Source organism: Mesorhizobium sp. B2-4-14, assembly GCF_006442155.1.
Taxonomy (GTDB): domain Bacteria; phylum Pseudomonadota; class Alphaproteobacteria; order Rhizobiales; family Rhizobiaceae; genus Mesorhizobium.
The window spans coordinates 1-98,795 of sequence record NZ_VFVA01000023.1 but is presented as its reverse complement, the minus strand read 5'-3'; the positions used below and the strand labels follow the sequence as shown (position 1 = coordinate 98,795).

Annotated in this window: 95 protein-coding genes, 2 pseudogenes and 1 riboswitch; of the genes and pseudogenes, 62 read left to right on the top strand and 35 right to left on the bottom strand. The window is 64.4% G+C overall.

What is annotated here, in order from left to right; translation table 11 throughout:
- Window positions 1-122: 122 nt before the first annotated feature.
- From FJ938_RS19970 to FJ938_RS19960, 3 genes are all read right to left on the bottom strand, one after another.
- The gene (locus FJ938_RS19970) at window positions 123-1,175 is read right to left on the bottom strand and encodes a substrate-binding domain-containing protein (protein ID WP_140696582.1); all 1,053 of its coding nucleotides are present in this window, start codon (window positions 1,173-1,175) and stop codon (window positions 123-125) included.
- A gap of 47 nt (window positions 1,176-1,222) precedes the next feature.
- Complete coding sequence (locus tag FJ938_RS19965; protein WP_140696579.1) at window positions 1,223-2,218, bottom strand: ABC transporter permease; 996 nt, start codon at window positions 2,216-2,218, stop codon at window positions 1,223-1,225.
- Between the two features lie 80 nt (window positions 2,219-2,298).
- Window positions 2,299-3,810, bottom strand: coding sequence for a sugar ABC transporter ATP-binding protein (locus FJ938_RS19960; RefSeq protein ID WP_140696576.1), 1,512 nt, complete (start codon window positions 3,808-3,810; stop codon window positions 2,299-2,301).
- A gap of 137 nt (window positions 3,811-3,947) precedes the next feature.
- On the opposite strand from FJ938_RS19960, the gene mtnK reads away from it, so the two are divergent.
- Together mtnK and mtnA are read left to right on the top strand one after the other, a co-directional pair.
- A complete protein-coding gene (gene mtnK, locus FJ938_RS19955; protein WP_140696574.1) occupies window positions 3,948-5,219 on the top strand; it encodes an S-methyl-5-thioribose kinase in 1,272 nt (423 codons plus the stop codon).
- A complete protein-coding gene (gene mtnA, locus FJ938_RS19950) occupies window positions 5,216-6,310 on the top strand; it encodes an S-methyl-5-thioribose-1-phosphate isomerase (protein WP_140696571.1) in 1,095 nt (364 codons plus the stop codon). Before mtnK ends, mtnA begins: the two co-directional genes overlap by 4 nt.
- Window positions 6,311-6,345: 35 nt before the next feature.
- On the opposite strand, the gene FJ938_RS19945 is transcribed toward mtnA, so the two are convergent.
- A complete protein-coding gene (locus FJ938_RS19945) occupies window positions 6,346-6,885 on the bottom strand; it encodes an Lrp/AsnC family transcriptional regulator (RefSeq protein WP_140607349.1) in 540 nt (179 codons plus the stop codon).
- A gap of 49 nt (window positions 6,886-6,934) precedes the next feature.
- Here FJ938_RS19945 and FJ938_RS19940 point away from each other — a divergent pair, with 49 nt between their 5' ends.
- Window positions 6,935-8,149: an MFS transporter gene (locus FJ938_RS19940; protein ID WP_140696613.1), complete on the top strand. Its 1,215-nt coding sequence runs from the start codon at window positions 6,935-6,937 to the stop codon at window positions 8,147-8,149.
- A 34-nt stretch (window positions 8,150-8,183) separates the two neighbouring features.
- A riboswitch (FMN riboswitch) is annotated at window positions 8,184-8,385 on the top strand.
- 76 nt (window positions 8,386-8,461) lie between these two features.
- Entirely contained in the window at window positions 8,462-8,932 is a 471-nt protein-coding gene (locus tag FJ938_RS19935) for a 6,7-dimethyl-8-ribityllumazine synthase (RefSeq protein ID WP_140696568.1), read from the top strand.
- 256 nt (window positions 8,933-9,188) lie between these two features.
- Here the strand turns inward: FJ938_RS19935 and FJ938_RS19930 are convergent, their stop codons facing one another.
- Window positions 9,189-9,419, bottom strand: coding sequence for a hypothetical protein (locus tag FJ938_RS19930; RefSeq protein ID WP_140696565.1), 231 nt, complete (start codon window positions 9,417-9,419; stop codon window positions 9,189-9,191).
- Window positions 9,420-9,652: 233 nt separating this feature from the next.
- Here FJ938_RS19930 and fba point away from each other — a divergent pair, with 233 nt between their 5' ends.
- The 3 genes from fba (at window position 9,653) to FJ938_RS19915 (ending at window position 12,032) form a co-directional block, all read left to right on the top strand.
- The gene (gene fba, locus FJ938_RS19925) at window positions 9,653-10,717 is read left to right on the top strand and encodes a class II fructose-bisphosphate aldolase (RefSeq protein WP_140696563.1); all 1,065 of its coding nucleotides are present in this window, start codon (window positions 9,653-9,655) and stop codon (window positions 10,715-10,717) included.
- A gap of 323 nt (window positions 10,718-11,040) precedes the next feature.
- Window positions 11,041-11,199: a peptide ABC transporter permease gene (locus tag FJ938_RS19920; RefSeq protein WP_140607354.1), complete on the top strand. Its 159-nt coding sequence runs from the start codon at window positions 11,041-11,043 to the stop codon at window positions 11,197-11,199.
- 107 nt (window positions 11,200-11,306) lie between these two features.
- Window positions 11,307-12,032: an MgtC/SapB family protein gene (locus FJ938_RS19915; protein ID WP_140607355.1), complete on the top strand. Its 726-nt coding sequence runs from the start codon at window positions 11,307-11,309 to the stop codon at window positions 12,030-12,032.
- Between the two features lie 180 nt (window positions 12,033-12,212).
- Here the strand turns inward: FJ938_RS19915 and ftsZ are convergent, their stop codons facing one another.
- Window positions 12,213-13,250 (bottom strand): cell division protein FtsZ, encoded by a 1,038-nt coding sequence (gene ftsZ / locus FJ938_RS19910; protein WP_140696560.1) that lies wholly within the window; start codon window positions 13,248-13,250, stop codon window positions 12,213-12,215.
- Window positions 13,251-13,808: 558 nt separating this feature from the next.
- Here ftsZ and FJ938_RS19900 point away from each other — a divergent pair.
- A complete protein-coding gene (locus FJ938_RS19900) occupies window positions 13,809-14,507 on the top strand; it encodes a GntR family transcriptional regulator (protein WP_140696558.1) in 699 nt (232 codons plus the stop codon).
- 274 nt (window positions 14,508-14,781) lie between these two features.
- On the top strand, window positions 14,782-16,137 hold the full coding sequence (locus FJ938_RS19895; RefSeq protein ID WP_140696556.1) for a glutamine synthetase family protein: 1,356 nt from the start codon (window positions 14,782-14,784) through the stop codon (window positions 16,135-16,137).
- Window positions 16,138-16,142: 5 nt separating this feature from the next.
- On the opposite strand, the gene FJ938_RS19890 is transcribed toward FJ938_RS19895, so the two are convergent.
- Window positions 16,143-17,003, bottom strand: coding sequence for a MurR/RpiR family transcriptional regulator (locus tag FJ938_RS19890; protein WP_140696554.1), 861 nt, complete (start codon window positions 17,001-17,003; stop codon window positions 16,143-16,145).
- Window positions 17,004-17,243: 240 nt separating this feature from the next.
- On the opposite strand from FJ938_RS19890, the gene murA reads away from it, so the two are divergent.
- From murA to FJ938_RS19840, 9 genes are all read left to right on the top strand, one after another.
- Complete coding sequence (murA, locus tag FJ938_RS19885; protein ID WP_140696551.1) at window positions 17,244-18,500, top strand: UDP-N-acetylglucosamine 1-carboxyvinyltransferase; 1,257 nt, start codon at window positions 17,244-17,246, stop codon at window positions 18,498-18,500.
- Entirely contained in the window at window positions 18,497-19,378 is an 882-nt protein-coding gene (locus FJ938_RS19880) for an N-acetylglucosamine kinase (RefSeq protein ID WP_140696548.1), read from the top strand. The genes murA and FJ938_RS19880 overlap by 4 nt, the downstream gene beginning before the upstream one ends.
- Window positions 19,379-19,558: 180 nt before the next feature.
- Window positions 19,559-20,482 (top strand): N-acetylmuramic acid 6-phosphate etherase, encoded by a 924-nt coding sequence (gene murQ / locus FJ938_RS19875; RefSeq protein ID WP_140696546.1) that lies wholly within the window; start codon window positions 19,559-19,561, stop codon window positions 20,480-20,482.
- A gap of 124 nt (window positions 20,483-20,606) precedes the next feature.
- Window positions 20,607-22,124, top strand: a complete 1,518-nt coding sequence (locus tag FJ938_RS19870; protein ID WP_140696543.1) for an ABC transporter substrate-binding protein — start codon at window positions 20,607-20,609, stop codon at window positions 22,122-22,124.
- A 148-nt stretch (window positions 22,125-22,272) separates the two neighbouring features.
- Entirely contained in the window at window positions 22,273-23,232 is a 960-nt protein-coding gene (locus tag FJ938_RS19865; RefSeq protein WP_140696540.1) for an ABC transporter permease, read from the top strand.
- Complete coding sequence (locus FJ938_RS19860; protein ID WP_140696610.1) at window positions 23,232-24,071, top strand: ABC transporter permease; 840 nt, start codon at window positions 23,232-23,234, stop codon at window positions 24,069-24,071. Before FJ938_RS19865 ends, FJ938_RS19860 begins: the two co-directional genes overlap by 1 nt.
- On the top strand, window positions 24,068-25,816 hold the full coding sequence (locus tag FJ938_RS19855; protein ID WP_140696537.1) for an ABC transporter ATP-binding protein: 1,749 nt from the start codon (window positions 24,068-24,070) through the stop codon (window positions 25,814-25,816). Before FJ938_RS19860 ends, FJ938_RS19855 begins: the two co-directional genes overlap by 4 nt.
- A 208-nt stretch (window positions 25,817-26,024) precedes the next feature.
- Window positions 26,025-27,029: a serine hydrolase gene (locus tag FJ938_RS19845; protein ID WP_140696534.1), complete on the top strand. Its 1,005-nt coding sequence runs from the start codon at window positions 26,025-26,027 to the stop codon at window positions 27,027-27,029.
- 10 nt (window positions 27,030-27,039) lie between these two features.
- Window positions 27,040-28,155: an anhydro-N-acetylmuramic acid kinase gene (locus FJ938_RS19840; protein ID WP_140696532.1), complete on the top strand. Its 1,116-nt coding sequence runs from the start codon at window positions 27,040-27,042 to the stop codon at window positions 28,153-28,155.
- Here the strand turns inward: FJ938_RS19840 and FJ938_RS19835 are convergent, their stop codons facing one another.
- The 3 genes from FJ938_RS19835 to FJ938_RS19825 all read right to left on the bottom strand — a co-directional run bounded on the left by FJ938_RS19835 (window position 28,156) and on the right by FJ938_RS19825 (window position 31,847).
- Window positions 28,156-28,584, bottom strand: coding sequence for a GNAT family N-acetyltransferase (locus FJ938_RS19835; RefSeq protein WP_140607368.1), 429 nt, complete (start codon window positions 28,582-28,584; stop codon window positions 28,156-28,158).
- A 69-nt stretch (window positions 28,585-28,653) separates the two neighbouring features.
- Entirely contained in the window at window positions 28,654-30,045 is a 1,392-nt protein-coding gene (locus FJ938_RS19830) for a sigma-54 dependent transcriptional regulator (protein WP_140696529.1), read from the bottom strand.
- The gene (locus FJ938_RS19825) at window positions 30,042-31,847 is read right to left on the bottom strand and encodes a sensor histidine kinase (RefSeq protein ID WP_140696607.1); all 1,806 of its coding nucleotides are present in this window, start codon (window positions 31,845-31,847) and stop codon (window positions 30,042-30,044) included. The genes FJ938_RS19830 and FJ938_RS19825 overlap by 4 nt, the downstream gene beginning before the upstream one ends.
- Window positions 31,848-32,172: 325 nt before the next feature.
- Here FJ938_RS19825 and FJ938_RS19820 point away from each other — a divergent pair, with 325 nt between their 5' ends.
- The gene (locus FJ938_RS19820) at window positions 32,173-33,501 is read left to right on the top strand and encodes a dicarboxylate/amino acid:cation symporter (protein WP_140696605.1); all 1,329 of its coding nucleotides are present in this window, start codon (window positions 32,173-32,175) and stop codon (window positions 33,499-33,501) included.
- Between the two features lie 66 nt (window positions 33,502-33,567).
- Here the strand turns inward: FJ938_RS19820 and FJ938_RS19815 are convergent, their stop codons facing one another.
- The 7 genes from FJ938_RS19815 to pcaD all read right to left on the bottom strand — a co-directional run bounded on the left by FJ938_RS19815 (window position 33,568) and on the right by pcaD (window position 39,018).
- Entirely contained in the window at window positions 33,568-34,023 is a 456-nt protein-coding gene (locus FJ938_RS19815; RefSeq protein ID WP_246673426.1) for a TOBE domain-containing protein, read from the bottom strand.
- Between the two features lie 189 nt (window positions 34,024-34,212).
- Window positions 34,213-35,385: a 4-hydroxybenzoate 3-monooxygenase gene (pobA, locus tag FJ938_RS19810; protein WP_140696526.1), complete on the bottom strand. Its 1,173-nt coding sequence runs from the start codon at window positions 35,383-35,385 to the stop codon at window positions 34,213-34,215.
- Window positions 35,385-36,437 carry a 3-carboxy-cis,cis-muconate cycloisomerase gene (locus FJ938_RS19805; RefSeq protein WP_140696523.1) on the bottom strand — a complete coding sequence of 351 codons (1,053 nt, stop codon included), beginning with the start codon at window positions 36,435-36,437 and terminating at the stop codon, window positions 35,385-35,387. Before FJ938_RS19805 ends, pobA begins: the two co-directional genes overlap by 1 nt.
- 12 nt (window positions 36,438-36,449) lie before the next feature.
- Complete coding sequence (pcaG, locus tag FJ938_RS19800) at window positions 36,450-37,064, bottom strand: protocatechuate 3,4-dioxygenase subunit alpha (protein WP_140696521.1); 615 nt, start codon at window positions 37,062-37,064, stop codon at window positions 36,450-36,452.
- Window positions 37,064-37,816, bottom strand: coding sequence for a protocatechuate 3,4-dioxygenase subunit beta (gene pcaH, locus FJ938_RS19795; RefSeq protein ID WP_140696518.1), 753 nt, complete (start codon window positions 37,814-37,816; stop codon window positions 37,064-37,066). Before pcaH ends, pcaG begins: the two co-directional genes overlap by 1 nt.
- Complete coding sequence (gene pcaC / locus FJ938_RS19790; protein ID WP_140696515.1) at window positions 37,809-38,213, bottom strand: 4-carboxymuconolactone decarboxylase; 405 nt, start codon at window positions 38,211-38,213, stop codon at window positions 37,809-37,811. The genes pcaH and pcaC overlap by 8 nt, the downstream gene beginning before the upstream one ends.
- Complete coding sequence (gene pcaD, locus FJ938_RS19785) at window positions 38,206-39,018, bottom strand: 3-oxoadipate enol-lactonase (protein WP_140696512.1); 813 nt, start codon at window positions 39,016-39,018, stop codon at window positions 38,206-38,208. Before pcaD ends, pcaC begins: the two co-directional genes overlap by 8 nt.
- Window positions 39,019-39,111: 93 nt before the next feature.
- On the opposite strand from pcaD, the gene pcaQ reads away from it, so the two are divergent.
- From pcaQ to FJ938_RS19745, 8 genes are all read left to right on the top strand, one after another.
- Window positions 39,112-40,029, top strand: coding sequence for a pca operon transcription factor PcaQ (gene pcaQ / locus FJ938_RS19780; protein ID WP_140607379.1), 918 nt, complete (start codon window positions 39,112-39,114; stop codon window positions 40,027-40,029).
- Between the two features lie 142 nt (window positions 40,030-40,171).
- Window positions 40,172-41,488: an ABC transporter substrate-binding protein gene (locus FJ938_RS19775; RefSeq protein WP_140607380.1), complete on the top strand. Its 1,317-nt coding sequence runs from the start codon at window positions 40,172-40,174 to the stop codon at window positions 41,486-41,488.
- Between the two features lie 21 nt (window positions 41,489-41,509).
- Window positions 41,510-42,253: an ABC transporter ATP-binding protein gene (locus tag FJ938_RS19770; RefSeq protein WP_140607381.1), complete on the top strand. Its 744-nt coding sequence runs from the start codon at window positions 41,510-41,512 to the stop codon at window positions 42,251-42,253.
- Window positions 42,250-42,975 carry an ABC transporter ATP-binding protein gene (locus FJ938_RS19765; RefSeq protein WP_140696509.1) on the top strand — a complete coding sequence of 242 codons (726 nt, stop codon included), beginning with the start codon at window positions 42,250-42,252 and terminating at the stop codon, window positions 42,973-42,975. Before FJ938_RS19770 ends, FJ938_RS19765 begins: the two co-directional genes overlap by 4 nt.
- Window positions 42,972-43,868 (top strand): branched-chain amino acid ABC transporter permease, encoded by an 897-nt coding sequence (locus FJ938_RS19760; protein WP_140696506.1) that lies wholly within the window; start codon window positions 42,972-42,974, stop codon window positions 43,866-43,868. Before FJ938_RS19765 ends, FJ938_RS19760 begins: the two co-directional genes overlap by 4 nt.
- Entirely contained in the window at window positions 43,865-44,938 is a 1,074-nt protein-coding gene (locus FJ938_RS19755) for a branched-chain amino acid ABC transporter permease (protein WP_140696503.1), read from the top strand. Before FJ938_RS19760 ends, FJ938_RS19755 begins: the two co-directional genes overlap by 4 nt.
- Before the next feature lie 2 nt (window positions 44,939-44,940).
- Window positions 44,941-45,726: a coniferyl-alcohol dehydrogenase gene (locus FJ938_RS19750; protein ID WP_140696599.1), complete on the top strand. Its 786-nt coding sequence runs from the start codon at window positions 44,941-44,943 to the stop codon at window positions 45,724-45,726.
- Between the two features lie 42 nt (window positions 45,727-45,768).
- On the top strand, window positions 45,769-47,214 hold the full coding sequence (locus FJ938_RS19745; RefSeq protein WP_140696500.1) for an aldehyde dehydrogenase: 1,446 nt from the start codon (window positions 45,769-45,771) through the stop codon (window positions 47,212-47,214).
- A 27-nt stretch (window positions 47,215-47,241) separates the two neighbouring features.
- Here the strand turns inward: FJ938_RS19745 and FJ938_RS30315 are convergent, their stop codons facing one another.
- Window positions 47,242-47,715 (bottom strand): hypothetical protein, encoded by a 474-nt coding sequence (locus FJ938_RS30315; protein WP_281409104.1) that lies wholly within the window; start codon window positions 47,713-47,715, stop codon window positions 47,242-47,244.
- Window positions 47,712-48,155 carry a hypothetical protein gene (locus FJ938_RS30310; protein WP_281409103.1) on the bottom strand — a complete coding sequence of 148 codons (444 nt, stop codon included), beginning with the start codon at window positions 48,153-48,155 and terminating at the stop codon, window positions 47,712-47,714. Before FJ938_RS30310 ends, FJ938_RS30315 begins: the two co-directional genes overlap by 4 nt.
- A gap of 107 nt (window positions 48,156-48,262) precedes the next feature.
- Here FJ938_RS30310 and FJ938_RS19735 point away from each other — a divergent pair, with 107 nt between their 5' ends.
- The 8 genes from FJ938_RS19735 to FJ938_RS19700 all read left to right on the top strand — a co-directional run bounded on the left by FJ938_RS19735 (window position 48,263) and on the right by FJ938_RS19700 (window position 56,478).
- Window positions 48,263-49,006: a FadR/GntR family transcriptional regulator gene (locus FJ938_RS19735; protein WP_140696497.1), complete on the top strand. Its 744-nt coding sequence runs from the start codon at window positions 48,263-48,265 to the stop codon at window positions 49,004-49,006.
- The gene (locus FJ938_RS19730; RefSeq protein WP_140696494.1) at window positions 49,003-50,730 is read left to right on the top strand and encodes an IlvD/Edd family dehydratase; all 1,728 of its coding nucleotides are present in this window, start codon (window positions 49,003-49,005) and stop codon (window positions 50,728-50,730) included. Before FJ938_RS19735 ends, FJ938_RS19730 begins: the two co-directional genes overlap by 4 nt.
- 11 nt (window positions 50,731-50,741) lie before the next feature.
- Window positions 50,742-51,521 (top strand): SDR family oxidoreductase, encoded by a 780-nt coding sequence (locus FJ938_RS19725; RefSeq protein WP_140696491.1) that lies wholly within the window; start codon window positions 50,742-50,744, stop codon window positions 51,519-51,521.
- A gap of 32 nt (window positions 51,522-51,553) precedes the next feature.
- Window positions 51,554-52,552: an AraD1 family protein gene (gene araD1, locus FJ938_RS19720; RefSeq protein WP_140696488.1), complete on the top strand. Its 999-nt coding sequence runs from the start codon at window positions 51,554-51,556 to the stop codon at window positions 52,550-52,552.
- 51 nt (window positions 52,553-52,603) lie between these two features.
- Window positions 52,604-53,635 (top strand): ABC transporter substrate-binding protein, encoded by a 1,032-nt coding sequence (locus FJ938_RS19715; RefSeq protein WP_246673424.1) that lies wholly within the window; start codon window positions 52,604-52,606, stop codon window positions 53,633-53,635.
- A gap of 73 nt (window positions 53,636-53,708) precedes the next feature.
- On the top strand, window positions 53,709-54,812 hold the full coding sequence (locus FJ938_RS19710; protein WP_140696485.1) for an ABC transporter ATP-binding protein: 1,104 nt from the start codon (window positions 53,709-53,711) through the stop codon (window positions 54,810-54,812).
- Complete coding sequence (locus FJ938_RS19705) at window positions 54,809-55,681, top strand: ABC transporter permease (protein WP_140696482.1); 873 nt, start codon at window positions 54,809-54,811, stop codon at window positions 55,679-55,681. The genes FJ938_RS19710 and FJ938_RS19705 overlap by 4 nt, the downstream gene beginning before the upstream one ends.
- The gene (locus tag FJ938_RS19700; protein ID WP_140696479.1) at window positions 55,678-56,478 is read left to right on the top strand and encodes an ABC transporter permease; all 801 of its coding nucleotides are present in this window, start codon (window positions 55,678-55,680) and stop codon (window positions 56,476-56,478) included. Before FJ938_RS19705 ends, FJ938_RS19700 begins: the two co-directional genes overlap by 4 nt.
- 37 nt (window positions 56,479-56,515) lie before the next feature.
- Here the strand turns inward: FJ938_RS19700 and FJ938_RS19695 are convergent.
- From FJ938_RS19695 to FJ938_RS19665, 7 genes and pseudogenes are all read right to left on the bottom strand, one after another.
- Window positions 56,516-57,897: pseudogene (locus FJ938_RS19695) on the bottom strand (FAD-binding oxidoreductase).
- A gap of 226 nt (window positions 57,898-58,123) precedes the next feature.
- Window positions 58,124-59,383 (bottom strand): ABC transporter substrate-binding protein, encoded by a 1,260-nt coding sequence (locus tag FJ938_RS19690; protein WP_140607396.1) that lies wholly within the window; start codon window positions 59,381-59,383, stop codon window positions 58,124-58,126.
- Between the two features lie 48 nt (window positions 59,384-59,431).
- The gene (locus FJ938_RS19685) at window positions 59,432-59,854 is read right to left on the bottom strand and encodes a DUF4440 domain-containing protein (protein ID WP_140607397.1); all 423 of its coding nucleotides are present in this window, start codon (window positions 59,852-59,854) and stop codon (window positions 59,432-59,434) included.
- Window positions 59,855-59,858: 4 nt separating this feature from the next.
- Window positions 59,859-60,914: an aldo/keto reductase gene (locus FJ938_RS19680; RefSeq protein WP_140607398.1), complete on the bottom strand. Its 1,056-nt coding sequence runs from the start codon at window positions 60,912-60,914 to the stop codon at window positions 59,859-59,861.
- The gene (locus FJ938_RS19675) at window positions 60,911-61,264 is read right to left on the bottom strand and encodes a TIGR04076 family protein (RefSeq protein WP_140607399.1); all 354 of its coding nucleotides are present in this window, start codon (window positions 61,262-61,264) and stop codon (window positions 60,911-60,913) included. Before FJ938_RS19675 ends, FJ938_RS19680 begins: the two co-directional genes overlap by 4 nt.
- Before the next feature lies 1 nt (window position 61,265).
- Window positions 61,266-61,748, bottom strand: coding sequence for a DUF3830 family protein (locus tag FJ938_RS19670; RefSeq protein ID WP_140696476.1), 483 nt, complete (start codon window positions 61,746-61,748; stop codon window positions 61,266-61,268).
- Window positions 61,745-62,479 (bottom strand): GntR family transcriptional regulator, encoded by a 735-nt coding sequence (locus FJ938_RS19665; protein WP_140607401.1) that lies wholly within the window; start codon window positions 62,477-62,479, stop codon window positions 61,745-61,747. The genes FJ938_RS19670 and FJ938_RS19665 overlap by 4 nt, the downstream gene beginning before the upstream one ends.
- 128 nt (window positions 62,480-62,607) lie before the next feature.
- On the opposite strand from FJ938_RS19665, the gene FJ938_RS19660 reads away from it, so the two are divergent.
- From FJ938_RS19660 to FJ938_RS19640, 5 genes are read left to right on the top strand one after another with little or no spacing between them, the layout of a single operon-like run.
- Window positions 62,608-63,408, top strand: a complete 801-nt coding sequence (locus FJ938_RS19660; protein ID WP_140607402.1) for an ABC transporter ATP-binding protein — start codon at window positions 62,608-62,610, stop codon at window positions 63,406-63,408.
- Window positions 63,405-64,172, top strand: coding sequence for an ABC transporter ATP-binding protein (locus FJ938_RS19655; RefSeq protein WP_140607403.1), 768 nt, complete (start codon window positions 63,405-63,407; stop codon window positions 64,170-64,172). Before FJ938_RS19660 ends, FJ938_RS19655 begins: the two co-directional genes overlap by 4 nt.
- On the top strand, window positions 64,169-65,077 hold the full coding sequence (locus FJ938_RS19650; protein WP_140607404.1) for a branched-chain amino acid ABC transporter permease: 909 nt from the start codon (window positions 64,169-64,171) through the stop codon (window positions 65,075-65,077). The genes FJ938_RS19655 and FJ938_RS19650 overlap by 4 nt, the downstream gene beginning before the upstream one ends.
- Window positions 65,074-66,057 carry a branched-chain amino acid ABC transporter permease gene (locus tag FJ938_RS19645; RefSeq protein ID WP_181165507.1) on the top strand — a complete coding sequence of 328 codons (984 nt, stop codon included), beginning with the start codon at window positions 65,074-65,076 and terminating at the stop codon, window positions 66,055-66,057. The genes FJ938_RS19650 and FJ938_RS19645 overlap by 4 nt, the downstream gene beginning before the upstream one ends.
- Complete coding sequence (locus FJ938_RS19640; RefSeq protein ID WP_140607405.1) at window positions 66,054-67,358, top strand: FAD-dependent oxidoreductase; 1,305 nt, start codon at window positions 66,054-66,056, stop codon at window positions 67,356-67,358. Before FJ938_RS19645 ends, FJ938_RS19640 begins: the two co-directional genes overlap by 4 nt.
- A 22-nt stretch (window positions 67,359-67,380) precedes the next feature.
- Here FJ938_RS19640 and FJ938_RS19635 read toward each other — a convergent pair whose 3' ends face one another.
- The 5 genes and pseudogenes from FJ938_RS19635 to FJ938_RS19620 all read right to left on the bottom strand — a co-directional run bounded on the left by FJ938_RS19635 (window position 67,381) and on the right by FJ938_RS19620 (window position 71,722).
- Window positions 67,381-68,037 (bottom strand): GntR family transcriptional regulator, encoded by a 657-nt coding sequence (locus FJ938_RS19635; RefSeq protein ID WP_140607406.1) that lies wholly within the window; start codon window positions 68,035-68,037, stop codon window positions 67,381-67,383.
- A 16-nt stretch (window positions 68,038-68,053) separates the two neighbouring features.
- The gene (locus tag FJ938_RS19630; RefSeq protein ID WP_181169142.1) at window positions 68,054-69,364 is read right to left on the bottom strand and encodes an aspartate aminotransferase family protein; all 1,311 of its coding nucleotides are present in this window, start codon (window positions 69,362-69,364) and stop codon (window positions 68,054-68,056) included.
- Window positions 69,365-69,910, bottom strand: coding sequence for a phosphotransferase (locus FJ938_RS30425; RefSeq protein WP_348642288.1), 546 nt, complete (start codon window positions 69,908-69,910; stop codon window positions 69,365-69,367).
- Window positions 69,911-70,016: 106 nt separating this feature from the next.
- Window positions 70,017-70,424: pseudogene (locus tag FJ938_RS30420) on the bottom strand (phosphotransferase); the annotation flags it as partial.
- On the bottom strand, window positions 70,421-71,722 hold the full coding sequence (locus FJ938_RS19620; RefSeq protein WP_181169141.1) for an ArgE/DapE family deacylase: 1,302 nt from the start codon (window positions 71,720-71,722) through the stop codon (window positions 70,421-70,423). The pseudogene FJ938_RS30420 and the gene FJ938_RS19620, both read right to left, overlap by 4 nt.
- A 176-nt stretch (window positions 71,723-71,898) precedes the next feature.
- Between FJ938_RS19620 and FJ938_RS19615 the strand changes: the two genes are divergently transcribed.
- The 8 genes from FJ938_RS19615 to FJ938_RS19580 all read left to right on the top strand — a co-directional run bounded on the left by FJ938_RS19615 (window position 71,899) and on the right by FJ938_RS19580 (window position 80,920).
- A complete protein-coding gene (locus tag FJ938_RS19615) occupies window positions 71,899-72,546 on the top strand; it encodes a GNAT family N-acetyltransferase (RefSeq protein WP_181169140.1) in 648 nt (215 codons plus the stop codon).
- A complete protein-coding gene (locus FJ938_RS19610) occupies window positions 72,543-75,257 on the top strand; it encodes a LuxR C-terminal-related transcriptional regulator (protein WP_140696473.1) in 2,715 nt (904 codons plus the stop codon). Before FJ938_RS19615 ends, FJ938_RS19610 begins: the two co-directional genes overlap by 4 nt.
- Window positions 75,258-75,340: 83 nt before the next feature.
- Window positions 75,341-76,462 (top strand): class II histone deacetylase, encoded by a 1,122-nt coding sequence (locus tag FJ938_RS19605; RefSeq protein ID WP_140696470.1) that lies wholly within the window; start codon window positions 75,341-75,343, stop codon window positions 76,460-76,462.
- Window positions 76,407-77,324 (top strand): urea ABC transporter permease subunit UrtB, encoded by a 918-nt coding sequence (gene urtB / locus FJ938_RS19600; protein ID WP_246673422.1) that lies wholly within the window; start codon window positions 76,407-76,409, stop codon window positions 77,322-77,324. Before FJ938_RS19605 ends, urtB begins: the two co-directional genes overlap by 56 nt.
- Entirely contained in the window at window positions 77,321-78,307 is a 987-nt protein-coding gene (locus FJ938_RS19595) for a branched-chain amino acid ABC transporter permease (protein ID WP_140696467.1), read from the top strand. Before urtB ends, FJ938_RS19595 begins: the two co-directional genes overlap by 4 nt.
- Window positions 78,304-79,008, top strand: coding sequence for an ATP-binding cassette domain-containing protein (locus FJ938_RS19590; protein ID WP_140607413.1), 705 nt, complete (start codon window positions 78,304-78,306; stop codon window positions 79,006-79,008). The genes FJ938_RS19595 and FJ938_RS19590 overlap by 4 nt, the downstream gene beginning before the upstream one ends.
- A 2-nt stretch (window positions 79,009-79,010) precedes the next feature.
- Window positions 79,011-79,712: an ABC transporter ATP-binding protein gene (locus FJ938_RS19585; RefSeq protein WP_140607414.1), complete on the top strand. Its 702-nt coding sequence runs from the start codon at window positions 79,011-79,013 to the stop codon at window positions 79,710-79,712.
- Between the two features lie 41 nt (window positions 79,713-79,753).
- Complete coding sequence (locus FJ938_RS19580; protein WP_140607415.1) at window positions 79,754-80,920, top strand: substrate-binding protein; 1,167 nt, start codon at window positions 79,754-79,756, stop codon at window positions 80,918-80,920.
- Between the two features lie 65 nt (window positions 80,921-80,985).
- On the opposite strand, the gene FJ938_RS19575 is transcribed toward FJ938_RS19580, so the two are convergent.
- Entirely contained in the window at window positions 80,986-82,632 is a 1,647-nt protein-coding gene (locus FJ938_RS19575) for an acetolactate synthase large subunit (protein ID WP_140696464.1), read from the bottom strand.
- A gap of 367 nt (window positions 82,633-82,999) precedes the next feature.
- On the opposite strand from FJ938_RS19575, the gene FJ938_RS19570 reads away from it, so the two are divergent.
- Window positions 83,000-83,299 (top strand): zf-TFIIB domain-containing protein, encoded by a 300-nt coding sequence (locus FJ938_RS19570; protein ID WP_181169145.1) that lies wholly within the window; start codon window positions 83,000-83,002, stop codon window positions 83,297-83,299.
- Window positions 83,300-83,374: 75 nt separating this feature from the next.
- A complete protein-coding gene (locus FJ938_RS19565; protein ID WP_140696461.1) occupies window positions 83,375-84,364 on the top strand; it encodes a Tim44 domain-containing protein in 990 nt (329 codons plus the stop codon).
- Between the two features lie 56 nt (window positions 84,365-84,420).
- Here the strand turns inward: FJ938_RS19565 and FJ938_RS19560 are convergent, their stop codons facing one another.
- On the bottom strand, window positions 84,421-85,518 hold the full coding sequence (locus tag FJ938_RS19560) for a lactonase family protein (RefSeq protein WP_140696458.1): 1,098 nt from the start codon (window positions 85,516-85,518) through the stop codon (window positions 84,421-84,423).
- Between the two features lie 200 nt (window positions 85,519-85,718).
- On the opposite strand from FJ938_RS19560, the gene FJ938_RS19555 reads away from it, so the two are divergent.
- The 8 genes from FJ938_RS19555 to FJ938_RS19520 all read left to right on the top strand — a co-directional run bounded on the left by FJ938_RS19555 (window position 85,719) and on the right by FJ938_RS19520 (window position 93,283).
- Entirely contained in the window at window positions 85,719-86,270 is a 552-nt protein-coding gene (locus tag FJ938_RS19555; RefSeq protein ID WP_140696455.1) for a MaoC family dehydratase, read from the top strand.
- 2 nt (window positions 86,271-86,272) lie between these two features.
- Window positions 86,273-87,433: a CaiB/BaiF CoA-transferase family protein gene (locus tag FJ938_RS19550; RefSeq protein WP_140696452.1), complete on the top strand. Its 1,161-nt coding sequence runs from the start codon at window positions 86,273-86,275 to the stop codon at window positions 87,431-87,433.
- 20 nt (window positions 87,434-87,453) lie between these two features.
- A complete protein-coding gene (locus FJ938_RS19545; RefSeq protein WP_181169144.1) occupies window positions 87,454-88,599 on the top strand; it encodes an ABC transporter substrate-binding protein in 1,146 nt (381 codons plus the stop codon).
- Between the two features lie 25 nt (window positions 88,600-88,624).
- Window positions 88,625-89,812 carry an ABC transporter substrate-binding protein gene (locus tag FJ938_RS19540; protein WP_140696446.1) on the top strand — a complete coding sequence of 396 codons (1,188 nt, stop codon included), beginning with the start codon at window positions 88,625-88,627 and terminating at the stop codon, window positions 89,810-89,812.
- A 71-nt stretch (window positions 89,813-89,883) separates the two neighbouring features.
- Window positions 89,884-90,621 (top strand): ATP-binding cassette domain-containing protein, encoded by a 738-nt coding sequence (locus FJ938_RS19535; protein WP_140696443.1) that lies wholly within the window; start codon window positions 89,884-89,886, stop codon window positions 90,619-90,621.
- Window positions 90,614-91,372, top strand: a complete 759-nt coding sequence (locus tag FJ938_RS19530; protein ID WP_140696440.1) for an ATP-binding cassette domain-containing protein — start codon at window positions 90,614-90,616, stop codon at window positions 91,370-91,372. Before FJ938_RS19535 ends, FJ938_RS19530 begins: the two co-directional genes overlap by 8 nt.
- Window positions 91,369-92,313 carry an ABC transporter permease gene (locus FJ938_RS19525; protein WP_140696437.1) on the top strand — a complete coding sequence of 315 codons (945 nt, stop codon included), beginning with the start codon at window positions 91,369-91,371 and terminating at the stop codon, window positions 92,311-92,313. Before FJ938_RS19530 ends, FJ938_RS19525 begins: the two co-directional genes overlap by 4 nt.
- A gap of 1 nt (window position 92,314) precedes the next feature.
- On the top strand, window positions 92,315-93,283 hold the full coding sequence (locus FJ938_RS19520) for an ABC transporter permease (RefSeq protein WP_140696434.1): 969 nt from the start codon (window positions 92,315-92,317) through the stop codon (window positions 93,281-93,283).
- 6 nt (window positions 93,284-93,289) lie between these two features.
- Here FJ938_RS19520 and FJ938_RS19515 read toward each other — a convergent pair whose 3' ends face one another.
- Together FJ938_RS19515 and FJ938_RS19510 are read right to left on the bottom strand one after the other, a co-directional pair.
- Window positions 93,290-94,129: an amidohydrolase gene (locus FJ938_RS19515; RefSeq protein WP_140696431.1), complete on the bottom strand. Its 840-nt coding sequence runs from the start codon at window positions 94,127-94,129 to the stop codon at window positions 93,290-93,292.
- A 66-nt stretch (window positions 94,130-94,195) separates the two neighbouring features.
- Window positions 94,196-94,981 (bottom strand): IclR family transcriptional regulator, encoded by a 786-nt coding sequence (locus FJ938_RS19510; RefSeq protein WP_140696429.1) that lies wholly within the window; start codon window positions 94,979-94,981, stop codon window positions 94,196-94,198.
- Window positions 94,982-95,149: 168 nt separating this feature from the next.
- Here FJ938_RS19510 and FJ938_RS19505 point away from each other — a divergent pair, with 168 nt between their 5' ends.
- The 4 genes from FJ938_RS19505 to FJ938_RS19490 form a co-directional block, all read left to right on the top strand.
- Window positions 95,150-96,469: a sugar ABC transporter substrate-binding protein gene (locus FJ938_RS19505; RefSeq protein ID WP_140696426.1), complete on the top strand. Its 1,320-nt coding sequence runs from the start codon at window positions 95,150-95,152 to the stop codon at window positions 96,467-96,469.
- Between the two features lie 132 nt (window positions 96,470-96,601).
- Window positions 96,602-97,498 (top strand): sugar ABC transporter permease, encoded by an 897-nt coding sequence (locus FJ938_RS19500; RefSeq protein WP_140696423.1) that lies wholly within the window; start codon window positions 96,602-96,604, stop codon window positions 97,496-97,498.
- Window positions 97,499-97,515: 17 nt separating this feature from the next.
- The gene (locus tag FJ938_RS19495) at window positions 97,516-98,382 is read left to right on the top strand and encodes a carbohydrate ABC transporter permease (RefSeq protein ID WP_140696420.1); all 867 of its coding nucleotides are present in this window, start codon (window positions 97,516-97,518) and stop codon (window positions 98,380-98,382) included.
- Between the two features lie 4 nt (window positions 98,383-98,386).
- Window positions 98,387-98,795, top strand: a 409-nt coding sequence (locus FJ938_RS19490; protein WP_140696417.1) for an ABC transporter ATP-binding protein, incomplete at its 3' end; no start/stop codon positions are given.

The following is a 98,795-nucleotide window of genomic DNA, read 5'->3' as shown; positions in this document are numbered from 1 at the left end:
TCAGGGGCGGGTCGCTTCAACATGACCCAGTGAATCAAAAACCCCCGGCAAATGCCAGGGGTTTGTCAGCAGTCTGAAGGGCGGCTCACGGGCCGCCCTTTTCCTTTGTGTGTTGACGAGCTTTACTTCGCGTTCGGGTTCGGCATCCAGGCCGGCATGGCGACGTCGGCATGGGCAAACTGCGGCAGTTTGGCCGACAGGTCTTCCATGTTCTTGATGTCCTTGTCGATCAGCTCCTTCTGGGTGATCAGCGTTGGCGGCACGATGACGTTGTGGCCGGGGTCTTCGCCGGCGAGGAGCTGCGCCAGCGCGCGCACGGAGACCTGACCGACGACGGCCGGGTTGGTGGCGGCGGTGGCGGCCCAGGCGCTGTCGGGTTCGCGCATCGCTGCGATATCGGAGGTCGAGATATCGGCCGAGTAGATCTTGATGCCCTTGTTCAGCCCCGCCTCGTCGACGGCGATCTTCACACCCTTGGCGAATTCGTCATAGGGGGCGAACATCACCTTGATGTCGGGGTGAGCCGAAAGCACCGAACGCGCCTGATTGGCAACGGAATTGGCGATCGGGTTGTCGAGCGTGCCGAACATGGCGACTTCCTTGATGCCCGCATATTTCTTCTTCATGTCAACCCAGGTCTCGTTGCGGCGGTCGAGCGGCGCGATGCCGGCGACATAGACATAGCCGGCGTTCCAGCTCTCGCCATTGTCCTTGACCGCCTGCTCGAGCGCGAGCCGGGCAAGATCCTTGTCCGACTGTTCGATCTGCGGGATCTTGGGGTTTTCGACATTGACGTCGAAGGCCACCACCTTGATGCCGGCGTCGACCGCGCGCTGGGCGGCGTCCTTCATCGATTCCGTCAGGCCGTGCTGGATGATGATGCCCTGCACGCCGAGCGCGATCGCCTGGTCGACCATGTCCGACTGGAGGGCGGCGTCCTGGCGGCTGTCGAGCACGCGCAGGTCGATGCCGAGCGCCTTGGATTGCGCCTCGACGCCCGAGAGATAGGCCTGGAAGAAATCGCCGGTCGAGAGATAGCGTACCAGCGCGATCTTGACGCCGGGCTTGTCGAACGGCGCCGGCTTATCCGCGGCGAAAGCCGGGACCTGCATCAGCATAGTTGCGCCGGCCAGTCCGAGCGCCACCTTCCCCAGAAGTCTTCTTGTGATATTCACCTTGTTTCCTCCACTTTTGTTGAACCCAAAATACCGTCCGGCCGAAACTATCTCCTGCCCCTGCCCGAAAGCGCAAAGGTGAAGACAAGGGCGACGACCAGAACCACGCCCTTGACGAAATCCTGCGTATAGTAGGGAGCGTTCATCATGGTCAGGCCTTGCAGCAGGATGCCGACGAACAGCGCGCCGATGGCGGTGCCGAAGGCGTTCGGCTTGGCGGCGCCAAGCACCGCGTAGCCGATCAGCGCCGCGGCGACGGCATCGAGCAGAAGATTATTACCCGAGGCGATGTCACCGCGTCCAAGCCGTGCGGCGAGCAAAATGCCGCCGATCGAGGCAAAAACACCCGAAATAACGTAGGCCCAGATCTTGTATGCCTTGACAGGCGCACCGGCGAGTTCGGCGGCGCGCTCATTGGAGCCGACGGCGTACATCATGCGGCCGAAACGGGTGTATTCGAGGAAGAACCAGATCAGCAGCGCGAGGACCAACAGCACGACCACCGACACCGGAATGAGGTTCGGGATGAAGAAATCGAATCGGTGGCGGCCAAGCGCCAGGAAGGCGTCGCCGAACTTGCCGTTGGCGACAGAACCATCCGGCATGGTCATGCCGGTGGCGATCGAGCGGCCCTCGGTCGGGATGCGCTGCAGGCCGACCAGCAGGAACATAATGCCGAGCGTCGCCAGGAGATCGGGCACGCGCATGTAGACGATCAGCCAGCCATTGATGAGCCCGACGATGGCGCCGATCAGCAGGCAGACGATGACCGCCACGACCGCGTTCTGTTCCAGCACGACCATGACATAGGCGGCCGCCATCATGGCCGAGGTGGCGACCGAGCCGATCGAGAGATCGAAACCGCCGACGACCAGCGTGGCGGTGACGCCGAGCGCCAGCACGCCGGTGATGGCGACTGACTGAAAGATGAAGACGGCACTCTGCGGTGATACGAACCCATCGGCGGCAATCGCGAAATAGGCGACGAGCCCGACCAGCAGGACGATGAAACCATAGCGGATGGCATAGTCTCGAAGCGTCATTCGGCGCATCCCGACGCCGCTGTCCTGTTTACCCGATCCGAACCCATACTCTCTCCATCCCAATTCCATCGGCCGCCCGCTCAGGCAGCGCTGTGCAGTTGTCCGCCGGCGACCTCGGCCAGCAGGCGGTCGAGGTCCACATCGGCGTTGCGGTGTTCGCCGACGATCGTGTGTTCCGACATCACCAGGATGCGGTCCGCCGTCTCCAGCGCCTCGTCGATTTCGGTAACGAACAGCAACGTCGCGCGGCCGTTCGCGCTCGCCCGTAGCTTGGCGGCGATGTCGCGCCTGGCCGAAATGTCGACGCCCTGAAACGGCTCGTCGAGGATGAACAGCGCGGCATTCTGCGCCATCCAGCGGGCGACCATCACCTTCTGCTGGTTGCCGCCAGACAATGCCGACATCTCGTCCTTCTCGGAGCGGCAGACGATGCCCAGTTCCTCGATCTGCCGGCGCGCGACGGTGCGTTCGAGGCGGCGCTTGAGCACGCTGAAAGTCGACATGCGCCTGTGGAACGGCAGGCTGACATTGCGCTCGATGTTGAAGCCGCCGACGATGCCGCTGGTGGCGCGGTCCTTGGCAACGAGGAACACACCGGCGGCGATCGCGTCGCCCGCCGAGCGCGGTGCATAAGGCTTGCCGTTCATCGTCATGGTGCCGGCGAGCGGCCGGCGCACGCCGAACAGCGTTTCGGCGAGTGCCGTCTTGCCGACGCCGACGAGGCCGGTGATGGCGACCACCTCGCCATCGCCAAGCGTCAGCGAAATCGGCCTGGCGCCCTGCCCGATGCGAAGGCCTGCGACGGTCAGCACCGCCTTGGCGGAACTCCTGGCAATGATCCGGTCGAGATGGATCTTGCGGCCGAGCATGGCGTTGACCGCGCCTTCATAATCGAGCGGTTTAGTGTCGAAGACCCCTGAAATGACGCCGTCGCGCATCGAGACGATGCGGTCGGCGAGCCGCCTGATATCCGACATGCGATGCGAGATATAGAGGATCGCCACGCCCTGCTCGCGCAGCCGGTCGACCAGCGCGAACAGCCGGTCGGCTTCAGCACTTGAGAGCGATGAGGTCGGTTCGTCAAGGATCAGCACTTTGGGCTGATGCGCAAGCGCGCGGGCAATCGCCACCATCTGGCGATCGGCCAGCGACAGATCGTTGACGCGGGCCTTGAGATCGATGGCCAGTCCCATGCGGTCGGCGACCGCTTTGGCCTCGCGGCGCACGCGGGCAGGATTGAACAGGGTCGGCGCGCCTTTGCCGCTCAGCCTGTCCAGGGTCAGGTTGGTGGCGACATCGAGGTCGGCGACCACGCCGTCATTGATGTTCTGGTGGACGGTAACGACGCCGGCGCGGATTGCTTCCGCCGGCGTGTTCGGCGCGAAATCCTGCCCGGCAAGCGTCATGGTGCCACCGCCACGCTCGTAGACGCCGCTGATGATCTTGACGAGGGTGGATTTGCCGGCGCCATTGGCGCCCATCAGCACGGTGACCTCGCCGGAATGCAGCTCGAGCGAGATGCCGCCAAGCACCTCGTTGCGGCCAAAGGATTTCCTCAGTCCCTCCACGCGGAACACGGCATTGCCGATCATGCGTTCCTCCCTGACCGTGACGCTATGGTCAATGTCGGCAATTGTCAACACGATTGACAATTGCCAGACAGCTTCCTAGCTTGGCCCCGCCGCCAAGGCTCCCCTATGATGGGAGCAAATAAGCGGGAGGGAGAAGAATGACTGGAAAATTGCCGTTCGAAGCATTGTCTGTGGAGATGCTTTCGACGCGCCTCGGCACGAACGAGGCGCTGTGCGCGAAAATCGGCAAGGACGCGACACAATGGAAGGTGCGCGAAGTCGGCGACGGCAATCTGAACCTCGTCTTCGTCGTCGAGGGCGCCAGTGGTACCGCCGTGGTCAAGCAGGCCCTGCCTTATGTCCGCCTGGTCGGCGACAGCTGGCCGCTGCCGCTGAAGCGTTCCTTCTTCGAATATCACGCGCTGACCCGGCAGGAGGCGCGCGCGCCGGGCTCGGTGCCGGCAATCCATCATTTCGATGAAGCCCAGGCGCTGATCATCATGGAATATCTGTCGCCGCACATCATTCTGCGGCGGGCACTGATCGAAGGCCGGCAGTTGCCGAACATCGCCAGGGACATCGGCGTGTTCATGGCCCGCACGCTGTTTCGCGGCTCCGATCTGTCGATGACAGCCAGGGATCGCAAGGCCGATCTGGCGCTGTTCGCCGACAATGTCGAACTTTGTGACATCACCGAGAACCTGGTGTTCTCGGACCCCTATTTCGATGCGAAGATGAACAGGCATACCAGCCCGCAACTCGACGCCGTGGTTGCCGAACTGCGCGCCGACCGCGACCTCAAAGTCGAGGCGCAGCGGCTGAAGCATATTTTCGCCTCCAATGCCGAGACGCTGTTGCATGGCGACCTGCATTCCGGCTCGATCATGGTCACCGACACGGAAACCCGGATGATCGATCCGGAGTTCGCCTTCTATGGCCCGATGGCCTTTGATGTCGGCATGCTGCTCGCAAATTTCTGGATGTCGTTCTTCTCACAGCGTGGGCATGAGCAACAGGGCAAGCGCGATGCCATGCGCGCCTACCTGCTCGATGTCATCGTCGAGACATGGGCGGTGTTCCGCGCCGAATTCTCGCATCTGTGGCGCACCGAGCGCACCGGCATGCTCTACCAGAAGAGCCTGTTCGAGGATCAGGGCGACAGGCTCGGCGCCGAGCAGGCGCTCGACCATGTGCTGCACCAGATCTGGACGGACCTGCTCGGCTTTGCCGGCATCGAGGTGCACCGGCGCATCCTCGGCCTCGCCCACAATGCCGATTTCGAAACCATTGCCGATGAAGACCTGCGCGCCAGTTGTGAAGCCAAGGCGCTGAAATTCGGCCGTCACATCGCCGTCAACCGGCGCCAGATCCACAGCATCGACGAGGTCAACTATTTGGCCGCGCTGATCGAACAGGAGAGCGGAATTTGAACGTCGGCGACCGCCACTACCGGACAATCTGGCTGAGCGATGACGGGCGTTCGGTCGATATCATCGACCAGCGCTGGCTGCCGCATGATTTCCGCATCGAGACGATCGGTACCGTTTCCGGCATCGCCACCGCCATCCGCGACATGTGGGTGCGCGGCGCACCGCTGATCGGCGTCACCGCCGCCTATGGCGTTGCCATGCAGATGACGGATGATCCATCCGACGCGGCGCTCGACGCCGTGTGGGAGACGCTGCACGAGACGCGCCCGACGGCGATCAATCTGCGCTGGGCGCTCGACGAGATGCGGCGCTTCCTCCGCCCGCTGCCAACAGAACAACGTGCCGCGGCCGCCTATCGGCGCGCCAGCGAGATCGCCGACGAGGACGTCGGGCTGAACCGCGCCATCGGCGAAAACGGACTTGCCATCATCAAGGCGATCGCCGCGCGCAAGCAGCCCGGCGAGACAGTCAATATCCTGACCCACTGCAATGCCGGCTGGCTGGCGACCGTCGACTATGGCACTGCCACCGCGCCGATCTATCTGGCGACCGAGGCGGGCATTCCCGTCCACGTCTATGTCGACGAGACGCGGCCGCGCAACCAGGGCGCCCAGCTGACCGCATGGGAGATGGCAGGCCACGGCGTGCCGCACACGCTCATCGTCGACAATGCCGGTGGTCACCTGATGCAGCGTGGCGAGATCGACATGGTCATCGTCGGCACCGACCGCACCACCGCCGACGGCGATGTGTGCAACAAGATCGGCACTTATCTGAAAGCACTGGCCGCCGCCGACAATGACGTGCCGTTCTATGTCGCGCTGCCGTCGCCCACCATCGACTGGACGGTGCATGACGGGCTCAAGGAGATCCCGATCGAGCAGCGCTCGGCCGACGAGGTTTCGCTGGTCTGGGGCAAGACCGCCGGCGGCGAAATCGCCCAGGTGCGCGTCTCCCCGGAGGCGACGCCCGCGGCAAACCCTGCCTTCGACGTGACACCGGCGAGGCTGGTCACCGGTCTGATCACCGAACGCGGCGTCGCCAAGGCCTCGCGCGACGGCCTGAAGGCGATGTTCCCCGAGCGCGCCTAACAGCTTCGAGTATCCAGTAACCCCTGGCCAGGCGCCTAATAGAGCGGCCTGACCAGGTGCCGCGGCATCGGCCATTGTGCCGTGATGCCGGGCTGTACCGGTCGTTCGAGATAGGTCGACAGCACCACATAGCTGCGTGTGGAGGTGACGCCCGGCGTATCGTAAAGGCGTGACAGAAGTCCTTCCAGCGCCCGCGTGTCCTCGGTGCGGACCTTGAGGAGCACGCATGTGTCCCCGGCGACCGTGTGGATCTCCTCGACCTCGGGATATTCGGAGACCGCCATCAGTTCCGGGGTCTTGCCCCAGCCCCTGGTGTCGATGTGGACGAAGGCGAGCAGCGGCTTCCTTACCGCATTGGGGTCGATGATGGCGGCGGTGTTGCGGATGGCGCCGCTGCGCCGAAGCCGCTTGACGCGCTCGTGGGCAGCCGGAGGCGAAAGGCCGACGCGATCGCCGAGTTCGGCATAGCTGACGGTCGCATCATCGACCAGCACGCCTAATATTTTTCGGTCGATTGCATCGATATCCCGGGCCGTTGGCCTGTTCTGCGGAATGCCATTTGTTTCTTCATCCATGGAGAGAATTCCCGATTGCAGCTGAATGAAATACAGCCATTATGGTGATATGTCGAACAGCAATCAAGCAGCAGCTCTAACCGCAAACGTCCGGCCGCCCATCCCGGCTCTCGCTTATCTGTTGACCGGGTGCATCGCGGTGATCGGCTCGAACTCGCTGGTTCTCGGGCCGATAGCCCCTGCTGTCGCGGTGTCGTTCGGAACCAGCGTCCCTGCCGTCATGGTGGCGGCGGCAGCGTTTGGCCTCGGAACCTCGGCAAGCGCCCTGTTCCTGGCACGCTATATCGACCGGCTCGGTGCCCGCCGGATGCTGCAGGGGGCATTGCTGCTGCTGGCGATAGCCCTTGTGGCCAGCGCGGCGGCACCGACGGTGCTGATGCTGGTCGCGGCCCAACTGCTCGCCGGCATCGCCGCCGGCGTCGCCATGCCGGCCATTTATTCCAGCTCCGCGGCCATCGCGCCACCTGGCCGCGAAAGCGGGACCATCGGTGTCGTGCTGACCGGATGGACGCTCAGCATGGTGGCCGGGGTCTCCTTGTCGGCCGTGCTTGCTGATCTCGTGCATTGGCGCGCCGTTTTTGCCGCCGTCGCGCTGCTCGCGATCCTCGCGCTGGCAAGCCTTGCGATGACGTCGCTGAGCGACGCCAGGAAGACTGGCCCGGCACCAACGCCGCTGGCGGCGTTGAGCATTCCCGGCATCGTGCCGCTGCTCATCGCCTGCGCGGCCTTCATGACCGCCTTCTACGGCGTCTACGGCTATCTCGGCGATCACCTGCACAGCGGGCTGGGCAAGCCGGTGAGCGCCAGTGGGTGGGCCGCGCTCGCCTATGGCATCGGCTTCGGCGCGGCCGCTCTCCTCGACGGCGTGATCGATCGCCTGGGTGCCCGCCGCGTCATGCCGTTCGCCTATCTTCTCGTTGCCGTCGTCTATGTGGCCATCGCCGCGACAAGCAACAGCTTCGGGCTGACCCTGACCATGGTGGCGGTGTGGGGACTTGCCAACCATTTCGGACTGAACGTCCTGGTGACCCGCCTGTCGGCACTCGATCCCTCGCGGCGCGGCACGATCATGGGCCTGAACAGCGCGGTGACCTACCTGGCGGTCTTTGTCGGCACCACCGGTTTCGGTCCACTCTATTCCAATTTCGGCTTTGCCGTCTGCGCGATGGTCGCGGCGCTGCTGATGCTGGTTGCGGCTTCCGCCGCGGCATGGCGCCAGACTGGCCAAATAGACGTGATGGGCCACCGGCGTCCGCACGGTTGACAGCGGCACCCCTGCCCTTTCATACAAAGCGCGTTAATGTTCTCAGGGCGGGGTGAAAGTCCCCACCGGCGGTAAGGACTCTCAGTTACGCACGATTCCTTTCCGAAAACCGGTTTCCGGTTTTCAGGGGCATGCGCGAGACCCAAGCCCGCGAGCGCTTTCCAAGATTGGAAAGGTCAGCAGATCCGGTGTGATTCCGGAGCCGACGGTCACAGTCCGGATGAAAGAGAACGAAACGGAAAACGGACCGCCCAAGCGGCCGGCTTCCGTATCGTGCGTCCTGATTCTGGTTCGAAACGGAAGGATGGACCCATGAATCAGCATTCCCACAAAGACTATGAAACACGCGTCGCCGTTGTCAGGGCGCGCTGGCACGCCGATATCGTCGACCAGTGTGTCGCCGCCTTCGAGGCGGAACTTGCCGCGCTCGGCGACGGGCGCTTTGCCGTCGAAATCTTCGACGTGCCCGGCGCCTATGAAATCCCGCTGCATGCCAAGACGCTGGCGGCGACCGGCCGCTATGCCGCGATCCTCGGCACGGCATTCGTCGTCAATGGTGGTATCTACCGGCATGAGTTCGTCGCTGGCGCCGTTATCGACGGCATGATGAACGTGCAGTTGTCGACCGGCGTGCCGGTGCTTTCGGCGGTGCTGACGCCGCACAACTACCACGACAGCGCCGAGCATCACCGCTTCTTCTTCGAACACTTCACCGTCAAGGGAAAGGAAGCGGCGAACGCCTGCGTGCAGATCCTCGCCGCTCGGGAAAAGATCGCGGCATGACGGCGGCGGCTCAGGCCATGAGCCGCCCTTCCCTCGGCTACGGGGCAATAAACTTCCGATGCCGTGGCAATCGGCGATGTCCTTGCCTCGTCACCGCCCGATCCGATGCTCGGACGCGGCAAGCGTTGAGCGGGTCAGTGATTACCAAACGCTGACCCGTTCTGACGTTTTGCAACTGGTCTGACGCAAGGCCGCGTCGCCCATCCTGGGATCTGCACCCCAGGTGCCGGCGGGACGCGGCCCTGCCGATGCCCGCCTACAGCTTCAGATCGAAACTGACCTTGAAGGCATGCCCCTGGCGTCCTTGGCGATCGGCACGCTCAAGCTGCACCGGCAGATTGTCGAGAACATCGAAAAGCGCGATCCGGCAGCCACCAGCAAACTTCTGATCGAGCTGCTGGACGGAGCGGAAGCGGACGTGCGGCGTTCCCTCGCGGCCAGGCTTGGCAGACAGAAATAAGCCGGCACTGCCGCGCACACTCAGCACTGGTCGTCCCGGCCCGAAGCCTCTTTCACCCCACGCCGACACCGCCTTCCATCCGTCAGGCGGGGCGGTCAAAGGGAGCCGGCCTTTATCGCTGCGCTGTAACAACATTTGCGGCCGGGATGGTCCGGGGCGGTTGCGGTCGCGCGGAAATCCGGCCAGAAACATCGGCGGGCTGGACGATGCGCGGACAGCCCGCAACCAAAGGCTTGAAAACAGATACGGGAGACTATTCGTTGGCTCGCATCACACTGAGACAATTGCTCGATCACGCCGCCGAATACGGCTATGGCGTGCCGGCCTTCAACATGAACAACATGGAGCAGGGCCTCGCCATAATGGAGGCGGCGGAAGAGACCAAGTCGCCCGTCATCCTGCAGGCGAGCCGCGGCGCGCGCGCCTATGCCAATGACGTCGTGCTGGCCAAGCTGATCGACGCGCTGGTCGAGATCCATCCCGACATCCCGGTCTGCATGCATCTCGACCATGGCAACAACGAAGCCACCTGCGTCACGGCGATCCAGTACGGCTTCACCTCGGTGATGATGGACGGCTCGCTCAAGGAAGACGGCAAGTCGCCCGCCGACTACGCCTACAATTCCGGCATCACGCGCCGCGTCGTCGACATGGCGCATTGGGGCGGCGTTTCGGTGGAAGGCGAAATCGGCGTGCTCGGTTCGCTGGAGAGCGGCGGCGGCGAGCAGGAAGACGGCCATGGCGTCGAGGGCGCGATCAGCCACGACCAGTTGCTGACCGATCCGGTGCAGGCCGAACAGTTCGTGCGCGACACCCATGTCGATGCGCTGGCGGTCGCCATGGGCACCAGCCATGGCGCCTACAAATTCTCGCGCAAGCCCGACGGTGCTGTGCTGGCGATGAACGTTATCGAGGAAATCCACCGCCGCCTGCCCAACATGCATCTGGTCATGCACGGCTCGTCCTCGGTGCCGGAAGACCTGCAGGAGATCATCAACAAATATGGCGGCCAGATGAAGCCGACCTGGGGCGTGCCGGTGGAAGAGATCCAGCGCGGCATCAAGCACGGCGTGCGCAAGATCAACATCGACACCGACAACCGCATGGCGCTGACCGGCGCGATCCGCAAGGTGCTGACCGAGAACCCCAGCGAGTTCGACCCGCGCAAGTACCTGACGCCGGCCATGGCGGCGATGAGGAAGCTCTGCAAGGAGCGCTTCGAGCAGTTCGGCACCGCCGGCAATGCGCCCAAGATCAAGCCGATCCCGCTGTCGGACATGGCCAAGCGCTACAAGTCGGGTAGCCTCGATCCGAAATTCGGCTGAACGGCCGGCTGCTGGAGCGGTTCAGCGTTTGACGCGCCGAACCGCTCTTCGTTTTTCACGCACTTGCCGGGATCCTGCGAGGCCCGCCGTGCAGGGCGCCAGGGCAATCGGTGATCTCGAGCGGTATGACTATACCGGCGGCGTCGATCGCATTCTGCAGGATCCCCAGCCGCTTGGCGACCTCGCACTGGGCCAGGCCGCCGACGTGATGAAGCCCACGTGGCACGTACGGCGGCAGTTCGGCTGGAACTTCGAGCGTCAAAAAAGGTTTTTAACATCGACACTTCAGCGTCGCGGCGCGCGCGGCAAGGAAGGAGCACGTCATGAGCAAGGATCGCGGCAGGGAAGGACCCGTCTTTTCCGGACAGGACGCAAGGCAGGGCGAAATCATCCTGCGCACGCGCACTCACCGCATCATCTTCGTCGCCGGCCTGATCGGCATCGTTGTGCTGGGATTGGTGCTGGCTTTGGCCGTCCGATGACCGGCGTGCCCCGTCTCGACTCGAGGGTGCGACGCATTGCGCCATAAGAAATCGCCAGCGCCGGGCGGTGCTGAAGGCCTGGGGGACAAGGGCGGAGCACGAAAACAATGTTCGAGCCGCTTTGCTGCGATATGCCGGTTCATCCGACTTGGCCCGATCTCGTCGCGCGCCTCCTGTTTGTGCTGCTGGCAGGTTTCCTCATTGGCCTGAACAGGGAAGCGCGCGGCCACACCGCCGGGCTTCGCACGACCATCCTGGTCGGCCTTGCGGCCGCGGTTGCCATGATCCAAGCCAACATGCTGCTTGATACGATGGGCAAAGGGGCGGACTCCTTCGCCCGCATGGATGTCCTGCGTTTTCCGCTTGGCGTGCTGACCGGTGTCGGCTTCATTGGCGGCGGCGCCATCCTTCGGCGCGGCGATCTTGTGACCGGCGTCACCACCGCCGCCAGCATGTGGATCATGACCGTGATCGGGCTTGCGTTTGGCGGCGGCCAGTTCGGCCTTGGCGCGATCGCAACGCTGCTGACGATGGTAACGCTCCAGGCGTTGAAATGGATCGACCTCAAGATTCCGCGCGACCATCATGCGATCCTGTCGGTCTCCTCGGCGAAATCCTCACCGCCCGACCTTCGGGAAATGGTGCGGCCGCTTGGCTACGACGCACGTCTTTCCACGATGGAGCATGACTCCGGCCGCGGCCGCTTCGTGTACTCCTTCAACCTCGAGTGGAAGCAACCCGAGGCGGCGGAAACGTCAACGGAAATCCTGGCGGTGGTCGGCCGGCACTGCGAGATCGAGCGATTTGAGCTGGTCGGCGAGAAGTCGCCCTGAATGACGGAAGCGTTGCGGTCTCACTTCCGCGCTACCAGGAACTCGATTCCCACGCTGCCATCCAGGTGAAACGCCACCGCCCGAGCGGAACGTTCCGGTACGGAGTGCAAGCGAGTGCGGCCTGACCGTGTTGCTCCGCAAGCGGACGCCCCGATGCCAGTCATTCGAAGGAAACAGATCCTACTGCAAAATCCGCGCGGCAGGCGGTACGGAGTGGTTATGGGCGATGCCGGCGTCGGCATCGCCCTCGCTGAGCGAACGGTCGAGGCCGGTCGCCACCACCGAAACCCTGAAGCGGCCTTCCATGCTCTTGTCGAAGATCGCGCCGACGATGATGTCGGCGTCTTCGTAGACCTCCTCGCGGATACGGGTGGCGGCCTCGTCGACCTCGAACAGGGTCATGTCCCTGCCGCCCGATATCGACACCAGGACGCCTTTCGCGCCCTTCATCGACATCTCGTCAAGCAGCGGATTGGCGATCGCGGCTTCGGCCGCCTTCATCGCCCGGTTCTCGCCGGACGCCTCGCCGGTCCCCATCATGGCGCGGCCCATGCCGCGCATGACCGACTTGACGTCGGCGAAGTCGAGATTGATCAGGCCTTCCTTGACGATGAGATCGGTGATGCAGCTGACGCCGGAATAGAGCACCCGGTCGGCGATGACGAAGGCATCGGCGAAGGTGGTCTTGGCATCGGCGATGCGGAACAGGTTCTGGTTCGGGATCACGATCACCGTGTCGGCGCTTTCGCGCAGCCGCTCGATGCCCTCCTCGGCCATCTGCATGCGGCGCCTGCCCTCGAAGGTAAAGGGCTTGGTGACGACGCCCACGGTCAGGATGCCGGCCTTGCGCGCCGCCTGGGCGATGATCGGCGCAGCACCGGTGCCGGTGCCGCCGCCCATGCCAGCGGTGACGAAACACATATGCGTGCCGGCCAGATGGTCCATGATCTCGTCGAGCGATTCCTCCGCGGCGGCGCGGCCGATCTCGGGCAGCGAGCCGGCGCCCAAGCCTTCGGTGACATGCGCGCCAAGCTGGATCAGCCGCGTCGCCTTCGACATGGTCAGCGCCTGGGCATCGGTGTTGGCGGCGATGAATTCAGTTCCCTGAAGCTGTTCGGCGATCATGTTGTTGATAGCATTGCCGCCGCCACCGCCAACGCCGATGACGGTGATCTTGGGCCTCATCTCGGAGATTTCCGGCTTCTTGAACTCGGCCATGCTGCTTCTCCTTCGCCAATTGCGCGCGCTTCACGACCCACCCGCAGACTGCCTGTAAGACATTGCGATCGAGCGGCATGACGCGAATCAGTCCGTTCGGATGGGTGCCCCAAAAAGCCAGAGAGCGGCCGGACGTGCAAGAGCGCGAAAGGTCAAGATTTGTGATGAAGGGGCCGACCATGCGCGGCAGGCTGTCCGGTCCCTGGCGAACGCATGCGATCCGATTGCTTTTCAGGACGCCTTGCGCTCCGGAACCTGGCTGGTCGCCCGTTCCTCAGATGGAAATGATAGATCGGGTCAAGCAGGTAGGCCGCCGGCAGATATTCTTCGGCGAGATAGCGAAACACATCCGGGCCATGGATATTGTTGTAGAGCACGTTGGGCGCGGCCGTGCCGGCAGAGAAACGAGTTGGCTTGCCGCGCAGCGATTGAAGCGTCTATCATGTGGCGACAAACCGCTGGGTTCGGCGCTTTCGCCGTGCCCGGCCCGATCGGGACTGTCCACGGCAGATGTCGTCGGGGTAGATTTCAGAACGAATGAAGTAGCGCCCCCCGCCCATGGCCGACAGAACACAATTCGGGTTGACCGCCGTCGACACCGTCCCGTTGCATGAGAAGGTCTATCTGGAGCTTGTGCGGGCCCTGATGTCGGGCCAGTTCACGCCCGGGCAGAAGCTCACCTCGCGCAAGCTCGCCAAGGAACTCGGCACCAGCGACATGCCGGTGCGCAGCGCCTTCATGCGGCTGCAGGCGCTGCGGGCGCTGAGCCCGATGCCGAACGGCAGTGTCGAGGTGCCGGCGATCTCCGCCGACCGGTTCTCGCAACTGACCGTCGTGCGCACGATCCTCGAAGGCTCGGCGACCGAACTCGCGACAAAACGCATCAACGGCAACAATCTTCGGGCAATCCGGCGCCACAGCCTGGAATTGACCCTGGCGGCGCGCGAAGGCGATATCGACGACTATCTCAGGAAGAACTACGCCTTCAAATTCTCGATCTATCGCCATTGCGGCAACGAGCAGATGATCTTCCTGATAGAGACCGTCTGGATGCAGGTTGGCCCCTTCCTCCGGAATCTCGCCATGGGGTTCGAGGACGATCTCTCCTCCATCCTCGACATCGACTATCACGAGGAAGTCGTCGCCGCGATCGAGGCGCAGGATGGGGCACGAGCCCGCGCGGCCATCGTCCGCGACATCGAGGAGGGCGCCGCGCACATCCTCCAGCAGGCCAGATTTCCGGACGCTGGAAGCTAGGATTACCCGGCGATCCAAAGCCTAGGCGTGGCTGCCGCGGCCGATCAAGCACGTCGAATGTCCCTTGGCTTTCGGCCCTCTTGCCTCTATGTTGCGATCGCAGATCGCGAAATTGGTTTTGAAATGCCTCCCGATATCCCAGCTAGTGACTTGAAAAAATAAGGAAAAGCATCCGGCGGCGACCGGATATGCTTTTTGAAAACTCACTAGCATTTTTATCCGGGACAGCGCAGCCGGCCAGGCTTGGGCACCTTCGAAAACCAGAGGTTGGAAATTGAGCGATGCAATTGCGGACGTCCTGAGCTGGCTTGAAAGCAGGAACGACATCCAGAGCCTGAGGGCGGCGGTGTGCGATCTCAACGGCGTCATGCGGGGGAAACGCATCCCTGTGGAGCAGGCCCGCAAGGCGCTGGAAGGCAAGCTGCGCATGCCCTACTCGCTGATCGGCCTCGACATCTGGGGCGAGGACATCGAAGGCAACACGCTGGTGTTCTCGACCGGCGATGCCGACGGACTTTGCCACTGGACGGGACGCGGCATCCTGCCGGTGGACTGGACGGCGCATCCGACCGCGCTGGTCCCGCTCTGGCTCGCCGACGAAAGTGGCGCGCCCTATCTCGGTGACCCCCGGCGGGCGCTGGCCCGCATCCTCGACCGCTACAAGGCGCTCGGCCTCACCCCCGTGGCGGCGACGGAACTCGAATTCTATCTGGTCGACCCGCAATCGCAGCGGCCGGTCGGGCCCGTCTCACCGGTCACCGGGCGCCGCCTCGATTCCGACGCGGCACTGTCGATCGACGAGATCGACGATTTCGAGTCCTTCATCCACGACGTCTACGAAGCCTGCCGGGCGCAAGGCATTCCCGTCGACACGGCGATCGCCGAGAACGGCGTCGGCCAGTTCGAGATCAACCTGAACCATGTCGCCGACGCCCTGCGGGCGGCCGACGATGCGGTGTTGTTCAAGCGCACGGTCAAGGGCATTGCGCGCAAGCACGGTTTTGCCGCCTGTTTCATGGCCAAGCCCTATGGCGACCGGGCCGGCAACGGCTTCCATGTCCATTTCAGCCTAGTCGACGCCGAAGGGCGCAACGTCTTCGACGACGGCACCGACCAAGGCTCCGACATCATGCGCCATGCCGTCGGCGGACTGCTGGCGGCGATGGCCGAGAGCACATTGGTATTCGCGCCGCACTTCAATTCCTACCGCAGGCTGCGCCCGCGATCCTATGCGCCGACCGCGGTCGCCTGGGGCTACGAGAACCGCATGGTCGCGATCCGCATTCCCGGCGGCCCGACCGGAGCGCGGCGCATCGAGCACCGCGTGTCGGGCGCGGACGCCAATCCCTATCTCGTCCTTGCCGCCATACTGGGCGCGGCGCTGATCGGCATCGAAAGGCAGATGTCGCCGGGCGACCCGACCGGAAGCGATGGCCAAGGCCTTCCACCGGCGAAGCTGCCGCCGGACTGGGCCTCCGCGATCGCGGCCTTCGAAGGCGGGGCGCATGTGGCGGAAATTTTCCCGGCGATCCTGCGCGACTCCTTCATCGCCTGCAAACGTCAGGAGTTGAACACGTTCGCCCTCAATGTCAGCGACTTCGAGATCGAGACCTATCTCGAAAGCGTCTGAGGGCCTTACGGCGATCGCTCGGCCTTCAGCACCGAGACCGCCGCTTCGCTGTTGTGGACATAGTCGTTGGCGTCCGGCTGCCTCTGCAGCAGCAGGATGAACAGCAGGTCCGTCAGCGTCAGCTGCGCGTCGCGCGCGGTGATGGAGGAAGAGCGCGCACGCTCTTCATCGGCGATGGTGTAAAGGCGGATGTCGGCGACGCGGCTCAGCGGATTGTCCTGGAGGCCGGTGACGGCGATCACCATCGTGCCGCGCTTGCGGGCAAGCTCGGCGATGCGCAAGGTTTCGATGCTGGCGCCGGAATAGGACAGCGCGAACAGCACGTCGCCCTCCCCAAGCGTCGAGACATTGGCCATCTGGATGTGGCTGTCGCTGTCGTACACGACATTGCGGCCGAGCTTCATCAGCTTGTAGGAGAAATCGCGCGCCACCAGCGAGGAGGCGCCGACGCCGACCAGGTGGATGCGGCGCGCGCCATCCAGCAGTTCCAGCGTCCGGGAGATGATGCGCTCGCTGTTGGCGGCGACGGTCTGCTGCATCGACAGAAGCTTGCTGCCGATCAGCTTCTTCAGGATAACAGGAAAACCGTCGCCGACCTCGATGGAACCGTGGATGACGCCGGCCGGCACCTGCCAGTCCCGCGCCTTGGCCTCGCTGACGGCGAGCTTGAGCTCCTGGTAGCTGGCATAGCCGAGTTTCTGGCTGAACTTGACCACACTTGACTGGCTGCGGCCGATCTCGGCCGCGAGGGCGGCCGTCGACAGCCGCAGCATCTGGTCGGGATTGTCGACGATGTACTGGCCGATCTCACGATCGCCAGGCGCCATGCCGTCGAGCTTCGCATTGATCTTCTTCAGAACGGACATGGACCCTCTAGAGCATGATGTCGAAAAGTGTGAAGCGGTTTTTTGGACCACATCATGCTCCATCCCTTTGATTCAGTGCTCCGGTGCTTGACGTCAGAGGAATAAATTATTCCAATTTCGATTGACAGCCAAGAACGCAGAATTAATTCTTCGACTGGACCTGCGAAAGCTCGGGATTCGAGACCGGCTCCCGAGAGCGGGCCGGACCGCCGCCCGGATTCGCCATACAAGGTATCAGCCATGGACAGACTGCGGATCATCGGCGGACAAAGACTACAAGGCGCGGTGACGATCTCCGGCGCCAAGAATGCCGCTTTGCCGCAGATCGCGGCCGCCCTGCTCAGCCCCTACCCGCTCGAACTGACCAACCTGCCGGAAGTGACCGACGTCGAGAACATGCTCCGCGTGGTGCGGCTTCACGGTGCCGAGGTGACGCGGTCGCCGCATGCCGCGACGATCGACACCAGTGCCGCGGTTTCCAAGGAGACGTCCTACGACACGGTGCGGAAGATGCGGGCGACGGTGCTGGTGCTGGCGCCGCTGCTTGCCCGTTTCGGCCATGCCCGGGTTTCGCTGCCGGGCGGCTGCGCGATCGGCGCGCGGCCGGTCGACATGCATGTCGCCGCGCTCACGGCACTCGGTGCCCGGATCGCCATCGAGAACGGCTTGATCGTCGCTTCAGCGCCGAACGGGCTGACCGGCACACGCATCGTCTTGAGCTCGCCATCGGTCGGGGCAACGGAAACCGCCATGATGGCCGCGACCACAGCCAAGGGCGAGACCGAGATCCTCAACGCGGCGCGCGAACCGGAAGTGGCCGATCTCGCAGCTTGCCTCAACGCCATGGGCGCGCGCATAGAAGGTGCCGGCACGCACCGCATCCTGATCGCGGGCGACACCGGCTGGCATGCCGCCAGGCATGACATCATCCCGGACCGCATCGAGGCCGGCACCTATGCCATCGCCGCGGCGATCACCGGCGGGCAGTTGGAACTCACCCATGCCCGGCTCGAGCACATGGCCTCTGTCGTGCAATTGCTGGAGGCCACCGCCGTCAGCGTCTGGCCCGGCGATCGCGGGCTCATCGTGTCGCGCGACCGGCCGCTCAGGGCCGCCGACCTCACGACGGAACCTTATCCGGGTTTTCCAACCGACCTGCAGGCGCAGTTCATGGCGCTGATGTGTTGCGCGGACGGCGCGTCGCTGCTGCGCGAAACCATCTTCGAGAACCGCTTCATGCATGTTCCGGAACTAATGCGGCTCGGCGCCAACATCAAGCTGCAGGGCACGACGGCGCTGGTGCGCGGCGGCGCGAAACTGCGCGGCGCGCAGGTGATGGCCACCGACCTGCGCGCTTCGGTGTCGCTGGTGCTGGCGGCGCTGATCGCCGAGGGCGAGACAACCATCAACCGCGTCTATCATCTCGACCGCGGCTATGAACAACTGGACCGCAAGCTGCGTCTGTGCGGCGCCGAGATCGAGCGGCTGGGCGCATGAGCGGCGGCGCGATTTATTTCCTCGGCGTCGACGGCGGCGGCACCGGCTGCCGGGCCCGCATCGAGGATGCCGACGGCATCGTGCTGGGACAGGGTCTGTCCGGCCCGGCGACAACGCGCCTCGGCATCGACGCGGCCTGGGCCTCCGTTGCAAAGGCGTTCGGCGCGGCGATCGAGGAGACAGGATTCGGCTCGGCCGAAACCGCCCGGATCCGGGCCGGCATCGGCCTTGCCGGCATCGGCCGCAAGGGTGCGCTGGCGGCGCTGCGGGCGATCGCGCATCCCTTTGCCAGCATCGATTTCGTCAGCGACGGCGTCGGCGCCTGCCTTGGCGCGCATTCCGGCCTCGACGGCGCCATCGTCATTGCCGGCACCGGTTCGATCGGCCTCGGCTTTGTCGAAGGCCGCGACCTGCGCGCCGGCGGTTACGGATTTCCGATCTCCGACGAGGGCAGCGGTGCCGATCTTGGGCTGAAGGCCGTGCAACTGGCGTTGCGCGCGCATGACGGCCGCCACGAACGGACGGCGCTGCTGGCGGAGGTGATGCAGCGCTTCGACGGCGATCCGATGGAAGCGGTCGCCTGGATGGACCGCGCCAGCGCCACCGATTACGCGGCGCTGGCGCCGATGGTGATGCGCCATGCCGACCAGGGCGATCCTGTCGGACGGCGCATCGTGCAAGGGGCCGCCGAGCAGATCGACACGCTGGTGCGGGTGCTGTTCGAGAAAGGCGCGCCGCGCGTGACCTTGCTGGGCGGTCTCGCCAGCCCGCTCGAACCCTGGCTCTCCCCCGATGTCCGGCGCCGCCTCAAGCCCGCTGACGGCGACGCCGTATCCGGCGCGATCATTCTTGCCAAGCGGTCACTCTGCACAGGGTAGGCTTAGTAGGGGGGAAGGAATAAAATATTCCAAAAATCTGTTGACGGTGCGAATATCGAATTCTAAAAAGTTAACAACAGAGACTGAATGGCGACAGGCGGATTGATTCATCCGTGTGCACTGGCACCGGCCGAAGATCCATATTCGACGCCCGCCGTGCGGCGATTTGAAAGCACCGAGATGACTGAACAAGGGTTGATGTCCGAGCTGGACCGGCTGGTTTCCGAAGGCCGAAACCCGAGGACTGTCGACATCGACCTGCTGCCTACCCTGGACGTCCTGCGCAAGATCAATGACGAGGACAGGGTTGTCCCGTCGGCTGTCGAAAAGGTGCTGCCGGAAATCGCGGCCGCGGTCGACCGCATCGTCCTTGCCTTCCAGAAGGGCGCGCGGCTGATCTACATCGGTGCCGGCACCAGCGGGCGGCTCGGGGTTCTCGATGCTTCCGAATGCCCGCCGACCTTCCGCGTGCCGGAAGGCATGGTTGTCGGCCTCATCGCCGGTGGTTCCGACGCGCTGATGCGATCGATTGAAGGTGCCGAGGACGATCCGAAGATGGGCGCACAGGCGCTGCGGGAGATCGGGCTCGCACCGGACGACGTGGTGGTCGGCATCGCGGTCAGCGGGCGCACGCCCTATGTCATCGGCGGGCTGAACTATGCCAAGCAAATGGGTGCAACGACGGTCGCCCTTTCGTGCAATCCGGCATCGACCATTGCCGGGATCGCCGACATCGCCATCTCGCCGGTCGTCGGTCCTGAAGTGCTTACCGGCTCGACACGGCTGAAATCGGGGACCGCGCAGAAGCTGGTGCTCAACATGCTGACCACCGCCTCGATGATCCGCATCGGCAAGAGTTTCCAGAACCTGATGGTCGACCTCAACCCTTCCAACAAGAAGCTGGTGGCCAGGGCAATCAGGATGGTCATGCAGACGACCGGCTGCACTGCGCCTCAGGCACGGCACGCTCTCGACCAGACCGGCAACGACGTCAAGCTGGCCATCCTGGTGACGATCACCGGCATGGGCGTCGAGGAGGCGCGGGCGGCGCTCGGCAAGGCCGGGGGATTCCTGCGAAAGGCAATCACCGAGATGACGGCATGATGGTGCATGAGACAAGGCGGCGTGAAGCCGCTTAGACTGGGCCGATACTCCAAAGCATGTGTGTCTTGGAAGCACTCGGCGGAACTGCAAGGCATCGAGTCCAAAATCATAATGGGAGACGAAAATGGTAAGGCACTTCACAAGAACATTGCTGTCGGGCATCACGCTCGCGGCGATGCTTGGCATCGCGACGGTTTCGGCGCAGGCGGCGACGCTCCATATGGCGTGGTCGCAGGACGCCACCGGGCTTGACCCGCACAAGCAGACGGCCTTTTCGTCGCTGCGGCTCCTGGAACTGATCTATGAGCCGCTGGTGCGGGTCGACGCCAGCCTGCAAATCGTCCCCGCCATCGCCACGTCCTGGGAATTCTCCAAGGATGGCAAGGAACTGACCTTCAAACTCGACCCTAAGGCGAAATTCCAGGACGGCACAGCGGTCACCTCCGCCGACGTCAAGGCCTCCTTCGAGCGCATCCTCGACGAAAAGACGGGGGCGGCCGCCCGTGCGAATTTCCTGTCGATCGCCAGCATTGATACACCTGACGCGACGACCGTCGTCTTCCATTTGTCGCAGCCCGACGTGCCGATCCTGACGGCGATGAGCGACGTCAACGCGGCCATCGTTCCGGCGGCTGAAATCAAGGCCGGCTCGATCGGCACCAAGGCGGTCGGCTCGGGTCCCTTCAAGCTCGACAAATGGGATCCCAACGCCAAGGAAGTGCTGAGCGCCAACAAGGAGTGGGCTGGCGGCGCGACCGGCGTCGACGGTATCGAGATCAGCGTGCTGCCCGACGAGGCGGCGATACTGGCCGCCATGCGCACCAAGCAGGTCGACTTCGCGCTGCTCAACGATCCGCTCGTCGCCACGCTGGTGCCAAAGGAACCCAGCCTGCAGCTCAACCGCGTGCCGGTGCTGGCCTATCACGTTCTGCAGCTCAACCCGTCGCGCAAGCCGATGACGGAGCTCAAGGTGCGCCAGGCGATCTCCTGCGCCATCGACCGGCAGGAGGTGCTGGACACCGCTTCGCTCGGCGAGGGCAAGGTCACCGGACCGCTGACCATCCCGGCGCTGGCGACCGATCCCAGCCAGTTGTTCTGCTACAAGCGCGATGTCGAAAAGGCCAAGAAGCTGATGGCCGAGGCCGGCTTTGCCAACGGATTTTCGGCGACCGTGATCGGTGCCACCGGCGAGCCGCCGACGGCCGCGGCGGAAGCCCAGGTCATCCAGTCGCAACTGGCCGAAATCGGCGTCAAGCTGGACATCAAGATGATGGAGCTCAATGTCTATGTCGACGCCTGGCTGAAGGGCGATTTCGACATGGCGATCGCGCTCAATGGCGGCCGTGCCGACCCCTACACAATGTACAACCGCTACTGGACCAAGACGGGCAATCTGCAGAAGGTGGCGAACTACATCGACGACACGCTCGACAGCCTGATGCAAAAGGGCCGCGCCGAGACCAATCCGGCGAAACGCAAGGCGATCTTCGCCGAGTTCGAAAAGCACCTCGCCGAAGTGTCGCCATGGATCTGGCTCTATACATCGTATAGCTACACCGCCCAGCAGAAGAACATCTCCGGGTTCGTGCCGACGCCGACGGGCACGCTGTTCAGCCTGAGCAAGGTTACCAGCCAGCAGTAGCCGCCGCAGGCCCCTAGAGTCGGATGATTTCAGGTCGAATCGACCTGAAATCTGAATCCGCCTCTAGATCAAAAGATAGAGCATGATGTCGTCCGAAGACCGCTTCACACTTTTCGGCATCATGCTCTAGACGAGAGGACTTCTTCGCGTGAACTATCTGATGCGACGACTGGCGGCGTTTCCTCTCGTCCTGGTTGGCGTATCTATCCTGGTCTTCGTCGCGATCCGAATGGTACCGGGCGATTCGATCACGGCGATGCTGGGTACCGAAGCCGGCCTGCTGACGCCGGCGCAGCGGGACTCGCTTGCCGCCTATTTCGGCATCGACCAGCCCTGGTTCGTCCAGTACTGGCGCTGGATCGGCGGGATCCTGCACGGCAATTTCGGCATCTCCGTCACCTATGGCAGGCCGGTCCTCGACGTCATCCTCGAGCGTTTCCCGCTGACGCTGGAGCTGGCCCTCCTGTCGATGATCATCGCGCTGGCCGTCGGCCTGCCGGCCGGGATCTACGCCGCCACGCACAATGAGAAGCCTTCCGATCTCGGGGTGCGCATCGTCGCCATGATCGGCCAGTCGACGCCGAGCTTCGTGCTTGGCCTCTTGATCATATACACGCTGTCGGCCGGCTTCGGCGTGTTACCTGCAATGGGCGAATTCGCGCCGCTCCGGCAGGATCCGCTGCGCAATCTCAGCCAGCTGATCCTGCCGGCAATCACGCTCGGCTTCGCTTTCGCCGCGTCAGTCACGCGCATATCGCGCTCGGCGATGCTCGACGTGTTGAGCGACGATTATGTGCGCACCGCGCGCAGCAAGGGCGCGCCGGCGCGCAGCGTCATCTGGCGGCATGCGCTCCCCAACGCGCTGATCCCGGTCGTGACGCTGAGCGGCATCGAGTTCGGCTATCTCCTGGGCGGCGCCGTGATCGTCGAGCAGATCTACGCCCTGCCCGGTCTCGGACGCATGGTGCTAGACGCCATCCTGCAGCGCGACTACGCGCTGGTGCAGGGAAGCGTGCTGTTCATCGCCCTCAACTTCATGATCGTCAATCTCCTGGTCGACCTCGCCTATGTCGCGCTCGATCCGCGCATCCGGCTGGGAGAACAATGATGCGTATCCCGCGCGCCATCTTGGGCCATGGCAGCGGCCGCATCGGCGGCATCATCGTCGGCGTCTATCTCATGGTCGCGATCCTCGGCCTGGTGGGGCTGACGCCGCACAATCCGATCACGCAATACCGCATCGACCGGCTGCACGCGCCCGGCGCCGCCTACTGGATGGGCACCGACCTGTTCGGGCGCGATGTGGCCAGCCGCCTGATGGCTGGTATCGGACAATCCTTCACGGTCGCCTTCTTCTCGGTCGCCTTTGCGGCCCTTGCCGGAACCGTGCTTGGGCTGGCGGCCGCCTGGCTCGGCCGGCGCTGGGACGGGGTTCTGATGCGGATCATGGATGTGCTGCTCGCCTTCCCGGCGATCCTGCTGGCGCTGCTCATCGTCACCGTTGCCGGGCCCGGCACATGGACGAGCGTCGTCGCCATCGGTATCGTCTACACGCCGATCTTCACGCGCGTCGTGCGCGGCCCTGCTTTATCGCTCAAGGCCCGCGAATTCGTCGATGCCGCGCGCACCTTCGGCAGCAGTTCGAGCTATATCGTCACGCGCCACCTGCTACTCAATCTGGTGGCGCCCTTGACGGTACAAGTGACGCTGGCGCTGGCCTGGGCGCTGCTCACCGAGGCGGGCTTGAGCTTCCTGGGTCTGGGCACGCAGCCGCCGGCCGCCTCGCTCGGCCTGATGCTGAGCGAGAGCCGCAACCTGATGGAAACCGCGCCCTGGCTGATGATCTTCCCGGGCCTGACGATCATGATCAGCATCCTCGGCTTCAACCTGCTTGGTGATGCCTTGCGCGATATACTCGACCCGAAGATGCGGAGGGCGCCGGCATGACCCCGCTTCTGTCTATCCGCGACCTTCGCGTCGGCTTCGGCCGCAATCCGCAGGCCAACGAGGTGGTGCGCGGCGTCAGTTTCGACCTGGCCGATGGCGAGACACTGGCGATTGTCGGCGAAAGTGGCTCGGGCAAATCCGTCACCGCGCTGTCGATCAACCGGCTCATCGACTTCGGCGGCGGCCGCATCACCGGCGGCTCGATGCAACTGAAGCGGGCCGACGGAACCATCTTCGACCTGATGAGCGCGACCGAACCGCAACTGACCGGCATTCGCGGCGCCGAGATCGGCATGATCTTCCAGGAACCGATGACCTCGCTCAATCCGGTGCTGACGATCGGTTCGCAGATCGAGGAATCGTTCCGGCTGCATCGCGGCCTGACCGGCCGGCAAGCCACGGCGGCAGCCAGGGATGCGCTCGACCGCGTGCGCATTCCCGATGCGGCGCGGCGGATGAAATACACGCCCAACCTGCTGTCGGGCGGCATGCTGCAAAGGGTGATGATCGCCATTGCGCTGGCCTGCAATCCGCGCCTGCTAATCGCGGATGAGCCGACGACCGCGCTCGACGTCACCGTGCAGGCGCAGATCATGGCGCTGCTGGCCGAACTGAAGCGCGAAAGCGCCATGTCGATGATCTTCATCACCCATGATATCGGCCTGGTCGCCGGCATCGCCGACAAGATGATGGTGATGCAGAACGGACAGGCCGTCGAACAGGGCGAGCTGAACCAGATCCTCGACAATCCGCGGCATCCCTACACGCAGCATTTGCTGCACGCCGTGCCGCATTTCGCCAACGGCCGCGCGACGCGCGCGGACGGGCAGCGCGACAAGGATGCAGGCACGGAGCCGGCCTTGACGGTCGACGGCCTCGTGGTGCGGTTTCCGCTCAAGAGCAATTTCTTCAGCCGCGCCACCGGCGCGGTGCACGCCGTCGATGGTGTCGACTTCGACCTGATGCCGGGTGAGACACTGGCCATCGTCGGCGAAAGCGGTTCGGGCAAATCCACCACAGCCAAGGCGGTGCTTGGGTTGGTGCGGTCGACGCGGGGCAGCTTCTCGGTCAGCACGCGAACGGCCGCGGCCGAGCGCAGCGCCAAGCCCGTGCAGATGGTGTTCCAGAACCCCTACGCTTCGCTCAACCCGAGACTGACCATCGAAAGCATCCTGGCCGAACCGGTGATCGCCACCGGTGGTCGCGTTGATACCGAGACGCGTGCCAGGATGGCGAGCCTGCTCGAACGCGTCGGCCTGCCGAAAAACAGCCTGCAGCGCTATCCCCACGAATTCTCCGGCGGCCAGCGGCAGAGGCTGTGCATCGCCCGTGCGCTGATGCTCAACCCGTCCGTCGTGGTTCTCGATGAAGCGGTGTCGGCGCTCGATGTTTCGGTGCAGGCCAAGGTGCTGGAGCTGCTGGTCGACCTGCAGCGCGAGTTTGGGCTCGCCTATCTGTTCATCTCGCACGACATGGCGGTGGTCGAGCGGATCGCCCACCGGATCGCCGTCATCTATGCCGGCCAGATCGTCGAGATCGGTGACGCGACCTCGGTGCTGTCGAAGCCGAAACATTCCTATACGAAGAAACTGATCGCCGCCGTTCCGACCATCGACCGCCGACGCGAGCGTTTCGAGATCGATACACGCCAGGTGCCCTCGCTGGTGCGCCCGCAGGGGTTTGAGCCGGCGCCGGCGAAGTGGGAGCTGTTGGGCGGGGATCATATGGTGAGGGTGGAAACTTAGACATGTTTGCGGGACAGCACCCCCCTCTGGCCTGCCGGCCATCTCCCCCACAAGGAGGGAGATTGGCAGTTCTAGCGTCCCGCACACCTTACAATGCAGGAGATTGGCGAAAGCGATGGCGACATCTGATCTCCCCCCTTGCGGGGGAGATGTCCGGCAGGACAGAGGGGGGTGGGACGGAGCGCCAGCTTGCGAATAGGAGGCGGGGTTGACCAACCTTGCCCATCTCTTCGACCACGCGTTCCAACCGCTAGCGGACGCGGTAGTCACCAAGCGCATTCCCGGCGGCATGCTTGGCATCGTCGACAGAAATGGCGAACGCATCGCCAAGGCGATCGGCTCCGCGCAGCTCGTGCCGAAGCAGCGGCCGATGACCGTCGAAACCTGGTTCGACCTCGCATCCCTGACCAAGGTCATCTTCACGACGCCGCGCATCCTGGCGCTGGCGGAGAGCGGTGTCATCGATCTCGATGCGCCGCTGATCTCCGTCCTGCCTGATCTGCGCCAGTACGATGCGGGAGCCTGGGAGCGGACGGTGACGTTCCGCCAGTGCCTCGGTCACCAGACGGCCTTTCCAGCCGTCGAGCCGATCTACACTTATGGGCGCGACCCCGACCTGCTGCGCGCCTTCATCCTGCAGCGCGAATGGCGGGCTCGCGACCCGGTCTATTCCGATATCAATTTCATCCTGCTCGGCTTCGCGCTGGAACGGCTGTCGGGCAAAACGATCCGTGACCTGGAACCCGGTCCAGGCTTTGCCTGGTCAACAGAGTCGGACGCCGCCGCCGCGACCGAAGACTGCACCTGGCGCCATCGCGTACTCTGCGGCGAAGTGCACGACGACAATTGTTCGGCGCTGCAGGGCGCGGGGCATGCCGGCCTGTTCGGCACGGCAGATTCGGTGCTCGATTTCGCGCAAGGGCTGCTGGATGGCGATGGCGTATCCGAGCACTCGATCGCGCTGATGCGAACATCCGTGTCCGCCACCCGCACCCATGGCTGGGAGCGGCCTTACGAAGGCTGGTCGGGCGGCGCATTGTGCAGCCCGGGAACGATCGGCCACACCGGCTTTACCGGCACCGGCCTGTGGATCGACTTCGACAAAGGCAAGGCGTGGACCTTGCTCACCAACCGGATCCATCCGACACGTCATTTCGACAGCGGAATCGTCCAGCTTCGGCAAGCGGTCGGCGATCTCATCAACATCGACTAAGGAAGCGATCATGGAACCAATCTGGGCCGTCGGCCTGATGACCGGCACCGTGCTGGACGGCAACATCGACGTCGCTTTGATCAAAACCGACGGCGAAAGAATCGACGATTTCGGCACTTACCGGCTGAAGCCTTATCCCGCGTCGATCCGTTCCCTGCTGGAAGACACGCTGAAAGAAGCGCGGGCCTGGAATTTCGTCGGACCCGAACCGGTGATCTTCCGCAGGGCCGAGGAAGCGCTGACGCGTGCCCAGTCGGCGGCGGTGAAGGAATTGGTCGAGGGCTATGGCATGACGATGGCCGATATCGGTGTCGTCGGCTTTCACGGCCAGACGGTGCTGCATCGCGCGCCGCAGGTCGGACGGCTCGGCCAGACACGGCAGCTTGGCGATGGCGAGTTGATGCATTCCATCCTGGGTACCAGGGTCGCCTATGACTTTCGCTCGGCCGACATGCGCGCCGGCGGACAAGGCGCGCCTTTGGCCGCCGCCTATCACACCGCGCTGATGCGCAGCGCCGGCGCCAGCGGCGAGGTGGCGGTGCTCAATCTCGGCGGCGTTGCCAACATCACCTGGTGGGACGGCGCCGACAATGTCGTTGCCTTCGACACCGGCCCCGCCAACGCGCCGCTCAACGATTTCATCAAGTCGAAGGGGCTCGGCGAAATGGATCGCGACGGCGCGCTTGGCCGCGCGGGAACGGTCGATGAGGCCAGGCTGGCCAAGCTGCTGCAGCACCCCTATCTGACCAAACCCTATCCGAAATCGCTCGACCGTTTCGACTTCGGCGCCGCGATGGCCGACGGGCTGGGCGCCGAGGATGGCGCTGCGCTGCTCACCGCCTTCACCGCCGCCGCCGTCGGCAAGGCGCTTGACCTTTTGCCAAGCCGGCCGAAAAAATTGGTGGTCAGCGGCGGCGGCCGTCACAACCCGACGATGATGGCGATGCTCGCCAGCCGCGCCGGTGTCGAAGTGGTGCTGGCCGAGAAGCTCGGCTGGAGCGGCGACGCGGTGGAAGCCGAATGTTTTGCCTTCCTGGCGGTGCGTGTGCTGCGCGGCCTGCCGATCAGTTTTCCAAGCACAACCGGAGCCCCGCAGCCGATGCGCGGCGGACGTCTGGCGGGCTGATCACTCAGCCAACAGTTTCTTCTGCAGGAAGATGCGGCTGCGACCGACCGGGAAATCGGACAGCGTCCCGAAGGGTTGATAGCCCTGGCGCTGGTAGACCCTGGAGGCGTTGGGACTGAAGGTGTCGATCCAGGCGTTCCGGCAGCCGCGCGCCACAGCTTCCTGCTCGGCAGCATCCAGCATCCTGCCGGCCATGTGCTGGCCGCGCAGCCTTTCATCGACCCACAGCCATTGCACGTAGAGCCAGCCCCAGGCCGTGTAGCCGGAGATGCCGGCAACGACCGCGCCATGCTCGTCGCGCACGAACACGGCCAGCGCCTTCCTTTCCGACGCGCCGACATCGCCGTCATTGAAGGCCGTCAGGCGCTCGCCGAGAAAGGCGAGGTCTTCCGGCAACGGGTTTGCCGTTGTTTCGAGTGTCGTGTTCATGGCTCTTTCCGGAATACACAGCTGGGCAAGGAATGAAGCGTTACGAAGCGCAATGCCCTCGCGCAATATCTATATCCGCTCTCGGACAGATTGAGCGTCCGGATCACCGCCATTGCGAAAATCGGCAGCGGCGATGCCGTAGCGTTTGAGCTTGTCGTAGAACGTCTTGCGCGGCACGCCGAGGGCGTCGATGGCGCCGCGCACGTCACCGCCATGGTCGCGCAAAGCATCGCGGATGAGCTGTGCCTCGTATTGCCCGACCCGTTCGGGCAAGGCCGCCGAGGATTCCGGCAACCGCGCGGGTGCTGCCCTGGCCTCGTCGTCAGGTCCGAGACCAAGCGCGACACGGTCGGCGAAATGCGCGAGCTCCCGCACATTGCCCGGCCAGTCATGCGACTGGAGATGATCGCTTACCGCCTCGTTCATCGCTGCGACCGGGCGGCCGAAGCGTTCCGCCGCCTTGCCGAGGAAATGCCCGAACAGCATCGGTATGTCGCCGCGCCGCTCGCGCAGTGGCGGGATGCGCAGCGTCACGACGTTGAGGCGGAAATAAAGATCCTCGCGGAAATCGCCACGTTGGTCGGGCCGGCCGAGATCGACCTTGGTCGCCGCGACGACCCTGAGATCGAGGCGCCGGGTCTCGTTCGAACCGAGTGGGGTGAGGCTGCGTGTCTCCAGCACCCGCAGCAGCTTGACCTGCAGGGCCGGCGGCATGGATTCGATTTCGTCGAGGAACAGCGTGCCGCCGCTGGAATGCTCGACGCGGCCGATCCGCCGCCGCTGCGCGCCGGTGAACGCGCCGGCTTCATGGCCGAACAACTCGCTTTCGATGACGGTCTCCGGCAGGGCGCCGCAATTCAGCGCCACGAAGGGCTTCGCGCGCCGCCGGCCCCATCTGTGCAGGAGGTCCGCCACCACCTCCTTGCCGGTTCCGGTCTCCCCTTCCACCAGCACGTCGACATCCATGTCGGCGATCTGGCGCAATGTCTCGCGAAGGCGCCGGATGGCGGGCGCTTCGCCGATCAGCGGCAGGCCGTCGGCGGCGAGCGCCGCGGCCTCGCGCAGCCGCCGGTTCTCCATCACCAGCCGCCGCTTCTCGCTCGCCCGTCTCAGTGCCTCGACGAGGCGGTCACCGGCATAGGGTTTTGGGATGAAATCATAGACGCCATCCTTGAGCGCGGCCACCGCAAGATCGACATCGCCATGTCCGGTGACCAGGATCACGGGTATGTCAGGGTCTATCGCCTTGATGCGGTCGAACAGCTGCAACCCGTTCATGCCGGGCATGCGGATGTCGCTGACGACCACGCCGTTGAAATCCCTGTCGACGACACCAAGTGCCGCCTCGGCGGCATCAAGGGCAACCACCGTGAAGCCGGCAAGTTCGAGCAATTGCGTGGTGGCGTGCAGCAGGTCGGCATCGTCTTCGACGAGCGCCACCAGCCCTGATCTCTCGGTCATTCAATCCGCCTCAAATCGATGGTGAAGGACGCGCCCGCCGCGCAGCCGGGGTCGAGCCGCAGCGTGCCGCCCAGTTCTTGGGCGATCTCCTGCGAGATCACCAGTCCGAGCCCAAGCCCCTTCTCCTTGGTGGTCTGAAACGGCATGAACAGATTGGCGGCCGCTTCCGGCCCGAGACCTGGACCGTTGTCGCGCACCGAGATCAGAATCCTGTCGTCCTGCTCGGCGAGCTCGATCTCGATGCGGGGGTCGGGCTGGTCCTTCATCGCGTCCAGTGCGTTCTGCAGCAGGTTGACCAGGATCTGCTCCAGCCGGATGCGGCTTGCCATCACCATCGGTGACGCGTTGCCACGCGGCTTGACGATGGTGACACCGGAATCGCGGATGCGGCCGGACAGCAGCGACAGCGCCCCGTCGATCGCCTCGCGCACCGGCAAAGGCGAGGCAGCGGTGCCCGGCCGGCGGGCAAAGGTGCGCAAGGTGCCGGTGATCGCGCCGATGCGCTCGGTCATCGAAACGATCGACGTCAGATTGCCGCTCGCCGGCTCGCTTTTCCCGCTGTCGAGGAACCGGCCGGCATTCTCGGCATAGGTGCGGATCGCGGCGAGCGGCTGGTTGATCTCATGCGCCACGCCGGCCGCGATCTGACCGAGGATCGAAAGCCGGTTGGCCTGGGCGAGATCGTCACGCAGCCGGCGCACCTTGGCTTCGGCGCTCTCACGTTCGGCGATTTCGCCGGCAAGGGCGGTGTTGGAGCGCGTTAGCTCGGCCGTTCGCGTGGAGACCCGGCTTTCCAGCTCGGCATTCATCCGCGCCAGCGCTTCCTGCCGCAACCGGCGTGTGCGTCGGCGGCGGGTGAGCACGTAGGCAAGCAAGCCGGTCAGCAGCAGCCCCAGCAATGTCGTCAGGCGCGCCGTGTTGGCGGCGGCCGAGAGCGCGGCGTCGGCCGGCGTCAGCAGCCAGAGACGCCAGCCAGGGACCGCACCGGCCAAACCCTGCACCACCTCGACGAATTGACGCGGTTTGCCAGGGCTGCCGATCGTCGCGAGGCCGTCACCAGCGCCGCGCCGTATCGGCAGCGGGTCGAAGGCCGCATCGGCCAGTTGCAGCTGCTCGTGGGCGGCGGCGGCGTCTTCGGCGGACAGCGGCGCCAGTGCATGAAACCGCCATTCGGGCTGGCTGGTGGCAAGCACGACGCCGCGTTCGTCGGTGACGAAAACGAGGAACCCGCTGGAGCGCCAATTGGCTTCAACGCCGTCCAGCTCGACCTTCAGCACCGCGACGCCAAGCGGCTTGCCGACATCGTCGACGCGGCTGGCAAGGTAGAGCCCCGGCCGACCGCTGATCGTGCCGAGGCCGTACTGGCTGGCCGCGCCCTTCGCCATCGCCTCCTGGAAATAGTGCCGAAAATTGTAGTCGATGCCGACAAAGCTCGTCGGCTCGCCGGCATTGCTGGCGGCGATCGCGATGCCCGCCGTATCGATGACGTAGATAGCGGACGCCGAGGCATCGCCGGCAATGGCTTTCAGCTTTTCGTTGAGAGCGGTCTCTGCCGTTTTTCCGGCCCGGCGCAAGGCGTCGCGCACCGCGTCGTCGCGCGCCAGCACGAGCGGCACCAGACGCTGCTTTTCGATCTCGCCGGTCAGGGTGCCCGCCGCCAGCGGCAGGGCGGCGAGCGCGCCGTCCCGCAGATTGTCGGCCGCCTGGCCGGCGGCGATGCGTCCAGCAATGGCGATCGCGCCGGCAAGGATCGCGAGGGCGATGACGGGGGCAAGCCAGCGGCCATCGCGCAGCCGCGCCACCGCGTCGCGCAGTACTTCGTGACCGGCAAGGCCTGGATAGTCACTATTGGTGTCTGCTGGCGGCGTCTGCCTGCTCCTTTTCCTCACGGCCCTGTCCGCACTCTAATGCGAAATTCCGCCCAGGCAAACGATCCCTGTGCGGAAATCCGCACACGTACCAGCCGAACGACGCTGAACAACGCCCGGAATCCCGGGATTCCAGTCTTTCCCCGATCTGGCACGCCGCTTGCAAAAGTCCTGGCTAGCGGCGGGCGACCGGAACGCCGCGATGGGAGAAGTCACGCAGGGCGGTGCATTTGCCGTCCATCCGGCCAGGGAGAGTTCGATGCACATCGCAGACCAATCGGCCGCGCCTGCCGCGCAGCGCAAGCCCCTCTATGCCCAACTCTACGTGCAGGTGCTGGTGGCGATCACCGTCGGCATCCTGCTCGGCCACTACTATCCGTCGATCGGCGAGAGCATGAAGCCGCTCGGCGACGCCTTCATCAAGCTGGTCAAGATGATCATCGCCCCGGTCATCTTCCTGACGGTTGCGACCGGCATCGCCGGCATGAGCGACCTGCAGAAGGTCGGCCGCGTCGCCGGCAAGGCGATGCTCTACTTCCTCACCTTCTCGACGCTGGCGCTGATCATCGGCCTTGTCGTGGCCAATGTCGTGCAGCCGGGCGCCGGCTTCAACATCGACCCGGCGACGCTCGACGCCTCGACCGTGAACACCTATGCCGCCAAGGCGCATGACCAGTCGGTCACCGGCTTCCTGATGAACATCATTCCGGGCACGATCGTCGGCGCCTTCGCCGATGGCGACATCCTGCAGGTGCTGTTCTTCTCGGTGCTGTTCGGCATTGCGCTGGCCCTGGTCGGCGACAGGGGCGCGCCGGTGCTCAATTTCCTGCAGGCGCTGATGGCGCCGATGTTCAAGCTGGTCAGCGTGCTGATGAAAGCCGCCCCCATCGGCGCTTTCGGCGCCATGGCCTTCACCATCGGCAAATACGGCATCGGCTCGGTCATCAACCTCGCCATGCTGGTCGGCACCTTCTACGCGACATCGCTGCTGTTCGTTTTCGTCGTGCTGGGCGCGGTCTGCCGCTACAACGGCTTCTCCCTCCTGTCGCTCATCCGCTACATCAAGGAAGAGCTGCTGCTGGTGCTGGGCACGTCCTCGTCGGAAGCAGCCCTCCCCTCGCTGATGGAGAAAATGGAAAAGGCCGGCGCCAAGCGCTCGGTGGTTGGGCTGGTGATCCCGACCGGCTATTCCTTCAACCTCGACGGCACCAATATCTACATGACGCTGGCGGCGCTGTTCATCGCGCAGGCAACGAACATCCACCTGTCCTTCGGGGACCAGATCCTGCTGCTTCTGGTGGCGATGCTGTCCTCGAAGGGTGCGGCTGGCATCACGGGCGCCGGCTTCATCACCCTCGCCGCCACGCTGTCGGTGGTGCCCTCGGTGCCGGTCGCCGGCATGGCGCTGATCCTCGGCGTCGACCGTTTCATGTCGGAGTGCCGGGCGCTGACCAACTTCGTCGGCAACGCCGTGGCCACGCTGGTCGTGGCGCGCTGGGAAGGCGAACTCGATCAGGCGAAGCTGGCGAGCGCATTGGCCGGAACAGCCGACGACGGCCTGCCGGCGGATATCGTTCCCGCCGAGTGATCTGCACGCGAAAGCAAGTGGCCGGAGGCAGCGATACCTCCGGCCATTTTTCATGCGCTGACGATGTCAGGCGGCACGGGCTTTGCCGAGTGGCGCCAGCGCCTTGCCATCAGCGGCGAAGAGATGGCAGTGGGACGGATCGACCTGCATGGCGATGGGGCTGTGCAGCGGGGTGGTGTCGGTGCCTTCGGTGCCTTCGGTCTGCACGACAAGCCTTGCCTTCTCGCCAATATCGGCGTGCAGGATGGTCAGGCCGCCAAGCCGTTCGGCCAGCACGGCCTCACCCTTGAACTGGCCGGCATCAGCGATGCGGATATGTTCCGGCCGGATGCCAAGCAGCAGCTCGGCGTTCGCAGTGAGCGTTCCAGTCTTCACCGGCACGACCAGGCTGGACCCGCCCGGCAAGGCAACAGCAACGCCCTCTCCACCGGCCGAGAGAACCCGCACCGGCAGCATGTTCATCTTCGGCGAGCCGATGAAGCCGGCGACGAAGACATTGGCGGGGCGGTTGTGCTGGCGCATCTGAGAACGTCGAGCGCAACCTGCTCGGACGGTGGCAATCGGAACCGCCTGGAACGTCGGCAGGTGCTTCTTCTGCGCTTCCAGCATGCGCTCGCGACAGGGGCTATAGATGACGTGCAACGTCACGCGGGATCATGCGACGCGAATACCGGCGGTTCGATGCCGCCCGGCATCAAGGGCGAGCCGCCCTCAATATGGAAGGCCGACATAGTTCTCGGCGAGCGCGGTCGATGCCGCGCGCGAATGCACGAGATAGTCGAGTTCCGCCTCCTGGATGCGCTGGCCGAATTCGCCGGTGTCTGGAAAGTGGTGCAGCATGGTCGTCATCCACCAGGAAAAGCGCACCGCTTTCCAGACCCGCGCCAGTGCCTTGCCGGAATAGGCGTCGAGACCTGCTTGAGATTTGGCCTCATAGAACTCCCGAAACCCGTTGAAGAGATAGCGCACATCACTGGCGGCGAGGTTGAGGCCCTTGGCGCCAGTCGGCGGCACGATGTGGGCGGCGTCGCCGACCAGGAAAAGCCAGCCAAAGCGCATTGGCTCGGCAACGAAGGAGCGCAGCGGCGCGATCGACTTCTCGAAGGATGGCCCTGTCGTGACGCCCGCCGCCGTCTGCTCCGGCAAGCGGCGGCGCAACTCGTCCCAGAAGCGATCATCGGACCAGTCCTCGACACGATCGTCCTGCGGGCACTGTACATAGTAGCGGCTGCGGTGTGTCGAGCGCATCGAGCACAGCGCAAAACCCCGCTCGTGATTGGCATAGATCAGTTCCTGATCGGCCGGCGGCACTTCGGCCAGCACGCCGAGCCAGCCAAACGGATACTGCCGCTCGAAGGTTTTCAGAGCGCGCTCCGGCACCGATTTGCGGCTGACACCGTGATAGCCGTCGCATCCGGCAATGAAATCGCAGTCGATGCGGTGAGTGATGCCGTCCTTCTCGTAGGTGACGAAAGGCGCGTCACCGTCAAAGTCATGCAGTGCGACATTCAAGGCTTCATAGACGGTGACGAGCCCTGCCTCTTCGCGCTTGTCCATCAGATCGTGCGTCACCTCGGTCTGGCCGTAGACGGTGACATGCTGGCCGCCGGTGAGCGCCGCGAGGTCGATGCGGTGCAGACGCCCGTCGAACGCCAGCGAGATGCCGGAATGCAGCAGGCCTTCGTCATGCAGCCGCGCCGCCGCTCCGGCCTCTCCGAGCAGTTCGACGGTACCCTGTTCGAGCACCCCTGCCCGCACACGGCCAAGCACATGCGCCCGGCTCGAGCGTTCCAGAATGACCGTCTCGACGCCGATGCCGGCCAGAAGCTGCCCAAGCAGCAGACCGGAGGGTCCCGAGCCGACGATGACGACCTGGGTGCGCATCAGTGGCCGAGACTTTCGATCTGCCCGGCCAGGCCGGCGGCAAGCCGCAGCGATGCGGCGGTTGCGACCGCCATCTGCGGCAGCAGCAGCCATTCCAGCGTCCAGGCCGCGCCCGAACGCTCCTGCTCGTGCACCAGCACCTGATGCATGCCGGAAAGCTGCGTGGCGTTGAAGCGGGCGAGTGCCACCAGCGCCTCGGCCTTAACCGGGTTCTGCTTGTGCGGCATGGCCGACGAGCCGCCCCCACCCGACAGCGCGATGTCGGTGCCACCCTGCGCCATCAGCGCGATGTCCTGGCCGAACTTGCCGAGGCTGCCGGTCAGCAGCGACAGCCAGCCGGCAAAATCGGCGAGCGCGTCGCGCTGGCTATGCCATTGCGGCGCATCGGCAAGATCAAGTTTTTCGGCAAGCGCAGCGCGCACCGCTGGCCCCTTGTCGCCAAGCTTTTCCAGCATGCCGACGGCTCCGCCGAATTGCACGACCAGCAGGCGCCTGGACTGTTCCGACAGCCTTTCCTGGTGCCGCTGAAGCGGCGCCCGCCACGCCGCGATGCGGTCGGCCACGGTGATCGGGATCGCCTTCTGCATGCGCGTCATGCCCGTCAGCGCCCTGTCCCCGAAACGCTCCTCGAGTGAGGCGAGGCGCAACACCGTCTCAGTCAGGAGCAGGCCAAGATGCTCGACCACGGACTTCAGCCGAAGCACAAGGCCGGTATCGATGACATCCTGGCTTGTGGCGCCGAAATGCAGTTTCTCGGCATGCGGGTCGCCAACCGCCAGCCTGAGCTGGCGCACCAGTTCCGGCACAATGACGCCATCCTTGGCGGCGGCAGACCGCAGCAAGGCCGTGTCCGGCCGGAACGAAGCCAGCGCCGCCACGATCGCTGCCGCCGCGTCCTGGGTGATAATCCCGCTTTCGGCCTCGGCTTGCGCCAGCGCGCGTTCGAACGCCACCATCGCCTCGATTTCCGCCTCGACGGAAAAATGCCTCGATGTCTCCTCGTCGCCGAGGAGGGCCGAGAGCAGTGGATGATCGAAGGGCGATACGGTCATGTCACGAGTCGCCTAGCTGTCGAAGAAGACTGTTTCCTTCTCCCCCTGGAGATGGATATCGAAGACGTAGGTATCGCCCTTCCGTTCGGCGATCAGGGTCGGCAGGCGGACGCGGTGTTCGATGCGCGCCAGGATCGGATCCCCGGCATTGGCTTTTTCCTCGTCGGAGAAATAGAGCCGCGTATGCAGGCCGATATTGATGCCGCGCGCGACGATCCACAGCGTGATATGCGGCGCCATCAGACGGCCATCTGGAAAAGGCACACGGCCCGGCTTGACCGTCTCGAAGGCGCAGAGACCGGTTTCCATGTCGGTCGGGCAACGACCCCAGCCAAAAAAGTTCGGATCGGCGGCACCGCGCAATTCGGCCGGCGAATTATAAAACCCATCCGCGTCCGCCTGCCAGATCTCGATCAGCGCATCCTTGAGCGGCGTGCCGGTGCCGTCGAGAACCCGGATGTGAAGTTTGATGCGCTCGCCTTTGGTCTTGTCGTTGACCATGGTTGCACCGAGGTCGCTGGGGTAGACAGCGCCGATGCCGCAGAAATTGGGCGTCAGCCCGATATGGACGTAGGGTCCGGCGGTCTGCGAGGGGCTCTCCCTGAGCCGGTCGAGCGACTGGGCCATCAATTGCCCTCCATCCGGTTTTCGAACAGCGAGGAGCGGCGCCCGCGCAGCACGATGTCGAATTTGTAGGCAAGCGCGTCCATCGGGATGGTCGCCTGCGTGTCGAGGACGGCCGTCAGCGCCTCTATGGCCGCCTTGTCGGCGATGCCGCGCACGATCGGGCATTTCCAGATCAGCGGGTCGCCCTCGAAATACATCTGCGTGATCAACCGCTGTGCAAAGCCATGGCCGAAGACCGAGAAATGGATATGCGCCGGACGCCAGTCATTGGGACCGTTCGGCCAGGGATACGGTCCGGGCTTGACGGTGCGAAAGGCGTAGCCGCCATCCTCACCCGATAAGGTGCGGCCACAACCGCCGAAATTCGGGTCGAGCGGCGCCAGGTAACCATCCTTCTTGTGGCGGTAACGGCCACCGGCATTAGCCTGCCAGAACTCCAGCAGCACGCCGGGAACGCCGAGGCCGCGTTCGTCGAGCACTCGCCCATGGACGATGATGCGCTCGCCGATGGCGCTCTCGCCCGGCCTTGCGAAATTGTGGATGAGGTCGTTGTCCAGTTCACCGAGCATGGCATGGCCGAACACCGGGCCCGATATCTCCGACAGCGTGTTGTCGAAAGACAGCAGCGCCTTCTGCGGCGAGCGCAATACCGAGCTCTTGTAGCCCGGCGTCAGCGCCGGCGGGTGCCACGTTCGGTCGCGCTGGAAGAAAGCGCCGGTCTCGGGCACCCGGTTCGAGCCGGACTCAGGCATTCTTGGCTCCATCCATTTCCGAAAACACGTCCTTGGCAATTCTGAAGGCCCGGTTGGCAGCCGGCACGCCGGCATAGATGGCGACATGCAGGAACGTCTCGCAGATATCGTCGCGTGTGGCGCCGGTGTTGGCGGTTGCGCGCAGATGCAAGGCGACCTCTTCATCATGGCCAAGCGCCGCCAGCAGCGCCAGGGTGACGATCGAGCGCTCGCGTTTGCTGAAGCCCGGTCGCGACCACACCGTTCCCCAGGCGGCCTCGGTGATCAGTTCCTGAAACGGTTGATCGAAATCGGTGGCGCCGACCTCGGCGCGGTCGACATGGCGGTCGCCGAGCACCGACCGTCGGACGGCGAGACCCTTCCGATATCTGGCTGTGTTGCCGGGGACTTCATCCATGGGTTTCTGCTCCAGGGGCAAGCGATGCGACAAAACCGCGGATCAGCGCGACCAGCGCCTCCGGCTGTTCGATGCAGGGAATATGTCCGGCATTGCGGATGATCTCGAAACGCGCGCCGGGGATCAGATCGGCCAGAGAGCGGACAAGATCGGGAGGCGTCGAACCGTCCTGATCGCCGGCGATGCAGAGCGTCGGCACGGCAATGCGGCGCGCGCTCTCGGTGAAATCGGCGTCGCGAACAGCCTTGCATGTCCCGATATAGCCGGGCAGCGCCTGCCTGGTCAGCATGTTGCGGCAACCGGCAAGGTCGGCGGCGCGGGCGGCATGGAAATCCTGCGTGAACCACACTTTCATCACACCGTCGACGATCGCGTCGATGCCGAAGCGCTCCACGGCCGCAATGCGGCTGTTCCAGCTTTCGGCGGTGCCGATCTTGTGGGCGGTGTCGCTGAGGATCAGACCCTCGACACGTTTCGGATGGCGGGCATGGAAGCCCTGCGCGATCATGCCACCGACCGACAGACCGAACAGCACGACCTTGTCGAAACCGAAATGGTCTACGAGGGCGCAGAGATCGTCGACATGGTCGTCAATCGAACGGACGCCGTTGCCATTGTCGGAAAGGCCGTGACCGCGCTTGTCGTAGACGAGCAGAGGCATCTCACCGGCCAGAATCGTAACGACCTCATCCCATATCCGCAGATCGGTGCCGAGCGAATTGATGAACACGACCGGGGGCGTCTTGCCTTTCGCCTCGACATATCGGTGGTGCAGCGTGATGCCGCCAATGGTGACGAATGGCATGGGTTCGATCCTCCATCTCCACATTGCACGCCGCGTTTGGTTCGGTAAAATGATATTTTGCGCCATTTCATTAACTCAAGGGTTATCAAATTCATGCCCGACAGCCGCATCCGGTTCCGTCATCTGCAAGCATTCCTGGAAGTCGCACGGCAGGGCAGCGTGGCCCGTGCCGCGGACTTCCTGCATGTCAGCGCGCCGGCGGTGACCAAGACCCTGCGCGAACTGGAGGAGGCGCTGGGCGTGGCCGTCGTCGAGCGTGACGGGCGCGGCATTCGCGTCACAAGGCTTGGCGAAATCTTCCTGGACCATGCCGGCTCGGCGATAACGGCGTTGAAGCGCGGCGTCGATTCCGTTCGCCAGGACGGCGCCGTCAACCGCCATCCGATCCGCATCGGCGCCCTGCCGACAGTGTCGGCGAAGGTCATGCCGCAAGCCATGAGCCTGTTTCTCAGGGAAAACACCGGGGCGGCGATCAAGATCGTCACCGGCGAGAACGCCGTGCTGCTTGAGCAATTGCGCATCGGCGCGCTCGATCTCGTTGTCGGACGGCTCGCGGCGCCCGAAAACATGACCGGGTTCTTCTTCGAGCACCTCTACTCCGAGCAGGTGCTGTTCGTGGTGCGGGCCGGGCATCCGTTGCTGGAACCGGGAGCCGACATCTTCGCGAGGCTCGACGAATTCCCGGTGCTGATGCCAACTCGGGAATCCGTCATCCGCCCCTTTGTCGATCGCCTGTTCATCACCAATGGCATGACTGCGCCGGCGACGGAAATCGAGACGGTTTCGGACTCCTTCGGCCGCTCCTTCATGCGGCAGAGCAACGCGGTGTGGATCATCTCGGCCGGCGTGGTCGCCAACGAGCTCGCAAGCCGCGCCTTCGTCGCCCTGCCGGTCGACACGGACGAAACCAAAGGACCGGTCGGCCTGACGATGCGCACCGACACCGCCCCCTCGCCCGCCTTCATGATCCTGCTGCAAACCATTCGCGAGGCGGCACGGCCTGGCGCATGAGCCCCAGGACGGTTCGAACCGAGCTCGGCTGCGGCGCGGAGTCTCCTAACCCAGGAGTTAATAAAACACCGCAAAATATCATTTTACTGAACCAAACCGCAGGTGCACTGTACCGACCGAGGAGCACAGAGGGAGGAAACGCATGACCCATTCCATTGGCAGCAGGCCCATCATTCGTGGCGTGTCGCGACGCCAGTTCATCGCCACCTCGATCGCCGGTGGCGCGGCACTCGCGCTTGGCGGCAAGAGAGCCTTCGCCCAGACAGGCGACACGCTCAAGGTCGGCTTCGTCAGCCCGCGCACCGGGCCGCTGGCAGGCTTTGGCCAGACCGACGGTTACGTGCTCGACCTTGCCCGCAAGGCACTGGCCGGCGGCCTCGAGATCGGCGGCAAGAAATACAGCATCGAGATCCTCGACCAGGACACGCAGTCGGATCCGTCACGAGCCGGCCAACTCGCCAAGGACCTGATCAACAACCAGGCCATCGACCTCATGCTGGCGGTATCGACGCCCGAGGTGATCAATCCAGTGGCCGACGCCTGCGAAGCCGCCGGCGTGCCGTGTCTATCGACAGTCATGCCGTGGGAAGCCTGGTATTTCGGCCGTGGCGCGAAGCCCGGCGCGCCCTCGCCGTTCAAATGGACCTATCATTTCGGCTTCGGCGTCGGCGAGTTCTTCAAGACCTACATTTCGCAATGGAACCTGATCGAGACCAACAAGAAGGTTGGCGTCATGTATCCCAACGACGCCGACGGCAACGCCATCCGCGCCAATCTCGCGCCGCTGCTGGCCAAGCAGGGTTTCACCATCGTCGATCCCGGCGCCTACGAAACCGGCACCACCGACTATTCCTCGCAGATCGCGCTGTTCAAGCAAGAAGGCGTCGAGATCTTCAACTCCTTCCCGATCCCGCCGGATTTCGCCGCCTTCTGGCGCCAGGCGGCGCAGCAGGGCCTGATCAGGCAGATCAAGATCGCCCAGGTCGCCAAGACCGGCCTGTTCCCATCGGATATCGAGGCGCTCGGCGACCTCGGCATGAAGATTTCGAGCGCCGCCTACTGGCACAAGGCCTTCCCCTACAGATCGCCGCTGACGGGCGTTTCGGGGATCGAACTGGCCGACGGCTATGAGGCGGCGAGCGGCAAGCAGTGGACACAACAACTCGGCGCCTCGATGTCGCTGCTCGATGCCGGCTTCGAGGCCTTGAAGGCGAGCACCGACGCCAAGGACAAGGCGGCGGTGGCGAAGGCGCTGAGCACGCTCAAGACCGAAACCATGATTGGCAAGGTCGACTTCACCAGCGGGCCCGTGGCCAATGTCTCGCCTGGTCCCATCATCGGAACGCAATGGGTCGCCGCCAAGGAAGGATCGAAGTTCCCGCTCGATTATGTGGTGACCGAGAACGCCACCGATCCGAAGGTTCCGGTCGGGGCCAAGCTTCTTCCTTACAACGGCTGATGGACCGCTGACGAGGATCGCGTGGTGACCCATCCGCAACAACAGGCGATCCTCGCTGCCACAGCTATCCACAAGCGCTTCGGCGCGCTCGTGGTGCTGGATGCCGTCGATTTCGCCATGGCAGCCGACGAAGCCGTCGGCATTGTCGGCCCGAACGGCGCCGGCAAGACCACGCTGCTCAGCGTGCTTGCCGGCGCCTTCCCGCCCAGTTCGGGCACGGTCAGCTTCAAGGGCGGTGATGTGACGGCGCTGCCGGCGACAGGGCGTTGCCGGCTCGGCCTTGTGCGCACGCACCAGGTGCCGAAACCGTTCAGCGGCATGACCACTTTCGAAAATGTCTTCGTCGCCGCGTCGCATGGCGCCGGGCTCGGCCGCGACGAAGCCTATGAGGAGGCGCTCGGCTCGCTGAGACTTTGCGGCATGCTGGGCGTTGCCAACCGGCGAGCCGAGACGCTTGGCCTGCTCGACCGCAAGCGACTGGAACTGGCACGGGCGCTGGCGGCCAGGCCGATGCTGCTGCTTCTGGACGAGATCGGCGGCGGCCTGACCGATGCAGAAGCGGGCGAGCTCGTCGACACGATCAAGGAGTTGCGCCGGCGCAAGATCGGCATCGTCTGGATCGAGCACATCGTGCACATCCTGCTGCAGGTGGCCGAGCGGCTGATCTGCATGGACGCGGGAAAGATCATCGCCGACGGCGATCCGCAAACGGTCATGGCCGATCCGCGGGTGGTCCACGCCTATCTCGGCGGAGGCCCGAAATGAGCCTGCTGTCGGTCGAGAACCTGGTTGTCCGGCACGGCCTGCTGCAGGCGGTGCGCGGCGTCAGCTTCAACGTCGAACGCGGCGAGACGCTGGCGCTGGTCGGCGCCAATGGCGCCGGCAAGACGACGCTGCTGCGGGCGATTGCCGGCGCGCACCAGCCCGCCGCCGGGCGGGTGCTGCTGGACGGCGCCGATCTTACCAGCGTGCCGTCGCACAGGCGCGTCGGCATGGGCATCGCACTGGTACCGGAGGGGCGAAAACTGTTCGTGCAGATGACGGTCGAGGAGAACCTGCTGCTCGGCAGGAGCACTCGCCGGCCGGGCGACTGGAGTGTCGATAAAGTGCTGGAGATGTTCCCCAACCTGAAGCCGCGCAGGCATGTCCGGACGGGCCACCTCTCGGGCGGCGAACAGCAGGCGACAGCGATCGGCCGGGCGCTGATGAGCAATCCGGACGTGCTGCTGCTCGACGAGGTTTCGCTCGGCCTGTCGCCGGCAATCGTCGACCGCGTCTACGCGGCACTCCAGGGGCTGATCGCTTCCGGCACGACGATCATCCTGGTCGAGCAGGATCTCAACCGCGCGCTCGCGGTCTCCGACAGGGTCATCTGCATGCTCGAAGGGCGTGTCGCGCTCGAAGGGCCAAGCAAGGAGGTTTCGCGCGACGAGGTGACAAAAGCCTATTTCGGCCTGCATCGGAAAAGCGGGAACATTCCGGCATGAGCAACCAGATCATCCAGGGCATTCTGCTCGGCGGCTATTACGCGCTGATCGCCTGCGGCCTTTCCTTCATGTTCTCAGTGATGCGCATCATCAACCTCGCCCATGGCAGCCTCGCGGTGTTCGCTGCCTTTGCGCTGTGGCTGCTCGCCTCGCGGTTCCATGTCTCGCCATTTCTGGGCCTGCTCATCGTGCTGCCATTGATGGCGGCAATCGGCTGGGCGCTGCAGCGCTTCCTGCTCGAGCGCAGCGCGCGCGGCGGCGCGCTGCTGCCGATCCTGACCACGTTCGGCCTCGCCATCGTCGTCGACAACATGCTGTTCGAGCAGTTCGGCGCTGACACGCGTTCGCTGGCGCCCTATATCGGCAGCCTCTCCTACGATTCATGGGAATGGCCGGGCGGCATCTATGTCGGCAAGCTCGCCGTGATCATGTTCGCCACCGCCGTGATCCTGCTTGGCGGGTTGCAGCTGTTCCTGACCCGCACAAGGCTTGGCCGTTCGATCCGCGCCACATCGGAAGACCCCGACACCGCTGGCCTGGTCGGCGTCGACGCCCGCCGCGCCAATGCCATTGCCGCGGCCATCGCCATGGTCACGGTCGGCCTTGCCGGCGCCTTCCTCGGCATGCGCGCCACCTTCGATCCCTATGCCGGCGCACCGCAATTGCTGTTCGCTTTCGAAGCCGCGGTAATCGGCGGCGCCGGGTCGCTGTGGGGGACACTGGTCGGCGGCATCGTGCTGGCGCTTGCCCAGACACTCGGCGCGCAAGTGCATCCGCAAGGCTTCCTCATCGGTGGTCACGCCGTCTTCCTCGTCGTGCTGTTCGTGCGGCTTTCCGCCTCGGGCCAGGGCCTGCGCGGCCTGTTGCGGCTGCCATCCGGGAGAGCGCCATGAGCGCCTCCGCCAATATGCCAATCATCGAGCGCGGCACGGCGACGTCGCGGATCGCCGCGATCGCGGCCACACTCGTCATCGCGCTGCTCGCGATCGCGCCACAATTCCTGTCGGCCGGCGCGGTCGACCGGATGACGGCGCTGTTCATCTATGTGATCCTGGCGACGATGTGGAACGCGCTGGCCGGCTTCGGCGGGCTGGTCTCGGTCGGGCAGCAGGTGTTCTTCGGGCTCGGCGCCTATTTCGCCATCCGGCTGGCCGATGCCGGCCTCAACCCCTTCGCCGCGCTTTTCGTTTCCGCAATCGTTGTCGGCGCGGTTTCCTGGCCGCTGTCGCTGTTCATGCTGCGGCTCAAGAACGGCGAGTTCGCCATCGGCATGTGGGTGATCGCGGCCCTGATGCATCTCCTGGTCAATCTCGACCGGCTGGTGCAAGGCGAAACCGGCACCTCGCTGATCTCGCTCAATATCTACGATGCCGGCACCAGGCGGGTGACCATCTACTGGCTGGCGCTGGCATCGATGACGGCGCTGCTCGCGGTCCTGTTCGGCCTGCTGCGCGGCAGCACGGGTGCCGCGATCCGCGCCATCCGCGACAATGAGGATGCCGCCGCCTCGGTCGGCGTGCGCGTCACCGGCACCAAGCGGCTGCTGTTCGTGCTGGCCGCCTTCGGGATCGGCATTGCCGGTGCCTTGTGGCTGGCGACCTCCATCACCTTCCAGCCGAAGACCTACTTCAACGTCCAGTGGACCGCCTACATGATCTTCATGGTGCTGGTCGGCGGCATCGGCACCTTCGAGGGCGCCATTTTGGGCGCGCTGGTGTTCTTCCTCATCGAGACATGGTTCGGCGGCACCGGCGTCTGGTATCTCGTCGGCCTCGGCGCCACGGCGGTGCTGTTCTCGCTGTTCCTGCCGCGCGGCCTGTGGGGAACGATCGAGGAGCGCTTTGGCCTGCGCCTGCTGCCGGTCGGCTATCGCGTCAGGCTTCCCGAGAACCCGGCAGCGCCGGCCGACGATGGCATTGCATCTTCGACGCGGCAAACCACACAGCATCAGGAGAAGGCATGACCATGCTTTTCGGCAAGACCATTCTCATCACCGGCATCGCCTCCGGCATCGGCGCGCGCACGGCGGAACTCGCCGGCCAGTTCGGCGCGGATGTGATCGGCGTTGATGTGCACGAGCCGGCTGCATCGGTCGGCAGTTTCGTCAAGGCCGACATCTCTTCGAAGGCGGGCGTCGACGATCTCATCGCGCGCCTGCCGCAACGCATCGATGCGCTTTGCAACGTGGCCGGCCTCTCCGGCAATACCGGCGCGGTGTCGACGCTGGCCGTCAACTTCTTCGGGCTGCGTGCACTTTCGGAAGGCCTCGCGCCCAGGCTTCGCGAAAGTGGCGCGATCGTCAATGTCGCCTCGATCGCCGGCTATGGCTGGCGCGCCAATCTCAACCGCGCCGCTTCGATGGTCGGCATCGAAGGCTTTCCCGACGTCGCCAAGGTGGTCGCCGATCACGCGGTCAGAAACGAGGAAGCCTATCCCGTTTCAAAGGAATTGCTGCTCTTGTGGACCTTCCGCGCGGCGCATCAGGATCTGTTCAAACGCCGTGGCATCCGCGTCAATGCTGTGAGCCCAGGGCCGGTCGAGACGCCGATCCTGAAACAGTTCCGCACCGTGCTTGGCGATGCCCGCGTCGACAGCGACATTGCCAGGGTCGGTCGCGCCGGAACATCGGGCGATATCGCGCCCGTCGTGCTGTTCCTGTGCTCGGATGGCGCGCGCTGGATCAATGGCGCCAACGTGCCCGTTGATGGCGGGCTCGAAGCATCGATCAATGCCGAAGCGCTCGGCTTCTAACACGCTACTTGTAAGGCTCCATCGAGAGCGAGGGAGAGAACAATGGATATCGGACTTCTGATCGACGGCGATGAAAGGGCGGCAACAGGCTCGGCTTCCTACGAACGCCTGGACCCTTTCACCGGCAGGCTGGCGACACGCGCCGCCGCTGCCAGTGTGGCCGATGCCAACGCAGCCGTCGAAGCCGCTGCAGCCGCCTTTCCGGCATGGTCGAAAACCGGCCCCGGCGAACGCCGCGCCTTGCTGTCAAAGGCTGCCGATGTGATGGCCTCCAAGGTCGATGAATTCACCAGGCTGATGATGGAAGAGACTGGCGCCACTGGCCCCTGGGCCGGCTTCAATGTCATGCTGGCGGCCAACATGCTGCGCGAGGCAGCCGCCATGACGACGCAGATTTCGGGCGAGATCATCCCCTCCGACAAGCCGGGGACGCTCGCCATGGCAATCCGCCAACCCGCGGGTGTGTGCCTCGGAATCGCGCCATGGAACGCGCCGGTCATCCTCGGCACACGCGCCGTGGCGATGCCGATCGCCTGCGGCAATACGGTGGTGCTGAAGGCCTCCGAACTATGCCCCGGCACGCACCGGCTGATCGGCCAGGTGCTGGTCGAGGCCGGGCTGCCGAAGGGCGTCATCAATGTCGTCACCAACGATCCGAAGGACGCCGCCGCCATCGTCGAGACACTGGTCGCGCACCCGGCCGTCAGGCGCGTGAACTTCACCGGCTCGACCAAGGTCGGCCGCATCATCGCGGAGCTCGCCGGACGGCACCTCAAGCCGGCGCTGCTCGAACTTGGCGGCAAGGCGCCACTGATCGTGCTCGACGATGCCGACATCGACGCCGCGGTTAATGCCGCGGCGTTCGGCGCCTTCATGCACCAGGGCCAGATCTGCATGTCGACCGAACGGCTGATCGTCGACGAAAAGATCGCCGACGAGTTCGTGGCCAAGCTTGCCGCCCGCGCTTCGAAACTGCCGGCCGGCGATCCGCGCGGCCATGTCGTCCTGGGCTCACTGATCAGCAGCCAGGCGGCCGACAAAATGGAGGAACTGGTCGCCGACGCGCTCGGCAAGGATGCCTCCCTGGCGGCGGGCGGCAAGCGCAGCGGAACTGTCGTGGAAGCGACGGTGCTTGATCATGTCACTCCGTCGATGCGCGTCTACGCGGAAGAATCCTTTGGGCCGGTCAAGCCGATCATCCGCGTCAAAGGCGAGGACGAGGCGGTGCGCGTTGCCAACGATACGGAATACGGCCTGTCGTCAGCGGTCTTCAGCCGCGACATAAGGCGCGCCATGGCGGTCGCCGCCCGCATCCAGGCCGGCATCTGCCACATCAACGGACCGACCGTGGGCGACGAGGCGCAGATGCCGTTCGGCGGCGTGAAGGGCTCCGGTTATGGCCGTTTCGGCGGCAAGGCCTCGATCGCCGAATTCACCGACCTGCGCTGGGTGACGATCGAGGATCCGGGCCAGCATTATCCGTTCTGACCCGGCCCCGCCTTGAGCTACCGAGCGTCAAATAGCCAGTGAGGGCGTGAAGCGAACGCTGGCGGATCGCATCTGGCCGGGCGCCAGCACGATGCGGCCGGTCTCCTCGCCGCCTGGCCGGTTGAAGGCATCGGTGATGTTGCTGACCGGCTCGGCGCAAAAATACGGCTCGCCCGGCGGCGTATAGAGGACCAGGAAATCGAGCGGCGCCTCGGCCTCGATGTCCAGTTGCCGTCCCTGCTCCGGCCAGGAGATCCGGGCGCGGCGGGTCCATCCGGTGAAGACCGTGTCGAAGTCCAGCTCCGACACGTCAAAGCCAGTGGACGGATCGGCCCCCGCCGGCGGCAGGACGTGGCGCGTTGGCAAGACCTCCGCATCCGTTTCCCACATGCCGGACACCGGTGCCTGGATGTGCGTCCACGGCGTCGACGGAAAATAGGGATGGAGCCCGAAGCCGAGCGGCATCGGTGCATCCGACAGATTGCGCACCGTGACGGTCACGCAAGCCTGCCGTCGGCCAGCGAGATTTCCTGCTCGGCCTCATAGCTCCATGGCCAGGAATCGGCGGTGTGGCGATAGCGCAAGACAACCGCACCGGTTTCGTGCCGCGCGACAGTCCATGGCCTGCGCCAGCCATGGCCATGCTCATGATGCGGATCGTCAGGGGCCGTCGGCAGCTCAACGATGCGTCCGGCGAATTCGAAGCGGCCGCCCCTTATGCGGTTGGAGTAGGGCACGAGCGGAAAGCAGGCCATGGCGCCCGCATCGCGGCGATCGATCGCCGCCGGATCCGCCGGGCGTAGCCAATCCACGGCAGCGCCATTTCGCCACCAGCGATACGACGCCAGCGCGCCGCCGGTGGCCGGAGCAATCTCTGCCGTCGCTAGGCCGTCGCTGATCGAGACCAGCTCCGTGTGCCGCCCGGCGGAATTCTTTGTCATCGCCATTCCCCTCCCTTGACTCCCGTCGCCATCCCTTTAAAACATATCATATGAATAGTATGAAGAATAGAAAATCCTTTAGCACGGCGCGGACGTCGAGGGTCGCGGTGGCGGTCTCCAGCGGCTCCACCGCGCTGCACGCCACCGTCGTCGAGCAGATCGGCTTGCGCATCGTGCAGGGCGACTTCCTGCCTGGCGAGGCCCTGCCCAACGCCGACGATTCCAGCGAGATGCTGGGCGTCAGCCGCACGGTGCTACGCGAGGCGATCAAGGTTCTGGCCGGCAAGGGGCTCGTCGAATCGCGGCCGAAGACCGGCACACGCGTGCGCCCGCGATCCGACTGGAATTTCCTCGATCCGGATGTTCTGTCGTGGCGCTATGCCGGCGGCGTCAGCGCCGAGGACGTTCGCGCCCTGTTCGAGCTGCGCCGCGCCATCGAACCGATGTCGGCAGCGCTCGCCGCCCAGCGGGCAACCCCGGCGCAGATCGCCGAAATCCGCGCCGCGCTGGCCGAGATGGAAGCGGTGAGCGACGATGGCGACCGCTTCGCCAAGCCCGACCTGGTGTTCCACCAGACGATCCTGCGCATGACCGGCAACGAGTTGATCGGCTCGCTGGCAGCACTCGTCGAAACCGCATTGGTAATGAGCTTTCGGCTCTCCAACGACAATCCGGAAGGGCAGCGCCATTCCTTGCCGCTGCACCGCGAGGTGGCCGAGAAGATCGCCGCCGGTGACGCGCCCGGCGCGCAAAGGGCACTGCTGGTGCTCATCGACAATGCCGAGGACGACGTGCGCCGCAGCGTCGAGAACCGCAACAAACGCCGCAATGATCGGGGCCAGCAATCGTGACCGAGACCAAACGTAAACTGCGGTCCGAAGCCTGGTTCGGCGGTGAGGGCAAGAACGCCTTCATGCACCGCAGCTGGATGAAGAATCAGGGCATACCCGCCGATGCCTTTGACGGCCGCCCGGTGATCGGCATCTGCAACACCTGGTCGGAACTGACCCCCTGCAATGCCCACCTGCGGGCGCTCGCCGATCACGTCAAGCGCGGCGTCTATGAAGCCGGCGGCCTGCCGCTGGAGTTTCCGGTGATGTCGCTGGGCGAGAGCAATATGCGCCCCACCGCCATGCTGTTTCGCAACCTCGTCAGCATGGATGTCGAGGAATCCATCCGCGGCAATCCGATCGACGGCGTGATCCTGCTTGTCGGCTGCGACAAGACCACGCCGGCGCTGCTGATGGGTGCGGCGTCCTGCAACCTGCCGACGATCGCGGTCTCCGGCGGGCCGATGCTCAACGGCAAGTTCCGCGGGCAGGATATCGGCTCGGGCACCCATGTCTGGAAATTCGCCGAGGATGTGAAGGCCGGCCGCATGCAGGTCGCCGACTTCCTCTCAGCCGAGCAGGGTCAGAGCCGGTCGGCGGGCAGCTGCATGACGATGGGCACGGCGTCGACCATGGCCAGCATGGTCGAGGCGCTCGGCATCGGCATGCCGGACAATGCCGCGATACCGGCGGTGGATTCGCGCCGTGGGGTGCTTGCCCAACTGGCCGGGCGCCAGATCGTCGACCTGGTCCGCCGCGACGTGACGATTTCGCAGATCCTCACCAGGCAAGCTTTCGAGAATGCCATCCGCGTCAACGGCGCCATCGGCGGTTCGACCAATGCGGTTCTGCACCTGATCGCCATTGCCAACCGGGTTGGTGTCGATCTCGGCCTCGAGGATTGGGACCGCCTTGGCCGCGACGTTCCGACCATTGTCGACCTGATGCCGTCGGGCCGGTTCCTGATGGAAGATTTCTACTATGCCGGGGGGCTAGCTGCGGTCATGGCGTCGCTTGATGAAGTGGGGCTTCTTCATCGTGACGCCATGACCGTCAGCGACAAGACGATCGGCGAATTGATCGATGGCGCCCCCAATTACAACCGCGAGGTCATCCGGCCGCTGAGCGAGCCGCTGACCAAGGAAGGCGGCATCTCGATCCTGCGCGGCAATCTGGCGCCCAATGGGGCGGTCATCAAACCGTCGGCGGCAACGCCCGAACTGATGCAGCATCGCGGCAAGGCGGTCGTCTTCGAGAACATCGAACATTACTATGCCCGCATCGACGATCCGGGTCTGGATATCGACGCCTCGTCGGTGATGGTGCTGAAGAACTGCGGACCGCGCGGTTATCCCGGAATGGCTGAGGTCGGCAACATGCCGCTGCCGGCCAAGCTGCTCAAGCAAGGCGTCTCCGACATGGTTCGCATCTCGGACGCGCGCATGAGCGGCACCGCCTACGGAACCGTCGTATTGCATGTGGCGCCCGAGGCCGCAGCGGGCGGCGCGCTTGCCCTGGTGCGCGACGGCGATCTCATCGAGCTCGATGTCGCCGGGCGCCGCCTGGAGCTGCTGGTATCGGAAGAGGAACTGGCGATCCGCCGTCGAGACTGGAAGCCGCCGGCGCCGCCTCAAGGCGGCTATCAGAGCCTCTATGTCGAGCGCGTGCTGCAGGCCGACAAGGGCTGCGACTTCGACTTCCTCGTCGGCCGGCGTGACGCCGGCATCCCCCGGCATTCCCACTAGAGAGGCACGCGATGACGGATCAGATCGGCAGCTACGCGACCTATCCCAGCCTCAGGGACCGCAGCGTATTCGTAACCGGCGGCGGCAGCGGCATCGGCGAAAGCCTGGTGCGCCATTTCTGCGCGCAAGGCAGCCGCGTCGCCTTTGTCGACCTGGCGGAGGAGCCTTCACGGCGCCTGGTCGAGGCTATCGCGGCCGAGGGGCATGCCGCGCCGCTGTTCATTCCCTGCGACCTGCGCAATGTCGAGGAACTGCAGGCAGTCACGGCGCAGGCGGCACAGCACAACGGCCCGATCCAGGCGCTGTGCAACAATGCCGGCAATGACGACCGCCACCAGACCAAGGACGTGACACCAGCCTATTGGGACGACCGCATGGCGGTCAATCTGCGCCACCAGTTCTTCGCGGCCCAGGCGGTGAGGCCGCAGATGAGCGCGCAGGGCGGCGGCTCGATCATCAATTTCGGCTCCATCACCTGGATGGTCGGCGATCCCGATTGCCCGGCCTATGTCACCGCGAAAGCCGCGGTCTACGGCATGACGCGGGCGCTGGCCCGCGAGCTCGGCCCCGAGCGCATCCGCGTCAACTGCATGGTGCCCGGCTGGGTGATGACCGAGCGCCAGATGCGACTGTGGCTGAACCGGGCCGGCGAACGCCAGATCGAGGAAAGGCAATGCCTGCCCGACCGGCTGCAGCCCTCCGATATCGCGCGCATGGCGCTGTTCCTCGCGGCCGACGACAGCCGCATGTGCACAAGCCAGCAATTCATCGTCGACGGGGGCTGGGTGTGATCCGGACGGCACCGAAAGAGGAAGGGAATTTCATGCGTCTTGTTCAATTCAAAATGCCCGACGGAAGCCGGCGCGTCGGCCGCGTCTCCATGGATGGCGACCACCTGCATCCGCTCAAGGGAACGACCACCGTCCTGGAACTGGCGGAAGCCGCGATCGCGCGTGGCGTGTCCATCGCGGCGCTCGTCGAGGAGCGCACGACGGCGGAACAGGTCGACTACGACCAACTGTTGAATGGAGGTCGCGTGCTGGCCCCCGTCGACCATCCGGAGCCGGCGCGTTTCCTTGTCACCGGCACCGGCCTGACCCACACCGGAAGTGCCGCCGCGCGCAACCAGATGCATGTGCTAACCCATGGCGAAGGTGCCGCGGAATCCGATTCCCTGAAGATCTTTCGCATGGGGTTGGAGGGAGGCAAGCCCGGTGCTGGCAAGATCGGCATCCAGCCCGAATGGTTCTTCAAGGGCGTCGGCACCTGTGTCGTGCCGCCCGGCGCGCCGCTGCCGATGCCGGCATTCGCAAAGGCCGGGGCCGAGGAAGCCGAGATCGTCGGGCTTTATCTCAACGGACCGGACGGCCATCCCTATCGCCTCGGCTATGCACTCGGAAACGAATATTCCGACCACGTGACGGAGGGCGAGAACTACCTTTATCTGGCCCATTCCAAGCTCCGTTCCTGCTCGATCGGCCCGGAACTGCTGATCGGTGATCTGCCGGAAGAAGTGCGCGGCCATTCCCGCATCACGCGCAACGGCGCGGTCATCTGGGAGCAGGAGTTTCTGTCGGGCGAGGCGCACATGTCGCACTCGATCACCAATCTCGAACACTACCATTTCCGTTACCCGATGCATCGCCGGCCAGGCGACCTGCACGCCTACTTCTTCGGCGCGGCGGTGATGAGCTACGCCTCCGGCGTCCAGACGGCTCCCGGCGACGAGTATGAAATCCAGGCACCGACATTCGGCAAGCCACTGCGCAATCGGATGGTTTCGGTGCCGGACGAAGGACTGGTCACCGTCACCCAGCTGTGAGGGCGAAAGTCCGGAAATCGCGGTCCACCAGAAAGAAAATGGGAGATTAAAATGGAACTGATGGGACTGAAGAGACTGTTTCTGAAAATGGCGATCGGCCTGGGCATCGGCCTGATGACCTCGGCCGCATTCGCCGCCAACCTCCGGGTTCTGGCCTGGGATGGCTACGCGGACGCTGATTGGGTGAAGGACTTCACCGCCGCCACGGGCATCGGCGTCGATGTCGTCTTCATCGGCAGCGACGACGAGATCTGGGCCAAGATCAAGGGGAGCGAAGGGCAGGACTTCGACGTCTTCGCCGTCAACACCGCCCAGTTGCAGCGCTACATCAAGGCCGACCTGGTCTCGCCGATCGACGTGACCAAGCTGCCCAACCAGAAGGAGGTGCTGCCGCGTTTCCGTGACCTGAGCACGGTGAGCGGCGTCACCAAGGACGGCAAGGTCTACGGCATCCCGTTCTGTTTCGACTCCATCGGGCTGATCTACGACACCGACAAGGTCAAGCCGGCGCCGACCTCGATGTCGGTGCTGTGGGATCCGGCTTACAAGGGCAAGATCCTCGCCTACGACAATGGCGAGCACAATTTCTCGTTTACCGCGCTGACGCTCGGCTACAAGGATCCGTTCAACCTGAGCGCCGAGCAGATGGCGGCGGTCAAGGCCAAGCTGGTCGAGCTCAAGCGCAATGTGCTCAGCTTCTACACCACCGCCGACGAGGCGCAGCAGATCTACCAGAACAACGATGTTGCGCTGATCTGGGCCAATTACGGCCAGCAGCAGGTCAAGGCGCTACAGAAGATCGGCGCCCATGTCGCCTACATCAACCCGAGCGAAGGCGCGCTCGCCTGGCTCGACAATTGGGTGATCTCCAAGGGCGTCCGCGACAATGCGGCGGCCGAGAAATGGATCGACTTCATGCTGAGCAAGAAGGTCAGCGGCGAGCTTTCCGAGCGCACCGGCTTCGGCAACACAGTGGTCGAGACGAGCAGCGCCGGCGGCAACGACAAGCTGGTCTGGCTCAACAATGTCGAAGACCCGCTCAAGCGTTCGGACATGTGGAACGAGGTCAAGGCAACGCCCTGATTTCGCTGCCCCAACTTCGAAGACCCGGCGGTCCGGACGTTCCGGACCGCCGAAGCGTAAGCGAGAGCATGCCATGAACCAGAACACCGACCTGCTGACGCTGCGGTCCGTCTCGAAATCCTACGGCCCGGTGCCCGTGCTGCACGACCTCGACCTGTCGATCCGGGACGGTGAGTTCCTCACCGTCCTTGGACCGTCGGGTTCCGGCAAGACCACGGTCCTGCGGCTGATCGGCGGGCTGGAGCCGCTGACGGCTGGCGAGATCCGCCTTGAGGGCGAGGACATCAGCCGCATGCCGATCAACCGGCGGCCGTTCAACACCGTGTTCCAGGATTATGCACTGTTCCCGCATATGACCGTTTCCGGCAATGTCGGCTATGGGCTTTCGGTGCGCCATATCCAGCGCAAGGAGATCGCGCGCCGCGTCGCTGAGGCTCTCGAGCTGGTGCAGCTCGGGCGCTTCGCCGATCGCTTCCCGGCACAGCTCTCGGGCGGCCAGCGCCAGCGCGTCGCGCTCGCCCGGGCGCTGATCTGCCAGCCGCGGCTGATCCTGCTCGACGAGCCGCTCGCCGCGCTCGATCTTGAGCTGCGCCGGCAGATGCAGGAATTCCTGAAATCCATCCAGCGCGAGATCAAGACCACCTTCCTGTTCGTCACCCACGACCAGGAGGAAGCCATCGGCATGGCCGACCGGATCTGCGTCATGCAGGCCGGCCATATCCGCCAGCTCGGCACACCGCACGAACTTTACTACAAGCCGAACTGCGAGTTCGTGGCGCGCTTCTTCGGCGAGAACAATCTGGTCGCTGGAAAACTCGGCCCGGTCCAGGGCGAGCAGCGGCCGATCGAGACGGCGCTTGGGCGCCTGGTCTGCTCGATCAGCGGCCAGCCGCATCTGAAGACCGCCTCGGATGGCGCCAGCGCCTTCGCGGCGTTCCGTCCCGAGGCCTTGCGTCTTGCGGGCGCCACCGACAATGACAACCGCTTCTCGGGCACCATAGCCGATCTAGCCTTCGCCGGCTCGTCGACGGTCGCCACGGTCATGGCGGGGACGGACAATGCCGCGCAACGCCTGCGGCTACGCATGCCGAGTCGGATCGACGGCAGCGCGCTGAAATCCGGCGAGACGGTCTCGCTTTCCTTTGTGCCGCATGAAGGCCATCTGGTGCTGGCATGAGCAAGGCCGGCTCGACACAGCCTTCGGAACGACACTTGTCGCTGCTGGTGACGGTTCTGGCCTTTGCCCTGCCGGTGGTCTTTGTCCTCGTTCCGCTTGCGATCTTCCTGATCTACAGTTTCTTCAGTGTCGATCAGGGCACGATCGTCCATGCACCCACACTTGGCAACTATATCAGGTTCTTCACCGACCCGATCTTTCTGCCGGTGTTCTGGAACACCATCGTGCTGTGTGTTTCGGTGGCCATGATCTGCATCCTGCTCGCCTATCCCGCCGCCTATTTCCTGACGACCCTGAAAGGGCGGTGGCGCTATGTCTTGCTGATGCTGCTTCTGGTGCCGCTGCTGATGAGCTACGTCATCAAGATCTATGCGATCCGCAGCATCCTTGGCCTCAACGGCTTCCTCAACAAAGCGCTGGTGGCGCTCGGCATCCTTGAGCAGCCGTCGACGCTTTTCGTGTTCAATATGAACGCCATTCTTTTGACGCTGAGCCTGCTTTTGATCCCCTTCGCCATCCTGCCGATCTTCCTGTCGCTGGAACGGATCCCCCAGACCCTGCTGCGCGCCTCGGACGACCTTGGCGCGAGCGGCTTGCAGACTTTCCTGCGCATCACCCTGCCGCTCAGCCTTCCCGGTGTCGCCTCGGCGGCGAGCTTCGTCTTCGTGCTGGCGATCGGCGATTTCCTGACCCCGCAGATGGTCGGCGGCATCAGCGGCTTCACCTTCGGCCGCATCCTCTACAGCCAGTTCGGCACCGCCTATAACTGGCCGTTCGGCGCGGCGCTGTCGGTGGCGCTTGCGATCGTGGTGATCTGCGCAATCCTCATCGGCGAACGGTTCGGACGTAGCCGGGGGACCTCGATATGAGCGCACTGCCCCGGCCTTCAACCCTCTTCCTGGCCGCGATCACGACGCTGGTCGCCGTACTGCTCTACAGCCCGCTATTCGTGCCGATCGTATCGTCGTTCTTCACCATCTCGCATGGCGATGTCGACTGGTCGTCGCCGACGCTTTCGACCTATCGGACGCTGGCCGGGAACCACGACATACTGGCCGCCCTGCGCACCACGCTGGTCGTCGGCCTGTGCACCGTCGTGCTCTCGGTGGTCAGTGGGACGCTGCTGGCGCTCTACTATCACGGCCGCCGCTCAGGACGTTCGGTGCTGCAGTTCATCATCTTCCTGCCGTTCCTGATGCCGCCGATCATCAGCGGCCTGGCGCTGCTGATCTTCTTCCGCGAGATCGGCCTCGAACGCTCGCTGCTGACGGTCATCATCGGGCATACCGTCTTTGTGCTGGCGATCGTCTATCGCACCGTGCTGATGCGGCTGCAGTCGATGAGCCGCACGCTGGTCGAAGCGTCCTTCGATCTCGGCGCCACCGGCTGGCAGACTTTCTGGCGCGTCATCCTGCCGAACCTGTCGAGCGCCATGGTCGGCGGCGCCATCCTTGCCTTCGCCCTGTCGTTCGACGAAACGATGATCACCATTCTGGTCACCGGCACGCAAAGCACGCTGCCGGTCAGGCTGTGGGCGATGATGCGGCTTGGCTTCTCGCCCGACATCAATGCGCTGGTGGCGCTGATCCTGATGTTCACCGTGCTGCTCTGCGTACTCGCCGCCCGTTTTCTGATCCCCAGGCAGATGGCGACGGAACGGGCCTGAGTTACCGAGCACCTGTCATCGCGGTAAGGCAGTCGGGTTAAAGATCGAAGATCCGTCCCGGATTGAGGATGTTCTTCGGGTCCAGCGCTGTCTTCAGCCGCCGCATCGTGGCGATTTCGGCCTCGCCGCGCACCAGATGCAGCCACTGCTTCTTGTCGAGGCCGATGCCGTGCTCGGCCGAAACGCCGCCTCCCGCCGCCGCCACGCCGCGATAGATGATGCCATATGCCGCCGCCGGGTCCGCCGTCAGGACCTGATAGTGCAGGTTGCCGTCGCCGAGATGGCCGAAGACATAGATGTCGGCGCTGGGATCGACGGCATGGATGGCGGCGTCCGCTTCCCGCAGAAAGGCGCCCATGCGCGCCAACGGGATGCTGATGTCGACGCCGATCAGGCCTTTGATCGAAAACAGGACACGATTGGCGTCCTCCCGCACGTCCCAGAGCGCACGGAATTCGCGCGGCGATTGCGAGACGACCACATCGTCGACCACGCCGTCCTCGACCGCCTGCATCAGAACCTCGGCGAAGCGCCCGCCGTCGCGTTCGGGCTCGCTGCCCTGGATCTCGGCCAGCACATAGACCGGTGAGCCGGTCGGCAATGGTGCCGGCATGGCCATGCTGCCGACCATGACGTCATAAAGCGGCGCGAAGTTGACCTCATAAGCGGAAAGTAGCGGCCCAAGCTTTTGCCGCAGCAGCCCAAGCAACGCGATCGCCGCATCGAGCGAAGGCAGCGCGCAGAAAGCGTTCACCTCGGATGCCGGCTTGGGATGCAGCCTGAGCGCGGCGCGGGTGACGACGCCAAGCGTGCCTTCCGCGCCGATGAAGAGCTGGCCGAGGTCGTAGCCGGAATTATCCTTGGGCAGGCCCTTGAGCGAGGTCAGGACACTGCCGTCGGCGAGCACGGCCTCAAGCCCTAGTACCTGCGCCCGGTACATGCCATAGCGCAGCACGCGGATGCCGCCGGCATTGGTCGCGATATTGCCGCCGACAGTGGCCGAACCCCGCGCGCCGATGTCGACGCCGAACATCAATCCGGCGCCATCGGCTGCCTCCTGCACCACCTGCAGCGTCGCGCCCGCTTCGGCGACGATGCGGCGGCCTGAACGTCCGGAGCGGCAAGGCCGGTCATGCGCTCCAGCGACAGCACGATCTCGCCGGGCTGGACGCGCGCGCCACCAGCCAGCCCGGTGCGTCCGCCATGGACGACGACCGGCTGGCCGACAGCGTTGCATCCGGCAAGTGCTGCCGCGACACCAACGGTATCGCGTGGGCGCAGCACTACTTCGGGAAGGACGCCAAGCTTGCCGTCGGGATCGTCGCGATAGCGCTGGTCCACCTCGGAGCCAGCGAGCACGCCGCCCGCGCCCAGCCGATCGCCAAGGGCGGACAGAAGTCGTTCCGTTTCAGGCGACATCGAGCTCAGGCGTCCGTGCGGCGAGAGAGGTCGTCTCTAGCAGCAGGATGGTCCGATGATGATCCTTGTTCAACACGCTCGCCACCCTTCAACTTCGGCCGACCGACCTTATTCGTCATCGCCCGCCATGCAAGCGATATCGGCTTGTCCGCAAGCGACGGGACGAAACCTCCTACCGGCATCAATCTCGAAGAGACGAGATCGATGCTGGTAGGATGTTATCTGCTTACTGCAGCTTGGCCTGCAAGGCGTTAACATCGTCGGTGGTCATTTCACCGTCGGTGGTCACTTTGCCGTCGACAATCCTCCACAGCCGGAACGGACCGGTGATGTCGCCGAATTTGTCGAAGGCGACCGGACCGATGACGCCTTCATAGCGGATCGGCTTGCCGTCCTTGATCAGGCCGAGCGCCTTGGCGAATTCCTCCTTGCCGGCGAAGATCGGCGTGCCGGCGGGGTCGACCGCCTTGTACATGGCATCCCTGATCTTGGCCGGATCCTCGGAGCCGGCTATGGCAATGGCCAGCCCGACGATGGCGCCGGCATCATAGGAACGGTCGGCCGCCGGGTTCGATGGCTCGATGCCGGAGAACGCCTTGTAGTTCTTGGTGAAATACTCGGTCGATGCGGTCGGGCTGGTGCCGGACGACGTGCCATAGGCGTCCTTCAGGTAATCGGCGCCGACCGATTCGATGAAGTCAGGGCTGTTCATGCCATCATTGAGCAGGAATTTCTGTACGCCGCCCTGCGAAATCCAGGTGCGGGCGATGGTGGCGCCATCGACCGGCGTGCTGACCAGATAGAGTCCGTCCGGCTCGCCTCCCATCGCCGCCGTGACCTCGGAAGCATAGCTCGACTGCTTCTCGTTGTAAGGCGTGTCGGAGACGATGGTGCCGCCGAGCGCTTTATAGGCGCGCGAGAATTCGGCCACCATGTTGACGCCGAAATCGTTGTTGACGTGAATGATCGCCAGCTTCTTGAAGCCCCTGTCGATGGCGTATTTGGCCGCGGCCACGCCCTGCAGCGCGTCCGAGGTGATGGTGCGGAAGAAGATGCCGTTGGTCTTGCCCTCGCGGCCGAGCGCGGTCAGCGTCGGCGAGGACGACGCCGGCGAGACCTGGACGATCTTGGCCGGCGCGGTCACCGAGGTCAGGATCGGGATCGACACCGAAGAGATGATGCCGCCGATGATGACCGGCACCTTCTTGACCTGAACCAACTGGGTCGCGGCATCGACGGCGATGTTGCCCTGGCTCTGGCTGTCGCGCGTGTCGGTGACGAGATCGCAGCCGCGCACGCCACCGGCGTCATTGATGTCGCGGAAGGCCATTTCGACAGACTTGGCGCCGGCCTGGCCGTATTCGCCGGCGGGACCGGTCAGTTCCATGACGAGACCGACGGTGATCTTGCAGTCGGCGGCCTGCGCGGCACCGGCAATCGTGACAAGAGCGAGCGCGGTGGTGAGTTGGAGTATCGTCTTTCTCATTGTTGTTCCCCTTGAGTTTATACGAACTGGTTTGACGTCTGGAAAGTGTCAGTGTTCCGGCACCTGCAGCCAGGTTTCATGCAGATGCCGCCATTGGACGCCATTGGGCGCCGATGAACTGGTGGTGAAAACGGCACTCGACTGGCGGCGGCTATGCTTGCCGCCGCGCAACTGCGCCTCGACATAGAGGACGACGATCGTATCGCCGCCCTGCCAGCCGGGCTTGATGTCCTCGATCGAGATGGCGAAGCCGTCGTCGCATGTGGCGCGGCTGGAGCGGACGTGGTCAACCACGGCGTCACGATCGAGTATCTGACCGCCTGGTGCGATCATGGTCAGGCCTTCGCCCATGACGGCTTCGAAGCGGCCGAAATCCACTTTGTCGGCGCGCGCGGCGACGAACCAGTCGGTGAAGAAGCGGTGCAGGTCGATGACTTCGGCGCTGGCCTGCGAAAACAGCCTGTCGTCCATCGTTTCACACCCGGCCCGCGTTGAGATTATAGTGCATGATCGAGCCGTGGCGGCCATTGCGGTCACGCTCCAGTGTGTAGACGTCGCCCTCAAGACCGGCACCCTGCGCTATGACGGCAGCAATCCGCGCGCGGTCATCGGCATCGAGTTCGATATCCATGATCTTGGCGTTGGCCAGCGCGTGCGCCTGGTTGCGGGCACCGACGATGACGGCGGCCACTTGCGGCTGCTCCAGCACCCAGGCGCTGGCGATGGTGGCAATGTCGACGCAGTGACGATCGCCTACGATCTTCAACGCCTGAAGCAGTTGCTGGAACAGGTCCCAGCCGCCGAAATCATCGATGATCAGCTTGTATTTGACCAGCGACCGGTTTTCGAGCGGCGTCGCGGGTTCGGCCACATCGAGCCATCTGTCGCTGAGGAAGCCGCCCGCCACCGAGCCGTAACAGAGGAAGCTGACGCCGTTTGTCTTCGCAAGTGCGGCGAGGCTGTGCGCAGGCCGCTGGTCGAGCACCGAATATTGCAGCTGCTGGCTGACCAGCGGGATGCCGGCGGCCAGGATTTCGGCGAGCCGGGGCGTGTCGAAATTGGTGGTGCCGAGATTGCGCACCTTGCCTTCGCGCCGAAGCTCGTCGAGCCAGCCCATCGCCTCGACATAGCGAGGCTGCGCATAGTCCCACCAGTGGAACTGCACGAGATCGAGCCGCTCGGTCTTCAGCCTGCGAAGCGACTGATCAACGATGCCCCTGATATAGTCGCGGCTGATGCCGGCCAGCCGTTCCAGATCTGGCACCAGCTTGGTATGCACCTTCATCCTGGCCGCCGCATCGAGGCCGCGCTCATTGGCAAGCCGCAGGCGCGCGGCGCCGATCAGTTCCTCGACGCCGGTGTAGATGTCGGCGCAGTCATAGGTCCAGATACCGGCATCGAAAGTGGCGATCAGGTCGGTCACCGCCTGGCTGCGGTCGATGGCGCCGTGACCGCCGGCGAGTTGCCAGCCACCGCGGATGACGCGCGAGATCGCGTAGCCGGGGCCGAGTTCGAAGGTCTTGGCACTCATCTCTGTTCATTCTCCTTCGGCAGCGGCACGGCCGTGGTTTCGGCATGGCTGAACCGCCGCTTGGCCAGCCTGACGATCCGCAGCCTGCTGGCGCAATTGGGATCGGGACAGGCGATCTCGGCGTCCGAGGTCATCCAGTCATTGGCGTGGGTCGGGCGCTGCTTTGCCGCAAGCAGCGGCAGCACGGCAGCGAGCGAATAGATCGAAAAGCCTTGTCCGGCCGGCATCGACAGCATCTCGCCCTTGAGTTCGAAATAGTCGCCGGCCTTGGCGCCGCAATAGATCGGCTTGCCTTCGGGGATGACCGCCTCGACGCGAAGATCGAAGAGTTCGAAACTGTCGTCAGCCATGTCAGGCCCCCATCAGGCTGAAAGTGATATCGCAGGCGCCGGTGCGGCGGATGACGCCGCAGGCGGCTGCGAACTGTTCGCGCTCCTCGGCAACCACCTGTGCCACCACGCTGCCGGCCAGCCAGCCGATCGGGAACAGAAGCCGCGCCCCTTGCCCATAGAACAGGCCGATGTCGAAGATCGCATTGGGATTGCCGCCCCACATGCGCGGCGGCACGTAGGACAGCACGATATCTCCGGGCTGCGGCGTCAGGGTGGCGTTCTCCGCCGGCAGCGGTCGGGCATAGGCCTGCCCCTCGAGATCGGCTGATGGAACCGGACAGGAAATCTCAGGTCCGGTCCACATCGCATGGATGCCTGGGACGACGCGTGGCGCGGCGAGATACGCTGTGAGGAAGTCTGCGTTTTCCGGCGCCTTCACTGGCAGCAGCACAGCCGTGACGGAAAGCTTCGAGTGTGGTTCGGTGATCCGGATGGAGGTCATGTCTGATCTTTCCCAGCCGCGGATTGCAGCTTGCTGCGCAGGAAGGTGAAGGGCCGGCTGATGTCGGCGACCAGCGAGGCGCGCGCCGCCTGTGCGTCCTGCGTGGCCAGCGCCTCGACAATGCGGCGGTGATACTGCGCGGTGTCGACCTCGCCGGCTTCCGAGAAGGCATAGATGGCGACGCGGATGCATGGCCCCGATTGCAGCCACAGGCTCTCGATCATCGGGATCAGCACGGCCGAGCCGCAGGAGCGGTAAATCTCGAAGTGAAAGCTCTGGTTGAGTGTCACTTCGCGGTCGACATCCTTCTTGTGCTTCAGCGCCCGCATTTCGTCCCATTCGGCCAGAATGGTTTCGATGGTGGCGATCTGGCGCGGACCCATGCGGGCGGCGGCCAGCGCGATCGCCTCGCCCTCGATCAGGATGCGAGCCCGCAGGAGATCATCGAGGCGATCGAGCGTGATTGGCGGCACACGCACCGAACGATTGGGCAACGCCTCCAGCGCCTTCTCCGTGATCAGCCGTCCGAGCGCCTCGCGCACCGGCATGGTCGAGGTAACCAGCGCATCGGCAAGCCCACGGATGGTCAGCACCTGGCTCGGTTCGAACAGGCCGCCGATCAAGGCGCGGCGCAATTCGGAATAGACGCGATCCTGCACGGTCTCGCGGCCGACCGGCGCAAGCTGGGCCGCGATCGCCTCGTTGTTCTTTTCGACGGCAGCCTTTTGCATGGAATTCCGTTCTCGGCCCGTTTTCGGCTTGCGGAGGAAATTAAAGCCGAATATCGTGATCAAAGCAAGCGTGATCACAAATCAAAAATCAGGAGACGGCGACGATCGTCTTCGGCCAGAGGGTCTAGATGAGCGAGGCAGCCAGACGGCAAGGGCGAGAGACCCGTGCGCCGGTGCTGACGGCAAGGAACGTCGTGCGGCGTTTCGGCGGCCTCGTCGCCGTCAATGATGTCTCGTTCGACGTCAAAGCAGGAGAAATCCTTGGTCTGATCGGGCCAAACGGAGCGGGCAAGACCACCATGTTCGACCTGCTGGCCGGCAGCATATTGCCGACCAGCGGCGACATCCTCCTGAACGGTACGCCCGTTTCCGGCGAAGCCGCTCACCTGCGCATCGGTCGCGGGCTCGGCCGCACCTTCCAGATTCCGCGCCCGCTGCCCAATCTGACGCTGATCGAAAACATCATGCTGGCGGCGCAGGGCCAGGCCGGCGAAAGGCTGCTCGCCAACTTCGTCACGCCGTGGCGGGTGGCGGCGCAGGAAGGAGCCGCCCGGACAAAGGCGCTCGAACTGCTGGAACTCGTCACCCTCACCCACCTCGCCCATCAGCCGGCGCGCGTGCTCTCGGGCGGCCAGCGCAAGCTGCTCGAACTCGCCCGCGTCATGATGGCCGACCCGGCGATCATCCTGCTCGATGAACCGGCGGCCGGCGTCAACGCGACGCTTCTGGAAGTCATCATCGACCGCATCCGCGACATCAATGCGCGCGGCATCACCTTCCTGTTGATCGAGCACAACATCGACATGGTGACTCGGCTCTGCCATCGCGTCCTCGTCATGGCGAGCGGCCAGTTGCTGAGCGAAGGAACGGCGGAAGAAGTGGCCCGCGATCCGCGCGTCATCGAGGCCTATCTCGGAGGCGCGGCGTGAGCGAGACCGTCCTTGATGTCCGCAATCTCGAAGCCGGCTATGAACCCGGCGTGCCGATCGTGCGTGGCGCTTCGATCACCGTGAGCAAGGGGGAGATCGTCGTCGTGCTCGGCCCCAATGGCGCCGGCAAGTCGAGCTTCATCAAGGCGATCGCCGGCCTCGTCCCGATCACCGGCGGCACGGTGTTGCTGGACGGCAAGGACATCACCGCAGCACCTGCCCATACCATGGTGCGGCTTGGCCTCGCCTTCGTGCCGCAGACCGAGAACATCTTTCCGCTGATGTCGGTCGAGGACAATCTCAGGGTCGCCTGCGGCATCCTCGAGCGGCGGGAAATCCCTGCCCGCATCGAGGAAATGTATGCCGCCTTCCCAGACCTCGTCCGCCAGCGCCGCACGGCCGCCGGCAACCTGTCGGGAGGCCAACGGCAGATGCTGGCTGTCGCGCGGGCGCTGATCGTCCACCCCAAGGTGCTGGTGCTGGACGAACCGTCCGCCGGCCTGTCACCGAAATTCGTCTCCATGGTGTTCGAAATGCTGGCCAGCATCCGCAGGTCCGGCGTCACCATCCTTCTGGTCGAACAGAACGCCAAGGCAGCGCTTGCCATCGGCGACCGGGCCTATGTGCTGGTCGAGGGCAAGGACCGCCACGAGGGCGTCGCCTCCGAACTTTGGAGCGACCCGGTCGTCGCCGAACTCTATCTCGGCCAGCGCCCGCTCAAGGCGGAAAAGACGTCACAGGCTGGACAGGGAGGCGCGGCATGAGCCTTCAGTTCATCGTCGACGGATTGCTGACCGGCTCGATGATCGGCCTCGGGGCCATCGGCGTGACGCTCACCTATTCGATCCTGCGTTTCTCCAACTTCGCCCATGGCGACTTCATGGCCTGGGGGACCTATGCGACACTGGCCGTGGTCAGCGCCATCGGCGCGACATTCGGCAAGGTGGCGCCGATCGCGCCGCTGTCCTTCGGCTGGCCGCTCATCGTTGCGCTGATCATTGGCATGGCATTCACCGCGCTGCTGGCGCTGCTGCTCGACAAGGTGCTGTTTTCGCGGCTGCGCTCTCAAGGCCAGGCGATCATCGTTGTGATGGCGAGTTTCGGCGCCTCCATGGCACTGCGGAGCCTGCTCGAATTCACCTTCACCTCGCGGCCGACCTATTTCAGCCGGGCCATCCAGATCGCCATGCCGGTTGGCTTCGGCATCCGCATCACGCCCGACCAGATCGCCTTGCTGCTGCTGACCGCTATCCTCGTGCTCGGCGTGCATCTGTTGATGACGCGCACGCAGACCGGCCGCTCGATGCAGGCCTTGAGCCAGAACGCGGCATTGGCGCGCATCGTCGGCATCGATGTCGCCAAGGTGGTGCGCGTCACCTGGATCGTCGGCGGCGCATTGGCCTGCGTGGCCGGCGTGATGATCGGCATTCTGGTGCAGATCCGCCCGTTCATGGGCTTCGACATGCTGCTGCCGATGTTCGCCGCCGCCATCCTCGGCGGTATCGGCAGCATCCCGGGTGCGGTGCTTGGCGGCCTGATCATCGGGCTCGCCGAAGCCGGCGCGGTGCAGCTGATCGGCGCCGAATGGCGCGCCGCCGTCTCCTTCATGATCCTGATGGCGGTGCTGTTCGTGCGGCCGATCGGCCTCTTTGGCGTGAGGGAAAGATGATCGATCTCGTCGGCTACGGGGCCTTCTTCCTGACAACCGCGCTGATCTTCTCGCTGGTCACGCTGGGGCTCAATCTGCAATGGGGGCTGACCGGCCTGTTCAATGTCGGCCTCGCCGGCTTCGTCGCCATCGGCGCCTATACGTCCGCACTGCTGACCACGCCAGATGACGCCGCAAGACTGGGCGGCTTCGGCCTGCCTATCCTCGTCGGCTGGCTGGGCGCCATGATCGTCGGCGGCCTTGCCGCGGCGCTGACCGGCGTGGCCACGCTGCGCCTCAGGTCGGACTACCTGGCGATCACCACGTTCGGCGTCGCGGTGGTCGTACAACTGGTCGCGCTCAACGCACAGAAGCTGACCGGCGGGCCGTTCGGCATCGGTTTCGTCCCGCGTCCCTTCGGCAGCCTCGCCGAAACGCCGCTGCTGTTCAACCTGTCCAACCTTGCCGTCGTCTCGGCTGTCACGCTGATCGCCTATCTCGCCCTGGAGCATCTGTCACGCAGCCCGTGGGGCCGCGTGCTCAAGGCGCTGCGGGAGGACGAACGAGCGGCGATTTCGCTCGGCAAGAGCGCGCGCTTCTACCGCGTCCAGGCCTTTGCCGTCGGCGGCGCCATCATGGCGCTGGCCGGCGCGCTGCAGGCGCATTTCACCGGCTTCATCGCGCCGGACAATTATCTGCCGATCCTGACCTTCCAGGTCTGGGTGATGCTGATCGTCGGCGGCTCGGGCAGCAATCTCGGCGCCGTCATCGGCAGCATCCTGGTCTGGGCGATCTGGGCCGGGTCGGGCACGCTGACCAGCGTGCTGTTCCCGCCGGAGCAGCAGGCGCGCGCCGCCTCGCTGCAGATCGTCGCCATCGGCGTCATGCTTTGCGTCATCCTGCTGGTCCGGCCGAACGGGCTGTTCGGCGACAGGCCACGACGGCCACGTTTCGGCAAGCGGGCGAAGCTGGCCGCGGCCAAGAGCAGTTCCAACTCATGAATGCTGTGGTCCGGCAGGAGGCGCATGGCGCCTCGCTCTGGCACGCCATCAGCCGCAGCCCCCGCGAGCGGCCTGCCCTGCATGGCGAGATCGACGTCGACCTCGCCATTGTCGGCGGTGGTTTTTCCGGCCTTTCGACCGCCCTGCACGCCGCCGGAAAAGGCATCTCGGTCGCGGTTCTCGAAGCCGAGATCATCGCCTGGGGCGCGACGGGCCGGAATGCCGGTTTCGTCGTGCCGAACTTCGCCAAGATGGACCCTGACAGCATCCTCGCGCATCTCGGACCGGAGCGAGGCGAAAGGCTGATCGATTTCGCCGCCGGCAGTGCCGACCTTGTCTTCGGCCTGATCCGGCAGCACGGCATCGACTGCGACGCCGTACAGAGCGGCTGGATCCAGCCGGCGCACTCGGCGGCGACCTTCGAAAAGGTCCAATCACGTGCGCAACAATGGGCCTTGCGGGGCCGGCCTGCCGTAACCCTGGATCGGCAGGAGGTGGAAGCGCTGACCGGCGCGCGCGGCTATGTCGGAGGATGGATGGACCGTTCGGGCGGCGTCATCAATCCGGTCGCCTATGCACGCGGGTTGGCCGATGCGGCGGAAAGGGCGGGCGCGCGGATTTTCGAGCGGACACGTGTGACGTCGGTTGATCGCATGGGCGATGGTTGGTCGCTGAAAACGCCATCGGGCTCAGTGCGCGCGGCCAAGGTGCTGATCGCCACAAACGCTTATGGCGGTCCGCTCTTTCAGACGCTGCAGCGGACCTATTTTCCGCTGAAAGTTTTCCAGATCGCGACAAGGCCCCTGCCACTCGAAACCCGCGCGCGCCTGCTTCCCGGCGGGCAGGGTGTCGGCGACACCAGGCGCAATCTCTTCACCTTCCGCTTCGATGCCGACAACCGACTGATCAGCGGCGGCATGCATATTCTGAGCGCCGGTGCCGACACGCGCGTTCCGCAAACGATCTGGCGGCGGCTCGCCGAGCACCTCGATCTGCCCGACCTGCCGCCGCTTGCCTATAGCTGGTCGGGAATGGCAGCGGTCGAACCGGATTTCCTGCCGCACATCCTGGATCTCGGCCCCGGCCTGATCGCCGGCCGTGCCTGCAATGGACGCGGCATCGCCATGACGACGGCGATGGGCAAGGTACTGGCCGATTGGGCCGCTGGAACCGACGCCGGCGACCTGCCGCTGCCTTTCGCGCCGCCGGCGCCGATCCCGTTCCACGCCCTGCTGCGGCATGCGCCCAACATGCTGCTCGGCTGGAGCATTCTGCGCGACCGGATGGACGAGACGGCATAAGCCGGCCGCGCCTGCCCTGCAATCAGCGCGCCGTGCGAAGATTTTCGGAAAGAACCGCGGCGGCCATTGCGATGTCCTGTTCGAGCGAAACCCGAACGGCGGGGCCATTGCGCTGCTCCAAGGCGGCAACGATCCTGCGATGCGCGTCGTTCGACCGCGGAATGTAGCGATCGGCCTGCATCAACAGCTTGAGATAAGGACCGACCCGGCCCCAGAGGTCGCGGATCATGTTCAACAAGATCGGCGCGCCGGCATGCTGGTAGATGGCGAAGTGGAAGGCCTCGTTCAGCGAGAGATAGGCCTTGGCATCGCCGGCCTCGATGGCGCGCTGCATACCGGCCAGCGTCGCCTGTATGTCCACCAACCCATCTTCCGTCATCAGCGACGCGGCCATCTCAGCTGCCAGCCCTTCGACCGCGATACGGATATGGGTCAGTTCCTCGAAAGCAGGGGCCGACAGCAAGGGCACAATGATCGAGCGGTTGTTCTGCATCTCGAGCAGCCGCTCGGCGACCAGCCTTTGCAGCGCCTCCCGGATCGGCGTGGTCGAGATGCCGAACGTCTCGGCGAGCTTGCGGATGACGAGCGTCTGGCCCGGGCTGAAGCCGCCTGAAATCAACTCCTGCTTGAGCGCGCCATAGGCGCGGTCGTTGAGGGTTTGATGTTCCAGCTTCAGCATGCGCGGCCCGCTCTGGTCACCAGTTCGACAAGGCGCGATCGAGCGTCTCGGCCAGCTGCTCGGCATTGTCACGGGCGAACGGCAGCGGCGGCCTGATTTTCAGCACATTGCCGCGCGGACCGCACGACGAGATCAGCACGCCATCCTCGCGCATCGCTTCGACGACGGAAGAGGTCTTGCTGGCAGCCAGCGCCTCATCGCTCCCCGCCGTCAACTCGACGCCGAAATAGAGGCCGTTGTGCCTGACGTTGGCGACCATGCTGTGGCGGCCTTGCAAGGAATCGAGCAAGTCGCGCGTATAGGCGCCGACCACCCGTGCATTCTCGATCAGTCCCTCGCTTTCGATCACGTCGAGGACAGCGATGCCGACGGCCGCGGCGACCGGATTGCCGCCGAACGTGTTGAAGTAGCCGGTGTTCGAGCCGAACGAAGAGACGAGCTGAGGCCGCACGATCACCGCACCCATCGGATGCCCGTCGCCGATCGGCTTGCCCATGGTGACGATATCGGGCTCGAGGCCGTAATTGGCGAAGCCCCACATGCCTTGGCCGAGCCGGCCGAAGCCGGACTGGACCTCGTCGGCGATGACGATGCCGCCGGCCTTCCTGACGTGATCCGCCGCCTCGCGCATGACAGAAGCTTCGGGGAAGAAAATGCCGTCGCTGGAAAAGGCCGAGTCGAGCAGCAGCGCGGCCGGGCGGATATTCTGCGCGCGCATATCCTCGATGGCGGCGGCGACATTCCTGGCGAAATCATGCGCGGCGCGGCCATGGTCGCGGAATGTGTCTGGCGCTGCCACGGTCCTGTGCTGTGCCGGCACGCCCTTGGCCCCGACCGCCGCCGGCGACAGCTGCGCGGTCGCGATCGTCGCGCCGTGATAGGCGAAGTCGGTGATGATGACGCCAGTGCCGCCACTCGAATGCTGGGCGATGCGGATGGCAAGGTCGTTGGCCTCGCTGCCGGTGCAGGTGAACATGGCGTGGCCGAGATGCGGCGGCAGGCTGCCGAGCAGTCTTTCCGCGTAATCGAGGATGATCTCGCTCAAATAGCGGGTATGTGTGTTGAGCGTGCCGGCCTGACCCGACAGCGCCTCGACGACACGCGGATGACAGTGCCCGACCGACGCGACATTGTTGTAGGCATCGAGGAATTTGCGCCCTTGAGCATCATAGAGCCAGACGCCTCTGCCGCGCACCAGATGGATCGGGTTGCGATAGAAGGCGCGGTAGGTCGGCCCAAGCAGCCTGGCGCGGCGCTCGAGCAGGGCGTGCTCTTGCGCCGAAGCGACGGCGTTTGCAGCATATGGCGAGGACTGGGACACGAGCATCTACTCCGGATTGGAATGATCGAGAAAATAACGGCGGGCGGCGGCTGACGACAGCTCGTCCAGCCGTTCGAGCGAGGTCCAGACTTCGGTGGCGAGGCGCAGGACATAATCGCGCTTGGCCGGGAAGCGCTCCGCTTGCCAGCTGGCGATGTTGGCGATGAGCGCAAGGCGGGCACGGATCAGGTCGAAAAGGATGCCGATTTCTTCTGCTTCAAGCGGCTGCACCGACTGGTAACCGGAGACGAAGCGGGCGGCGGGTGCAAGCGGATGACCTTGCGCCGGCCAGCGATAGACGGCGCCGATGGCGAGGTCGCAGATCAGCGGCGAATGGATCATGTCGCCGAAATCGAGGATGCCGCTCACCATTTCCGGCCGCGAGGCCTCCATCACCACATTGTAGGAATTCATGTCGTTGTGGACGATCTGCGCGCGCAGGCCGGGGATAACCGGCGCCGCATGCTCCTCGAAGGCGTCGATGACGCGCTCGACTATGGCACGGTGGCGAGCATCCGAGATATGCGCCAGCATCGGCCGGGTCTTTGCCACCTTGCGGATGTCCCAGAGAAGGTCCGCTGCCGGCGGCCGGGTGGAAGAAGCCGCGCAGTGCCCGCCCGAGCCGGGCGAGGAAGATACCGAGATTGCGATCCTGCGCCGCCGAGGTGGGCGAGCGCGAGAGCAACTGGCCGGGCAGATAGGTGACCAGCCGGATGATGCGCGGCTGGGATCCCTCAATGCTGACCGCAAACTGCGCATCGCCCGCAAGGCTTTTGCGCACCGAGGGGACCGGCAAGGTCGGGTCGACTGCAAGGATATGGTCGAGCGCCTTGTTCTGGAAGTCGGTGAAGCCGGCCTCTTCGGCCGGATGGGAGACCTTCAGGACGAACTCGCCCTCGCCTTCGGTCTGGATGTGGAAATTGTGGTCGCGTTCGCCCGGCAACGGACGCGCGGTGCCGGTCAGCCCGTAGTGTCGGCGCAACAGGGCCAATGCGTCGGCGATCGAAACGTCAGGCGCGTCCTCGGCGAGCGTTTCGCCGAAAGCATCGGGCACTGACGCATTCATGATCTCACCTCGGGATCGATCGGCTCGAGACCGCACCAGTCGGCGATGAACAGCGCAATGGTCTGGGTGACCTTGCGCACCGAATCAAGATCGACCGCCTCGTCATAGCCATGCGGCATGCGGCAGATCGGGCCATAGACGATCGCCGGCGTATCGGCATAGAGGCCGAAGAAACGCGCGTCGGTCGTCGCCGAGGTGACATGCTCCTGCAGCGGCTCGCCCCAGACGGCGGTATGGCTGCGCCGCAGAACGGCTTCCATCTCGTCGGCGCCCTCCAGCACATAGCCCTCGGCCATGAAGCCATTGTAGGTCATCCTGGGCGGGCGATTGGCCAGGAATGGATCGGCCCGGGCCGCATCGGCGATGCAGGCTTCGAGCTCGGCCCTGGCGTCTTCCAGCTTCTGGCCGGGATAGGTCGCGACCCGCATTTCGAAGACGCAGCGCGCCGGAACGCTCGACGTCCATTCGCCGCCTTCGATCTTGCCGAGGTTGAAGCGGATCGGATGGGGATGATCGCAGAAATGCTTGTCGTCGACCTTGCGCGCATTCCAGACGATTTCCAGTTGCTTCAACGCCTGGATGATGACGAAGGCCTTTTCGATGGCGTTGGCGCCGGCGGAGAAAGCGCCCGACGCATGCTGCGGATCGCCGTCGACCTCGACCCTGAACCAGATCGGCCCGACCTGTGCCCGCATCAATCTCGGTTCCAGCGGTTCGGGAATGAAGGCCGCGTCGGCACGGTAGCCACGCTGCAGGCAAGCGAGCGCGCCATTGCCGGTGCACTCTTCCTCGACCACCGACTGCAGGAACACTTTCGCGGCCGGCTGATAGCCAAGGCTGCGCAAGGCGGCCAGCGCGTAGAGACAAGCCGACAGGCCGGCCTTCATGTCGCCGGCGCCACGGCCATGCATCCAGCCATCCTCGATCGCCGGATCGTAGGGGTCACGGGCCCAGCGGTCGAGCGGTCCGGTTGGCACCACATCGATGTGGCCATTGAGGATCAGCGAGCGGCCGGTTGCGTTTCGTGGTGTGTGGGTTGCGACGACATTGAAGGCATCGTCATAGGACACCGCCACCGGCGAAAAACCCGGCAGGCCGCGAATGTCGTCGACGTCGACACGCCACATGTCGACCGCGTAGCCATTGGCCTCGTAGGTCGCCGCCATGAAGCTCTGCGCTGCGTGCTCCTCGCCGCGTTGAGAGGGAAAGCGTACAAGGTCCGCCAGGAACGAGACCTGCCGCGTGAAGCCGTCGTCAACCGCGCGCAAAATGGCATCGTCGGCAATACACTCAGGCATGATGTTCCGCTTTCCCATAGATGGTGTATCATATCTCATATGCCATTCCCTTGAAATGCAAGTGACAGGCGGGCCAAAATCATGACCCACCTGTGGAACCTCTTGGCAGGCGAGCACAGAGTTGGCATCAGCTTCTTGCAGGCCGGCAAGGCGGCGCGACGAAAGATCGAGGACAAATGCTGGTCACCGAGGGCACATTGCCGGATGAAGTCACCGATCTCGCGTCCGGTTACCGGCGCATACCGGCCGGCAAGATCGTCAATGCGGTGACGTGGATGGAGGCGCGTGCGCCGGTGCCGGGTCTCGCCCAACCGCTGGCAATGACCCGCATCACAAGGTCCGAGATTGCCTCCTACCGCGCGACCTTCCTCGATATCGGCGCTCCCTGGCTCTGGGATCGCGCCGCCGAAATGTCGGATGCCGAAATCGCCGCGCATTTTTCCGACCCTCGCCAGCATGTCTACTACGCCCACGACGAGAGTGGAGCACATGTCGGCATGGTTGAGTTCCGAGTAGCCGAAAACAGCGAGATCGAGATCACCTATTTCGGCCTGCTCCCTTCCTTGACCGGCCGAGGCCTCGGCAAGCGGCTGATGGCCGGCGCGCTCGGCCAGGCATGGGGCCTCGGCCCAAGCCGTATCTGGCTGCACACCAGCAGCATCGATCATCACAGCGTCATCGGTTTCTACAGGGCTTGCGGATTTGCACCGTATGCGGCGGGTTTCGAAATCACCGACGATCCCCGGATCAAGGGAACCTTGCCGCGCGATTGCGCGCCGCAAATCCCGCTGATCGAAACGGAATGGATGCCCGGCGTCAGATGAGACCGTCTTCGCGACCAGCCAGCCAGGCATCGCCCCACCATCGCCGGTGGGTACGGCGCGAGACCATCCTGTCGAAGCTGGAGCGGCATGTCTACACGCGCATCGTGCTGTTTGCCGCGCCCGCCGGCTTCGGCAAGTCGACGACGATGACGCAGTGGGCCGCGGAAGTCGCGCGCCACGGCCGGTTGACCGCATGGCTGTCCTGCGAGGCGACGGACAATGACGAAGGGGCCTTCCTGTCGCATCTGGTGGGTGCGTTGCGCCATCTCGTCCAGAGCCCGGCCGAGCTCGACCTCGCCTTCCAGTCGAGCCCGATCCCGCAGCTCGATGTCGTGCTCGCGGCGCTTGTGGCGGGTCTTGCTGCGCGTGACGCTGACATCACCCTTTTCTTCGACGACTACCACGCCATCGAAGCGCCGGCGGTGAAGCGGTTCATGGAGCGGCTGACGCGGCAGGCGCCCGCCAACGTCGGCTTCGTCATCGGTTCGCGCAACCTGCCCGACCTGCAGCTCGGCAAGCTCAGGGTTCTTGGCGACGTTTTCGAAATCGGCCCCGACGATCTGCGCTTCGCCTCGTCCGAAGCCGAAGCGTTCTTCAACGACAAGCTCGGCCTCAGCGTCAGCAGCGGCACCGTGGAGACCCTGTGCTCGCGGACCGAAGGCTGGGCCGCCGGCCTGCAACTTGCCTCGCTGTCGCTCAGCGCCGCGCATGCTCCAGAAACCGTCATCGGCAACTTCACCGGCGCCAACCGCAACGTCGCTGACTTCCTGATGGGGGAAGTGTTCCTGGAGCTGCCACCAGCCCTGGCCAAATTCCTGCTCCACAGTTCGATCTTCGAGCGTTTCAGCGCCGAGGCGTGCCGGGCTGTGATGCGCGCGGCGGACGCCGAGGCTGATATCGCCGAGATCGAGACCCGCAACCTGTTCCTGGTGCCGCTGGACGAAGAGCGGCGCTGGTTCCGCTATCATCATCTGTTCCACGATTTCCTCAGCCGCGAGATGGAACGGCGTGAACCGGAGATGATCGCGCCGCTGCACCTCGCGGCTTCGGAATGGTTCGGCGAACGCAAGATGCTGACCGAGGCGATCGGGCACGCTCTGGCCGCCGGCGACCAGGCCCGCGCGGCGGTGTTCGTCGAGAACAATGCGCTCGAGCTCATCGCCCAGTGCCAGCTGCTTTACGTGCGCCAGTTGCTGGCGCTGCTGCCCAGGAAACTGGTCGACCAGCGCATCCGGCTGCAACTCGTGGTGCTGTGGTTGGCGGTGCACAGCAGCCAGCCCGAGATCGCCCAGCAGACGCTTAGCAATGCGCGCAAGCTTGTCGAGACCGGGCCAAGCGATAGCAAGGATCCGGGCACGCTGACCGGCACCACAATCGAGGCCGAACTCGCCGTTCTCGAGGCCGCCGTGCACAGCACGCTGGAACAGTTCGAAGATGCGCGCGACACCGCGCTGGCCGCCCTGCGCATCATCGCGCCCGACGCATGGTTCATGGAGGGGGCCACGGCCAATGTCATCGGCTACAATCTCTATGCGCTCGGCGACCTCGAAGGCGCGCGTGCGGCGGTTGACGCCGCGCGCAAGGCGCATGAGCGAAGCGGCAGCCTGCTCGGCGTCACCATCGCCAATTGCTACATGGCCGTCATCGAGCGCTCGGCCGGCCGTCTGCCCGCCGCCGAACGGCTGCTGCGCAATGCGATCATCGAGGCCAGAACGCGGATCGGCGCGAACTCCTATGCCGAGGCGCTCGCCGGAACGCTGCTTGCCGAACTTGCCTACGAGACCAACGCGTCCGGCGAGGCACTGACGCTGGTCGAGAATCTCGGGCCGTTGATCGAGGGCGCGGCGGTCATCGTCTATCCCCTGGCCAGCGTGCCGACCTATGCCCGCGTGCTGCAGCTGACCGGTCGGGGCGACGTCGCGCTGGACATGCTCGAGCGCGTCTACCAGCGCGTGCGTGGCTCAGTCTACCGCCGCCTCGCTTCAATTCTGGTGCATGATCGCGTCCGGCTGCTGATCGACCAGAACCGCGCCGTGGAAGCGCGCGCCCTGCTCGACGAACATCGCCGCGATCGGAGCGAGACCTTCCCAAGCATCGCCAACGAGTTCGAATACTTCGCCGAAGGCAGGCTGCTGACGGCGGAGAAATCCTATGCCGCGGCTGTGGCGATTTTCGACGATCTGCTGGAGCGAACGAAAAGCAGCGGGCGCATGCGCCGCCACATACTGGCGCTGATCCTGCGCGCCAGGAGCGCCGGCCATGACCCGCGCGAGGCCGATCGCCATCTCCTCGAAGCATTGCGTCTTGCGCGGCCCTCTGGCTTCATCCGCTCCTTCGTCGACGAGGGCAGGCCTGTTGTCGAAGGACTGATGCGGCTGCGCGCGGCTCAGGCGAAGACCGATCCGTCGCTGTCAGCCTATGCGACGCGCATCATCGATGCCGCGCAGACAATGCCGGTGGCAACGCGCAAGCCAGCCGCGCCGGTTGCCGAGAAGGAACAGCTCACTCAGCGCGAGTCCGAGCTGCTGCGCTGCCTGTCGGAAGGCATGTCCAACCGCGATATCGCGGTCGCGCTGTCGGTGAGCGAGACGACGGTCAAATGGCATTTGAAGAACATTTTCGGCAAGCTCTCGGTGTCGAACCGCGTCCAGGCCGTGCGCGCCGCGCAGGCCGCCGCGAACCTCCGACCCCCTCCGAAAGAAGGGGCATAGATATCCGGCACAACCCTTCTTTAGGGTCGGGCCACGCGATCGTTAGCCTGCTAGCGTCCCTTTGTTTTTAGGAGACGTTGCGGATGGCGACAGGTTACGTTTTTCACGAACAGCTGATGTGGCATGACACCGGCTCCAGCGCCGATATGATGCCTCCCGGCCGTTTCGTGGAGCCTGGCCGGCATCTGGAATCGCCCGGGTCGAAGCGCCGGCTCAATAACCTCATCCAGGTCAGCGGCCTGTCGCGCCATCTGGTGCCGATCGTTCCCGAGCCGGTCTCGGTCGAGGATCTGCTGCGCGTACACACACAGCGCCACGTCGACGACATCAGGATGCTCAGCGAGCGCGGATCGGGCTTCGCCGGGCCGCAGGCGCCGATCGGCCTCAACAGCTTCGACATCGCCCTGTTGTCCGCCGGCACCACCTACGCCGCGATGCGCGCGGTGCTGACTGGCCGCGTCGACAACGCCTATGCGCTAGCGCGGCCGCCGGGGCATCACGCCGAGCCTGACCAGGCGATGGGCAACTGCCTGTTCTCCAATATCGGCGTGTCGGTGCGCCGGCTGCAGCATGAAGGCCTGCTGGGCCGCGCGGCGATAGTCGACTGGGACGTGCACCACGGCAACGGCACCGAGACCGTGTTCTATTCCGACCCATCGGTGCTGACGATTTCCCTGCACCAGGACAATCTCTATCCGACCGGACGCGGCGCGTTGGCCGACAATGGCAAGGGCGAAGGCGAAGGCTACAACATCAACATCCCCCTGCCGGCCGGCAGTGGGACCGGCGCCTATGAGGCGGCCTTCGACCGCGTCGTCGCTCCGGCACTGCGCGCCTTCAAGCCGGACCTCGTCATCGTCGCTTCCGGTTTCGACGCGTCGGGCTTCGACCCGCTCGGCCGCATGATGCTGAACAGCGAATGCTTCCGGCGCCTCGCGGCGCGCATGGTGGCGCTGGCCGCCGAAGTTTCGAACGGACGGCTAATGATGACCCATGAAGGCGGCTACTCCGAAGGCTATGTGCCGTTCTGCGGCCATGCCGTCATCGAGACGCTGGCCAATCACCGGACCGAGGTGGTCGACCCGCTGTCGGACCATATCGACGAATGGGCCGGGCAGGAGTTGCAGCCGCATCAGGCTGATGTGATCGATGCCGCCGAAGGCTTGGTCGCTGGCCTGCGTCAACACCTCGCCGGCGCGGCCTGACGCGATGGATTTTGTCGTCACCACATTGCTCAATGCGCTGACACTGATCAGCATCCTGATGCTGGTCGGGCTTGGGCTGGCGATCAGCTTCGGCCTGATGAACGTCACCAACCTGGCGCATGGCGAATTCGTCACCGTCGGCGCCTTCGCGGTCTATTTCATCCAGAGCGTGGGCGGTTCCTTCTGGGTCGGGTTGGCGGCCGCACCGATTGCCGGTGCGGCGGTCGGCTCCATCCTGGAATTCGCCATCATCCGCCATCTTTATCCGCGGCCGGTCTCGACCGTGCTCGCCACCTGGGGCGTCAGCCTCATCCTGCAGCAAGGACTGGAACTGACCTTCGGGCTCGGCGCCAAACCGGTGACGCCGCCCATCGAAGGCACGCTCGACCTGTTCTTCACCGTCTATCCGGCGTACCGGTTGATCCTGATCGCGATTGCCATGCTGACCCTGCTCGGCGTCATCCTGCTGATCAACCGGACGTCCTTCGGGCTCGATATCCGCACCGTCATCCAGAACCGCGAAATGGCCGAGGGCGTCGGCATCAACACGCGACGCACCTACGCCATCGCCTTCACCTTCGGAGCGGCGATTGCGGGTCTTGCCGGCGGGCTGGTCGCGCCGCTGGCGATCGTGCTGCCGCAGATGGGGGTGAACTATCTCGCCAACGCCTTCTTCGTCGTCATCGTCGGCGGCGTCGGCTCGATCGGTGGGCTCGTCGCCGGCAGCATCTTCGTCGGCGGACTGACCAGTGTGCTCAACTACCAGATCTCGCCCTCGCTGGCGCAAGCCATCGTGTTGCTCGCCGCCATCGTCGCCGTGCGGCTGCGCCCCAACGGCCTGTTCAACGGGGCGTCGCGATGATCGCCCGGGACCGCAACTGGCTGCTGGTCTTCGCCGTCTGCGCGGCGCTCGCCATTGCCTATCCGTTCTTCGCCGACGGTTACCAGCTGACGGTGATCCGCGACGCGCTGATCTTCGGCCTGTTCGCGGCGAGCCTCGACTTCTTCTGGGGCCGCACCGGCATCCTGTGTTTCGGGCATGCGGCCTTCTTCGGCATTGGCGGCTACATCATGGCGCTGGTCACGCTCAACGATGCGATCCCCTTCGGCAGCCTCCTCGGCGTCATGGGCGCGGTGTCCGGTGCTGCGTTCGTCGCCGCCATCATCGGCTATTTCCTGTTCTTCGGCGGCATCCGTGGCAGCTACTTCACCATCGTCACGCTGGCCATGGGCGTGATCTGCCAGCAGGCCGCCGTCTCCTGGAGTTCGGTCACCGGCGGCGACAGCGGGCTGATCGGCATCCCGCCGATCGCGTTCGATGTCGGCGGCCTGCATGTCGACCTCAGCCAGGATCTGCCCTCCTATATCTTCGTGGCCGCCATCGTCGCGTTGGTCTTGCTGGCGCTGTGGTCGATCAGCCGTGGCCGCTGGGGCACGGTGCTGACCGCCATCCAGGACAATGAAGTCCGGGCGGCGGCTCTCGGCCACAATGCGCCATTGCGGCTGCTGGTGACCTTCATCCTGTCGGCGGCAATCGCCGGGCTTGCCGGCGCACTCTATGTCTGCATGGCGGGGCTGGTCGCGCCAGACCTCTCCGGGCTGCTTCTGTCGACGGAAGTCATCGTCTGGGTGGCTGTCGGCGGACGCGGCACGCTGCTCGGTCCGGTGCTTGGCGCCATCGTCATCCAACGAGCGCAGCAGACCATCAGCAGCTTCAACCCGAGCCTGTGGCCGCTTCTGCTCGGCTGCGTCTTCGTCATCATCGTCTTTCTGCTGCCCGACGGCATCCTGTCGATCTACGCGCGGTTGAAGAGCCTGTTCAAAGGCCGGAGGCAGGCGCAATGAGCGATGTCCTGCTTCAGGCCGAAAACGTCGGTATCCGGTTCGGCGGGCTTCAAGCGCTCGAAGGGTTGAACCTGACGGTCCGCGACAAGGAACTCTGCTGCATCATCGGGCCGAACGGAGCCGGCAAGAGCACGTTCCTCAACGTGCTGACCGGCACGCTTCGCCCGACGAGTGGCAGCGTTCGCTTCCTCGGCCACGACATAGCCGGCCTGCCGCTGCATCGCATCGCGCGGCTCGGCATCGCCCGCAAGTTCCAGATTCCTTCCGTCTTTCCCAGCCTGTCGGTGGAAGACAACCTCAAGGTCGCACGGTGGGGCGCGCCCTCGCCGGCTCGCCCGGTCGGTGAACTGATGGAGCTGGTCGCGCTTGGCAATCGCGCCAGCACGCTGGCCGGCGCGCTGGCGCACGGCCAGAAGCAATGGCTCGAGATCGGCATGGCGCTGGCGATCGAACCGAGGCTGCTGCTGCTCGACGAGCCGACCGCCGGCATGACGCCGCAGGAGACGATGGCGACCGCCGAAATGCTGCTGCGGCTCAAGGGCGAGTTCTCGGTCGTCGCGGTCGAGCACGACATCCGCTTCGTGCGGGCGTTGAACTGCGAAACGCTGGTGCTGCATCAGGGGCGGCGGCTGCGCAGCGGTCCTTTCCACGACATCGAGGCCGACGAGATGGTCCGCGACGTCTATCTGGGGAGGCGCTGACCATGCTGCGGACAGTTGCTGTTTCGGCCGGCTACGGCCTGCTTCCGGTGCTGAACGGGATCGACCTCAGCGTCGCGCCGGGCGAAGTCGTCGGCCTGCTTGGCCGCAACGGTGCCGGCAAGACGACGCTGCTGCGCGTCATCGCCGGCGGCTTGAAGGTAAGCGGCGGAGCGGTGGTTCTCGGCGACAAGGATCTCACGAATGCCGCTGCCTTCCGCCGGGCGCGCGCGGGCATCGCGCATGTGCCGCAGGGCCGTGGCATCTTCAACCAGCTGACCGTGCGGCAGAACCTGGAAGTCGGCACCCGCGCCGCCCGAGATCGCGGCGCCGGCGGCATTCCGGCCGACATCTTCGGCTATTTTCCGATCCTGCGCGAACGCGAGGCGCAGGTCGCCGGCACCCTTTCGGGTGGCCAGCAGCAGATGCTCGCTATCGGCCGCGCGCTGTGCGGCCTACCGTCGGTGCTGCTGCTCGACGAACCCTCGGAAGGCATCCAGCCGAACATCGTGCAGTCGATCGCCGAACTGGTGCCGCGCATCGCCCGCGAGCGCGGCATCGCGATTGTCCTCGTCGAACAGAATCTCGATCTCGTTCTCAAGGCGGCGGACCGCTGCCTGGTGATGGAGAAGGGCAGGATCGTGCACGAAGGCACCCCTGAGGTGTTCGCCGACGAGACCCTGCTGAAAGACCTCTTGGCTTTGTAAGGCGTGCATGGGGCGCGCCTGGACTGGAAGGGAACACAACAATGATAAGCAGAAGAACTGTCCTGAAATCAGGCGCCGCCGCCGCCTTCGCCATGATCGGCGCGCCATCGATCCTGCGTGCCGCCGACACCGTCAAGGTCGGTCTGTCGATCCCGATCACCGGGCTGCAGGCGATCCTCGGCGAGACGCTGCTCAATTGCTACAAGCTGGCCGCCGCCGAACTCAATGCCGCCAACGGCATTGGCGGCCGCCAGGTCGAATTGTTCATCGAGGACAACCAGACCACGACCAAGGGCTCGATCGACAAGGCGCGCAAGCTCCTCAACGAAGACAAGGTCGACGTGATCATGGGCACGATCATTTCGCCCGAGCGGAGTGCAACGCTTTCCGTGACCTCGAAGGCCAAGAAGCTGTTCTTCTACCCGACCAATTTCGAAGGTGGCGAGTGCAACCGCTACTTCGTGGCCACCGGACCAATCCCGATGCAGCAGGTCGACCCGATGATGCCGTGGGTCGCCGAGAATCTCGGCAAGACCATCTACATCATGGCCTCCGACTATGCCTGGCCGCAGAAGATGACCGAGGCGATCACGGCTGCCTACGAGAAGGCCGGCGGCAAGATCATCGGCGCCGACTATTATCCGTTCGGCACCACGGATTTTGGCCCCGCCTTCCAGAAGATCAAGTCGCTGAAGCCCGATGTCGTCTGGTCGATGGTGGTCGGCAACGACGCCGTCACCCAGCTCAAGCAATATCGCAGCTTCGACATCAAGCAGCCGCTGATCGCGCCGCTCGACGAGGTCTTCAACAAGGATGCGCTGCCGCCCGGCGTCGCCGCCGGCACCTATGCGCCGCAGCCCTACTGGATGGCGCTCGACAACCCGGTCAACAAGAAGTTCATCTCGAGCTTCCGCGAGAAATTCGGTCAGGAGAAGATGGTCAACGGCATCGGCGAAGCCGGCTATAACGGCCTGCATCTCTATGCGCTGGCCGCCGAAAAGGCCGGATCGCTGAAGGACGACGATGTGCTCAAGGCACTGCCGACAATCGAGTTCGATGCGCCGCAAGGCAAGATCCGCGTCGATGCCAGCAACAATCACACGCTCTGCCATTCCTATGTTGGCAAGGCGGCGGCGGACGGTATCAGCTACGAGATCGTCAAGGATTTCGGCACGATCGCCCCGGTGACGCCTTACTGCAAGCTATAGGACGTCCGGCTGCGCGGCGATCGGGACTTTGTCCACGCCGCGCAGCCGTCTTTGATCGGCAACTGTCAGGTCGACCGCGGCGCCGGCAGCCGCTCGCGCAACTCGTCGACGAGCACCCTGATGTTCTCGGAATAGTCGACAGGCACGACGACGAGATGCACGCCGCCGCCGGCGAATGCCTGCTCCAGCGCGGGCCGAAGGTCGGTGATAGCATCGACCCTCGTCCCCTTGGCGCCATAGGCCTCGGCGTATCTGACGAAGTCGGGATTGCCGAAGGTCATGCCGAAATCCGGGAACTCATCGACCGCCTGCTTCCAGCGGATCATGCCGTAGGCATGGTCTTCCAGCAGCAGCACGACGAGGTTGAGCTTGAGCCTGACCGCCGTCTCCAGTTCCTGGCTGTTCATCATGAAGCCGCCATCGCCGCAGATCGCCATGACGCGGCGGTTGGGATAGAGTAGCGCCGCCATCATCGCCGACGGCAGGCCCGCACCCATGGTGGCTAGCGCATTGTCGAGCAGCAGTGTGTTGGCCATGCGCGTGCGGTAGTTGCGCGCGAACCAGATCTTGTACATGCCGTTGTCGAGGGCGAGGATCCCGTCCGCAGGCATCACCGCGCGCACGTCGTGCACGATGCGCTGCGGCGTGAAGCGGTCTTCGGTGGCGCGCGCGGCGATGCGGTTCAAAATGCCTTCCCGCAGTGGCAGCAGGGCCTGGGCGTTGGGGATCTTGCCTTCTACACGATCGGCCAGCAGCGCCAGCGAAGGGCCGAGATCGCCGACGATCTCGGCTTGCGGAAAATAGACCTGCTCGACATCGGCCGATTGGTACCCGACATGGATGACCTTCGGTCCGTTGGCGCCCATGATGAAGGGCGGTTTCTCGACCGTGTCGTGGCCGATGGTGATGATCAGGTCGGCCTGTTCGATGGCCTCGTGCACATAATCGCGTTCCGAAAGCGCCGCCGTTCCCATGTAGAGCTCGGTACCGCCTGGCACGGTGCCCTTGCCCATCTGCGTGGTGAAATAGGGAATTTGCGTGCGCAGCACGAACTGGGCGATATCAGGGGTCACGCGCGGGCGTGACGCCGCCGCGCCGAACATCAGCAGCGGACGCTTGGCCTCCATGATCATGCGGGCGGCGCGATCGAGCGCGTCCGGGCTGGCCAGAGGCAGGTCGACCGGATGCGTCGGCACCAGCGCGACCGGCTCGCACTCGGCCGCCGCGATATCTTCCGGCAGTTCCAGATGCACGGGGCCGGGGCGCTCTTCCTGGGCAACGCGGAAGGCCTCGCGCACCAGCGAGGGGATCATCTTCGGCGAGACGATCTGGCGCGACAGCTTGGTCAGCGGCTTCATCGCCGCGACGATGTCGACGATCTGGAAACGTGCCTGCCGGGATGAAAGGATGCCCTTCTGGCCGGTGATCATGATCACCGGCATCGCGCCGAGCAGCGCGTAGGCGGAGCCGCTCGTCAGATTGAGCGCGCCCGGACCAAGCGTGGTGATGCACACGCCCGGCTTGCCGGTGAGCCTGCCATAGGTGGCGGCCATGAAGGCGGCCGCCTGCTCGTGGCGGGTCAGGATCAGCTGAATCGACGAGCGGCGGATCGATTCGACGATGTCGAGATTCTCTTCGCCCGGAATGCCGAAAATCCGCTCGACCCCTTCGTTCTCGAGGGCCGCCACGAACAGATCCGAACCTTTGGTCATGAACTGTCTCTCCTGCGATGCGCATATTCCGTCAGCCATCTTATGGCACCGGAACGCTACACCTTAAAGGGAGTGTCTTCGACTGCGGATCGGCGGCACTGTCCGGCAACATCGCGGTGATGCTCAAGCCGTCGCCGGCGTCAGCGCGGCTGCCGAATGACCGCGCTTGAAGGATCATATCCGCGATAGCGGACAAATCATTCTTGCGACGCCCTTGAAGGCCCGGCCCTCCAGTCCTAAATCCCGGTTGCGGGCCGGGCCCCTCTGACTGCCGCTTTCAGCGGCCGTGATGTCGGACCGCTATAACGGGCCCCTTTCTATTGTTTCGGTCGAGCGGGCTCATTCTAAAAAAGGTTTGGAGCCCCTGATGACATCTTCCCTGCTTGGTATGGTTTGCCCCTCCTGCCGCGTCGCGCTCGTGATGAGCGAACGCCAAGGTATCGAGATCGACTATTGTCCGCAGTGCCGCGGCGTCTGGCTGAATCGCGGAGAGCTCGACAAGATCGTCGAGCGGTCGAGCAAGGACGCGGCGCCCGCACCGCAGCCGCAGCCTGCACAATTCGCTCAGCCGCAATATAGCCAAGGCCGCGATGACGATTATTCCCGCTCGCATGGCCACCGCTATCCGAAGCGAAAGAAGTCATTCTTCGAAGAGCTGTTCGATTGACCGTGTGACGCCGGCCCCTGCAGGGCCGGTGTTTGCCGAGAACATCCGAAACCGCATCGACAAAGGTCCGCCCCGATGATTTCCCGCACAAACCGATTTGCCGCTCTCTTTGCAGGTTTGTTCCTCGCATTCTCCATGGTCGCGATCGATCATGCCGAAGCCCGTCGCGGCGGCAGCTTCGGCAGTCGCGGCACGCGTACGTTCCAATCGGCGCCGCCGACCAGGACCACACCGGCGCCGACCGCGCCGATCGAACGTTCGATGACGCCCAACACCGGTGTGAACAGTCCAGCCCGGCAGCCGCAAGCCGGGCTGCAGAGGCCCAGCTTCTTTAGCGGCTTCGGCGGAACGATGATGCGCGGCCTGCTGATTGGCGGCCTGGTCGGGCTGCTGCTCGGCCAAGGCTTCGGCGGTCTGGCCGGCATGTTCGGCTTCCTGCTTCAGGCCCTGCTCATCGGCGGTGCGATCATGCTGGCGATCAGGTTCTTCCGGTCGCAATCCGCGCGTGGTCCCGCGCTCGCCGGAGCCGGAGCCGGAGCCGGCAACGGCCAGGCTTCGCGGTTTGAAAACCGCGCAAATGGTGCGGACACGGCACGTCCCTTCACGATTCCCGGTTTTGGCGGCGGTTCAGGGGAAAGCTCCCCGGCCACCGGTTCCGAGGAGATCACGCTGGCCCAGACGGATCTCGACGCCTTCCAGCAGCTGTTGACCGATGTGCAGGAAGCCTTTGGGCGTGAAGACCATGCCGCGTTGCGCCGATTGGTGACCCCCGAAATGGTGTCCTATCTGTCGGAGGAATTGGCCGAAAATGCCCAGAAGGGCCTCAGGAACGACGTGTCCGACGTCACCCTGCTGCAGGCCGACATCGCCGAAAGCTGGCGCGAGGACGACCGCGACTATGCCACGGCCGCGCTACGCTATGAGTCGCGCGATGTGATGCGCGATCGAGCCAGCGGCAAGGTGGTCGAGGGCGACGAAGGCCATCCGACAGAGACGACCGAACTGTGGACGTTCACGCGTCAGAACGGCTCAAGCTGGAAGCTCTCGGCAATCCAGCAGGCTTGATCCGGATCACCTTCGGCTGCTGCTTTGACTACGAAAATTGGCGGCTTTGCCGGTGCTCAAGCGACGATTTTGACGCACATCGGCGTGCCGATCTCGATGGCCCGCCCGGTGTCGGTCAGCAGGCCGCTGTCGGCATCGCGGGCGAAGATCGAGATGCGGTCCGCGTTCTGGTTGGCGGAAAACAGGTGGCCGCCTGACGGCGTCAGCGCGAGGTTGCGCGGCGTCGCACCGCCGCAAGGGATATAGCCGACGAGGCTCAACGCGCCGGTGTTCTGGTCGACGGCCATGATGACGATGCTGTCATGGCCACGATTGGAGCCGTAGACGAAACGGCCATCCGGCGAGATCTGGATATCGGCGCAGTGGTTGCTGTCGCGAACCTCGGCCGGGACTGCAGGCTTGGCGTCGATGACCGTAAGCCTGCCGCTGGCTTGGTCCAACGCCATCGACACCACGGTCGAATCCAGCTCGTTCATGACAAAGACGAAGCGCCCGTTTGGGTGCAGGGCAATGTGGCGCGGGCCGGCGCCCGGCGGCAAAGCGGATTCGGCTGACTTCGTCAGGCTTCCATCTGGCCCGATCCGATAGGACACCAGCCTGTCGATGCCGAGGTCGGCGACGATCGCCGTCCCCCCGCCAATGGTTTCGGTGACGCTGTGAGCGTGCGAGCGCTCCTGCCGTGCAGCGTTCGGCCCGGTGCCTTTGTGCGACACGCTGGCGAGCGGCGCGGACAGCGCGCCATCCCTTTCGAAACCATAGACAACAACAGCGCGGTCCGGACCGCCCTCTCCCAAGCCGTAGTTGGCGACGAGCAGTTTGGTGCCGTCACGGGTGATGGTGTTGTGGGCGGTGATGCTGCCGAGCGAAGGCTGCTTGTTGAGATAGCTCAGCATATTCGACACACGATCGAAGCCGTAGGCCGAGACAGTTCCCTCGCGCCAGGTGAACACTTCCGAATTGACGTAGATGCGCGAACCGTCCGGGGTGACCGACAGGAATGTCGGGTTGTCGACGTCGTTGGTTTCGGCCAGTTTCCGGATTTCCAGCGTTTGCTCGTCGAAGCTGTAAACGCCGAGGCCGACGCCCCGCGCGCCCTGAAAATAGGGCGCCTCGCGGTTCAGGCTACCGACAAAGACCAGCCGCGCGTTGCTCATGATTTTCCTCCCCTGCCCGCCGGCGCTTCAGCGCGCCAGCGCCCAAAATTTCGCCTGTCCTCGCTTGCAACGCAACCCCATATGTGAAAATACTATTTACAAAAGAAGATTGCCGGGAGGAGACGTCGTGCATTCAGACGCTTTGAGGCGTGTTCAACGATTGCTCGAAGCCTCCTGCGAGAGCGCCGGAGCCATCACCCATGAATGATTTCGCCCCCACTGTCGGCGTCGCTTCGACATATCCCAAAAACATGCCTCAAGAGCACGCCGTCTTGCCGGTATGGAACGCGGAGAACTGGTTCTACGAGGACTGGCCGGTCGGCCAGAAGATCCGCTCATTGCGGCGCACGATGGCGGAAGGCGACAGCCACCTTTTCAATACGCTGGTTCTCGACATCCACCCCTACGTGCAGGACCAGATGTTTGCCGAGAGCGAAGGCGTATTCGGCAAGCGGCTGATCGCCGGCGCCTTCGTCTTTTCGGCGGGGCTGGGGCTGGTCGCGACCAACTGCGTCAACGCTTTTTCCTATGGCTACGACAAGCTGCGGTTCATCAAGCCTGTCTTCATCGGCGACACGATCTATTCGATCCGCTCCAATCTCGACAAGAAGCCCCGCTACAAGGAGATGGGGCTGATCCGCGCCAGCTACGAAGTGTTCAAGGGCGAAGGCGAACTCGTTCTCTACTGCGAGCACCTGCAAACGGTGAAGTACCGCAACCCGGCCGATTTCGCCGGCAAGACGGAGAAATAACGATGCCGGCAGCAGCCGAATTGCCGCTTGCCGGCCTCGTGATCGTCGATATGAGCCAATTCCTGTCCGGGCCGTACTGCTCGCTCAGGCTGCTCGACCTCGGCGCCCGTGTCATCAAGATCGAGCGTCCTGACGGCGGTGACCTGTCGCGCCGGCTCTATCTCAGCGACACGGAGATCGGCGGCGATTCCACCATCTTCCATGCCATCAACCGGGCCAAGGAAAGCCTCGCCATCGATCTAAAGAACGAAGCTGACCTCAAGGTGTTGCGCGGATTGCTGGCCAAGGCGGATGTGCTGATCCAGAATTTCCGGCCTGGGGTCATCGAGCGCCTCGGCCTCGACTACGAGGCCGTGCGCAAGATCAACCCGCGGCTCGTCTATGCCTCGATCAGCGGCTATGGCGAGGAAGGCCCATGGGTGAAACGCCCCGGCCAGGACCTGCTGGCGCAGTCGCGCTCCGGCGTCATGTGGCTGAACGGCGACGAGGACCAGGGGCCGGTGCCGTTCGGGCTCGCCATCGGCGACATGCTGGCGGGCGCGGCCTGCGCGCAAGGCATCCTGGCCGCACTGGTGCGGCGCGGCATCACCGGCCAGGGCAGCCATATCGAGACCAGCCTTCTGGAAGCATTGGTCGACTTCCAGTTCGAGGTGCTGACCACGCATCTCAATGACGGCCGCCGCTTGCCCAGGCGCTCGAGCTTCCGCAGCGCGCACGCCTATCTCTCGGCGCCATACGGCGTCTATCCGGCCAAGGATGGTTATCTCGCCATCGCCATGACACCGATCCCCAAATTGGCCGATCTGCTGTCGCTGAACGAACTGGCGCCATATCGCGACAAGCCGGCATCCTGGTTTACGGCCCGCGACGACATCAAGGCGATCATCGCGCAGAGGATCGCCACCAAAACAATCGACGAATGGCTTGCCATTCTGGAGCCGGCCGACATCTGGTGCGCCAAGGTGCTGACCTGGCCGGAAATGCTGGCGAGCGAGGGTTTTCAATCTCTCGACATGCTGCAGACGGTGACGCGCGAGGACGATGTTTCCATCCTCACCACCCGTTCGCCGCTGAGGGTCGATGGCATCAGGGCCAAGGTCGACCGTGCAGCGCCACGCATCGGTGAGCACAGCGCAGGGATTCGCGAGGAGTTCGGCCTGTGAGTTCCCAGACGCTCAAGGGCATGACCTGGAGCCATCCGCGCGGCTACGATCCGATGGTCGCCTGCTCGTTGCTCTGGAAAGAGAAGACCGGCGTCACGATCGAATGGGACAAGCGCTCGCTGCAGGATTTCGAATCCTTCCCCGTCGAGGAGCTGGCGCGCGCCTACGACCTGATCGTCATCGACCATCCGCATGTCGGGCAGATCACGGCCGAGCGCTGCCTCGAGCCGCTGGATGTCGTGGAGCGCGAGACCGAGCGCGCAGCACTTGCCGCAGGCAGTGTCGGCCAGTCCTATCCAAGCTACGCCTGGCAAGGCCGGCAATGGGCCTTTCCCATCGATGCGGCCACCCAAGTCCAGGCCTGGCGGCCGGATGCGCTCGATGCGCCGGCAGCGACGTGGAGCGAGGTGCTCGATCTTGCCCGGCAAGGCCGTGTGCTGCTGCCGCTGCGGCCGCCGCATTGTCTGATGACCTTCTACACGCTGGCCGGCAATCTCGGGCATCCCTGCGCGACCGATCCGTCGCGCGATCTGATCGATGTCGAGACGGGCAGCGAAGTCTTCGAGAGGATGCGCGAGATTGCCGCGGTGCTCGATCCTGCCTGCTTCGAGATGGATCCGATTGCCGTCTCCGAACGCATGGCTGAGGCCGGCTCCCGCATCGTCTGCGTGCCGCTGATCTATGGTTATGTCTCCTATGCGATGGCCGGGTTTCGCCCAAATCGGCTGGCCTTTGCCGACATCCCGGTCATCGGGAACGCTGGCCCGGTCGGTTCGGCGCTTGGCGGCACCGGGATCGCTGTATCGGCCTTCTCAAAGGCGAAGGAGGCCGCGATCGATTTCGCCTACTGGATCGCCAGCGGCGACGTCCAACGCGGTCCCTATGCTGCCGCTGGCGGTCAGCCGGGCCATGCCGCCGCCTGGGAGGACCGGATGGTCAATGCGGCGGCCGGCAATTTCTACAGGGATACGCGCGCCACGCTCGAAGGCGCTTGGGTGCGGCCGCGCCATGACGGTTACATGACGTTCCAGCAAGCGGCGTCCGATCGCGTCAATTCCGGCATGACTTCAGGCCACCCCGCCGGCCAGGTCGTCGCCGATCTCAATCGCCTGTTCCGGGAAAGTAACCCAGTGCAGGTGTCCGGCGCTGCCGGTGGAGGAGCCTGAACCAAACCGAACGGAGGAGACAATAATGAAAAACACGATCCGCGGCCTGCTGGCCGCAACCGCTCTCGCCTCACTTGCGACGACCGCCTTTGCCGAGGATGTCCAGGGCGTCATCGGCGGACTGCCGACCGAACTCAAGGCGCAGTATGACGGCGCGCCGCAGAAGGTGCTGCCCTCGGCCTGGGACAACTTCACCCCGCCGCCGAAGCCCTGGAAATGGTGCCACTCGGAATCCTACCAGGGCAATCCGTGGCGGGTGACGGTCACCAAGGAGCTGAAACGCCTCGTCGATGGGCTGATTGCCGACGGCACCGTATCCAGCTTCGAAGTCTCGGATTCCAACAACGATGCCAGCCAGCAGATCAATCAGATCCGCGCCTTCATCGACAAGAAGTGCTCGATCATCACCTCGATCCCGGGCTCGGCGACGGCGCTCGACGATGCGATCGACGCGGCAGCCAAGGCCGGCATCCCGTTCATCACGGCTGCTGGTTCGGTGACCAGCCCGAACGCGATCAATGTCGATTCCAACTATGCGCGCTGGGGCTATGACATGATGATGGCGATCGGCAAGGCCGAGCCGGATGGCGCCAGCATCCTGCTGGTCGAAGGCATTGCCGGCCACCCGATCGTGGTGCAGGAGCGCCAGGGCGCGGACAAGGCGCTGGCGGAAAATCCGAAGCTGAAGATCTCGCGTACCGTCAACGGAAACTGGACGGCCAACGTCACCAAGACGGTCGTGCTGCAGGCGATCGCCACCAATCCGGCGCCGATCGACGCGGTGTGGACGACCGGCAGCGAAAGCCGCGTCGTCGCAGAGGCCTTCGCCGAGGCTGGCCGGCCGGCGCCGCTGATCACCGGTTCGATCACGGGTGACGCTTTGGGCTACTGGAAAGCCAATCCGGACAAGTATCGATTCGAAGGCCATGCCGTGCTGCCGCACTGGACCGCGGAGACGCTGTTCCGGGTCGGCGAGCGCATGCTGGACGGCCAGAAGCCGAAGCTGAACACGCTGCTGATCCCGATCCCGCCGGTCCACAACGCCGACCTCGGCGCCTGGTACAAGGACTGCATGACGCCGGATGCAGTCTCCATCTTTCCGATCCCACCGAAGGACCCGATGCCGGAGGAATGGCTCGACACCTATTTCTCCAACCCCGCACCGACCAAGGGTTGGGATTATTCGAAGGTGCCCGACGCCTGCGCGAAGTAACGCCTGCGACAGACAAACACAACGAGCCGGCTCCTTTCAGGGGAGCCGGCTTGCCAGCTTCGAAACACGGCATGCTTGAAATCAGGAACATATCCAAACGCTATGGCGAGACGGTCGCGCTCGCGGACGCTTCGATCGCGTTCCGGGCAGGGACCATCCACACCATCCTGGGCGAGAACGGCTCGGGCAAGAGCACGATGGTCAAGCTCTTGTCCGGAATCGTGCAGCCGGACAGCGGTACGATCCTGCTGCAGGGCGAGCCTTTTTCGGGCAGCAACCCTTCGGCCTTCCAGGCGCAAGATTTCGCCACGGTGTTTCAGGAAGTGCTGATCGCACCAGACCGCACCGTGACCGACAACATCCTGCTCGGCCTCGATGGGCTGCTCCGGCGCACAGTGCCCCGCAACGAGCGCCGCGACAGGGCGGCAGCGGCGCTGAAGCGCTTCGCGATTACCGACGTGCCTCTCGACAAGCCAGCCGGCCTGTTGCCGCTCGCCGCGCAGCAACTCGTCGTTCTCGCCCGTGCGGTCGTGCGCAACCCCAAGATCCTGATCCTTGACGAAGTCACCGCCGCGCTCGACTTCGCCGACCGTGAATCCGTTTTCTCGCTGATGCGTACCTTGGCCGGTGAAGGCTGCCTCATCCTGTTCATTACGCACCGCATGGACGAGGTGATGTCGCTTTCGGATCGCATCTCGATCCTTCGCGGAGGCACCGTGGTGCGCACCGAGGAGCGCGGCGCTTCGACGCCCGCTGAACTGTTGAAGGCCATGGCACCGCGCACGGCAGCGGAGCTGGCGCATGGCTGATCGCGCCGCCTCAGATTTTCGCGGGCTCGCCATCCGCGACCTCGTCATTGCGGCTGAAGCCAACCCGATCACGCAATTGATCGCTCCCGGCGAGATCGTCGGTCTTGCCGGCCTCGATGGTCACGGCCAGGAAGTGTTCCTCAAGATGCTCGCGGGCCTGACGCCGCCGCTCGGCGGCTCGATCGAGTTGGCCCTGCCCGGCGCGTCGCACAAGATCATCGGGTTCCGCAGAGCCGTTGCCAGCGGCATCGCCTATCTGCCGCGCGACCGGCGCGCAAACGGCATTTTTCCCACGCAGTCGGTGCTCGACAATTTCGCCGTATCGACCTTGGGGCGCGATACACGCCTCGGCCTGATCAGCCCAGCGGCGCGCAAGGCGCGCTATGACATCTATCGCGAAAGGCTGTCCATTTCGGCACCCCGACCCGATGCGCCGATCACCACGTTGTCGGGCGGCAACCAGCAGAAAGTACTGCTGGCGCGGGCGTTGGCGCTGGAGCCGTCAATCCTGCTTCTCAACGATCCCACGCGCGGCGTCGACGTGGCGACGCGGCATGTTCTCTACGACGTCTTTCGCGGGCTGACGGCCGACGGCATGGGGCTCGTTATCCTGTCCAGCGAGATCGAGGAGATTCTTCTGCTTTGTCGTCGCGTGCTGGTGTTCAGGGAAAACGAGGTTGCCGCGGAAATCTCGGGTGAAGCCATGAATACCGATAACGTGATAACAGCCATGTTCGGACGCGCGGCATGAACCCGCGCCTTTCGTCCCTTTCGCGAAGCGTCGGCTTCGCTGTCGTGCTGCTGGTCATCCTGCTTGCGGTCAATCTCATCCTCAGCCCGGCCCGATTCCAGCCGGGGTCCTGGGGCGCGCTGGTCGGACTGGCCGCGCCTCTCGTCGGCGCGGCAATCGCCTCGACGCCGGTGATCCTCGCCGGCCGTGGCGGCATCGACATTTCGGTCGGGCCGCTGATGGGTTTCGTCAATGCTGTCGTGATCCAGGTGCTTTTCCTCAAGGCCGGCATCTCGTCGCCCCTGCTGCTTGTGCCGGCGGCCCTGCTCATTGGCGCGCTGGTCGGCGCGGCCAACGGTTTCCTGGCGACGGTGGTGCGCATCCAGCCGATCGTGGCCACGCTCGGCACCTATCTGATCCTCACCGGCATTACGCTGACGATCCTGCCGGCGCCGATCGGCCCGGCGCCTGCATGGCTCAAGGCGCTGGCCGGGCCGTGGTCGCTGCTGCCTCTTCTATTGATGTTCATCGGCTGGGGGCTGGTGCGGCGCACTCCCTATTACGATCAGCTTATGGCGGTCGGCAGCGACGACCGCGCCGCCTACACCGCCGGCGTCGATGTCACGCGGGTGCGCTTCATCGCCTATGTCATATCAGGCATCCTCGGCGGCTGTGCCGGGCTGATGCTGACCGCGCTGATCGGCTCCGCGGATCCCAATATCGGGCCGACCTACACGCTGATCGCCATCGCCGCCGTGGCGCTTGGCGGCGTCAGCCTCGCCGGCGGACGTGGCGGCGTGGCCGGTGCCGCCATCGGCGCCATCGATATCTTCCTGCTGCAGAGCGTGCTGACGACATTCAACGTCTCCACCTTCGTGCTGCAGATCGCCTATGGCGCCATACTGGTGTTGGCGGTGATGCTGACCGCGCTGCAGGAACGTTTAGCCATGAGGGCACGCTGAAATGGCCGGCCGGAACCTGTTCGCGACAACCAATGCCCGCGTCATCGGCGCCTTCTGTGTCGCGGCGCTTCTGCACCTTGCCGGCACCATTCTTATCCCGGGCTATTCGGCCCCGTTCGCGGTACGCGCCATGCTGGTGCTGGCGTCGCTGCTGGCTGTCGCCTCGATCGGGCAGACGCTGGTCGTCATCATGGGCGGCATCGATCTTTCGATCCCCTTCGTCATCGGCTTCGCCAATGTCGTCGCGGCGCAGCTCTACGGCGACGGTTGGAACTTCTTTCTCGTCTGCGGCCTCGTCGGGGTGCTGGCGCTCGTCATCGGCGGACTGAACGGCCTGATCTCGCGCAGTTTGGACATCCAGCCGCTTATCGTCACCCTCGGCATCGGCATGATCGTGCAGGGGCTGGTGCTGTTGTGGACCGCCGGCTTCCCGTCAGGCTCCGCGCCACTGGTAGTTTCCAGCTTCGTATCGATCGGCGGATCGGCCGGCCCCTTGCCCGTTCCGTGGCTGGTGCCTAGTCTCGCCGTGCTGGCGGCATTCGTCGTGCTGGTGCTGGAACGGACGCCTTATGGACGGCGGCTCTATGCGCTGGGCAGCAATCCGGGCGCGGCGCCGCTGGCGCTGATCGATCCCGTCCGCATGTGGGTGATCACCTATGCGGCGAGCGCCTTCTTCGCCGCCGTCGCGGGCGTGCTGCTGCTCGGCTTCACCGGTTCGGCCTATGGCGATGTCGGCCAACCCTACCTGTTCCAGACCATCGCGGCCGTGGTCGTCGGCGGTGCCGCGCTGGTCGGCGGGCGTGGCAGCTATCTCGGCACGATCGCCGGCGTGCTGGTGCTGACCGAAATCAACACGCTGCTGATCGGGCTCGGCTTCCAACCCTCGGCGGTGCAGGCTGCGCTCGGCCTTATCATCGTGCTGCTGGTCTCGCTCTACGGCCGTGAACGGCACGTCTGGACGACCATCTGAACGCGACTATTCCAACCGCCACAGCTTGCGGGCATTCCCGGACAGCAATCCCTCGCGCTCCGCCACGCCGCAGCCGGAAAGCAGCGCATGTGTCGCGGCCACCCAGGTCGAGAGGCCGCCACCAAGCGTGCAGACCGGCCAGTCGCTGCCCCAGACGACGCGGTCCCAGCCAAACGAACGAACCGTGAGTTCGACATAGGGCCGCAGGGTGTCGACGGTCCAACTGCCGGGATCGGCGTAAGCGACCACGCCAGAAATCTTGGCCATGACATTCGGCCGGCGCGCGATCTCGCCCATGTGCTCGCGCCAGGGGTGTTCGCCCCCGCCCTTGATGTCAGGGACGCCGCAATGGTCGAGCACGAACTGCACGTCGGGCGCCAAATCGGCCAGCGCGATCGCCTTGGGAATCTGGTGCGGCAGGACCACGAGGTCGAAAGTCAGGTCCGTGCCGCCAAGCCGCTTGATGTTGTCGCGAAACAGCGCAGCTTCCGACAAGTCATCGGGCACGACGTGGAGGACGCGACGGAAGCCCTTGACGAAGGGATTTGTCCGCTGCCGCTCGAGATAGGCGGCAAAGCCAGGCTCTTCCGGCCGGCAGGACGCAATCGCGCCGGCCAGCATGCTGCCCGGCTGCCGCGACAGCCCTTCGACCCTGGTCGTCTCCGCCTCGATGTCGGCCGCATCGACATCGACCTCCATATGCAGCACGCGTTCGACACCGACCCGCCGCGCCTCCGCGGCGTACTCGTCATAGGAGAAATCACGGTTAAGCGCCGGCACACCGGCAAGCCAGGGATAGCGCAAGGCCGAGCGATCGATGAGATGCAGATGGGTGTCGATGATCATGGTGAGGCTCCTCCCTCCAGCATTTTCAAATCATCTCACGGAGGAATTCTTCATTCAAATAAGAATTCATGCCGCCGCGCCGACAGCCGATCCAGCCAAGTGCGACAGCTTCCCGGTCGTGGCCAGCAAAAGCTCGATGGTCCTGGTCATATCCGGTGCCGAAGGCGTGTTGATCACGCTGATGTAGGGAATCGACAGCGCCGCAATCGCCTTGCCGTCGGAACCGCGCACCGGTGCTGAGAGATTATAGACCCCGGCGGTTTGCATCGAGGCCATCATCTCATAGCCGCGATCGTGGATCTGGTCGAGGCGGGCGTAGAATTCGGCCGATTGCAAGGTCTTGTCGGTGCTGCGGACATGCTCGGAAATCATCATCTGCCGCTCCTCAGGTGAGCGGAAGGCAAGCAGCACGTGGCCGGAACCCGTGTCGAAAAGGCTGATATGAGAGCCGACCCGGATCGAGATGCCCCAGTAGTTCGGCGCCTCCTGCTGAGCGATAACGACAGCGGAACCTCGATCAAAAACAACGAGTTGGTTGGCCTGCTGCGAGGTCTCGGCCAGCTCGCGCATCAGCGGTGTGGCGTAGGAGACCAGCCGCCGCACCGGCGCGTGCAACTGCGCCAGGCCGAACAGTTTCAGGGTCAGGGAATAGCGATCCCCGTCAAGCCTTGTGACATAGCCGCGCCGCACCAGCCGGTCGAGCATGCGGTAGAACTCATTGGGGCTGCGGTCGAGTTTCTTGGCGATTTCGGCCTGGGTGAGGCCGCCGTCGACACCAGCCAACAGTTCCAGAATGTCGAGTCCCTTGTCGAGCGCCGGCGCGCGGTAGCGCTCGTCTTCGCTGTCGTCCATGGGCATCCCTCCAGTGAATTCGATTCTTCATATACGCAGGCGCGTGGGTGTCGGAAACAAAATTCGCCTTGACGTATGTATGAATGTTTTGTTTGTATATGAATGTAGCACTTGTTGTCACGCGAATAAGTTGCGGTCGCCACCAAGGCGCACCCAGGGAGGAACCAAATGAACAGACTGCTTTCCGGCGTGTGCGCCGGTGCATTGGTGCTTGCGTCAGGTGCAGGCACTGCGCTTGCCGGCGACCTGCCCGGCAAGTTCGAAGGCGTGACCGTCGACGTAAAGCTGATCGGCGGCCAGCAATATGAAAAGCTCTATGAGCGCATTCCCGAATGGGAGAAGGCCACCGGCGCCAAGGTCAACATCCTGACCAAGAAGAACGGCTTCGACATTGACAAGGAGCTCAAATCCGACATCGCCTCGGGCAGCACCAACTGGTGCGTCGGCTGGAACCATTCGTCCTTCGCGCCGCAATATACGGGCCTCTACACCGACCTCAGCAAGTTGCTGCCGAAGTCGGAGATCGACGCCTTCGTGCCTTCGACGATCAAGGCGGCGACCATTGGCGGCAAGTTGGAGATGCTGCCGCGCGCGCAGTTCGACGTCTCCGCTCTCTACTACCAGAAGAGCCTCTACGAGAACGCCGACAACAAGGCTAAGTTCAAGGCGAAATACGGCTATGACCTGGTGCCGCCGGATACCTGGAAGGAAGTGACGGACCAGGCCGAGTTCTTCGCCAACCCTCCCAATTTCTACGGCACGCAGTTCGCCGGCAAGGAAGAGGCGATCAACGGCCGCTTCTATGAAATGGTGGTCGCCGAGGGCGGCGAATATCTCGACAAGGACGGCAAGCCGGTCTTCAACTCCGAGGCCGGCGTCCGGGCGCTCGACTGGTTCGTCAACCTCTACAAGGCCAAGGCCGTGCCGGCCGGAACCACCAACTATCTCTGGGACGATCTCGGCCAGGGCTTTGCCTCCGGCACCGTCGCCATCAACCTGGACTGGCCGGGCTGGGCCGGCTTCTTCAACGACCCGAAGTCGTCCAAGGTCGCCGGCAATGTCGGCGTGAAAGTTGCCCCGAAGGGTTCTTCCGGCAAGCGCACCGGCTGGTCGGGTTTCCATGGCTTCTCGGTGACCGAGAACTGCCCGAACAAGGAGGCCGCCGCATCGCTCGTATGGTGGCTGACCAATGAGGACAGCCAGAAGCTCGAGGCCGCGGCAGGCCCGCTGCCCACCCGCACCGCGGTCTGGGACTGGGACCTGCAGCAGGCCGCCAACGATCCCTACAAAAAGGAGGTTCTCTCCGCCTTCCAGGAAGAAGCCAAGCACGCCTTCGCCGTGCCGCAGACGCCCGAGTGGATCGAAATCTCGAACGCCGTCTATCCCGAACTGCAGGCGGCGATCCTCGGCGACAAGACCTCCAAGCAGGCATTGGACGAGGCCGCCGTCAAGGCAACGCAAATCCTGCAGGACGCCGGTAAACTCTAAGCATTGCTCCCAAGGCTGCCTCCCCCATCAGCACTGGGGGAGGCGATCGCGTCTTGAGTGCGCCGCGTGGTGCTTCCGTCGGCTGGTTCGACGAGTACGCCGACAATCAAAACAACATGTCACGGAATCCTGATGAAGGGCTTCAAGCCGTCCGCGCCGTTCCTGCTGCTGCTTCCAGCCATCATCGTGCTGGCGGCGGTCGTCGTGGTGCCGCTGATTTTGTCGCTCTATTCCAGCTTCACGCCCTTCCGACTGACGCGGCCTGAGACGTTCTTCGTTTTCGTCGGCTTCCGAAACTATCTTTCGATTCTGTCCAGCGCGGATTTCTGGTGGGCCTTCGGGCGCACCGTGCTGCTGCTGACCATCGCGCTCAATCTCGAAATGCTGCTTGGGCTTGGCTTGGCCATGCTGGTCGAGAAGGCGACGCGCGGACAACGCATCCTGCGCACACTGATGATGTTTCCGATGATGTTCTCGCCGATCCTCGTCGGCTTCCAGTTCAAGTTCATGTTCAACGACAATATCGGCCTGGTGAACAATGCGCTGCAGTCGCTCGGCGTCACCAGCGATGCCATACCGTGGCTGATCGAGGGGCACCTCGCCTTCATCGCCATTTCGATCGCCGAGATCTGGTCGTCGACGGCGATCTTCGCCATCCTGATCCTCGCCGGCCTGCTCGCCATGCCCAAGGAACCGATCGAGGCGGCGCGTGTCGACGGCTGCACGCCGTGGCAGACCTTCCGCTATGTGACGTGGCCGTTCGTCATGCCGTTCGCCTATATCGCCATGACCATCCGCTCGCTCGACGTGGCGCGCGCCTATGACATCGTCAAGATCATGACCGATGGCGGACCGGCGGGCCGCACCGAGCTGCTTTGGACATTGGTGGCGCGCACCGCCTATAGCGACGGGCGCATGGGTATGGCCAACGCCATGGCCTATTTCTCGATCCTGCTGTCGATCGCCTTCACCGTCTATTTCTTCAACAAGCTCGCCGCGGCGCGCACGCAGATCGGGGCCGAGTGGTGAAGGGCGGCGTCGTGAGAATGGACGAGAATTCTTCCGCCCGCCTCAAGCGCCGGCTGCTGGGCATCGTCTATCGCATCGGGCTGTTCCTAGCGATGCTGACCATCTGCCTGCCTGGCCTGTGGATCGTGCTGTCGTCGCTCAGGCCAACAGTCGAGATCATGGCCAAGCCGCCGGTGTGGATCCCTAAGGAGATTTCATTCGACGCCTATATCGCGATGTTCTCAGGCATCGGCAAGGGCGGCATTCCGGTGATCGAATATTTCCGCAACTCGCTGATCATCTCGGTGACCTCGACGGTCATCGCGGTGGCCATCGGCATGGCCGGCGGCTATGCCTTCGCGCGCTACCGTTTCCGCGGCAAATCGAGCGTCTTCCTCGGCCTGATGCTGACCCGCACCGTGCCCGGGATCGCGCTGTCGCTGCCGCTGTTCTTCCTCTATGTGCGGCTCGGCATCATCGACACGCATTTCGGGCTGATCCTCGCTTATGTCGCGCTCAACGTGCCGTTCACGATCTGGCTGATCGACGGCTTCTTCCGCCAGGTACCGAAGGACCTCGCAGAGGCAGCGCAGATCGACGGCTGCACACGCTGGCAGGCGTTCTGGCAGGTCGAATTCCCGCTGGCCGGGCCGGGCATCGCATCGGCGGCCATCTTCGCCTTCCTGACCTGCTGGAACGAATTCGCGCTGGCCTCGCAGCTGACCCGCTCGGTCAGCGCCAAGACGCTGCCGGTCGGCCTGCTCGACTACACGGCCGAGTTCACCATCGATTGGCGCGGTATGTGCGCGCTCGCCGTGGTGATGATCATCCCGGCGCTCACCCTCACCTACATCGTCCAGAAACACCTTGTCGGCGGCCTGACGTCCGGCGCGGTGAAAGGCTGACAGAATGGCAACGGTTTCCCTCAAAAAGCTGACCAAGCGCTACGGCAATATCGAGATTGTGCACGGTATCGATCTCGACATCACCGACCGCGAATTCATTGCGCTTGTCGGCCCTTCCGGCTGCGGCAAGTCGACGACGCTGCGCATGATCGCCGGTCTGGAAGAGATCAGCGCCGGCTCTATCGAGATCGGCGGACGCGTCGTCAACGATTTGCCGCCGCGCTCGCGCAACATCTCGATGGTGTTCCAGTCCTACGCGCTTTATCCGCACATGACGGTGCGCGAGAACCTCGGCTTCTCGCTCAAGATCGCGGGAGCCGCCAAGGACGAGATGGATCGCCGCGTCGCCGAGGCCTCTGCCATCCTCGGCCTCGACACGCTGCTCGACCGCCGCCCGTCGCAATTGTCCGGTG

Bases quoted from the DNA above. Each gene is read 5' to 3' on its own strand.
- FJ938_RS19640 (WP_140607405.1), top strand. From the start codon at position 66,054: ATGAATGCTGTGGTCCGGCAGGAGGCGCATGGCGCCTCGCTCTGGCAC.
- FJ938_RS19530 (WP_140696440.1), top strand. From the start codon at position 90,614: ATGGCTGATCGCGCCGCCTCAGATTTTCGCGGGCTCGCCATCCGCGAC.
- FJ938_RS19900 (WP_140696558.1), top strand. From the start codon at position 13,809: ATGGCCGACAGAACACAATTCGGGTTGACCGCCGTCGACACCGTCCCG.
- FJ938_RS19920 (WP_140607354.1), top strand. From the start codon at position 11,041: ATGAGCAAGGATCGCGGCAGGGAAGGACCCGTCTTTTCCGGACAGGAC.
- FJ938_RS19775 (WP_140607380.1), top strand. From the start codon at position 40,172: ATGACCCATTCCATTGGCAGCAGGCCCATCATTCGTGGCGTGTCGCGA.
- FJ938_RS19710 (WP_140696485.1), top strand. From the start codon at position 53,709: ATGAACCAGAACACCGACCTGCTGACGCTGCGGTCCGTCTCGAAATCC.
- araD1 (WP_140696488.1), top strand. From the start codon at position 51,554: ATGCGTCTTGTTCAATTCAAAATGCCCGACGGAAGCCGGCGCGTCGGC.
- FJ938_RS19620 (WP_181169141.1), bottom strand. From the start codon at position 71,722: ATGCCTGAGTGTATTGCCGACGATGCCATTTTGCGCGCGGTTGACGAC.
- FJ938_RS19585 (WP_140607414.1), top strand. From the start codon at position 79,011: ATGCTGCGGACAGTTGCTGTTTCGGCCGGCTACGGCCTGCTTCCGGTG.
- FJ938_RS19820 (WP_140696605.1), top strand. From the start codon at position 32,173: ATGCACATCGCAGACCAATCGGCCGCGCCTGCCGCGCAGCGCAAGCCC.
- FJ938_RS19815 (WP_246673426.1), bottom strand. From the start codon at position 34,023: ATGCGCCAGCACAACCGCCCCGCCAATGTCTTCGTCGCCGGCTTCATC.
- FJ938_RS19965 (WP_140696579.1), bottom strand. From the start codon at position 2,218: ATGACGCTTCGAGACTATGCCATCCGCTATGGTTTCATCGTCCTGCTG.
- FJ938_RS19665 (WP_140607401.1), bottom strand. From the start codon at position 62,479: ATGCAAAAGGCTGCCGTCGAAAAGAACAACGAGGCGATCGCGGCCCAG.
- FJ938_RS19495 (WP_140696420.1), top strand. From the start codon at position 97,516: ATGGACGAGAATTCTTCCGCCCGCCTCAAGCGCCGGCTGCTGGGCATC.
- pcaC (WP_140696515.1), bottom strand. From the start codon at position 38,213: ATGGATGAAGTCCCCGGCAACACAGCCAGATATCGGAAGGGTCTCGCC.
- FJ938_RS19630 (WP_181169142.1), bottom strand. From the start codon at position 69,364: ATGCTCGTGTCCCAGTCCTCGCCATATGCTGCAAACGCCGTCGCTTCG.
- FJ938_RS19580 (WP_140607415.1), top strand. From the start codon at position 79,754: ATGATAAGCAGAAGAACTGTCCTGAAATCAGGCGCCGCCGCCGCCTTC.
- FJ938_RS19550 (WP_140696452.1), top strand. From the start codon at position 86,273: ATGCCGGCAGCAGCCGAATTGCCGCTTGCCGGCCTCGTGATCGTCGAT.
- urtB (WP_246673422.1), top strand. From the start codon at position 76,407: ATGCCGCCGAAGGCTTGGTCGCTGGCCTGCGTCAACACCTCGCCGGCG.
- pcaG (WP_140696521.1), bottom strand. From the start codon at position 37,064: ATGGCCCAGTCGCTCGACCGGCTCAGGGAGAGCCCCTCGCAGACCGCC.
- FJ938_RS19805 (WP_140696523.1), bottom strand. From the start codon at position 36,437: ATGACCGTATCGCCCTTCGATCATCCACTGCTCTCGGCCCTCCTCGGC.
- murA (WP_140696551.1), top strand. From the start codon at position 17,244: ATGGACAGACTGCGGATCATCGGCGGACAAAGACTACAAGGCGCGGTG.
- FJ938_RS19705 (WP_140696482.1), top strand. From the start codon at position 54,809: ATGAGCAAGGCCGGCTCGACACAGCCTTCGGAACGACACTTGTCGCTG.
- FJ938_RS19560 (WP_140696458.1), bottom strand. From the start codon at position 85,518: ATGAGCAACGCGCGGCTGGTCTTTGTCGGTAGCCTGAACCGCGAGGCG.
- FJ938_RS19940 (WP_140696613.1), top strand. From the start codon at position 6,935: ATGTCGAACAGCAATCAAGCAGCAGCTCTAACCGCAAACGTCCGGCCG.
- FJ938_RS19855 (WP_140696537.1), top strand. From the start codon at position 24,068: ATGACCCCGCTTCTGTCTATCCGCGACCTTCGCGTCGGCTTCGGCCGC.
- FJ938_RS19685 (WP_140607397.1), bottom strand. From the start codon at position 59,854: ATGGACGACAGGCTGTTTTCGCAGGCCAGCGCCGAAGTCATCGACCTG.
- FJ938_RS19835 (WP_140607368.1), bottom strand. From the start codon at position 28,584: ATGAACACGACACTCGAAACAACGGCAAACCCGTTGCCGGAAGACCTC.
- FJ938_RS19675 (WP_140607399.1), bottom strand. From the start codon at position 61,264: ATGGCTGACGACAGTTTCGAACTCTTCGATCTTCGCGTCGAGGCGGTC.
- FJ938_RS19700 (WP_140696479.1), top strand. From the start codon at position 55,678: ATGAGCGCACTGCCCCGGCCTTCAACCCTCTTCCTGGCCGCGATCACG.
- FJ938_RS19555 (WP_140696455.1), top strand. From the start codon at position 85,719: ATGAATGATTTCGCCCCCACTGTCGGCGTCGCTTCGACATATCCCAAA.
- FJ938_RS19545 (WP_181169144.1), top strand. From the start codon at position 87,454: ATGACCTGGAGCCATCCGCGCGGCTACGATCCGATGGTCGCCTGCTCG.
- FJ938_RS19915 (WP_140607355.1), top strand. From the start codon at position 11,307: ATGTTCGAGCCGCTTTGCTGCGATATGCCGGTTCATCCGACTTGGCCC.
- FJ938_RS19500 (WP_140696423.1), top strand. From the start codon at position 96,602: ATGAAGGGCTTCAAGCCGTCCGCGCCGTTCCTGCTGCTGCTTCCAGCC.
- FJ938_RS19690 (WP_140607396.1), bottom strand. From the start codon at position 59,383: ATGAGAAAGACGATACTCCAACTCACCACCGCGCTCGCTCTTGTCACG.
- FJ938_RS19680 (WP_140607398.1), bottom strand. From the start codon at position 60,914: ATGAGTGCCAAGACCTTCGAACTCGGCCCCGGCTACGCGATCTCGCGC.
- FJ938_RS19515 (WP_140696431.1), bottom strand. From the start codon at position 94,129: ATGATCATCGACACCCATCTGCATCTCATCGATCGCTCGGCCTTGCGC.
- pcaH (WP_140696518.1), bottom strand. From the start codon at position 37,816: ATGCCTGAGTCCGGCTCGAACCGGGTGCCCGAGACCGGCGCTTTCTTC.
- FJ938_RS19615 (WP_181169140.1), top strand. From the start codon at position 71,899: ATGCTGGTCACCGAGGGCACATTGCCGGATGAAGTCACCGATCTCGCG.
- FJ938_RS19960 (WP_140696576.1), bottom strand. From the start codon at position 3,810: ATGATCGGCAATGCCGTGTTCCGCGTGGAGGGACTGAGGAAATCCTTT.
- FJ938_RS19725 (WP_140696491.1), top strand. From the start codon at position 50,742: ATGACGGATCAGATCGGCAGCTACGCGACCTATCCCAGCCTCAGGGAC.
- FJ938_RS19715 (WP_246673424.1), top strand. From the start codon at position 52,604: ATGGAACTGATGGGACTGAAGAGACTGTTTCTGAAAATGGCGATCGGC.
- FJ938_RS19590 (WP_140607413.1), top strand. From the start codon at position 78,304: ATGAGCGATGTCCTGCTTCAGGCCGAAAACGTCGGTATCCGGTTCGGC.
- FJ938_RS19635 (WP_140607406.1), bottom strand. From the start codon at position 68,037: ATGCTGAAGCTGGAACATCAAACCCTCAACGACCGCGCCTATGGCGCG.
- FJ938_RS19760 (WP_140696506.1), top strand. From the start codon at position 42,972: ATGAGCAACCAGATCATCCAGGGCATTCTGCTCGGCGGCTATTACGCG.
- FJ938_RS19505 (WP_140696426.1), top strand. From the start codon at position 95,150: ATGAACAGACTGCTTTCCGGCGTGTGCGCCGGTGCATTGGTGCTTGCG.
- FJ938_RS19670 (WP_140696476.1), bottom strand. From the start codon at position 61,748: ATGACCTCCATCCGGATCACCGAACCACACTCGAAGCTTTCCGTCACG.
- pobA (WP_140696526.1), bottom strand. From the start codon at position 35,385: ATGCGCACCCAGGTCGTCATCGTCGGCTCGGGACCCTCCGGTCTGCTG.
- murQ (WP_140696546.1), top strand. From the start codon at position 19,559: ATGACTGAACAAGGGTTGATGTCCGAGCTGGACCGGCTGGTTTCCGAA.
- FJ938_RS19765 (WP_140696509.1), top strand. From the start codon at position 42,250: ATGAGCCTGCTGTCGGTCGAGAACCTGGTTGTCCGGCACGGCCTGCTG.
- FJ938_RS19745 (WP_140696500.1), top strand. From the start codon at position 45,769: ATGGATATCGGACTTCTGATCGACGGCGATGAAAGGGCGGCAACAGGC.
- pcaQ (WP_140607379.1), top strand. From the start codon at position 39,112: ATGCCCGACAGCCGCATCCGGTTCCGTCATCTGCAAGCATTCCTGGAA.
- ftsZ (WP_140696560.1), bottom strand. From the start codon at position 13,250: ATGGCCGAGTTCAAGAAGCCGGAAATCTCCGAGATGAGGCCCAAGATC.
- FJ938_RS19755 (WP_140696503.1), top strand. From the start codon at position 43,865: ATGAGCGCCTCCGCCAATATGCCAATCATCGAGCGCGGCACGGCGACG.
- pcaD (WP_140696512.1), bottom strand. From the start codon at position 39,018: ATGCCATTCGTCACCATTGGCGGCATCACGCTGCACCACCGATATGTC.
- FJ938_RS19880 (WP_140696548.1), top strand. From the start codon at position 18,497: ATGAGCGGCGGCGCGATTTATTTCCTCGGCGTCGACGGCGGCGGCACC.
- FJ938_RS19595 (WP_140696467.1), top strand. From the start codon at position 77,321: ATGATCGCCCGGGACCGCAACTGGCTGCTGGTCTTCGCCGTCTGCGCG.
- FJ938_RS19565 (WP_140696461.1), top strand. From the start codon at position 83,375: ATGATTTCCCGCACAAACCGATTTGCCGCTCTCTTTGCAGGTTTGTTC.
- FJ938_RS19525 (WP_140696437.1), top strand. From the start codon at position 91,369: ATGAACCCGCGCCTTTCGTCCCTTTCGCGAAGCGTCGGCTTCGCTGTC.
- FJ938_RS19750 (WP_140696599.1), top strand. From the start codon at position 44,941: ATGCTTTTCGGCAAGACCATTCTCATCACCGGCATCGCCTCCGGCATC.
- FJ938_RS19510 (WP_140696429.1), bottom strand. From the start codon at position 94,981: ATGGACGACAGCGAAGACGAGCGCTACCGCGCGCCGGCGCTCGACAAG.
- FJ938_RS19830 (WP_140696529.1), bottom strand. From the start codon at position 30,045: ATGACCGAGAGATCAGGGCTGGTGGCGCTCGTCGAAGACGATGCCGAC.
- FJ938_RS19860 (WP_140696610.1), top strand. From the start codon at position 23,232: ATGCGTATCCCGCGCGCCATCTTGGGCCATGGCAGCGGCCGCATCGGC.
- FJ938_RS19870 (WP_140696543.1), top strand. From the start codon at position 20,607: ATGGTAAGGCACTTCACAAGAACATTGCTGTCGGGCATCACGCTCGCG.
- FJ938_RS19945 (WP_140607349.1), bottom strand. From the start codon at position 6,885: ATGGATGAAGAAACAAATGGCATTCCGCAGAACAGGCCAACGGCCCGG.
- FJ938_RS19520 (WP_140696434.1), top strand. From the start codon at position 92,315: ATGGCCGGCCGGAACCTGTTCGCGACAACCAATGCCCGCGTCATCGGC.
- FJ938_RS19575 (WP_140696464.1), bottom strand. From the start codon at position 82,632: ATGACCAAAGGTTCGGATCTGTTCGTGGCGGCCCTCGAGAACGAAGGG.
- FJ938_RS19660 (WP_140607402.1), top strand. From the start codon at position 62,608: ATGAGCGAGGCAGCCAGACGGCAAGGGCGAGAGACCCGTGCGCCGGTG.
- FJ938_RS19605 (WP_140696470.1), top strand. From the start codon at position 75,341: ATGGCGACAGGTTACGTTTTTCACGAACAGCTGATGTGGCATGACACC.
- FJ938_RS19890 (WP_140696554.1), bottom strand. From the start codon at position 17,003: ATGTCCGTTCTGAAGAAGATCAATGCGAAGCTCGACGGCATGGCGCCT.
- FJ938_RS19645 (WP_181165507.1), top strand. From the start codon at position 65,074: ATGATCGATCTCGTCGGCTACGGGGCCTTCTTCCTGACAACCGCGCTG.
- FJ938_RS19535 (WP_140696443.1), top strand. From the start codon at position 89,884: ATGCTTGAAATCAGGAACATATCCAAACGCTATGGCGAGACGGTCGCG.
- mtnK (WP_140696574.1), top strand. From the start codon at position 3,948: ATGACTGGAAAATTGCCGTTCGAAGCATTGTCTGTGGAGATGCTTTCG.
- FJ938_RS19540 (WP_140696446.1), top strand. From the start codon at position 88,625: ATGAAAAACACGATCCGCGGCCTGCTGGCCGCAACCGCTCTCGCCTCA.
- FJ938_RS19650 (WP_140607404.1), top strand. From the start codon at position 64,169: ATGAGCCTTCAGTTCATCGTCGACGGATTGCTGACCGGCTCGATGATC.
- FJ938_RS19840 (WP_140696532.1), top strand. From the start codon at position 27,040: ATGGAACCAATCTGGGCCGTCGGCCTGATGACCGGCACCGTGCTGGAC.
- FJ938_RS19570 (WP_181169145.1), top strand. From the start codon at position 83,000: ATGACATCTTCCCTGCTTGGTATGGTTTGCCCCTCCTGCCGCGTCGCG.
- FJ938_RS30310 (WP_281409103.1), bottom strand. From the start codon at position 48,155: ATGACAAAGAATTCCGCCGGGCGGCACACGGAGCTGGTCTCGATCAGC.
- FJ938_RS19610 (WP_140696473.1), top strand. From the start codon at position 72,543: ATGAGACCGTCTTCGCGACCAGCCAGCCAGGCATCGCCCCACCATCGC.
- FJ938_RS19935 (WP_140696568.1), top strand. From the start codon at position 8,462: ATGAATCAGCATTCCCACAAAGACTATGAAACACGCGTCGCCGTTGTC.